The sequence below is a fragment of the Tateyamaria sp. LSS28 genome (assembly GCF_059611725.1).
On the sequence record NZ_JCAPFI010000001.1, the window covers coordinates 846,343 to 940,200 of the forward strand.

The window sequence follows — 93,858 nt, forward strand, 5'->3', positions numbered from 1 at the left end:
TGGATACCGCCCGCAATGCCGAAGCGGTGGACGTACTGGCCGAACGCGGCATGTCGGTGACACCCGTTTTCATCACGGTTGATCCCGAACGGGACACGCCGGAGATTGTCGGCGATTTTGCCTATAACTTGCATGAGAAGATGATTGGCCTGACGGGATCACTGGAACAAACCGATGCCGCCAGCAAAACATACCGAACATATTACAAGGCGCATGATAAATCAGACGAGTTCTACCTCGTGGATCATTCGACGTTCACTTATCTTGTGCTGCCCCAGCACGGTTTTGTAGAGTTTTTTCGCCGTGACATAAGCGCCGACGCAATGGCTGATCGCGTCGCGTGCTTCGTTGAAAACGCCTGATTTTCCGGAATAATTTGACCCCATGAGTTGCACGGGCCATATTCCACTCCAGCCAGAAAAATAAGCGGGAACTGGAGAATTTGATGCCGGATGCAGCACTGCCGGACCTGGGCGAGGACAAATCGCTCTTACTGGTTGATGACGACGAACCGTTTTTGCGGCGTCTGGCCAAGGCCATGGAAAAGCGCGGTTTCGAAATTGAGACCGCAGACAGTGTGACAGCAGGTAAGGCTATCGCGACGGCGCGCCCACCTGCATACGCGGTCGTTGACCTTCGGTTGGAGGATGGCAACGGGCTCGACGTGGTGGAAGTGCTGCGTGACAAACGGCCTGATGCGCGGGTTGTCGTGCTGACCGGCTATGGCGCCATTGCCACGGCGGTTGCAGCGGTCAAGATCGGTGCGACCGACTACCTGTCAAAGCCTGCGGATGCGACGGACATCACCAATGCGCTTTTGGCCAAGGGCGATGACCTACCACCCCCACCGGAGAACCCGATGAGCGCGGATCGCGTGCGGTGGGAACATATCCAACGTGTCTATGAATTGTGTGATCGCAACGTGTCGGAGACGGCGCGACGCCTGAACATGCACCGGCGGACGTTGCAACGCATCTTGGCAAAACGTTCGCCTCGTTGAGGTGTTGGACTGGGGGTTTTCCACCCCCAGACCCCCGAGGATTTTTTTGAAACAGGGAAGGATTGGACGGTGCGTTTTGCGCTGGGCCACAGGTTTTTATTTTTAAAATTTGAGGCAATGTTCCGGCCTGTCACCCCCCGTGCACCATGTGTGCAGCCCCCGTACACCCCCACCGTAGAGGTGGGGTAACGAAGCGTTAAGAGATTTAGAGGTCGTAGCGCTTGAGAATCTTGTCCACGATATGGCCGTCTGCCATCTCGTACCCATCGATCCGGCCGTAGTCTTGGAACCCGCGGGACTGGTAGTAGATTAGCCCGCCTTCATTGTCGGCGCGGATATTTGCGTTGATCCAGACATAGCCAATGTCTTTGGCCGCCTTGCGCGTCGCGTCGAACAATTTCGACCCGATGCCGAGACCCGTTTGACCCATCTGCACAAAGGTAGCGATTTCGGCGGCTTCCGGTGGGAGGTAGTTGGCGCTTTCGATCCATTGGAAGCCCACGACCTGTTCGGATTCATTTACAGCCACATGCCACGCCGCGCGCCCGTCATTTGCTGCCATCCAATCAGCTAGATCGTCGCCAGATACCTTGGCTGTTAGGGCGGTTGTGCCGCCTTGTTCGATGATAGCGTTGAGGAGCGCGGCCATGGAAGGCGCATCAAGGGCGATGGCAGGGCGAACATTGATCATAAGCAACTCTCAAGCAGTTCTGTGTGGCGTGTGGTGAACGCGTTTCGGGTGTCCACCGGTGGGCGCAGAACAATTTGTAGCCCATCGATCAGAGTCTGATCCGGTTTGCCAAAAAACTTGCTCGCCTCGGTCTCAGTAAACCCGGCGATCTGCGTCGCCTCCATCCAAGCACTGATCCTGTCGGCCTTCTTGATCTGTCGTTTGATTGTCTGTGGCACCTTTGCGGGCAGACCGAACCGGATATGCACCGCCGCTTCCAACCGTTCATCAAGCACTTTGTACCCCGGACCAACCGAGGTTTTCACGGGCGAGATCATGTCGCCGATCACGTATTCGGGCGCATCATGCAAAAGTGCGGCCAAGCGCCACTTGGCAGGCGCATTGGGCGATATCCGACCAAAAAGCGTCTCTACCAAAAGGGAATGCTCGGCCACGGAATACGCATAGTCCCCCGCCGTTTGCCCATTCCAACGTGCGACAAAGGCGAGGCCATGGGCGATATCCTCGATCTCGATATCCATGGGGGTTGGGTCCAGCAGGTCCAGCCTGCGGCCCGACAGCATGCGCTGCCAAGCACGGGGTTGTTTGGGCATATCTTTCTCCGGTGTCGTCCCGTCCTAACGCAGGTACAGGCCGTGCGAAAGCTTTGGTCGGTTTGAAAGCTCGACACGGTTCCATTGCCATATATCGCAACCTTCGAACGCGCGATTGCCCCTGTCGGGGGTGAGTGCTATCTGCGGTCCAACCCTATTTGTGAAGGACAAGACACATGTCGCAGGACTACATTGTTAAAGACATTGCCCTGGCCGAGTTTGGCCGCAAGGAACTGGACATCGCCGAAACGGAAATGCCTGGCCTGATGGCATGCCGCGCTGAGTATGGCGAAAGCAAGCCACTGGCCGGTGCCCGCATCGTTGGATCGCTGCATATGACGATCCAGACCGCTGTTCTGATCGAAACACTGGTTGAACTGGGTGCCGATGTGCGCTGGGCATCCTGCAACATCTTTTCGACGCAGGACCACGCGGCAGCGGCCATTGCGGCGAGCGGGGTTCCGGTCTTTGCGATCAAGGGTCAATCGCTGGAGGAGCATTGGGATTACCTAGACAAGTCGTTCCAGTTCGCTGATGGCCCAAACATGATTCTGGACGATGGCGGCGACGCGACCCTTTACGTCCTGCTGGGTGCACGCGCCGAAGCGGGCGAAGACATCATTCCCGTGCCAACCTCGGAAGAGGAAGAAGTGATCAAGCAGCAGATCGCCAAGCGGATGACGCAAAGCCCCGGCTGGTTCACCAAGATGCGCGATCAGATCAAGGGCGTCTCGGAAGAGACAACAACCGGTGTGAACCGTCTGTACCAGTTGGTGCGTGACGGGCAGTTGCCCTTCCCCGCGATCAACGTGAATGACAGCGTCACCAAGTCGAAATTCGACAACAAATATGGCTGCAAGGAATCGCTGGTCGACGGCATTCGCCGCGCGACGGACACCATGATGGCTGGCAAGACCGCCGTGGTGATGGGTTATGGCGATGTTGGCAAAGGGTCAGCCGCGTCACTGGCTGGTGCCGGTGCTCGCGTGATCGTGACCGAGGTTGACCCGATCTGCGCCCTGCAGGCGGCCATGGACGGCTTCCAGGTCACGACACTGGAAGACGTTGTGGCGAGCGCCGATATTTTTGTCACCACCACCGGCAACAAGGACGTGATCCGCATTGAGCATATGCGCGAGATGAAGGACATGGCTATCGTCGGCAACATCGGCCACTTCGACAATGAAATTCAGGTGGCGAGCCTGAAGAACCACAAGTGGACCAATATCAAGGAACAAGTGGATATGATCGAGATGCCGAACGGGCATCGCATCATCCTTCTATCCGAAGGTCGTCTGCTGAACCTTGGCAATGCGACGGGCCACCCGTCTTTTGTCATGTCGGCATCCTTCACCAACCAGGTGCTGGCGCAGATCGAACTGTGGGCCAAGGGCGACGAGTACAAGAATGAAGTATACATCCTGCCCAAGCATCTGGACGAGAAAGTGGCCCGTCTGCACCTGGACCGGATCGGTGTGAAGTTGACGCAAATGGACCCTGAACAGGCAGCCTATATCGGCGTTGCACCCGAGGGTCCGTTCAAGCCCGAGCACTATCGCTACTGACGAAAAAGGGCGGGGATTGCCCCGCCCAATTGCTTGCAAAGGGGTCGCGCTATGCGCGGCCCTTTTTAGTTGTTGTCCAGCGCGTTGCCGACGCCGACGATCGATCCAATCAGACCAAATACAGTCCGGATCGAAGTCACTGAGCTTTCGGTGGCCATGACAAGGTCGCCGGGGTTCACGTTGAACTTGCGCGCGGCAAAGAGTGAGTCGGCCGAGGTGAGGTCAACCGCGAACACCACCTGTGTTTTCTCCGGGCCTGAGCCGTCGGTCCGCAGATCCTTGGACGCATAGTCCCGCAGGATCAGCACGCCTCTGGGATTTGCGCGTCCGGCATCGATGCCGTCGACAAGCGCCAGTGCTTCGATTGCGTTGATGCGTTCCTTGGTGAACGGCACAATACTTTCGGACCCTGTTGCGCCCAGCGCCACGAAATACCGCCCGTCCTCTTCCACGATAATCTGATCACCACCGCGCAGGATCACATTTGCTGAGGGCCTCTCAAGCAAGTCGCCGACGCGGATTTCATAGGATTTCCCATCGCGGATGACCCGCACCAGCGGATTCTCCAAGTCTGCAGAGATACCGCCGGCTGCCGAGATCAGGCTGAGGATAGAATAGTTGCGATTGGGCAGAGGGTAATTACCGGGTGCATTGAAGCCACGTACCGCGTCGACCGAGTTGTCCGGACCGGACACGACAGTAAGCTGTACCTGTGGATCGGGGATCACCACACGTAACTTGTCCTCAATCTGGCGGCGGGCCGTGTCGGGGGTCGAACCGGCCACATTCACTTGATCAATATAGGGAACAAAGATCATCCCATCTGGTGAAACGGTGATGCCTGGCAGCTCGACATTCTGCTGAACGTCGCTGGTCAGAAGCGAGTTTTCCTGGTTGTCCCAGACCACGAGGTCAATCGTGTCACCTGCCCGAATGATGTTGGACTTTGGACCGGGGTCGCGGCTGAACCAATGGTAGTGCCCTGCCCAACCGGTTGCGGGCCACTTGGCCAGTTGCGCCACGTTGTCCTGCCCGATGGGCACGACGGAAAACACCGCTTCTTCATTGTTCTGGTTGCGGATAATCTCGCTTTGGACGGCTGCACCGCGGGGCAGTGTACAGGCGGAAACCGCCGCAATAATAAACAAAGACGCTAAAAAGCGAATTGGATGTCGCACAATATGTCCCCCTGGGCCGACTACGGCAGCGTATTCAGAGCACGTTTAGCCGGAAACATCGGCGGAACACAAAAGAATCTCCGCCACGGGCGGTCAATTGCCGAAGGCGTTGCCCAACCACAATAGGCGCACACACCAGATCATGTGTTTTGAGTGGCGGGATTGCCTAAATCCTCTACCTCAATCACATTTCCATCATCAACGACGGTGACTGCATCGTCTGATTTTTTAGCAGGCGCGCCAACCAGAAGGGGCAGCATTTCGGTCCCGCCAGGCAAGCTGAGTTCGGCGTTCGGTGGCCGTTTCCAGGTCAGCGTATCGAAGGCGCTGCAATTGCCGCATGTGGGTGCCCATTCGCTGTGGATGTTGTGGCAGTTGTCGCACACCCATTGTGGTCCGCGTGGTGCTGTCAATGCACGTGCAAGCCAGCCCTGTACAACGGCATCCGTCGCCCCCTCGCCCCGTTCAATGGCGGCCATGAGCGTCAATGATCGCGTGGTTGGATCGCTTTCGGCCAGATCGCCAAGCGCGCGCCGCGCTGCAGGAAAATCCTCCGCCGCGATGTTCAGTTCACTCAGCAGCATGCGCGCCTCGGGGTGATCGGCGTTGGACTTGGTCAGAGCGGCAAACCGTTTCAGGCGCGCTGCTGTGTCCTCGTCTGGCTCAACCTCGGCAAACGCCGCGGCAAGGTCTGGATGTGGCTGGGCATTCCACGCCTTTTTCAGGATACGCGTGGCGTATCGCTTCTGACCTTTTTCGATATACCCACGTGCGGCCATAACGGCTGCCGGGATCAGGTCAGGCGACAGGCGGTTGGCTTCGATTGCCGCTTCGCGCGCTTCTATTGTTTCGTCCTGATCCAGGACTTTCCTGGCTTCGCTCAGGGCCAGCACGGCATCACGTCGCTTGTGCACATCGCGGGGCAAAGATCCGTGTTTCAGCTTGGCGCTTAGGGTTTCGCGTGCGCCTTTCCAATCCTCTTTGTCCGCCTGAAGCTTGAGCAGGATGTCCTGCGTCTCTTCGTGTTTGGGTTTGATGGCAAATGCCTTTTCCGCCAGCTTGAGCGCTGTTTCGGTGTCCCCATCGGCCAGCTTCTGCTTCATGATCCCGCGCACGCCGACAAAGCGGGTCGCGTCGTTTGCCACCAGCTTCCGGTAGGTTTCTTCGGCTTTCTTCCGATCCCCAGCCATTTCGGCGGCTTGTGCGGTCAGCAGGCTGGTGAGTTCGGGACGGTCGAGGTAACGATCCGCCTTTTCCGCCTTGGCCAGCGCTGTGCGGGCTTCGCCCGAGGCCAGCGCCATCATGCCCTCGGCCAGTGCATCATAGCCTTTCGCGTATTTGCGCCGTTCGAAGTAGCGGGACAGGGCGGTGTCATCGCCATTCAGGAAATGCCACGTGGCGATCAGCAGACCCAGCAGCTTTAGCCCGATCCAGACAGCGATCACAAGTGCCACGAGTGCGATGACCGATTGCAGCGGCCCCAGCGTATATTCCTTGCCCGCGACAACGATTTGTATGCCGCCTTCTGTTTCCAGAAGCCATCCGGCGCCAAGCGCGAGGGCGGCAACCGCAACAACAAAAATAATGATTTTTACCAATGACCAGATCATGAAAGGCCCCTTCAGAGTGCCGACAGGCGTTGCGCCAATGCGTTTGCGGCGGTGACCGCCTCGTGACGCTGTTGCGCCTGTTCCAACCAAGGCGCCAGCGCCTCTTGTGCCGCCTCGGGCAATGTTTCGGCTTCGGCCAGTGCGTCGCTCAAACGGCCATCGCGCACAGCGGCTTCTACGCGCGACAGGACGGCATCCGGGTCTGATCCTTCCGTCGGCAGAATCGACCGAGTGCCCAGCTGACGCTCAAAGAAGGCGCCCAGTCCGCCACCCTCTTCTGCAGCGCGGGCGGCGGCCAGCGCGTCGCGGGCCGCGTCAGGCGCAGATGCCTGCAAATCTGACAGTGGCTGCACTCCGTCGGCGGCCGCGGCACGCAGAGCGTCGGGAATGTCAGATACCCCTGCCTGCTCAAGATCGCCAAGCGCGGCAGCAAATGGTCCACCATTGTCGACCGCAGCAAGGACCCGATTGATGGCGGCACGCGCCAGTGTCGCGCTTGCAGACGCTTCGGCGTTTTCACTGGCCAGCCGTGCATCGGCCAGAAGCCTGTCGATTTCATCCTGTTGGGCGGATGCCGTGGCGCGCAGGTCGGACAGGGCGGCGTCGATTGCCTCATCAGGCACGATGGTCGCTGTGCCCGATTGCGACCCAAGGCCGTCGATGCGGTCGGACAAGGCAGTAATTTGCTGTTCCAGCGGTCCAAGGTCCACTGGCGCGTCTGCTTGTGACAGGGTTTCGACCTGAGCCGTCAGCGTTGCAATCTGTTCGGTTGATTGATCAAGGCGGGCAGTCAGGTCTGCGACTGTTCCGGTGAGTTGCTCAACCAATTCGGGGTCCGCGCCAGCCTGTGTGGCGAGGCCGGGGAAGATTGGTTCGAGGATATCGGACCGGGCCGCGATAAAGCCCGCCAATGCAGCGATGATCCCGGCAAAGATCATGGGCACGACGCTCCGCCGTTCAGGCGCAGGTTGCGGCACCGGGTTTGGTGCAACACTTTCTGGCTCTGGCTCTGGCTCTGGCTCTGGCTCTGGCTCTGGCTCTGGCTCAGCTTCGATTTCGTCCACAGGCTCCGCGCTCACCACTTCCTCATCAACCCGCGCGTCTTCCGTCAGTGCAAGTGCATCGGGTGTTTCGGCAACCTTATCCTGCGCTGCATCCGCCGCGTCCTGCGCAGAGATTTCTACGTCTGGAGTGTCGGGCGCTTCGGCCTTGGGGTCGTCTTGTTGGCCCTTCTCCGGAAATTTGCGTTTGGCCAAGGAATTCCCCTTCCGATTCTTCTGTGCGGTTTCTGCACCGCATCAAACTCTACCCTGCGCCCCCGCGCCCCTCAACCCGCACAGATGGCCTGTCGGATCGCTTCATACATGGCCGTGGCGTCAGGTCGCACCGCAACGCTGTCAACCCGGATGGGTTCTGCTGCCGTTGCAACCGCATCACTGAAGACGACCACATGCATGGATGTGGCGCGCGGCGCCTGCTTGGCAAATTGCATGGCGGTGCGGGGCGAAAAAAGGGGAACGATGGTCAACTCTTCCCGCATAAGCGCCTCATGGGCAGCGGCTGACAATAATTGCGGCACTTGGTCGTACACGATACAGTCGCGCACCTGCTGTCCTGCGGACCGCAAGCGGGTGACAACATCCCCACGCGTATGCTGCCCGCGGATGTGCACCAAATGGCGTGTCATGGGGGTGTCGGTCAGCGTTGCCACCAGCTCATCCGCCGTCTGACCTGCCAACTGCGCAGACCAACCATGTTGCTTTGCTCGCTCGGTCGTTGCAGTGCCGATGCAATAGGCCATGCGCCCGGAACCTGCAGGCGCATGAATAACGCCGTTGGAAGACGTGAAGATGGCGGCTTCATCAGCCTCGATTGCCTGACTGTCGGCAACCGGCACAATCGTTAACAGCGGACTAAACAACGGACTGACCTGCGCCTTCAGATCATCGGGCATCTTTGCCATAAACCGCTCGGCTGCTGCGCGCGGTCGGGTCATCAGCAAGGTGACCGGTAGGTGAGATGCATTGTTTGCCACGGCTTATGCTGTTACCCCGCACGCGCCTTTGGTGCAACGGATGTGTCATGACGCAGGTAGCGACAGTTCTGGGAATTGAAAGCAGTTGCGACGACACCGCAGCGGCTGTCGTGCGCGGTGTGCCCGGGAACATGGAGGTGCTGTCATCGGTGGTCTTTGGCCAGGCCGACCTGCATTCCGATTTCGGCGGTGTTGTGCCCGAGATTGCCGCCCGTGCCCATGCCGAGCGCTTGGATGTGAGTGTGGCGCAGGCTTTGGAGCAGGCCGGTATCGGGCTGTGCGACATTGATGCCATTGCGGCCACCTGCGGTCCGGGCCTGATCGGTGGCGTGGTCGCAGGCGTGATGACGGCCAAGGGGTTGTCGGCGGCCACGGGCAAACCGCTTTACGGCATCAACCATCTTGCCGGGCACGCACTGACGCCTCGCTTGTCTTCGGGTATCGCCTTTCCTTACCTGATGCTGCTGGTGTCGGGCGGGCATTGCCAGTTCCTGATTGCGCGCGGACCGGATGATTTCAAGCGGTTGGGCGGCACCATTGATGACGCCCCGGGCGAGGCCTTCGACAAGGTGGCGCGATTGATTGGATTGGGCCAACCCGGCGGTCCCGCGATTGAAAAAATTGCGCAGGATGGGGATGCCAAGCGCTTTGCCTTTCCTCGGCCCCTGTCGAACAAGCCCGGCTGCGATTTGAGCTTTTCCGGTCTCAAGACAGCGGTGTTGCGCGCGCGCGATGATATTATGGCCGAACAGGGCGGTCTGACGGTGCGGGATCAGGCGGATTTGGCGGCTTCGTTTCAGGCGGCGGTGACGGACAGTCTGGCAGGCAAGGCCAAGCGCGCACTAGAGTCTTATCTTGATCTTGCACCGGCCACACCGACCTTCTGTGTGGCGGGCGGGGTCGCGGCAAACATGACCATTCGCACTGTGTTAGAGACTGTTTGTGCCAATTCGGACGTGGCTTTCGACGCACCGCCCCTGGCGTTGTGCACAGACAATGCAGCGATGATTGCCGCCGCGGGGATTGAACAGATGCGGTTGCGTGCACCGGACGGGATGGACCTTTCGGCGCGTCCGCGTATGCCGCTTGATACCAAGAGTACGGCCATGCTGGGATCGGGCAAGAAAGGGGCCAAGGCATGAGCGTTGCCGTTGTCGGCGCCGGTGCCTTTGGTACGGCACTGGCCGTGGCCCTCGCGCCGCATCAGGCTGTTACGCTGTGGGCAAGAGACGCCGGTCACGCGAGTGATATGCAGGCAAACCGTAGGAATGACCGTCGGTTGCCTGGTGTCGATTTGCCAGACAATATTACAATTTCCTCCAAGTTAGAGACTGCTTTGGCCTGTGACACGCTGTTGTTCGCGGTACCAATGCAAAGCTTGCGCCATCTGATTGAACACCGGGACCTGTCGCATCGCGATGCGGTGGCCTGTTGTAAAGGGATTGAGGTGGCGACTGGCCTTGGACCCTCTGCCATCCTATCCAGCGCACGCAACGCTGCGGTCCTGAGTGGCCCCAGCTTTGCCGTCGATATTGCGCGCGGCTTACCCACTGCGCTGACGCTGGCCTGCGAAAACCCTGAAGCCGCCCGCGCGTTACAAGATGTGTTGGCGACCCCGATGTTGCGCTTGTATCGAACGACGGATGTGACCGGCGTTGAATTGGGTGGAGCACTCAAGAATGTGATCGCCATCGGGTGTGGTGCGGTGATGGGCGCGGGGCTTGGCGATAGCGCGCGGGCGGCGCTTTTGACGCGGGGCTTTGCCGAGATGCAACGCGTGGCGATGGCCCTTGGCGCGCAACCCGAAACCTTGATGGGGCTTAGTGGTTTGGGTGATCTGACACTGACCTGCACCTCGGATAAGTCGCGCAACTACCGTCTGGGGCTTGCCCTTGGCGCGGGAACGGAATTTGATGCGGCGACAACGGTCGAGGGGGCCGCGACCGCCCGCGCATTGCGGCAGGTGGCGACCAAACATGCCCTCGATCTGCCGATTTGTGACACCGTGGCGGATCTGGTGGATGGCGTGGTGGACGTGCCCGGTGCCATGACCCGCCTGATGGCCCGCCCTTTGAAGGAGGAATGATATGCTTTTTGCCCTGATGGCCCATGACAAGGAGGGCGCGCTGGACGTGCGGATGGAGAACCGTCCTGCCCATCTTGACTACCTCGACAGCACAGGCGTTGTGAAACAGGCGGGGCCGTTTCTGGATACGGAGGGCAATCCGTGCGGGTCATTAATCGTGTTGGATGTGGCAGATGCGGGCGCAGCGCAGGCATGGGCCGACAATGACCCTTATGCCAAGGCGGGCCTGTTTCAGGACGTGCAGATCAAGGCATGGAAACAGGTGATCGGGGCATGAGGTACTGGTTGTTCAAATCCGAACCCTCGACCTGGAGCTGGGATCAACAGGTTGCCAAGGGTGATGAAGGCGAAGAATGGGATGGCGTGCGCAACTACCAGGCGCGCAATTTCATGCGCGAGATGAAGGTAGGCGACCGTGGCTTCTTCTACCACTCGCAGACGGAAAAGGCGGTGGTCGGCATCGTCGAAGTGATCGCTGAAGCGCATCCGGATAGCACCATTGATGACCCGCGGTGGGAATGCGTGGACATCAAGGCGATTGGCCCCGTGCAAACCCCCGTGACGCTCGAAATGGTGAAAGCTGATCCGCGTCTGGCCGAGATGGCGCTGGTCCGTAGTTCGCGCCTGTCTGTGCAACCCGTGACCGATGCAGAATGGGCCGTGGTTTGCGAGATGGCTGGTGTGAGTACCTAAACGCTTTGGAATTTTCCCATCCTCTGGCAGGCTAGAGGCACAAATAGCCGAAAGTGGAGGGAAACATGGGATTTTTGGCAGTTTTGGTGGCGGGTATCGCTGGATTCATGGTTGGCGCAATCTGGTACACGGTGTTGGCCAAACCGTGGATGGCGGCATCTGGTGTGGCGCTGAATGAAGCAGGTGATGCGCCAGCCAATCAGAAAGACCCGCTGCCCTATATCACGAGCATTGTGGGTGCGATTTTGGTCGCAGGAATGATGCGCCACGTGTTTGTGCTGAGCGGGATCGACAGCTTTGGTGAGGGGCTGGTTTCAGGCTTTGGTGTTGGGCTGTTCCTGGTGACGCCATGGATCGCGACGTTCTACGCCTTTGGCGCGCGGCCCTTTCGGTTGACGCTGATCGACGGCGGATATGCCACATTTGGCTGTACCGTGATCGGTGCCGTCTTGACGCTACTCTAAGAAAAAAGGGTTCTGACCCGGAATGGTCAGAACCCTTCTTCACCCCGGCGGACACTCCCAAGAGCCACCACAAGTAAACTGAATATCGGGTCTGACCTTCTGGTCGGATGTCTCAATAATTAGCAGATCGGATTGGCAATCTCAAATCCATAGTACGTGACATTCGATCCAAAAAAGAAACACCCGCTTAAGGCGGGTGTCCCTTTGATTAATGCCGTGTCCTTGGTGTTAACCGTAGGCGGATTCTTTACCAAAGTGCTTGGTCAGCATGTAGTAGACCACCGCACGATACTTGTTCCGTTCGGATTTGCCGTAGGTTTCAATGACCGACGCAATTGCCTCGTCCAGCTTGGGACCATCGGCAAGGCCCAGCTTCTTGATCAGGAAGTTGTTCTTCACTGTTTCCAGCTCATCCGGCTGGCTGGCCGCAACGGTGGACGCATCGGCATTGTAGATCGATGGGCCGCAGCCAATTGTGACTTTCGTCAGCAGATCCATGTCTGGGGTCATGCCACATTTATTCTTCAGATCGTCTGCATATTGCGCGATCAACTCGTCCCTTTTGCCCATATCTTGTCTCCCACCAGTTGGACTTGGTCACCATGTGTGACCTTGGACGGGAGGTTAGTGCAGCAAGGGTGCCAAAACAAAGGAAAAAGTTCATATGTTTTTCCCCGTCAAAAGATCGCCGATCTATGAATCAGTGGCGATTGATCTTGATCTCGGGTTTGCTGGTGGACGGGCCTTCTGAATTGGTGGATCCGTCATCATTTCTGGCGCCGCCCATGTCATCGAAAGAGAAGGTGAACCCTCGTACATAGAATGACCGCGGTTCTGTCATGGATATGGTGCGTTCGACCCATTCCGGGGAAAAGGCGGTTGCCCATACATTGGGATAGGCATGGACCAGATTGTGCATGCACGTCAAAGCGATCCAGATACCTGCTGTTTTGGCGGCCAGGTGTTCCTTGGCCGTCAGATGCAGGGCGGACCGCAAGACAAAGGCAATTGCGAGGGCCAGCCCCCCGTCCATGATCATTGTCAGGTCGGCATCAGCGTTCGGGTCTGGTGCGCCGTTTGCGTGGAACATCGCGTAGCGGGACAGCACCACGGTAAAGACGCCAACAACCAACGCGCCGACAATGGATCCCGGATAGACAAGGTTGCGCGCCCAATCCGGTACCCGACCACGCGCAGCCTTGGCCGAAGCGCTCTGGCGCGCCTCGTGCTCTGCGTGGGTTTCGTTCAGACGGGCAAGCCGCGCCGCAAATACGTCATGTCCCTGTGCCATGAAAAGCCTCTAGTCAAATCAATAGCTTCTATCCTGACGCGAATTGGCGGCAGAAATGGGGCAGGTTAACGAAACAAGAATGGCGCGGTCAGCGGACGGACAGGATTTCGTCCAGCGGCTTCTTGATCTTGGCGACGGCAGGCACCGTGGCATCGTCAGATGCATGGCCGACCGCAATGATCATCGTGGCCTTTTCACTGTCTGGTCGGCCCAGCAGATCGCCCAGGAATTTCATCGGGTTTGGTGTGTGGGTCAGCGTCACCAGTCCCGCCGTGTGTAGGGCCGTCAGCAGCATGCCAGTCGCAATGCCGACGCTTTCGGGGACGTAGTAATTCTTGTACCGCGTGCCGTCATCGAATGTGCCATAGCGCTGGGCAAAGACCACGATCAGCCAAGGCGCATCCTCAAGGTGCGGCTTATCAGCATTGGTGCCAATGGGTTCCAGTGCCTTGATCCATTCGTCGCTTGCACCCCCGTCATAGAACTTGCGCTCTTCTTCTTCTGCCGCTTCGCGGATCTGACGCTTGATAGCGAGATCGCTGATGGCCACGAAATGCCAAGGCTGGTGGTTGGCACCCGAGGGTGCTGTACCCGCTGCTGCCACACAAGCTTCGATCACTTCTTGGACCACCGGTCGCGTGGAGTAGTCCCGCACCGTGTGGCGCTGGGCCATGAAATCACGAAACTCCTCAACGCGGCGCAGCATCTCGGCATCGTCGAATTCTTGCCGGTCAGGCAAGGGAAGTTGGCGGTATTCCAGTTTTTCCTTAGAAAACATATCCTGGCTTTCGGTCGTATCTACAAAGCACGGAGGGCAGCGCCACCGCCGGGCGGGTGTCTAGAAATCCAGATTCTCGACGCTCAGTGCGTTCTTCTGGATGAACTCGCGGCGCGGTTCCACCACATCGCCCATCAGCTTGGTGAACAAATCGTCGGCCTCGGCCATATCGTCGACCTTTACCTGCAACAATGTGCGCGCATCGGGGTCCAGTGTGGTTTCCCACAGCTGATCGGGGTTCATCTCGCCCAGACCTTTGTAGCGTTGCAGGGACAGTCCGCGTTCGCCTTCTTCCAGGATGGCATTCAGCAGGTCCATCGGTCCCATGATCGACTGGACGCGGTCCTTGCGGATCAGGGTGGCCGGGGTGCCATAGACGTCTTGCAGCCCTTCGGTGAACGACCCGGTCTTGCGCGCCTCACCTGACCGCAGCATTGGGCCGTCCAGCGTGCGGACCTCTTCCACACCGCGCAGGATACGTGCCAGACGCACGCCCTTGTCCTGAGTGATCCGACCTTGCCAGCCGCGTTCCCATTCAAGCGCGATCAGATCCAGCCGTTTTGCCACCTTGTCAGCCACACCTTGCAGGTCGGCGTCTACGGCACCGGGTACAAACGCGCCTGCGATAGCGGCCTGTTCCAGAATATGGCGTGGGTAATGGGTCGGGAAGGCTTGCAGCACACGTTTCAATTGCCGCGCTTCTTCGACCACGCGGACAAGGTCCTGACCTACGACTTCCTCGCCATTGCCTTGGCGCAACATGGCCCCGTCGATGCCCTGCTGGACCAGATAATCCTGCATCTCGGCCTCGTCCTTGAGGTACACTTCGGACTTGCCACGCGCGACTTTGTAAAGCGGCGGTTGCGCGATGTAGAGATACCCGCCCTCGATCAGCTCTGGCATCTGACGATAGAAGAACGTGAGCAGCAGCGTCCGGATATGTGCACCGTCCACGTCAGCATCCGTCATGATGACGATCTTGTGGTAGCGCAGTTTGGAGATGTCGAATTCGTCCCGGCCAATGCCGGTGCCCAGCGCCATCACCATGTTGCCGATTTCCTGCGAACTCAGCATCCGGTCGAAACGGGCACGCTCAACATTCAGGATTTTCCCTTTGAGCGGCAGAATGGCTTGCGTCTTGCGGTCCCGACCCGTCTGGGCCGATCCGCCGGCACTGTCACCCTCGACCAGGAAAACCTCGGTGTTGGCCGGGTTCTTGTCGGAACAATCCTTCAGCTTCGAGCTCAGGAAGTTCATGTCCATCGGGTTCTTGCGCCGCGTCAGTTCGCGCGCTTTACGGGCCGCTTCACGGGCGAGTGCGGCTTCGATGATCTTGCCAACGATGATCCGCGCTTCGTTCGGATTCTCTTCGAACCATTCGGCCAGTTTTTCGTTTACCAGCCCTTCGACCGCCGGACGCACTTCGGACGACACCAGCTTGTCCTTCGTCTGGGACGAGAATTTCGGGTCGGGCACTTTGACGGACAGTACGCAGGTCAGCCCCTCGCGGGCGTCATCGCCGGTAAAGTTCACCTTCTCTTTCTTGGCGATGCCGCTGGACTGCGCATAGTTGTTGATCGTCCGCGTCAGCGCGCCGCGAAAGCCAGCCATATGCGTGCCGCCATCGCGTTGCGGGATGTTGTTGGTGAACGGCAGGACGTTCTCGTGGTAGCTGTCGTTCCACCACATCGCGACTTCGACGCCGATGTCGTCCTTTTCACCGTTAATGAAAATTGGTTCGGGCATGACTGAGGACTTGTGCCGGTCGAGGTATTTGACGAATTCCCTGACGCCGCCCTCGTAGAACAGCTCGGACCGCAGATGTTCGATGGGCCGTTCATCAATCAGAATGATGCGCACACCCGAGTTCAGAAATGCCAGTTCGCGCAAGCGCTTCTCAAGTGTATCGAAGGAATAGTCGAGGTTCGAGAACGTGTCGGTCGATGCAAGGAACCGCACTTCGGTACCTGTGCGCCCGCCCGCGTCGCCCACAACCTTGAGATGCTCAACGGTGTCGCCATGGGCAAAGTGCGCCACGTGTTCCTTGCCATCGCGCCAGATGCGCAGGTCAAGCTCGACCGACAGCGCGTTCACCACTGACACACCAACGCCGTGAAGGCCGCCCGACACCTTGTAGGAGTTGCTGTCAAACTTCCCGCCCGCGTGCAGTTGGGTCATGATGACTTCGGCCGCAGACACGCCCTCTTCTTCGTGAATCCCCACCGGAATCCCACGCCCGTTGTCGCTGACAGACACCGAAGAATCCGCGTGAATCGTGACCGTCACGGCGTCCGCATGACCTGCCAACGCCTCGTCAATGCCGTTGTCGACAACCTCGTACACCATGTGGTGCAGACCGCTGCCGTCATCGGTGTCACCGATATACATGCCCGGACGCTTCCGTACCGCTTCCAAGCCTTTGAGAACTTTGATAGAATCCGCGCCGTAGTCTTCGGGGGTTTGCTCGTTATCTGCCATTTATGGGCCCCTTGAGTGGTTGCGCTAAATATACGGTTTTTCAGGGGGGATGTCACGCAAGTGACACAAGATTTTGCGTGTCAGGTCAGGGGGATGATCAGGCCTACGCAGATCAGCAAAGCACCTGCGATCAGGTTCATCCGGCGTAACGCATTGGGCGATGATACCATCCGTCGTGCGCGGTCGATGAACAGGGCCATGGCGAGGTTCCCAAGCAACGGCACGATCATTGACAGGACCACGATGGTCACCACGTCCCACGCTGTCAGCCGCGTCAGATCAAAGAACCCCGGCAGCATGCCCATGTAGAACAGAACAGCCTTCGGATTGCCCAGGATCACCGCCAGCCCGGCCAGAAACCCGGCCCACATGCCGGGGCGTGTGAGGCGATTGTCAGTTCCGATGCTCTTGTCCGCTGAGCGTATCACGAGCGCGCCCATCAGCAGAAAAATCCCCGCGGCAACCCACTTCAAGACACCCAGAAAGCCGCCATAGATCGACAGGATCCAGGTGATCCCGAAGATGGCCAGAAGTGACCACAGCACATCGCCAACCACGACGCCCAAAGCCAGAGGCCACGCCGCTTGAAAGCCGCCTGACAAGCTGCGCGCGATCAGTCCAACCCAGACGGGCCCGGGCGTCAGGAACAACACGGCCAGCGCACCTGCATACAAGGCAAGGTCCCACCCGGTCAGCGTCATGGCCTGCTCACCGTGCTGACACCATCCGCTTCGGTCACTTCGACATATTGCGCCCGCTCACCCAGGCTGTCGAAGAGTTCCGTTTCCGTCCCCGTCATCCACGCCTGCGCACCCAGCGCACAAATCTCGTCATAAAGTGCGGCCCGCCGGTTCGCGTCCAGATGCGCGGCGACCTCGTCCAGCAGCAACAGCGGTGGCGCGCCAAAGTCCTGTGCCAACGCACGCGCATTGGCCAGGATCAGGGACACCAGCAATGCCTTCTGTTCGCCGGTCGAACAGTCCTTGGCGGGCACGTCCTTGGTTGCATAGACGCCGTATAAGTCCGCACGATGTGTCCCAAGCAACGTACGCCCGGCAGCCAGATCACGGTTGCGTCCATCCGCCAAAGCGGTGCGCATATCCTCGACGGTTTCGGGCATCCCCAGTTCACCCGGTTGCAAGGTCAAATCCGCCGCAGGAAATGCTGTCTGTGCACCGCCTTGTGCGTCTGCCAGCGCATCCAGCGCGCGCAATCGGTTGGCATGAATGGCGGTGCTCGTTTCAGCCATGCGCTGTTCCAGCGCCGCATACCAATGCGGATCACGCACCATGTCTTTGAGCAGGCGATTCCGCTCGCGCATGGCTTTTTCATACTCCAACGACATCTGCGCATGATCGGGGGTAAAAGACAGGGTCATCCGATCCAGAAACCGCCGCCGTCCCTCAGCCCCTTCGATCCAAAGGCGATCCATGGAGGGGATCAGCCACAACACGCGCGCAATTCGGCCCAAAGCAGTCTGAGGCGCAGCCTTACCATCAATCTTCACCTGCCGTGCGGCCCCACCTTCGGACCACGTCTCGACCTCGTGCACCTGCTGCAGAGATTGCAGAACACCGGACAGCTTCCAACCAAGGGCCTCGGGCCGCCGGGTCATATCCTCTGCCGAAGACCGACGCAGGCCCCGACCCGGTGAAAACAGGGATACGGCCTCGAGAATATTGGTCTTGCCCGCCCCATTCGGCCCAAAAATCGCCACAGGACGTGCATCCAATTCCAGCCGCGCCAATTTGTGCGAGCGGAAATGCGACAGGGTCAAAGCAGAAAGGGACAGCGTCATGACTGTCCCTCGTTTCTTCTGACTGAAAATACCACCGCCGGAGGCAAGATTTTTCGCCGAAAGATCTTAGACACGCATCGGCATGACGACGTAAACCGCCGACTGGTCCGTGCCTTCGCGCATCAGGGTCGGATCGCCCGAGGAGTTGAACATGAACACCGCATTCTCGCGATCTACCTGGGATGCAATCTCAAGCAAGTACTTCGCGTTGAACCCGATCTCGAGCCGCTCGTCCCCATAGGCCACGGCCAACTCTTCCTCGGCGGCCCCGCTGTCAGGCGCATTCACGGACAGAACCAGCCGGTCCTCATCCAGTTGCAGCTTCACCGCACGCGAGCGTTCGGATGACACGGTTGCCACACGGTCCACAGCCTTGGCAAAATCCGAGGCATCCACTTCCATCTTGCGGGTGTTGCCCACGGGAATGACGCGCGTGTAGTCGGGGAAAGTGCCGTCGATCACCTTCGATGTCAGCGTGATGTCCGGCGTGGCAAAGCGTACTTTGGTTTCCGACACCGACACGGCGATTTTCATGTCATCATCGTCCAGCAGCTTGCGCAGCTCACCCACGGTCTTGCGCGGGACGATCACGCCGGGCATGTCAGCCGCCCCATCAGGCAATTCGCTGTCAATGCGGGCCAGACGGTGGCCGTCGGTGGCCACGCAGCGCAGGGCTTTGCCGTCATCGCCATCCGCGATGTGCATGTAGACCCCGTTCAGGTAGTATCGCGTCTCTTCGGTCGAGATTGCAAATTTCGATTTGTCGAACAGGCGGCGCAGCTTTGGCGCGTCGACCGAGAAGTTCGAGGCGTATTCAGACGACGCCATGACCGGAAAATCTTCCTTGGGCAGGGTCGCGAGGGAAAAGTTCGAGCGTCCGGCTTCGACCGTCAAGCGGCCAGCGGCGGTATCAGCAGACAAGGTGACAAGCGCCCCATCGGGCAATTTACGCACGATCTCGTGCAGGGTCGTCGCCGCCACGGTCGTGGCCCCGGCGCGTTCCACTTGGGCGGGGGCCTTGTCGACCACCTCGATATCCAGATCGGTCGCGCGGAACGTCACATCAGACCCTTCGGCTTCGATCAGCACGTTGGCAAGGATCGGAATGGTGTTGCGACGCTCAACCACGGATTGGGCCTGGCTCACCGCTTTCAGCAGCACACCGCGTTCGACACTGATCTTCATGGTCCGTCTCCCCACCTTGGCACCGGGACGGGCAGACTAGCCCAACCGCTGCACTTCACAAGCACTTTATTGCTTGTCGGGTGCCTGCGCGGCGGCGTCAAGGCACGGCGCCCGCGAAAACGAAAAAGGGCGCCCCCAAAAGGACGCCCTGTGATTCAAATGCGGCAGCTTTACGCTTCGAGCGACCGGCGCAGCAGCTCCAAATCCTCGGCAATCTGACCATCCGACTGCTTCAGCTCTTCGATACGGCGCACACCATGCATGACAGTGGTGTGGTCGCGTCCGCCGAAACGGCGGCCAATCTCGGGCAGGCTGCGGGATGTCATGTGCTTGGCCAGATACATCGCCACCTGACGTGGGCGGGCATAGGCGCGCAGACGCTTGGGGCCAATCATGTCGGACAGACGGATGTTGTAGTGTTCGGACACCTTGCGCTGGATTTCCTCGACCGTGATCTTGCGCTCGGATGCGCGCAGCACGTCCGCCAGACAATCCTGCGTCAGGTCCATATCGATCTTGCGCCCGACAAGGGATGCAAAGGCAAACAAACGCGTCAGTGCACCTTCGAGAACGCGCACGTTGGTCGAGATGCGGTGAGCGAGGAACTCCAGCACACCATCCTCGACCTTGAGGTCCGGATAGGTGGCCATCTGCTGTTCGACCTTCGACTGCAGGATGCCAAGACGCAGTTCGTAGTCGGTCGGGTGCAGGTCAACGACCAGCCCGCATTGCAGGCGGGACTTCACGCGCTCTTCCAGGTCCTTGATCTCGCCCGGGGCGCGGTCGGCGCTGATGATGATCTGCTTGTTCTGGTCCACAAGCGCGTTGAACGTGTGAAAGAATTCTTCCTGCGTGCTGTCCTTGCCGGCGATGAACTGGACGTCGTCCACCATCAGCACGTCTACAGAGCGGAACATTTCCTTGAAGTCCATCATCTTGCGGTCGCGCAGGGCCTGCACGAAGCGGTACATGAACTGCTCTGCCGACAGGTACAGGACATTCAGGTCCGGACGGCGGGTTTGAAGCTCCCACGCGATGGCGTGCATGAGGTGCGTTTTACCCAAACCGACGCCGCCGTACAGAAACAGCGGGTTGAAGGTAACAGGGCCACCTTCGGCAACGCGCTTGGCTGCGGCATGGGCCAATTCGTTGGGTTTGCCGACGACGAAGCTGTCAAAGGTAAAGCGTTTGTCCAGCGGTGCGGCGGACAGGGCCGCGCGGGTCGATTTCCCAGCGGTGGGCATGGCGGGTTCGGTCATCGGGGTATCCACGGCTGATGGGCGGCTTTGGGAATTGGCGGCGACTGCAAAGCTCAGGCGGCGAATGCTGTCATCCTCGGACTTCAACTCGTGCAGGATAAGATCAGAGAAATTCTGGCTCACGTAGTTCCCCATGAAGTTCGTGGGAACGTCGAACGTCGCAATACCGTCTTGCAGTCCTCGAAACTGCAGCGGCTCGATCCATGTCTTGTAGTTGTTTTGGCCTACCGTCTTGAGCAGCCGTTGTCTCAGCTGTCCCCATTTTTCTTGTGTCATACGCTACCAACCGTCCCTTCTGCCATTTCATACTCCGGCGATCTTCGGCTCGCCGGGTCAGCCCGCACCAAGTCTCAGGATGATCAAAACACGGCCACTGCCAACGGCGTAGCTTTGATCCATTCGGATATTTACAGATGTGGCACATGCCGCTCCCGTGTTAGCCGGGTTTTCCGCACGTGCCGTCCGCACACCAAATATTTCTGACAGGTCGGGCAATGGCAGACACCATGCTCAAAATCGGATCAGACAACTTGTGTCATCCCCTACCCAGATACCGTGTACGTACCGTGCACAATGGTCTCTGGCCTGTCCCCCCAAGGCGGTCTCACGACTCGCCCTAGGTTGGTAGCAAGTTCGTGAGCGCGCCGTCCACAGAACTTAAAACTTGACTCAGCGATTCTGAAAAAAGAATCTCTGCGTCCCTTGTTTTCATAGGAAAAACAAAAAAAGCGCCGCAAAATTGCGACGCTTCGTGTCTTCGTGCATTGGGGGAATTATCCCAGTGCTTTTACCCGTGCTGATAGGCGCGACATTTTGCGCGATGCGGTGTTCTTGTGATAAACACCCTTGGTGACACCACGCATCAGTTCAGGCTGTGCGACTTTCAGGGCTGCAGATGCAGCGTCTTTGTCACCCGAGGCAATCGCCTCTTCGACCTGGCGCAGATATGTGCGAATGCGCGACCGGCGCGCCTTGTTCACTTGGAAGCGTTTTTCGTTTTGACGGGCCCGCTTCTTGGCCTGAGGCGAATTTGCCATGTTATCTCGTCCCAATCTATTGGTGCGGTAGTTTCAGAAGCCGCGCAGATAGGCCGTTTGCAAACCAGAGTCAACGGCCTGTCCAGTACACTTGCTTTGAATCAAGAAAACGCCGTCGCGATGTGCTATGGTCCACCATAGCGAGAATCTGACGGAGGACGACATGACACAACCCTTGGCCACTTCTCAGTATGCGCATGCCCTGTATCGCGCCCATGGTGACAAGGCCGAAGCCGAGGTTGCGCAACGCGAACGGATTGCAATCGAAGCCGGGAAAATGAACGAGGCGCAAGACTGGCGCAAAGTCCGTGCATCGATTCGCCTGATCAGGGGCGCCAACCAGAAATAACGTGCACCATGAAACGACAGCCTGTGCAGGGTGATGTAATGTCATCCTGCACGGAGCTTACCGGTCGCGGAATTGCGCTTCGCGTTTTTCCAGGAACGCAGTCATGCCTTCCTTCTGGTCCTCAGTGGCAAAGAGCGAATGGAACACGCGGCGTTCGAACAGCAGGCCCTCGCGCAGCGGTGTCTCGAACGACCGGTTCACGGCTTCCTTGACGGCCATAACGGAAATCATCGACTTCTCGGCGATCTTTTCGGCCGCGCTCATTGCTTCGTCCATCAGCTTTTTGGCTGGGACCACGCGGCTGACCAGCCCGGATCGCTCGGCCTCTTCCGCATCCATGAAGCGGCCTGTCAGGTTCATGTCCATCGCCTTGGCCTTGCCCACGGCACGGGTCAGGCGCTGTGTCCCGCCGATGCCGGCCATCACACCCAGGTTGATCTCGGGCTGACCGAACTTGGCGGTGTCGGACGCAATGATGAAATCGCACATCATCGCCAGCTCGCACCCGCCGCCCAGGGCATAGCCGCTGACGGCAGCGATGACCGGCTTGCGGACGCGCACAATCGCATCTGTTTCCGGGCCAAACAGATCCTCGGTGAACACCTCAGTGTACGATTTGTCCTTCATCATCGCAATGTCGGCCCCGGCGGCGAACGCCTTTTCCGACCCGGTGATGACGATGCAGCGCACCTTGTCATTGGTCTGGCACCCGCCCATCGCGTCGGCCAGTTCTGACATCAGTTGATCATTCAGGGCATTCAGCGCATCGGGACGGTTCAGGGTGACCTTCGCGATGTGGTCTTCTATTTCGACGATGATCGTCTCATAGGCCATGGGTCTGCCTTTGGTTTGTTGTGTTTCAAGTGGTAACGCTTATCACGGGCGGGGGCCGTTTCAAGCTAAGATTGGCACGACCTGCAGTAGAAAGACGACCGCCCTGACTGCACAATGCGCGTCACCTCGTGGGAACACCCCGGGGTGCGGCAAGGTTCCCCCTCACGCCCGTAAACATCAAACCGATGTTGAAAATACCCAAGCTCTCCATCGGCTTGGCGGAAATCGCGCAGGGATGAACCACCGGCCTCAATCGCTTCGGCCAGCACGTCCCGAATGATCGGGACAAGGGCCGCGACACGTTGCTTGGAAATCCGCCCCGCCTTTCGCGTCGGCGAGATACCAGCCCGGTAAAGCGCCTCGCAGACATAGATATTGCCCAATCCTGCGACGATTCTCTGATCCAGCAGCGCTGATTTCACAGGCGTGTTCTTGCCCTCGAACGCCGCCACCAGATGATCCTCGTTGAATGCATTGCCCAACGGCTCCGGCCCCAGCACGGCCAGCAGCTTGTGCTGATCGGCCGTGGCGGTATCCAGCAAATCCATCGCCCCAAACCGCCGCGGATCGTTGAAGGTGATGCGCGCCCCGTTGTCCATATGCAGGACAACATGATCATGTTTCTCTGCAGCCGGGTGCTCATGCACGAACTGCCCAAGCGGATCGCCAGAGACAAGCATCCGTCCCGACATCCCCAGATGGATCAGCAACGTCTCGCCAGAAGCCAGATCAGCCAAAATATACTTCGACCGCCGCCGCAACCCTAGCACCTGCTGCCCACTCAACCGCTCGGCCATCCCGGCCGGAAACGGCCACCTCAGATCAGGTCGGTTCACATCGGCCCGCGCAATCACAGCGCCCTCCATCGTCGGGGCCAATCCCCGGCGGACAGTTTCAACTTCGGGCAGTTCGGGCATGTGCGCTGCTCCCTGCGGCAATTGGGCTACGTTGTGTATGCCTGCGAGCGGCCTATAACAAGGCCTGACAAAACAGAAAGACGCCTCTTCCCATGACCGATGACAAAACCACGCATTTCGGGTTTGAAACCGTTCCCGAGGGGGAAAAGGCCGGGCGTGTTCAGGGGGTCTTCAACTCGGTCGCCAGCAAATACGACATTATGAACGACGTGATGAGCGTCGGCATCCACCGCATCTGGAAAGAGGCGATGATGGATTGGTTGGCCCCGCGCCCAGGCCAAAAGCTGCTCGATGTGGCGGGCGGCACCGGCGATATCTCGTTCAAGTTTCTCAAACGTGCAGGCCACGGCCATGCCACTGTGCTGGACCTGACCGAACCCATGCTGGTCGAAGGCCGCAAGCGGGCCGAGGCGGACAAGATGGCCGACAGCCTTGATTGGGTGGTGGGTGATGCAATGGCCCTGCCGTTCGAGGACAACACGTTCGACGTCTACACCATCAGCTTCGGCATTCGGAACGTGACCCGCCCACAGGATGCGCTGGCCGAAGCCTATCGCGTGTTGAAACCCGGCGGTCGCCTGATGGTGCTGGAGTTCAGCCAGCTGCCGAATGAAGGCATGCAGAAGCTCTATGACCTCTACAGCTTCAACGTGATCCCCCGCATGGGCCAGATAATCGCGAATGACCGCGACAGCTACCAGTACCTCGTAGAGTCCATCCGCAAGTTCCCGGATCAGGACACCTTCCTGTCCATGATAAGGGATGCCGGTTTCGAGAACGCCAAGTACCGCAATCTGACGATGGGCGTCGCCTGCCTGCACTCCGGGTGGAAAATCTGATGATTTTTCAATATCTTGTGGTTAAAATTGCGTTAAGCGCAAGTGTCCCCGCGGGGACAAACCCATGAGAGGTCCGCACAATATCATCCGCCTGATCCGAACAGGCGCGACCCTTGAACGGGCTGGGGCCATGAACGTCGTGCTTGATGCCTTCGAAGCTCCTCCCGTCCTGCGCTTCGTCGCCAAGGCCATGGCCAAGCCCTTCCGCTGGCTGGGCTACAAGGGCGATCCGTCGATGCCGCCAGCCATTCGCGCTCTGACGGCGCTGGGCCCGGCCTACATCAAATTCGGCCAGATCCTGTCGACCCGGCCCGACGTGGTGGGTGACGAACTGGCTGTTCAATTGCGTGTTCTGCAAGACAAGCTGCCCCCCTTCGCGGCCACTGATGCCAAGGCCGAGGTTGAGCGCGAGCTGGGCGTGTCGACCGACACGCTGTTCTCCGAATTCAGCGAACCGGTTGCCGCGGCCTCCATCGCGCAAGTGCACAAGGCCAAGCTGGCGGACGAGGACAGGTTCGTCGCGGTCAAGGTCCTGCGCCCGGGCATCGAAAAGGCGTTCCAGAAGGATATCGACGCCTTCTATTTTGCGGCCAAGATCGTCGAGCTGTTTGCTCCCGCCGCGCGCCGCCTCAAGCCGATGGACGTGATCGCGCATTTCGACGGCGTTGTGCAGGGAGAGCTGGACCTGCGCCTCGAATCCTCGGCCGCTGGTGAATTCGCGGCCAACACCGAAAAGGATGACGGATTTGCTTTGCCCAAGATCCGGTGGGAGTATTCGGGCCGCCGGGTCATGACGCTCGAATGGGCGGACGGTGTGCCCATGGGCGACAATGATGCCATAGATGCGGCGGGACACGACCGCGTCGACCTAAGCGAACGTGTGCTCAAACTGTTCCTTTTGCACGCGCTTCGCGATGGGTACTTCCACGCCGACATGCACCAGGGCAACCTCAAGGTTGCGCCCAACGGGGACATCATCGCCTACGATTTCGGGATCATGGGACACATCGATGAATATACCCGCCGCGTCTATGCCCAGATCCTCTTTGGCTTCATCCGCAAGGACTACAAGCGCGTGGCCGAGGTGCATTTCGAAGCCGGTTATGTGCCTGCCGACAAGGACGTTGATGAATTCGCCCGCGCCTTGCGCGCAGTGGGTGAGCCGATCTTTGGCATGGACGCGTCCAAAATCTCGATGGGCAGGCTGCTGGCCTACCTTTTTGAGGTGACAGAACGCTTCGGCATGGAGACCCGGACCGAGCTTATTCTGTTGCAACGCACCATGGTGGTGGTCGAGGGGGTCGCACGATCCCTGAACCCGAACATGAACATCTGGCAGGTCGCGTCGCCGGTGGTGACGGACTACATCCAGAAATCCATCGGACCCCGCGCAGTGGTCAAAGATTTGTACAACACCGCCCGCGTCCTTTCCCGTTTTGGTCCACGTTTGCCGCGCCTGGTCGAGCAAGCGCTGATCGCACAGTCAAATCCCGCCCCGGAAAAGCGCAACGGTTTCTGGCGCTGGATCATACTGGCGGCGGTCATTGGCCTTTTGGCAGGGGGCGGTTTGACCCTCTTGATCGAAACGCTGTTCTGATCTTCTTCTAACTGAAAATACGACGGGGGTCTGGGGGCTGGCCCCCAGTCCGCCATTGCCTCAAGCGATCCGTTCAATCGCCAATGCGATGCCCTGGCCACCCCCAATGCACATGGTGATCAGCGCTTTGGTGCCGCCAATCCGCTCCAGCTCATACAAAGCTTTCACAGTGATGATTGCACCGGTCGCACCGACAGGGTGACCCAAAGCAATCGCGCCGCCGTTGGGATTCACACGCGCCGGATCAAAGCCCAGATCGTTGGACACGGCCAAGGCCTGCGCTGCAAAGGCTTCGTTGGATTCGACAACGTCGAAATCCTCGGGCGACAGGCCCGTACGATCCAGCAGGTTGCGGACGGCTGGGATGGGGCCGATGCCCATGACTTCGGGTCGCACACCCGCATGGGCGTAGCCCAATATGCGCGCTTTGGGTTTCAAACCTGCCTTTTCGGCGGCGTCCGCAGTTGCCAGCACTACGGCACCGGCGCCGTCATTGATGCCCGAGGCGTTGCCCGCCGTGACCGATCCATCCTTCTGGAACACCGGGCGCAGCCCAGCCAGTGCCTCCATGCTGGTCGCTTTGGGATGTTCGTCGACTTCAAATGCAACTGTGTCGCTCTTGACCTTCACTTCGACCGGCGCGATCTGGCTGGCAAAGCGACCATCCGCGATGGCGGCTGCCGCACGCTCCTGGCTTTGCATGGCAAAGCTGTCCTGGTCGTTGCGCGAGATGCCGTGTTCAGCGGCCACGTTCTCGGCCGTCACACCCATGTGCCCGGTGCCAAAGGGGCAGTTCAGTGCGCCCAGCATCATGTCGAGCGTTTTCACGTCCCCCATCTTGGCGCCCCAACGCTGGCTGGGGACGATGAAGGGGGAGCGCGACATATTCTCGGCCCCGCCCGCGAGGCCAAAGTCAGCATCGCCCAGCATTAGAGACTGAATCACGCTCACGATCGCCTGCACACCCGACCCGCACAGGCGGTTCACATTCATCGCAGGGGTCGTGTCGGGCACGCCCGCCTGCATGGCCGCAACGCGGCTCAGATACATGTCCCGTGGTTCGGTGTTGATCACATGACCAAAGGCGACGTGGCCAATCTGTCCGCCCTCGACTCCTGACCGTTCAAGTGCCGCCTTTGCGGCCACGGTGCCAAGGTCAATGGGTGTGGTGCCTGCAAGCAATCCGCCAAAGGTGCCGATGGCTGTGCGTGCGCCGTCCAGAAGTACGATGTCTTGGGTCATGATGATCCTCCCTTTGTGTCCTGATATGACGATGGGTCGGTCGCATGTCAGCCCCTTGGGCTTGACTTGGACGCAACGGCATTGGCACTACTCCGTCATGACGGAGAACACTGACGCTATATTGTCGCTCTTGCCGACCCGATTGAAGGATGCGCGGCGGGCGCAAGGGTTGTCCCTGGACGCGGTGGCGAAACTGTCGGGCGTGTCTCGGTCGATGGTGAGCCAGATCGAACGGGGCGAATCCTCGCCCACGATTGCGACGCTTTGGAACCTGACCCGCGCCTTGCAGGTGGATTTTGCGGGCTTGTTGGATGAGGGCGCGGCAAAGCGGATCGAAGTTCTGCGCACGGCGGATGTGCCAAGCATCGAGAATCGGGGCGCGGGCTGCACCATTCGTATTCTCAGCCCGCCGGAAGAGGCCGGGCGGCACGAGGTATACGAGTTGCGTTTCATTGAAGGTGGGGTGCTGGACAGCCAGTCCCATGCCCGTGGTGCGCGTGAGCATCTGACCGTGATCGAGGGCAAGCTGCGTGTGACCAGCGGTGGCGCATCCGAGAAGGTGGGGCAGGGGGACACCGCCCGCTATGCCGCCGATGTGCCACACCGGATCGAGGCGGATCGGCCCGCACGCGCATTCCTGGTCGTGCAGGACGCCTAGGCACAAATCCGCTTTCACGGATTTTTGTCCGCAATTATGAAATCCGCTCTACCGGAATCATCTCCGGTATGTTAGATTTTCCTGCAAAGGAGTATCTGACATGACGCACGCCTTTCTCACCCATGTGACCGACACCCTGGCCCAGATCGAGGCGGACGGGATGATGAAGCGCGAGCGCGAGATCACCTCGCCCCAAGGTGGTCGGATCGACGTGGGTGGGCGTGAAGTGCTGAACCTGTGCGCCAACAACTACCTTGGGCTGGCCGATCACCCCGATCTGATCGCCGCTGCCAAGGGTGCGATGGACACGCATGGGTTCGGCATGGCCTCGGTCCGGTTCATCTGTGGCACGCAGGATTTGCACCGGGAACTTGAGCAACGTCTGGCCCGTTTTCTAGGCAAGGATGATGCGATCCTGTTTGCTGCGTGTTTCGACGCCAATGGCGGGTTGTTCGAGCCGCTCTTGGGACCGGAGGATGCGGTCATCTCGGACGCGCTGAACCATGCGTCGATCATTGATGGTATCCGGCTGTGCAAGGCGAAACGCTATCGCTACGCCAACAGCGATATGGACTCTCTGGAAAAGCAGTTGCGCGCGGCCAAGGCCGATGGGGCGCGGCACATCATGATTGCGACCGATGGTGTGTTCTCCATGGATGGCTATCTGGCGAAACTGCCCGAGATTACCGCGTTGGCGCGGAATTTTGGCGCGTTGGTGATGGTTGATGATTGTCATGCCACGGGATTCATGGGGCCGAAGGGAGCAGGCACCCCGGCCCATGCCGGCGTGGACGTGGATATTCTGACAGGCACGCTGGGCAAGGCGCTGGGCGGGTCCATTGGTGGCTACATCGCCGGGCCGCAGCCTGTGATTGACCTGTTGCGCCAGCGCGCGCGGCCCTACCTGTTTTCCAATTCCCTGCCGCCCGCAGTTGTGGCCGCAGGGATCGAAGCGATCCGGTTGGTGGAGGAGGGCGACGATTTGCGCGCGCAGTTGTTCGACAATGCCGCCTACTGGCGGGCTGGGCTGGAGCGGTTGGGATTCGAGTTGTTGCCCGGAGAACACCCGATCATCCCCGTCATGTTGGGCGAGGCGCAGTTGGCACAGGATATGGCGGCGCGGTTGTTTGACGAGGGGGTCTATGTCTCGGGTTTCTTCTTCCCGGTCGTGCCGCGCGGGCAGGCGCGTATCCGCACGCAGATGAATGCGGCTTTGACCCGGGACGATCTGGATCGTGGGCTGGCCGCGTTCGAAGTGGCTGGCAAGGCCGTTGGGGTGATCTGATGCGTAACACCATGAAAGCATTAGAAAAAACGCACCCTCGCGAGGGGTTGTGGTCAGTCGAGGCGCCGGTGCCGGAGATCGGGCATGATGACGTGCTGATCCGGGTGAAGAAGACGGGGATTTGCGGGACCGATATTCATATCTGGAACTGGGATGAGTGGGCCTCGGCCACTGTTCCGACGCCTTTGATCACCGGACATGAATTCGCGGGTGAGATCGTGGATATGGGTCGGAATGTGGATAGTCTGGCCCTCGGGCAGCGCTGTTCGGGTGAGGGGCATCTGATCGGCAAGACGTCCCGCCAGAGCCGAGCGGGCAAGTTCCATCTGGACCCGGCGACGCGGGGGATCGGGGTGAACGAGCAGGGGGCCTTTGCCGAGTATCTGCGCTTGCCTGCGTTCAATGTAGTCCCTTTGCCCGATGAGATCGACGACGATATCGGCGCCATTCTGGACCCGTTGGGCAATGCGGTGCATACCGCCTTGTCCTTTGATTTGATTGGAGAAGATGTGCTGGTGACGGGTGCCGGTCCGATCGGGATCATGGCCGCTGCCGTGGCCCGGCACGCTGGCGCGCGGCATGTGGTGATCACCGATGTGAACCCGGACCGGTTGCGCCTTGCCACCCACGTCGCGGACGTGGTGCCGGTCAATGTAGGGCATCAGGATCTGGCCGAGGTGGTGTCAGGGCTGGGTATGACGCAGGGGTTCGATGTTGGCCTTGAGATGTCCGGGAACCAAGTCGCGTTGGACCAGATGGTCGAGGCGATGACCATGGGTGGCCGCATTGCGATGCTGGGAATTCCGCCCGGAAAATCTCCCGTCGATTGGAGCCGGATCGTGTTCAAGGCCATCACCATCAAGGGTGTCTATGGACGCGAGATTTTCGAGACATGGTACAAGATGATCGCGATGCTGCAGAACGGGCTGGATGTGTCGGGGGTCATCACGCACCGGTTCAAGGCGGCGGAGTTTGAGGCCGGGTTCGCGGCTATGAAATCGGGGTCCTCGGGTAAGGTTGTTCTGGATTGGACCTGAGCACCGTGCGCTGCGTTAATCCGAGATTTGCGTGGACGGCAGGGTGTGCATGTGGCCCTGTTTCTGGCGAAACTGCGCATTTTGACGGTGAAACTGCGGTCTTTGCCACGGGTGAAACAGATGGGTTTCGGACCGGTTTGACGAAACTGCGTATTTTTGCCGCTGAAACTGCGTGTTTCGTGAACCTTCTGCCTAAATAGCTGATTCGAATAGTTAATCCGTGGTGCTGTGTCTAGTTAATCCGTGGTGCTGTGTCGCAGGCAGTGGCGGGGTGAACCCCGCCTTACAGACGCAGAATGACCAAGGGCGCAGTCGTGCGGCAGGATTGGATGTAAGGCGCATCTTGATGCGCGGGGGCGGAGGATACCTCCGCCTTACGGTTTGAGCAGGAGACGTCCCGTGTCCGTCAGAAGCCAAGCGGTGTCTTCTTCGAACACGGCGGCTGTCAGGGGGCGGCCATATCCTGCGCCAGTATCAAGGTTGATCCGGTTGCCGTAATGCGTTGCCGTATCGACGGGCGTGTGACCGTGTACGATCAGTTTGGGGTGGTTGGCGTCGCTGTTGTGAAATTCCTGCCTGATCCAGAGCAAGTCTTCCTCGGTCTGATCGGTCAGTGCCACACCGGGGCGGATGCCAGCGTGGACGAACATCAAGTCGCCGACGGTATGGCTGAAGCGTAGGCCGCGCAGGAAGTCGAGGTGGTTTTGGGGCACTGCGGCCCTTGCATCAGCTTGCACGTCCTTTTCACGGCGTTGTCCCGAGGCATCCACCCCGTAGGACGCCAGCGTCGTGTCGCCGCCCAGCCGGTCGTGCAGCCAATAGAGTTCTACCATCATATATGGGTCGTGCCGGATCGGGTTGGCCATGAACCATTCGAACATGCGGTCGTGATTGCCCTTGAGGAACGTCCAGTTTCTGCCCGCGTCCCGTCCTTGGATCAGGGTATCAAGCACAGCCCGGCTGTCGGGTCCCCGGTCGGTGTAGTCCCCCAGAAAAACGATCTGTGCGTCCTTGCCCCCATCTGCTTCGATCAGGGACAGGACGCGGTCCAGTTCGGCCTTTTGGCCGTGGATGTCGCCAATGGCATAGGTGGGTGTCATGGGCAGCCTTTCAGGCGGGGCGGAGGACACCTCCGCCTTACGGGGTTTGTGTTTGGGAGTGAACTTTAGCGATCAAGGGCGACGGTCAGGCCGAGACCGACGAGGATGGAGCCGCCCAGGGCTTTGACTCTTGCATTGGCGCGGCTCGTATGTGCCAGCAGGCGGGACATGCGGTGAGCGAGGGCCACGCAGACAAGGTCGGCGCTGGAAAAGACGACGTTTACGACTGTGCCCAGAATCAACATTTGCGCCCAGATTGGGAGCGCGGCTGCCGGGTCAGAGAACTGTGGCAGGAACGCCATGAAGAAGAGCGCGGTTTTCGGGTTGAGGATTTCGACGATCATGCTTTGACGAAACGCGCGGGCCGGGTTGCTATCGCCTTGCGGTGTGGCGTTCACCCGCGCGTTGCGTGTGCGGATCATCTGGAGACCGAGCCAGATCAGGTAGGCTGCCCCGATCAGTTTCAGAGCCACATAGAGCGGCGGCACCAGTTCGAACAAGAGTGCGAGTCCGAAGGCTGCTGCCAGCACGTGGACATAGCCCCCGACATGCAGACCCAATGCCGCCATCAGCCCGGCGCGTGCGCCGCGGGCCAGGGTTTGCGCCGTGGCGTAGAGCATGGCGGGGCCGGGGATGTAGGCAAAGATCGCGGTGGCGATGAGAAAGGCGAGGAGTGTGTCGAGACCGGGCATGGGGTGACCTTAGGCGCTGGGCGTGGTTGTGCAAGCCACTCAGGCGTTCGTTTCAGATTTGAAGCGGGTGATCCAGTCTACGCTGATGTCGTCAGAGAGTTTGGACACGGCGGGCTGGACCGGTGCGCCTTGTGGCAGCTTCAGGTCTTTGAGAATCTGTTCCAGCGTTCCCGAGGGATCTGCGGACAGGGTGTCATAGTCGAGCCGCAATGGTGCGATACCTTGCGCCTTGAACCAATCCTCCCACGCTGTGTCATAGTTTGTGACAGTCTCTAATTCCTGCGCGATGGCGGTGTGGTCGTATTGTGGTGTTTGCGGAGGTGCAGTGCGTTCCAGTTCCGACCCGTCCGCGTTGCGATGCCAGAGCCCGCTTTGGCTGGCGCGCACCAGCGATACGGCCTGTGCCACCTTGTCCTTGCGGTGCAGGTGAATGTGGCGGGTCGGGCCAAATTGAGCTTCGACTGCGGCCTTGTCTGTTGTTGCGTCCGGGTGTGCGTCACGCAATTGGTCAAAGAAGAACGGCGCGCTGTGGCGTTGGAGGCGGAGGCCGAAGATGTCCGTGTCGCCACACCCCTGCGCGACGGCTTCGGCAAAGATGTCCGGGCGCGGTGTGTCCGGCGCAAGGTCGAGGCCTGCGCGCCATTTGTCCAGGTCGGGTTGGTGGAAGTAGGATTTTGGATGGCCCGCAACGCCGCTGTCGCGCAGCAGGGCGCACAGGAGTGTGCTGCCGCTGCGGGGGCTTGTGCACAAGATATAGGCGCTGGGTGTCGGCATGGGCGTCTTCCAATATGGATCGCCCATGCCTTTAGTTCAGTTCGGTGACAATCGTAAGGCGGAGGTGTCCTCCGCCCCGCGCGTCAGGCCCGGGTCAGGCCCAGGTCAAGCCACGTCGAAGGCCAGCGGTTTGACCTGTGTGAACATGCCTGTCCCCTCGAGTGTTTTCAACACGTCCGTGGGGATCGGATCGTCGACATAGAGCAGCGCGATGGCTTCGCCCGCGATGGCCGCGCGGCCAAGGGTAAAGTTCGCGATATTCACGCCATTCTTGCCCATCGTGTTGCCCAGAAGGCCGATGATGCCCGGCACGTCCTCGTTCGTGGTGTAGAGCATGTTGGCCCCGATCTCGGCATCGATGTTGATGCCCTTGATCTGGATGAAGCGCGGTTTGCCATCCGAGAACACGGTGCCCGCGACGGAGCGTTCGCGCTTGTCAGTGACAACGGTGATCTTGATGTACCCTTCGAAGGCACCGGACTGGTCCTGGTTCGTGGTGCTGATCTGGATGCCACGTTCCTTGGCGACCACGGGGGCCGAGACCATGTTCACGTCGGGGTTGGCGCGTTTCATGATGCCCGCGATCACGCCGCAGTTCAGCGCATCGAGGTTCATTTCGGAGACGACACCATCATAGAGGATGTTGATCGCCTTGATCGGTTCGTCCGTCATCTGGCCTGTGAAGCTGCCCAGGTGACCTGCCAGTTTGACCCAGGGGCCCATGACCTTCGCCTCTTCCGCTGTGACCGATGGCATGTTGAGTGCGTTTTCGACCGCCCCAGTGAGCAAGTAGTTCGCCATCTGCTCTGCCACCTGCAGGGCTACGTTTTCCTGCGCTTCGGTTGTCGCGGCGCCGAGGTGGGGCGTGACAACAACGTTGGGTAGGTTGAAGAGCGCGTTTTCCTTAGCGGGTTCTTCGGCAAAGACGTCAAAGGCCGCACCGGCCACGTGGCCGGATTTGAGCGCTTCGGCGAGGGCCGCTTCGTCTACGAGGCCGCCGCGCGCGCAGTTGATGATCCGGACACCAGGTTTCATCATGGCGATGCGTTCGGCGGTGATCATGTTGGCCGTCTGCTCGGTCTTGGGCACGTGCAGCGTGATGAAGTCGGCGCGCTTGATCAGGTCCTCAAGCTCAACCTTTTCAACGCCCATCTTGTCGGCTTTCTCTTCCCCCAGGAAGGGGTCGTAGGCGAGGACTTTCATCTTGAGCCCGCGCGCACGGTCGCAGACGATGCCACCGATGTTGCCCGCGCCGATCACACCGAGTGTCTTGCCTGTCAATTCGGTGCCCATGAACTTGGACTTTTCCCATTTACCCGCGTGGGTGGAGGAGCTGGCTTCGGGAATTTGCCGTGCGACAGCGAACATCATGGCGATGGCGTGTTCGGCCGTCGTGATCATGTTGCCGAAGGGCGTGTTCATGACGATCACGCCCTTTTTCGACGCTGCTTCCTTGTCGATGTTGTCGGTGCCGATGCCTGCACGGCCGATGACCTTGAGGTTGGTCGCGTTCTTCAGGATTGTTGGCGTGACCTTGGTCGCCGACCGGATGGCGAGGCCGTCATACTGGCCGATCACTTCGGCCAGCTTGTCTTTGTCCTTGCCGAGATCGGGTTCGAAATCGACCTCGATCCCGCGGTCGCGGAAGATTTGGACGGCGGCGTCTGACAGCTTGTCGGAGATGAGTACTTTGGGCATGTGAGGCTCCAGGTTTTTTGCGGACGTTGCCGCGTATTGGGGATGTGTGTCGGCCCTTTGCGGGCCGATTTGTCATTGCGGTTCAGCGATCACCGGACCCAGCGGTCCATGTTGGGAAAGCAGCGTTTGCCGGTTGCGTCGGGTGCATTCGGGTCAGTTGTCAGCTGAAGCCATCCCAGCAGGGGTACGCCGGGTCCGTTGCCTTGCTCGAACGCCTCAAGCAGGTTGCCGGATCCACCCTGGTACCCGTCACCGTGAAACACGGTTTCAGGTGGCAGGCCGAGGTGACGCACAGCGGCAAAGGACCAGGCCATGGCGGCCATTTCCTCGGCCTTGGTCGGCTTGAAGGTCGGCTGGTTGCGCCGCTCTTCGTCCGCGACAGCGATATGGCCTGCTTCGTGCAGGATGTCGCCGGGATAGGTGAGGCGCGCTGCGTCAATGCACAGCGCCCCGTCGCGGATGTCGAGGCCAGGCAGGAACGTGGTGTCCGGCAGTTCTGTTGCCCGCACCGGGATTCCAATGCCTTCGACAAAGGCCAGCATCTGCTGGATCAATGGATCGTCGAAAGCCATCAGGCTGCTTCCGAAAGACCACTGATTTCTGCGTCGAATGCGTATGCCAGCCAAGGCAGCATCGCTTCGATATCGCCGGTTTCAACGGTTCCGCCGCACCAGATGCGCAGGCCCGGAGGGGCGTCGCGGTAGGCGCCGATGTCTAGGGCCACGTTTTCATCCGCGAGCCGCTTGGCGACGGCCTTGGCGAACGCCGCGCCGTCGGTGATCCGGTCGTCGGTGAACTTGAGGCAGACTGACGTTGTGGATCGCGTTGCAGGATCAACCGCGAGGTTGTCGATCCAATCGTGCTGGTCGCAGAAGTCGAACACCGCTTGCGCGTTTGCGTCGGCGCGGGCGATCAGCCCTTGGAGGCCGCCGACGTCGCGCGCCCATTTCAGGGAGAACAGGTAATCCTCGACCGCGAGCATCGACGGTGTGTTGATGGTTTCGCCAACAAAAATCCCTTCGATCAGCTTGCCGCCTTTGGTCAGGCGGAAGATTTTCGGCAGTGGCCATGCGGGCGTGTAGCTTTCCAGCCGGGTCACGGCGCGGGGGCTGAGGATCAGCATGCCGTGGGCTGCTTCGCCACCCAGCACCTTTTGCCAAGAGAACGTTGTGACATCGAGCTTGTCCCAAGGCAGGTCCATTGCGAATGCAGCGGAGGTTGCGTCGCAGAGCGTCAGACCTGCGCGGTCCGCCGGGATCGCGTCGCCATTTGCCATCCGTACGCCCGAGGTCGTGCCGTTCCAGGTGAAGCAGACATCGTGGTCGTAATTCAGGGCGGCCATATCCACGATCTGCCCATAGTCGGCAGTGTGAACGGTGTGTTCGATTTTCAACTGCTTGGCCACGTCCGTGACCCAGCCCGCGCCGAAGCTTTCCCAAGCGACCATCTCGGCGTGCCGTTCGCCCAAGAGCGACCACATCGCCATTTCATAGGCGCCCGTGTCGGAGGCGGGTACGATGCCGATCTTGTAGTCAGCGGGGACGCCGAGGATCTCGCGTGTCTCTTCGATCGCTTGCTTCAGCTTCGCCTTGCCTTCGGCAGCACGGTGCGAGCGGCCAAGAGGCGCGTCGGCCAGAGCGGTCAGGGTATGGGTGGGGGGTTTGGCGCAAGGGCCAGAGGAAAAACGCGGATTTGCCGGCCGCGTGGCCGGAGCAGTGGTAGCCATTGATGTTATCCTTACAGATATTCGCCCTTCGTTGGGGAAGGGTGTCCCACCGCCGGACATACGGAACCCCAGAAAAAACAGCAACAGGCAAAGGCGCTTGCTATGCAGAAAATTGTAGGCAGGTGCAGAACGATGTAGGAACGCGAGTTTCCGATAGGCACAAAACTGACACAACAGGATCGTGCTTTGTTCCTCTGTCGATGTCGCGGGAACCGGCACTGCACAAAGAAAAAACCGCCAGTAGAGTTGCACCTCTAACTGACGGCAATGAAGAGTCTATCGAGCCCAACAAATACCAAGCGTGCCCCCTTTTCGCAAGCTTTGCGGGAGGTGTTTCGACATGAGCATCACCGCCACACATCAGGGATTGCCTTCGGGTATAAAGCCATTTGATCTCCCGGACATGCTGGAGAAGTTGCGGACGCGTCTAGGGCTTCGAGACGAGGACATCGCCTATATCCGCTATTTGATACGGAAGGTTCGTTCTGCTGATTTTCAACCAGGCCGGATTTGTGCCGTTTGGGAAGCGGTTGCGACCGAGGCCGGCGAACTTGGTTTCAATGTTCGGCGCATCACCAGGATCGCCAGTCGATTGGAAGAACGCGGGCTTATTCTCAGAACTGCCGGCTTAGGCGGGCGCAGGTTTGGTCGACGTGACCGCGATGGCCGGATCGTTCTGGCTGCCGGGATCAACCTAGGTCCGTTGATCGAGCGAGCCAGTGACTTGGCCCAACTGGTCCAGAGGCAAGTGCGTATATCTGAACGCCTGCGCGTCTATCGGCAACGTGCGAACGATCTGATCCGGAGCATTCGAGGCTTGGGCGTTGAGCAAGCTCTTCTGGCCGCGCGCGATGTTTTCCCAAGGTTGAGGCCATCTGAAGTCAATGACGTGGATAGGCTCGCAGCAGTCATAGAGGCTTTGGAAGTCGTTCTAACGGACTTTTCGAGTGACCCCGGTCGGACAAAAGTGGCCGCCGGGTCGGACACTTTAGGCCGACCAGATACTAACCATGAACATAAAACCAAAACCTGTACGGCGGAGAAACGGCGCAGTGTTCCGAAACTGAGCACTACACCTGAACACGTCGCCTTGCTGGCGACCGATGAACTCCGGGGGATCATAGAGCTCTACTGGATTGCACAAGATCAACGCGGGAAGCTGAGCCAGAACAGCGTGAATTCGGCGTCACGAGATCGTGCACTCCAACTCGGCGTTTCTGGTACGCTTTGGCAGAGAAACTGTGATCTGCTGGGTGCGGATCGAGCGTCGCTGTGCTTGGTGATCGCTGATCGCAACGCTCAGCGAGCGGATCGATATCAAGTTGGAGACGCGGTAAAGGCATTCGCGGGAATGGCGCGAAAAGAGGCGCGGCAATGTGGCATCATCGACAGCTTGCTCGGCGAGTTGATGTCCTTCGTAGCGGGGCGTTCATGATGATGACGTATCTACTCATTGGCCGCGCGTGTGAAGAGCTAGCTTGTCGTCGAACAATTCCATCCTGTTCGCCCACCAAGAGGCTGGTACAGAATGGAATTGCAGCCGCCGAAGACGGCTTCGGTCCCGCTGGGATCGGCGGCGCAGCCGCTTTGCGGGGTTCAGGGGCGCAGCGCCCTGACCGACATGTTGCTTGCAACATAATAGTCGGTCCGTACTGTGTTTCTTTTCAAACGGGGCCGATCTAGTGTCGGGCCCGCAATTTATGCACCTCCAGTCGTATTCTCGTAAAGCGAACCCACGAGGGCAGTCTGTTGAACAGGTGCTAGCAGAAGCTGCTAGAGTGCCTGTTTACAGCAAGCATGTGGTTGAGCCGCTTCTTCCGTCTGTCATTTATGGCGTAACCGCTGATGAGGTCCGAAAACTACATGACGAGATGGTTGCCGCTTGTGGTGTAGACGTCACCCTCAAGAACGGGCGAAAAGCGCGGCGCGGCATCCGCAAGGACCGGCACACGCTGATGACCGCTGTGGCTTCGCACCCCCTGCCGACCGATCTTGTAAACACTAAGCCCGATGCTCGCGCTGACTACGAAATTTGGCGCGAGCACAATGTTGCTTGGCTCAAGACCCGCTTCGGCGAAAAGCTGGTTTCTGTGATCGAGCATTGGGACGAAAAGCACCCGCACATTCACGCCTTTATCCTCCCATTGGATGACCCGACCTGTTCGGCACGCCAGCTCAACCCCGCTTGGCAAGCTAAGGAGCAGACGATGGAGGTTGCTCGGTCCGCCGGTCAGGATGACAAGGCCGCGCTGAAGCTCGGCAATGCTGCCTATCGGGCGAAGGCGCGGGAGTTGCAGGACCACTACTATGAGCATGTAGGTCTGGCCTGTGGCCTGACCCGAACTGGGCCGAAACGCGAGCGCCTCAGCCGCCAGCAATGGAAGGCCCGCAAAGATCATGCGCGGCGCGATGCCAAACTGCAAAGTGATATTGCTACGCGGGTTGAGCGCATCGTTGACGCTGAGGACGATCTGGAACAGTCGGCGGCGCAGAAAGCAGAAGAACTCGCCGAAGAGCTGGCTTTGGTCGATCAGGCTCAGCGTGAGGCTAAGGAAGCAAAGAGACGCGCTGCGAAGCGTGCTCGGCAAGTGGTTGACGCAGCGAAGCAGGACGCCCGTCAACTGCAACAGAAAGTGCGTGAAGAGCTCGCCGATCAGTCCGCTCAGATGGAAGCCGCAAAGGCCGAACTGAAACAGAAAGAGCGCGCTTTTGAGCTTGAGAAACGTCGAGTCGTCAAAAGGGTGGTGCTGGACGTTGCCGGAACAACGGTGCGTGTGCTCCTTGGAGTGTTTTCTGGGGCCGTTCGGTTCGACCTGGAACGTTCCTCGATTGAAATCTTGGATCGAGCCTTGGCCAAGAGCGTGGATGATTACGGGATCTTGTGTTACCTGGAGAAACCTGTCTCGGCGGTCATTTTGGCTTGGCAAAAGTTGTCTGCGTTTCTGCCAAGAGCTGACGCCGCACAACTGCGCTCTGACCTTTCAGAAGAGTTGAAACCGGCTTCGGAGCGTTCGGAACGGGGTATGAGCCATGAGTAACGATCTCGATGACCGGATCGCCTACCTCAAACAACAACGACAAGCGGAGGGCGCTGCGCAGACCCAGAAAGCCGCTGACCTGATCGAGGCCATAGACGAACTTCAGGGCCTTGTACGTGAGACGGCGTTCAAAGCCGCTACTGTCGAAGCCAAGATGAAACTGGTCGAAACCCAGATGGACGAGCTGGAGATTCGGGTGACACGAACCCGGCTTTTTCAGGTCGGAGGCATTGCCACGGCCGCTTCAGTCGGTGTTCTGATCATTGTGATCGCGCTTTGGTCTGGCAGCAATTTGAAGTCTGTCGCGCGGGTCGAAGCAGAAGCGCTGCGCATCTTATATGCCGACCAGATCAATGCCGCGCGGGAGGAAGGTGATGCCCAGTTGACCGAGCTTCGGATTGAGATGGATAGCCGCCGCGCCGATATCGAGCGCCAAATTGTCGAGGTTGGAGCGGACCTCTCGGAAATTTCGGATGAACGCGATGCCGCCCGTGTTGCGCTGGAAGAACTGGTGGAGTTGCGCGACCGGATTGGGCTAGAGCTTGTGGAGTACCGTGGTCACGTGGTGTTCTTGGTTCCTGACGGTAGAGAGCTTGTCGCTTGGCGCGCGCCGGGCTTGGCGGAAATTGCCAGCTATAATGGACGGATGTACCGATTGAGCCAGTGATGCGAAAATGTTGCGCTATGGCGTAATTTTTTAATTATTACGTTGAAGCGTAATTTTCAAAGATATACGCTCTGGCGTAAATGGAGCGTAACATGGAAACCCTGGCCCGCACACCTGAACAGATCGGCACTGCCTTGCGGCGCGCGCGCAAATCGAAGGGGCTGACACAGAAAGAGGTCAGCTCTGTATCTGGCTTGCGCATCGCCACGATTTCCTCGGTCGAGAATGGCGACGAAGGCACGCAGCTCAAGACGATCCTCGCAATCATGATGGCGCTTGGCCTGGAGTTCCGGATCGGCGAGCGCCGTAAGGATCAGCCGGACATCGAGGATATCTTCTGATGGCACGCAGGCTGACGGTTCTTTTGAACAGCCGCCATATGGGTGAGATTGACATGGCGCGCAGCGGCGCGATTTCATTTCGCTATGCGCCGGACTGGCTGGCATGGGAACACACCCTTCCCGTCTCCCTGTCCCTACCATTGCAAGAGCAAGCACATCAGGGTGCGCCGGTCATTGCCTATCTGGAGAACCTTTTGCCGGACAATCCGGTGATCCGGGAACGGGTGGCAGCCAAAACCGGGGCGGGCGGCACGGATGCCTACAACCTCCTTGAGAAGATCGGTCGTGACTGTGTGGGAGCCTTACAATTTGTTGTCGGCGATGATCTTCCGGAGCCGACAGGTCTGGAAGGGGAGCCGGTTTCCGACGAAGAGGTGGCAGAGGTGCTCCGCAACCTTGCCACGGCACCGCTTGGGATCGAGGATGACGATTTTCGGATTTCACTCGCCGGGGCACAGGAGAAAACTGCGCTCTTGCGAAAAGACGGAGAATGGATCAGGCCCGTCGGCATGACGCCAACGACCCACATCCTGAAGACACAGCTTGGCGTGCTGCCAAACGGGATCAACCTGTCCGACAGCGTTGAAAATGAGTTCCTTTGCATGACGTTCTGCAAAGCTATTGGACTTGATGTGGCGGAGGTCGAGATCGCCGACTTCGAGAATGTGCGCTCACTGGTCGTTACACGCTTCGACCGGCGCTGGACGCGCGACGAGAGGCTGATCCGCCTGCCGCAAGAGGATTTTTGCCAGGCGCTTGGCTATCCGCCGAGCCAAAAGTACCAGATGGACGGCGGACCGGGGATTGCGGAGGGTATGAAGCTTTTGTCGGCGAGCGACGACCCAAACGACGACCGTCTGGCCTTCTTCAAAGCACAGGTCGTCTTCTGGCTTCTAGGGGCGACAGACGGACACGCCAAGAACTTCAGTATCGCGCTGCGTCCGGGCGGCGGATTTCGCATGACCCCGCTCTATGACGTCCTCACCGCGCAGAAAGCCGTCTCGGACGGACAAATCCGCCACAATCGGATGCGCCTCGCAATGTGCGTTGGCGACCAGAACCACTATCGGATCAATGAGGTGGTCAAACGCCACTTCCTTGAGACGGCCAAAAACGTTGGGCTGGGGGGCGACTTGGCTGAAAATGCAATTGTTGATCTTCTCGTCCACGTTCCGGCAGCAATTGCGGACACGGAGCGTGCCCTCCCCGGGGGCTTTCCGGGTGAGCTAATGGCTTGTACCTGGGAAGGCATCGACGCCCGCACAGCGGCACTTTTGGCTTAGTTGGGAAGCACTTCTGAGATCGCCGAAACGGCAGCTTTAGGATTAGCTCCTAGCGCTTGAAACCACTCAACGAACTCAACAACATCCAGTCGTCGTTCACCAGTTTCTATTTTAGCGACATAGGACTGCGGCCGCCTTAGGCGATCAGCAAGCTCTTGTTGTGTAACACCTTTCGATTTTCGTGTTTCCACGAGCACCTGCATCAACGCCTGGTGCCCCGGCGTTCGCAGACTTCTGGTCATGCGGCATCTCCATTTGGGCTAAGCCCTTGCCGAGTAATCCTGTTCTGGTATTATCCCATTATGGGATAATGCGGAGGAAGCCGTGTCTGGTTCCCCAAAGAAGAAACCGAATATGCCACCCGGATACAAAGTCATCCGTGGCAATGTCGTGGACATCGTTGATCGCGTTGAGCGGGAGGTGAACCGCCGCACTCGGCGTGTCGAGCGTTCACGCCAGTGGCGGGAGATGACACTTCTGGAAACCTGTGGGCAAGAGCACACGCTCGTCGGCGAAGTGCTCGACCGCGCCCGCCATGGTGATGATGTTGCCGTTGTCTGGGCACCAGTTGGGCGGGAACCAGTCGCGTTAGCAAACCTGACGGCTCAGTGCCTGCAGCTCCACGGTTCAGTCGAGCCGGACACGCCGGAAGGGAAACTGTCTACCGCTTTTTTGGTTGCGGTCGTTGGGGCTTTACCGGGTCTGTTGGTCTACTATGCGACCCTGGCCGTGTTCTTTCCTAACATGAGCGACAGCATGTCGGCGACGGCGTTGAAGTTCTATCCTTTCGTGCTGCTCCCTGCAGCATTGTGGATCTCCACCAAGCTCACAGGATGGGCGCATGACCGCGCAAAGCGTGTCTCCAAGGAGATCGAACAGGCTTTGGTCGCCGCTGGAGTAACATCGGACACCAAGGTTCGTGACATCCATGGTGTCAAACAGGTGGCGCTCGCCTAGCCAGAATAGTCACTGGATGCTAAACGGCGAACCCGCCTTTTGGCGCGTTGTAGATTTTGAGATTAGCCATGAAGCATTGGTACACTGCCGACACACATTTCGGCCATGACAACATCATCAAGCATTGTGCTCGCCCGTTCGAGACCGCAAGCCACATGGATGCTGTCTTGCTCGAAAACCTCGCCTCGAAGGTTGGCCCGCAAGACGCACTTTGGATTGTTGGAGATTTCGCCTTTGGGCCTAAGGCCAAAGATCGCAAATGGTTGTCGAACCTCTTCTCCCGCCTTCCGGGTGCGGAAAAGCACCTTGTCGTCGGCAACCATGACGGCGAGGCCACCCAGGCTTTGCCTTGGTCTTCGGTCACCCATCTGACTGAGGTGTCGGATGGAACTGGCGCACCTTCTGTCCTCTGCCACTATCCAATGATCACCTGGCACAAGGCCCGGAAAGGTGCTCTTCACCTGTTCGGCCACGTTCATGAGCAATGGATGGGTAGCAGAAATTCAGTCAATGTCGGTGTGGATGTCTGGGGCTATGTGCCTGTGACGATTCGGGACATTCAGCAACGGGCCAAGTCACTGCCGGTCAACAAGCATTGGCAGGATGCGGAGCACAACGCGGAATTGAGTTAGGCTTTCTTGTACGTCCAGAATGAAAATTGAATAAAATCCCTTGATTTTGGAAAAACACCCTGCCACAATTCGCAAAACACTGAACGAGCAGAACATATGTCGACTTACACCCGCGCTGAAGCTGAAGAAGCACTTTCACCCTTTCACGGACGAATTCGTGATGTCATCGAAAGTGCTTTCCGTGACTTTCTGGAAGTTCGTTCCTGTTTAGCAGCAAAGAGTATTCCCCAGTTCATTTATGATCGGACCATTGCAAACGTTCTGTTCGACTTCGTGATACAACACGCAACCGCCGCGTTTGACGCCCATCCTGACGTACGCATGATCGATCAGGCCCAGACAGTGAAATTTTGCTTTGGTGGCAAGGTGCTTCTGCGCTTCAAGAAAGGGGATAAAGATCATCTTGGGCGCAATCTCCTTACTCAAGCCGTTATCGATTTTGTAAGCGTTCAGACGGAGCTTCCCGGAATGCCGCCAGCGGCGGCGAAAGTCGAAGTACTCTACTCGATGAACGATCTGGAAACAGAGATCGAGTCTGTAGTCGTTGCGGCGCGTGACGGCGATCAGTTACTTTGGCACTATGAAATTGAGCGTCCAGAGGCTGGGAACGTTGTAGGGCTACCGCTCACAACTCCGCCCGCAGATAATGACGATGAGGATGACGAGTTGCTGGTTCGGCCACGTGTGGATAGTACCGGCGCTGAAGTCGGCTCTGAAAGCGACTAAGTTATGTCTACAAGAGGCTCATTGCTGCGCATGGCGCGGCACCTTCGAGGATTCACACAGAAAAAATCTGCCGACCGCCTCGGTATTGCACAGGCTGTTTACTCTCGCATGGAAAACGATCTTATCGAGATCGATGACGAGACGCTGGCAGGAATTTCGAAGGTGTTTCAGTTACCCACCGAGTTCTTCGACCAACACGCCCCCGTCTATGGGCCACCTGTTAGCGTTCATACTATGCTGCGCGGCCCTGCACAGATCAGTGCGCGTGACGTAGACATGATTACCGCCGAACTGAACTTGCGGATAATGCACCTGCGGCGATTTCTTGAGAACGTTGAGTTCACACCCTCGTTGCATCTGCCTCAATTCGACATTGAGTCCTTCGGATCGCCCGTGCAGATCGCCGATATGGTCCGGCGCCACTGGCAATTACCTGCCGGTCCGATCAAAAATTTGACCAGGCTATTAGAACGTGCCGGGGTGATCGTGAGTTTTTCAGATTTCTATGGGGCTGGCACCGACAAATCGAAGCGACATGGTTCAGGAGTTAGCGGCGTGACGTTTTCTGCACCGGGCCAACCTCCTTTGATCCTTCTTAATCCGAACCACCCGGCAGACCGTGTACGCTTCACACTTGCCCACGAACTCGGTCATCTTGTTATGCACAGGTTTCCGACGCCCGCGATGGAAAAAGAAGCCAATGAATTTGCGTCGGCTTTTCTATTGCCACCAGAAGAACTCCGTGGCGCTTGTCGGGGGCGCAAAATCGACCTGGCTCTGTTGGGCAGCTTAAAATTGGAATGGAAAATGTCCATCGAGGGCATTCTTTATGCGATCCAGAGAGAAGAGATCATTACGAAAAATCAGGCCAACTATCTCTGGAAACAGATTAGTGCCAAAGGCTGGCGAACGAGAGAACCCGCAAGTCTAGACTTTCCTCATGATTTACCGCGCGTGATGCCGACAATTGTGAAGTCACACCTCACAGATCTTGGTTTCGACAAAGCAGAACTTGCCAGACTTGCATCGGTCTATGAGCATGAGCTGGACGGGCTTTACCCCTATGGCAACAAAGCGGAGCAGGATCAGGTCCGCCCAACACTCCGCATCGTAAATTGAGACAGCTTGGGCACATTGGGTTTTACTCGCTAGCCTTCCAGCTGACCGACTGATCGGCGGGTTCAATCCACCCGCCAAACTGTAGCGCTACGCTGTTCTAAGAGTATTTGACTCCCATCCCCAGGGCAAATGAAGCCATTAACTACTGACCCAAAGCTCGCTTTTGTTGGGCTACATAGGCCTGCATCTGTCGTGCCTTTGCCCTGAAGCCGCCTACCGAGGCCATGGCGGCTCCGTGAAATTTGGCCTCAGCGAAGTGTAGTTGGTTTTCTTTGTTGCCAATCCAAAGGCCATCGATCGGATTCGGGTCGTTGAAGCGGTCTGCAGCAACGGAAATTGTCTGTGCAAGATGATATCGCGTCGTAGCCATTTCCGTGCCCAACCAAGAACGTTCAAGCATAGCAACCCCACTTTGTAAGGCCGCCGCGCGCATGAAGTAAGAAGCAGTTTGATTCCCCGTGCCTTTTAGTCCCCTTCGAAAATATAGCTGCGCCACTGAGCCCAAAACATCGCGGCTTGTGTAGTCGTCGGTTAGTGCCTCAGCCATTGTCAAAGGTGCTTCGTCGTCGGGCATCCCCAGTATTTCAAGATTGGCGAGCAATGAGGGCAAGTACCCGTCAGCGTTTCCTGCCACCTTCTCGCAGACTGCATCGAGCTCGACCCAATCCACGCTACTACCACTCTCGAAAGCAATATGCTCTCGAAGCAAGAGAACTTCGGGGACATCTGAGAGAGTTTCGCTCATGGAACTCACTAGTTTCATTGCCTCGTCAAGTCTTGCGCTTCGTTCCGTTTCGTCAACGTCGTCCAGTTCGACGCAAGAAGTGTGTAACGTCCTTGCCAACCCAAATGTCGCCATCTGGCGAAGCTCTGCACTATGGCAGTGACGCAATGCTTTTCGAAAGTTGTCTGTGGCGTCTTCTATCCTCCATATATAGCGTTGGTATTCTGCAAGGTGGAGGAGCGTTTCTCCTGAGTTCGGGTTTTCTTCTAGGCCTTTCTCAAACACTTTGAGAACCATATCAACTTCGGGTTCTTGGCCAGAAACTAGTGCTTTTGATCTGACGAACTGTGAACAGTTCATCGCTTTTTCGAACAGTAGTTCAGTTGAACCTGAGGAAATTCGACTGATGCCGTTTAAGGAGCTTTCTCGCTGTCGGAATTCCCTATCTAGCTTAGCAAGCCTGTCTTCAAGTTTTAGTCTGTTGAAATCTCCTCCCTCAAGTTCAATCTGGTCGCGTACAGATTTCAGGATACTGCCTTCCGAACTCCACCGGCGCTTTCTTATCCACAAAAGTAACTTCGTGACTTCAGGCGACTTCCGCTCAAGTTCTGGAAGCTCTTGGATCCAGTTTTCGGCATCGGTCATTGCTATGCGAAGAGCATCTCCAATCTGCTTCGCTTCCAGCAACTCAAAACTGATCCGAGTTGCTGCGCTCGCAATTTCCCTGACGTCACCATTCTCTAATCGTAGTTTTAGCAGCCATGCTTCTGTCGAAGGTGCCTTTTCCAGCACTCTGTTGGTGGCTTTTCGAGCAGCGTTGGATTGGCCTAAAGCGGCGTGTAGCCGTGCTTTAGTTAAAAGTGCCATGTCATCCAAATCGTCATCCGTAAAATCTGGATCAGGAACAAGGATGTCCATCGCTTTGCGCGCTATTTCATCTTGGCGATCGCTGGTGCCTTCAAAACGAACCAAGCGCCGCAAGAGAGCCGCAACGCGACCGCGTACTTCAAGCCCCCAATTTTGAGGAGCGCCGTAAAGACTCGTCAACAGTGCAATCACTTCATCAATTACTTCTTGGCGAATATGTGCTTTGCCTTCTTCTTCCATAAACCGCCTGACATTCCTCAAAAGGAACTTTACGTTTCTGACATCCCCCGGCGCGCTCTTAAGGCACTGTTGAGCCAAATCACAAACAGACCGCAATCGCTTGCATCTGTCTTCAACATCCTGGGCAAGCCTTGAGCGGAGTATGGCTAGCCGCGCCAGTCTCCAGTACGTATAACTTGTTCGATCCGCTTCGTGGATCGAAACGAGCGTTGCAGACACCTTGCCCGCAAGTTCGTTTGCGCTGGCTGTGTCGCCTAAAGAGATTAGGGCCTCTGCCGTGTTAATTTGAAAGCTTGCCATTGCTTCCTGATAGGCTTGGACGCGAGGAAATCTCCCCACTTGTGCAACGGCTCTGGAGTCAGCGTTGGGCACGTCGAGCAGGGCCAAGATGCGATGACGTGCGTCTAGGATTTCATCCAGAGCCTGATAGCGGCGTAGACCAAAATGAAGCGCCCTGTCGATCGCCGAAAAATGTGGGTGGTTCAGACCTGCATCTTCGTTCAGGATGTCCATCAGTGCTGTCAGTGCATCGAGAAACTCAGAGCGTGCGACTACAGAATCCTCCTTAGTTTTTCGGGCGGTCAAGACAAGCCAAGCGATGGCGGCTTCGAGATCACGGTCTTCGAGAGCCGCCTTCTGAAAGAGTGGCTCGCTCAGCAGTTCCTGTTCTTGCGAAAGGGGGGCAACTTCGTCATCGGGCGAAAACCCATAGAGCTTAACTCGCAGATGAACCAAAAGTGGAGTGTCCTGCGGGACTGTGCGACCGAGCCAAGAGGCGGCCTCTTCGATCGCGCGTTCGTGTCCGGCGCCTTCAACAGAGCCCAGGGTTTCGACCAGCAGTTTAACGGCGTCGACAAATTCAGTTTCTTCCCCGTTTTTTGCTGTCTTCAGTTCCTGCACTACAGCGGCACGCAATCCCTGCAAGGCAAAGCCAATTAGCCGCGGGTGCTGAGCGCCTGAGAACCAACCCATACGCTGGAGCGCGTCGCGTGGAATTGGACTAAGGCCTGCCGTGTTCAAGGCTTCATCCGATACGGATATCGTGCCGACAACGGACATGGCCTTCAGACTTTGGAACACTTGATGCGCCGCGTCACTGTCGCCTTGTAAAACGCCCTCGACGACATAACTGACGATCCCGGAGGCGGCTTCTAGAATTGACATGGACAGGCTTTCAGCATCGGCTAGGTCGCTTCTGTACGGCAGGTGTTCCTTTCGGAATGCGAAAGAGCCGTTGTTCAATGGGCCAGGGTAGAACAGCTCTCCCAGGCCGGAAATCTCTTCAATCGCGGGATGCGCCAAATCAGCAGGCACCTGGCATGGGCCCGTCAGAAAATCCCGTGCACTGCCGTCAGAGTAGGGCGGCAAGTGCAATTCCGCAGGGGCCACGCCACGGGGCTTAAAGGTGCCATGATAGTCTTCCAGGAAGAAACTGCTTGATCTGAAGTTGTGAAGCTCGATCAGTGACTGAATTGAGCTTTTGATGTCTTCGGTTTTCGCAACGGTGTGGCAGCCCTCAACGACGACTAGCTGAGCGGCACCTGGTGCGGGGGGTGGCAGTACCGCTTTGACATAGGAAATGGCATCGCTCCACGCGAAGGTATCTTGATCACCCTCGTCCGAAGAGTCATCGGCCAAGCCGGCCGCATCAGCGGGGGCCAGGCTCCCATTGCCCAGTCCTTTCAGTGCCAGATAGATCGCGCGTTGTGGCGTCGCGGCGCTGGTCAGGTCGATGTACAGCAGACTGGGCGGGCTATCCCAGTTTGCCGCGGTCTCGGCGACCTTGCCCACGAAAGCGCGCAGGACTGAGCTCTTGCCTGACTTGGGAGGGCCGGTAATCGCCGTAACGGCGCCACGGGTTTGTGGGTTTTCGAACTGATCAACCAACAGATTGACGATTTTCTCACGGTCGAAAGCATCGAAGACTTCTTCTAGGCTTGTCGGCAGGTTTTCAGGCGAAAGTGACCGGGTATAATCGGGATTTGGCATGCTGTCTTGCATAATCGCGGCGATCCGCTTTGCCGTTGCTGCATCCTTTTCCTTTGCTTTTTCACCGGACAGTTTTGCCGCGTGGGTCTCAAGACCGCGTGTAATTACGGCGATTTTTGCCTTGTCTTTATTGACCCAATGATCAATGAGCTTTTTCCGGAACTGCCGAACCGTTTTTTGCCGCTCATTGTCTTTGTTGTAGTAGCGCCCCTCTCGGGAAAAGAGATCCTGCAGATCACGTGTGTGATCAGACAGAGCATTTTTTCGGTCTTTGCGTAATTTACCTCCGCTCCAATTACTGTGCCGGGGGCGGTCAATGCCGAGCGCATCGTATAGCGAAGCAAGATTGGGCCCGCTTTCTTCACGACTGGCACTGCCAGAGAGCAAGTGCTCTTTGACCCAGTCCAATTGCACAGAGTCGTCGAACACGTCATTCATCAGACCTAGTAGGGCTGCGTCTGCCGCGAAATCCGGCGTCTTTGCCGGCTCCTCCGCCACGTCCATGTCTAGCTGTTTGTCCATTTCGGATACCGTTCCGCGGGTTTACGCACCTTTGGTCGAAACCATTTGATTTCCCCATTCATCAGATGAGCCGCAAATGAAATCCCCCGGGTTCTCGGCTCATATCGGGTTTCGAAGAGAAGATGACATCTTTGCACAGAAAACAAGGCCCAGAGCCTTGGCGTTAATCTTGGCGGAAATCTTGGCGCTTTGATGCGCCCGCCCGCCAAGAACGCCGCAAATGGATTGTGACCCCCCGGGCCGTCAGACCGGTCTCTGCCAACGCACTGCAGCCCTGTTGCTGCTGGCGTGATCAGCAAGAGAACCGGAGGTACGGCACCATGCAACACAAAGACCAAGTTCTGCGCCGCGAGGCGCGCCCCTCGGGCGGGACCCAGTTTGCCCGATGCGAGGCTGGCTCGCGCTTTTATTCATTCGAGACCAGAAAGCGTGATTTGTTGCGCACGGCCGGGGTGATCCTGTACCGTCCGCCGTCCGCCTCCATTGCCCTGCGTCCGGACGAGGCCAAAGCCTGCGCCCTGTTGGCGCTGGCACGTCAGGACGCGGCAGCGCGCGGCAAGGTTGCGCTGCTCAGCAGCGCGGAGGTCTGTGTGTTGCAGGCCGGGCTGTGCGGCGCTCTGCGCCCTGCGCTGTGCGGCAATGCGGTGGCGGCGTCGGCCCTGGCGCTTGATGTGCCCGAAGGCCGCCTGCGCATGGCCACGAACGACGCACGCGACCTGACCGTGGAGTTCCACCGCACGTTCAACCGCATCAACCAGAGCTGGCTGGTTCCCGGCATGAGAGTGGAGGAATTCACCTGGCGCGGTCGCCTGTGTTTCCGGGTGAAAGGTCTGAACAGCTATACAATCATGACCGGAGGGTTGCCGGTCGGCATGACGGCCGAGACCTGCTGGAAGCAGACGGCCAACGGTCAGCCGAATGCCAAACTCGCCGTTTTCGGTCAGGAGGCCGGGCAGAACCACGTGGCGTTTTACAACGCCTCTCGCCGGCATGGTGCGGCGCCCATGACCGGGCTGGCCAGTGTGGCGGTCGCCGCCCATGCATCGCGTCGGTTCGCCGCGATCCTTGGCGGTCCGGAAATCACCTATCAGACCGCAGGCGACCTCGAAACCGTAAACCTACCTGAGATCGGGCACGCGAAAGACGGACGCCTGCGCATCGACATGCCCCGGATCGATGCCTTCGTCACGCCGCTGGCGCAAGAGGTGCTGTCATGACCGGGTTTGTAAAGGACTTGGTCGCGCTGGACCTGCTGCGTGTAGCCCAGCCCGGGGGGGCGCGGTTCCCAGGCCGCAAGGGTGCGCCGGGTATGCCGTGGATCGCTGACGTGCGCGGCGCGCTGGCCGACCCCGCGCTGCGGCATCGGATCGTTCTGGAACTCATGCGGCGTTTCAACCGCGATTTCCAGTCGGCTGAGATGATCATCGGCCTGTCAAAGGCCGGGGTCGCCTGGGGCGCGCTGCTGGCCTGGGAACTGGGCCTGCCCGGCGGTGTGGTTCACCTCGACGGACCGCGCGGTTCCGGGCTTCAGCGCCAAGTCGAAGGCCCGGTTGAAGGCCGCCGAGTGCTGCTGATCGACAATCTGACGCGCTCGCACGCGTCACTGATCGAGGCGGCCCAGATCATCGAGGCCGAAGCCGGCATCGTGGCGGGCGCCATAACCATTGTCGGACGCGAAGCCGGCCCGGCAAATTTCTTGATTTCCCCACTTTGCTGCGAGGGCGACCTCGAACGCGAAGGCCTGCGCCAAGGAGTTCTGACCCAGGCGCACCTTGTCGGCAATCTCGCCGACATCACCGGCCTGCCCACGGGCAAGCCGTCTTCAGACCTGTCCTGATCATCAGGACGCAACTGCCAAAGGAGGCAACTATGACTACAACAATCACGCGGCATGAACAATCCGCCATGATGATCCGGGCCAAGGACAAGATCCTGGCCATCGACTTCGGCGCGCTGACTCCGGCCGAGCGCTTGGCACTTCTGCCTACGCCCGACGCCACCCTCGTCAGCCACCAACATGGTGACCATTTCTCGCCCGACCATCTGCGTGCATTCGGCGCGCCGGTCTTTGGTCCGCAGGATGCGGTCTCGCAACTGCAGGAAGACACGACCACGACCGTGCTTCGCGCGGGCGAGACCGTGGACGTGGCGGGCTTCACCGTTACGCCAATTGAGGTGGATCACGGACCGAAACTGTCGGTGCCGATCGAGAACCTGGGCTTTGTCATTGACTGTCCCGGTGGCCACGCGATCTTTTTCGCTGGTGATATTGCCCGCCCCGGCGTGCCGCCCGAGGGCACGTTCGACACGGTGGTGCTGCCAGTGGGTGGGGCTGGCTTCGTCTTTGATGCGGCCCAAGCCCACGATTACCTGCAGCAGATCGGTCATCAGGGCATGGTCATTCCGGTTCACGATACCGGTCCGTCGGACCCTGGTGCAATTGAACGTTTTGTTCGTCTCGCGCCCACGCACCTGAAGGTGATCGCGCTTGGCATCGGCCAGTCGACGGAGGTGGCAGTATGACCTTCATAGGCTTCGATGCGGATGGTGTCATCCTGGATACCATGCGCCCCGCGCTCAGTTGCGCCGGCAAGATCCTCGATCTGCTCGGGGTGCCGGTGGACTTGTCCCAACAGGGCGATTTCGAGCGGTATTTCGGCGCCGAGGCGCTCAACCGGCTGGTCGGGCTTCATCGTGCCGGTGCACTGCGCATGACACACCGGCTGGCGATGCTGCGAGCGGCCTCAAGCTTCGAACTTTTCCCGGAAACGCTGGCTGTCGTCGACCGCCAGCCGATGCCCTGCATCGTCATCACCGCTGCCTTTGCTGCGGGTGTGCGCAAGGCGCTTGGCTCCGATGCCGGGCGATTCCAGTCGATCACCGGCTTTGAGACCGGGCGCAAGGCTGAGCTCTTGGCCGCGGTGGCCGCCGAAATGGCGGTCTACGTGACCGACTCTGTCTCAGACCTGCGGATCTGCAAGCGATTGGACATCCCGACAATTGCGGTCGCCTGCGGTTTTGATCGGGCCGAAGACCTGTCTGCGGCTGGCGCGACCGTGGTCGCGTCCGACGCGGACGAACTCGAAGCGGCGCTGGCCGCTTACCACTCCAACCACCTTCAACTCACAAAGGAGAACTAAAATGTCTTCCAATGACCCTCTCGCCAAAATGCGCCAGCTGGAGGCCGACTTCACCCTGTCCGGCAAGACCGTCATCCCCATGTCCGAGGCCGGGCGCCCTAGAGAACGCAGCCGGTTTTGCCGCGCGAAGGATGTCGATGGCTATGCGATCTGCAGCATCGACCTTGCGCTGGACATTCACGGCAAATGGCGCGTGATCGAGGTGAATGGTTCGAACGGTGGCCTGAGCAGCCTTGGCGATCCGTATGGTGACCGCCGCCGCGCCGAGCACCAGGTGGAGGCTGCGTCTCCGCGCCTGGCGAATACCGACCGCGGCGCCGTTTTGATCGCGTATTCCGCCGATTCCATCATCCTGTCCGAGATCAAGGCGCGTGCTCATCTGATCCGCGACCAAATCGGTCGCACTGCCACATGCGAGATCGGCGATGCCGCTCTTAAAGCCGATGCCCCGTTTATTGTGGTGGTGGATACGGTTGAGCGGATCGCCGAACAGGTTACCCTGCGCGACGGCGCGCTGTACTATCGGGACCGCTCGGTTGTGTCCGTGGGCAACACCAACCTGTTGCCAGCGCTGGTACGTTCCGGTGTTCTGAAACGCGACGGGAATGGATATAATCTCGCCGATCTGACGGTGTTTCACGACGGGCCACTTGCGCCGATCGTCCATGACAAAGGTGCACAGCAGGACATCGCGAAGGGGACCGGACTTGACCCCGTGCAGTGGCAGAACTGCTGGACTGCCGAGGATGTTGTGCGGGCGGTGCGGTCGTTTGGGGGCCGCGGTTTGGCCTCCGTGATCAAGCCGAACGCGACCTCCGGTGGCACGGGCATCGAGTTCTTCGGCCCTGACAGTGACGAGGCGGCCATCCGCAGCACGCTTTCCCGGCTTCTCAAGGCTGTGCGCGCGAAATACGGGGACGGGGCCGCCAAGAGCCTCTGGCCGATCCGCGTGTTCGAGTTTGTGCAATCGACCGGCTATCCGGTTGCTGGGGCCGGGCATCTTTGGGATCTGCGAGTCACCTGTTTGATCAGTCCCGGTGAGGTCGAAATGACGCTGGCCGGACTACGCATCTGCCCGGAACCCTTCCGTCACAACGAATATACCCGAGCCACGACTTGCTCGAATACGACGGGCAGGGAACCGTCTTTGGAGCGCCTGTATTCGCCCCTTGCTGATGCGGGGGCACCGACGGCCATTTTGGCGGCTGCCGGTGTTGATGCGGTGAGTTTCGAACAAATGCTCGTCGGCTGTGCTTCTTGGTGCGAAGCGGCGTGGAATTTTGCAACCGACAAAGGCGGCGGCAACACCCGTCGGCATGAACGGGCCAGTTCGATAAAGTCGGAACTAGCGGCATAGTCTGCAGGAATTGAACCGGCAGCTCAGCAATCGGTATTCCTGTTCAAAAATCGCCGTGAAGCGCTTAATTTTCACGGCGATATTTTTTTTCTTAACGCGGGTTTGGTAGCGTTGAGGGTGTAAGAGATGCGACATGAATTCGCAAATTCGAACCATTCACCCAAACCAGACAAAGCGACTAGCTTTCTTCATCGAAAGCACGGCGATAGAAGTTTTCATTATTGCGCCTTGGGTCCTATTGGGAACTCAAATTTACCTGCTTTTGCCTCTAGGAACCTTGGGGATATCTGGCTGATTCAACTGACCTGGACAACAAGCTTAAGGGCGATCTCGGAAATCCCGTATCCGGTTTCGTCTACTCACCAGATGTTGCTTCTCCGGGATCGGTCTTGGTTGGGCCAAGATCGTCCTCCACAATCTTCTCCCATTCCGCCATGTCACGGGCAAAACTGTCTTGGTCGTCGCCATAGTCCTCCCAGAATGGCGGCGCGGGTAGGCTCTCATGGTGGTACTTGTAGCGGGTCACAACCTTAACGGCCTCAATGATGTCACTGTGTGGCCTTCTCCAAATCGCGAAGCCACCGGAACATTTCATCTACGACACGCCGTTTGGTCTGAATTGGCATGTCGGGGTACTCGCGCCCCAGGAAGCAAAGCGCTTTGATCGCCTCGTCGACAATGTGCTGCGTTCTGTCATGTTTTGGGGCCTTTGGCGCACCAAGTAGGACCTCGTTCAGGTCTGCCCCCGTAAACGCCTCCAGTCGAACGAGCGCACTTGAAGGGATTGCACGTTTGCCAACTTCGTAGAGGTAGTAACTCTTCGCAGAAACGCCCATCATCTGAGCCATCTCGGACTTCTTAAACCTCCTTGAAACACGAAATTTCTGCAAGTTCACGTGTGGTTTTTCCGACAGCGCGCACTGCAATTCCTTTTCAAGCTGAAGCTGTGCGAGCTCGTCTTCGTCGTCGCAGTCACCGAAGGTAAAGCCGCTGCTGGTCTTTCGCTCTGCCACCCAGATCGGTCCTATGGCTCCGATTCTGAGAAAAATAATCGGTACTTCTCGAGAAGTCCAGAAATTGGCGCTAATCTGGTTAAAAGTTGCAAGGAATGGAGAAAAGCGGTGCCAGATTTGCTAGTACAAGGTCAAACACCGGAGGAGTGGAGTAAGTCATTCTTGGACCATGGCGTCCACGTCTCGCCCCGCCTCATTCGATCTCGCGCCCGGAAGACCGGCAACTATTACAAGCTTGGTCATTTGATGCTTTTGCTTCCGTCACAGGTAGAAGCGCTGCTTGAGCAAGGTCAGCCGGACGCTGACCAAAGCCCAAATCCCGGCAAACGACCGATAGGTCATGCAGGGGGCCAGGTTTGATGTCCGATATCTTGCCGCGTCATATCACCCCGAAGGCACTCGCGGAAAAGCTGGGGGCGTCCCCCCGTTTTGTCTCCGATACGGTTCGCGAACTTGGCTGCTTTTGTCAGATAGGTCGCAGGATGGTTATGCTTGATCGACACGTGGACGAATTTATGGAGGCGATGGAATGCCGCTCAAAATCAAAAAGCGGAACAACATCTGGCACTACAGCGGGACGGTTGCCGGCCGGAGACTACGAGGTTCTACGCGAACAGCGGACAAAAGAATTGCGGAGAGGATCGCAGCCGAAGTCGAAGCGAAAGCTTGGCAAAGTCATCTCGATGGACCCGGGGCAACGCTGACCTTTGCCCAAGCAGCCATTGCGTATCGGCAAGCCGGACACAGCACCCGTTTCCTCGACCATGTTGAAGACTATTGGCGTGACACGTTGGTGCCTTCAATCACCGGCGCAGCAATTCGCCAGATGGCTTTGAAGCTGTATCCCCACCATTCAAATGCGACGTTGAATAGACAGGCAATTGTACCGGCGCAGGCCATCATCAACTACGCTGCCGAATTGGAGTGGTGTGCGCCAATCCGGGTCAAGAGGTTTAAAGTGAATGCAGAGACTAAGACGCCTGCTACCGAGGAATGGGTTGAAGCGTTTTCAAGTCAGGCCCACGCCGACGGACTTCCTCACCTTGCTGCGCTTTGCCTCTTCATGTTTGGTACTGGCGCGCGTCGAGGGGAAGCGTGCGCTCTCACGTGGAGCGATGTCGAGCTCTTCAAAAAAACAGCGATCATTAATCAAACAAAAACCGACTCGCGTAGGATAGCCCACCTTCAATCACCCGTAGTGGCTGCTCTGGCCAACATCCCTTCTAATCGCAATCCTGAAGATTTTGTTTTTCAGTATGCGTCTGGCGAGAGTGTTGGCCAGGTATGGAAGAACGTCGCTAAGCGCGCAGGTATTGAGGAATTGTCACCACACTGTTGCCGCCATGGCTTTGCGACAACGATGCTTCGCGAGGGCTATGATGCTAAGACAGTTGCTGTGAGTGGAGGCTGGAAAGATGCAGTTACCGTCATGAGATATTACGCCCATGCACTTGAAGATCCGACCGTCACAGATGTCCTTTTTGGCACAAAACTAACACAAAATAGAAACTGAATACAGTTAAGTATCTGAAACAAAATAGGAAGTTAGATATGGCTACTGCCCTTCGTTGGGGAAGGGTGTCCCACCGCCGCGTTTACGGGTGCAGGCGGGGTGGTGCAACCGGGAATGCGGAGCTATAGCGCCGCTTGAACATTTATTTGCGACATCCGCGTCGCGTATCGGAAACTGACCCTTATGTTTGTTTGCACCCTGTTAACGGATCCCGCCAACCCGTCGCTGGACCCCGCCTTGATCGACAACCTACGCAATGCGTGGGGCGGTGGCGACGTGCAGTGGCTGGCCGTGGATGAGGCGGCGGCGTTCTCCCTGCCATCCATCCCGGACAACCGGTGGGATGTCTGGGCGGATGTGCAGAAGCTGGGTGTTGATCTGGTGATCCTGCCCATCCACGGTCGGCGCAAGAAGATGCTGTTGGCCGATATGGACAGCACCATGATCCAGCAGGAGTGCATCGACGAGCTGGCGGATGTGGCTGGTGTTGGCGACCGGGTGAAGGACATCACAGCGCGGGCCATGAATGGCGAGTTGAACTTTGAAGCCGCGATCCGGGAGCGGGTGGGGTTGCTGAAGGATTTGCCTGAAGACGTGATTGGTCAGGTTCTGGAGGAGCGCATCACCCTGATGCCCGGTGGCCCGACTTTGTTGGCGACCATGAAGGCGCATGGGGCTTATGCCGCACTGGTGTCGGGTGGGTTTACCGCCTTTACCGCGGCTGTTGCGGCCAAGTTGGGGTTCGATGAGAACCGGGCGAATACGTTGCTGGCCGCAGGCGGCGTGCTGACGGGTGAGGTTGGTGTGCCGATCCTGGGGCAGCAGGCTAAGGTGGATGCGTTGGAAGAGATTACCGGACGCCTCGGTCTGTCCGAAGACGACGTGCTGGCCGTCGGTGATGGGGCCAATGACCTCAAGATGTTGGGGCGTGCTGGATTGGGTGTGGCCTTGCACGCAAAACCTGCTGTGGCGGCACAATGTGATGTGCGGGTGAACTTCGGCGATCTGACGGCGCTGTTGTACCTTCAGGGCTATGCGCGGTCTGAATTTGTAAGCGTTTGAAAGGGGCTCTGCCCCTCGGCCTTGCGGCCTCACCCCGTGGTATTTGCAGTCAGAAGAAACGGTATGCCACGAATCGTGGTATTCTGGACCCAGCCAACAGGGAGGGACCGGGATGCCGGATTTCATTTTTGCCTATCATGGAGGGACGATTCCCGAGACCGAGGAAGAGGGCCAGAAGGCCATGGCGGCTTGGGGTAAGTGGTTCGACGGTATGGGCGCGGCCGTTGTGAACGGTGGCAATCCGGTGGGGCAGTCGATGACTGTCAGCGCGTCGGGGGTTGCCGGGGATGGCGGGGCCAATCCCATTTCCGGTTACACCATTGTGCGGGCTGACACGCCTGAAGCTGCTTGCGAGATGGCGAAGGGGTGCCCGATTGTCGCTAACGGATCTGGCTCGATCGAGGTCGCGCCGATTGTTGAGATGTAAGGCGGAGGTGTCCTCCGCCCTAGAGTAGGGTGGGTGCGGCGCGCATGTGGCCGGTTTCCAAGCCGTCCCAGTTGCGTATGGGTGCGCTGGTGTAAGCGAGTGCCTCGGGGTGGTTCGGATCCAGTGTGCCGAGCCGTACTAGGATTTGCGCGATGGCGCATTCGGCGGCGCGGGTTGCACCATCTGCGATCTTGAGCGCGACGCCCATTTTTTGCTCTGGCAGAATCGCGACGAAAAACCCTTCGGCCCCGGTCTTGATCGCCACCTTGCCGTTCATGGCGCGCATCAGGCGGGTGCAGGCGTGTCCTTCGCCCGCGACGAGGTCCGGGTGGGCACCCATGGCTTGGCGCAACTGCCCTTCGGCGCTGTCCGCGTCGGCGCTGGCGAAATGAGCCATGGCGCGGGCCATGCCGTGCAGTGTGCAGGCGAAGTTGGGGGCCGAGCAACCGTCGATGCCGAAGCCGGGGGAGGTTTCGCCTGTGGTGCGTTCGAACGCCTCAAGGCACGCCTTTTGCACGGCGTGGTCGGGGTCAACATAGTCGGCGCCTGCGCCCAAGTGTTTGGCGAGCGTGAGGAAACCCGTGTGTTTGCCGGAGCAGTTGTTGTGGATGCGGCAGGGTGTTTCACCTGCACGGATCATGGCGTTGCGCTCTGCGTTATCGCGCGATTCCTGCGGGCCGCATTTGAAATCGTCATCTGCACATCCGATGGCGGACAGCCACGCGCCGACCTTGTTCGTATGTATCGGGGCACCTTGATGTGAGGCACAGGCAAGGGCCAGGTGTTCGGGCGTCAGGCTGTGCGCCGCAGCCGCGCCACTTTCCAGAAGGGGCAGGGCCTGGACCATTTTTGCGGATGAGCGGGGCAGCACGACCGTTTCGGGCACACCCCATGCCTCAACGATCTGGCCGCTGTCGTCACAGACCACCGCGTGGCCCTGATGCGCGCTTTCGAGGAAGGCCCCGCGCCAGATTTCGGCCAGTGTGACCGCCCCATGGGCAGGATGCGTCATCTTTCCCTCACTTCTTGGCGATTTCCTGCCAATTAATCTTTCCTGCGTCGCGCGTTTCGCGCTAATGTGCCACTTGTCGAGAAGAAACGCCGCCCTTGCAAGAGAATGCGCTGAAAACGGCGCGCCCGGGGACGGTGCAGGTATTGAGGTTTCGGACAGCTTGGAGGCTGTGGTTATGGCATTTAGGAAGACAGTTATCGGTTTGGTCGGCGCACTCTCGCTTATTGCGGGAACGGCCGTTGCCCAGGATCAGAGCACGAACCGCGTTGCGGCGAAAACCGATTGGAGCGTTTTTGTCGAGGATAACCCGACAGAATGCTGGGGTGTGGCAACGCCCAAGGAAGTGATCAACACCCGCGAAGGCCGCGTTGTGGCGGCCACGCGTGGGCAGATCCTGCTGATGGTGTTCTATCGTCCGAGCGCGGAGGCCAAGGGCCAGTTGGCTTTTACCGGCGGGTATCCGTTCCGGTCCGGATCGACCGTGAACGTGAATATCAGTGGCAACGAGTTTGAACTGTTCACCGAAGGTGAATGGGCTTGGCCTGCAACGGCTGCGGATGATTCCAAGATTGTCACCGCGATGAAGCGTGGCGCCGAGGCGGTTGTCACCGGGATTTCCAGCCGTGGCACCACAACCAAGGATACGTTTTCGTTGCTGGGCTTCACGGCTGCGGTTGAGGATGCCGAGGCGCGCTGCGGCGGCTGATTTCCCGCGCAATTGCAATTCACAAGACCGAGAGGGGCTGTGCAGTGATGCACGGCCCCTTTGGCTATCTCCGCAGTTTGGAACTGTACGGTACCCTACTATCTCCCACTTCGTCCTAACGCAAAAAGGAGATCACCATGGTCACAACAACGGTTCACACGCTTGAGACGGCCCCCGACGCCTCGAAGCCCTTGCTGGAAAACTCGATCAAGGCCTTTGGCCGTCTGCCCAGCCTGCATGGCGTGATGGCGGAAAGCCCCGGTCTGCTGGAAGGATATCAGCACCTGCACCGCCTTGCGATCAACGGCACCGCCTTTACCCCCGAAGAGCGGACCGTGGTTTGGATGACTGTGAATGTCGCCAACGCCTGTCACTATTGCGTGCCCGCGCATACCGGCATCGCAAAGATGGAGAAGATCAACGAGGATGTCGTGAACGCTCTGCGGGACGAAACACCATTGCCCGCCAAGCTGGAAGCGCTGCGCACCTTTACGCTGGCCATCCGTGACACCCATGGTCGACCGGGTGCGGATGCCATCGCGGCGTTCGAAGCTGCCGGGTATGGCGAGCGCGCGATCCTCGACACCGTTCTGATCTATGCGCAGAAGGTGATGTCCAACTTTACCAATGCGCTGTTTGAGACACCGACCGATGCGGCCTTTGCCCCGTTTGCGTGGGAACCGAAGAAAACGGTTGCGGCTGAGTGAGATGTCGGACTGGGGGCCAGCCCCCAGACCCCCGAGGTATTTCAAGCCAGAAGAAAGAGCAGTGGTTTGGTCCGCTGCTCTTTTTCATTTGGGCGAATCCTTTTGATTGCCCCTGCTTTTCCTATATAGGGGCGCATCACCCCAATTATGGATAGAGCCATGGCTGACGCGCCGATCACGCAGGATGTTTTGACGATCCCCCGGAAACTGCCGGAGGGACCTGTGAATCTTGTTGGTCTGACCCGTCCGCAATTGCGGGATGTGTTGATCGCTCATGGCACGCCGGAAAAGCAGGCCAAGATGCGCGTTGGGCAGATCTGGCAATGGATCTATCAATGGGGCGTGCGTGATTTTGATGCGATGACGAACCTGTCCAAGGTGTATCGCGCAGAGTTGGCCGAGAAGTTTGTCATCGAGATCCCCGAGGTTGTGTCGAAGCAGGTGAGCGTTGATGGCACCCGCAAGTGGCTGGTCCGTATTGCCGGTGGGCATGAGGTTGAGGTCGTCTACATTCCCGAGGAAGATCGCGGGACGTTGTGTGTGAGTTCGCAAGTGGGTTGCACGTTGACCTGTTCGTTCTGCCACACCGGCACGCAGAAGCTGGTGCGCAACCTGACATCGGCAGAGATTGTCGGGCAGGTGATGATGGCGCGCGACGATCTGGACGAGTGGCCGGTGCCGGGCGCGCCGAAAGATGAGACGCGGCTGTTGTCGAACATTGTGCTGATGGGCATGGGCGAGCCGCTGTACAACTTCGAGAATGTGCGCGACGCGATGAAGATCGCGATGGACGAAGAAGGCATTCAGTTGTCCCGCCGTCGGATCACGTTGAGTACGTCAGGCGTCGTGCCGGAGATTGAGCGCACTGCGAACGAGATTGGCTGCCAGCTTGCCGTGTCTTTCCATGCCACCACCGATGATGTGCGGAACAAGCTTGTCCCGATCAACAAACGGTGGAATATCGAGGCGCTGCTTGAGGCCTTGAAAGCCTATCCGCGCGGGCGCAATTCAGAACGGATCACCTTTGAATACGTGATGCTGGATGGTGTGAACGATACGGACGCAGATGCACATCGGCTGGTGAAGTTGCTGGAGGGTATTCCGGCCAAGGTGAACCTGATCCCGTTCAACGAATGGCCCGGCGCGCCCTACAAGCGGTCGTCGAACAATCGCATTCGCGCCTTTGCCAACATCATCTATCAGGCGGGTTATGCCAGCCCAATCCGCACGCCGCGGGGCGAGGATATTCTGGCGGCCTGTGGTCAGTTGAAGTCGGCGACCGAGCGCGCACGCAAGAGCCGCAAGGAAATTGCGGCGGAGGCTGGATTGAACAGTTAGTTCGGCCACGCGGCAGGTGCTCCATTCCATTTCGTCGGGTCCAGACGACTGGGTTTGTTTCCAAAGTGGCGCCTTTCGACCTGCGTTGGCCCGCCAAGTTTCCGGAAAACATGGCGTTCTTGACAACGCATGCGTGTAACTGTTCGCGAAATGGTCACAATCTTTTCCTGTTTGCGCGCCAATGGCGCCATGGTGCGTTGGCATGACAGGCACAGGGAAAAGGGAATGGAGTGACTGTTATGTCGATGATTTTTGCACAAGACCGCTTTCAAGAAGCGCAGGTTTTGGACCTTGTAAGCCGCGAGCGCAGCCAGGCGCTCTCGCGTCGTGAGTGGATGCACCGGCTGGCCGGGTATGGCTATTGCATTCGTGAAACCGAGGCCGGTGACGTTGTGGAAACGCTGCCGCATCGTGTGGCTGTCTGCAAACTGCCCACCGAACTCGCAGCCTGAACGCAAGATACTATTATGTTGGTCGCGTTTCGCGCGGCCAGGACCGGGCTGTTGTTACCGACCGGGGACTTCACCGCGCTTGGTGGTCGGCCCCCAGTTGTCGATTACGTCAATCGCTTCCTCTGCGCTGTCCACGAAGCGAAACAGGTCCAGATCGTCGGCCGAGATCGTGCCGGCGTCTGACAGCGCATCCCAGTTGATGATTTTCTCCCAGAATGCCTTGCCGAACAGCAGGAAAGGGATGCGTTCCATCCGGCCTGTTTGGATTAGGGTGAGGGATTCAAAAAGCTCATCCAATGTGCCGAACCCGCCGGGAAAGACGCAGATCGCGCGTGCCCGCATCAGGAAGTGCATCTTGCGGATGGCGAAGTAGTGGAAGTTGAAGCTCAGATCCGGTGTCACGTAGTGATTGGGCGCCTGTTCAAAGGGCAGCACGATGTTGAGCCCGATGGAGTGCCCGCCTGCGTCGACCGCCCCGCGGTTGCCCGCCTCCATCACGCCGGGGCCGCCGCCTGTGACGATGACGTTTTCCCGGCCGCCGCTTTCAATCGACTTTTCTGTCATTAGCCGGGAAAAGCTGCGCGCCTCGTCATAGAAAGACGACAGGTCGGCCAGTGTCTGGGTGCGTGCGTCGTCCTTGTTCACCGGGTCGGGGATGCGCGCGCCGCCGAACAGGACGATTGTTGATTCAATCCCCTGTTCATTCATCATCATCTCGGGCTTGAGCAGTTCAAGCTGCAGCCGGACGGGGCGCAGTTCATCCCGGCACAGGAATTCCGGATCGGCGAAGGCCAGTGGATACGCGGGCGACCGGGTCTGTGGCGTGTCGGGCGCACCCTCGGCCGCTTTGCGGTCTGTGTACGCGTCACGGAACGGGCTGCGGTGATCGTCTTTCATTCTGTCTGCTCCTGTCAGCTTGGACTAGGCGTAGCGTGCCATGCGGGCATTGCCCAGATATGATTGCATGGGGCCACGGATTGTTGTCTAAGCGCCGCGATCAATCAGGGGAGATTCCGATGTCCAACGCCCAGCTGGAAACCGCCATCGAAGCCGCGTGGGACGCCCGCGACACCATCACGCCCGCCACCACGGGTGAGACGCGCGAGGCGATCGAAGACACGCTGAATGCGCTGGACAGCGGCAGCCTGCGCGTCGCTGAGAAGCAGGACAGCGGCGACTGGCATGTGAACCAGTGGGCCAAGAAGGCTGTGCTGCTGGGCTTCCGCATCAAGGACATGGAACAGCAGGATGGCGGCCCGCAAGGTGGCGGCTGGTGGGACAAGGTCGACAGCAAGTTCAAAGGCTGGGGCGACAACCAGTGGAAGACGGCCGGTTTCCGGGCCGTGCCGAACTGCGTTGTGCGCAAGTCCGCCTTTATCGCGCCGGGTGTGGTGCTGATGCCGTCCTTTGTGAACCTGGGCGCTTACGTGGACGAAGGCACCATGGTCGATACGTGGGCCACCGTTGGGTCCTGCGCGCAGATCGGCAAGAACGTGCACCTGTCGGGTGGTGTGGGCATCGGTGGCGTGCTGGAGCCGATGCAGGCCGGTCCGACCATCATTGAAGACAATTGCTTCATTGGTGCGCGGTCCGAAGTGGTTGAGGGCTGTATCGTGCGCGAGGGCTCGGTTCTGGGCATGGGCGTGTTCATCGGCCAGTCGACCAAGATCGTGGACCGCGAAAGTGGTGAGATCATGTATGGCGAAGTGCCTTCGGGTTCTGTTGTCGTGGCTGGGTCGATGCCGTCGAAGAACGGGATCAACCTGTACTGTGCTGTCATCGTGAAGCGCGTGGACGAGCGGACACGCTCCAAAACGTCGATCAACGAGCTGTTGCGTGACTGATAAGCCCAACAAGCCCAAAAAGCCGCAACAGGTCTTTACCCTGCTGGTGCAGATCGGGCGCAAGGACGGTGATGGTCTGCCTGATGGTGCGACCGGCGCCGCGCTGATGTGTTTTGCCAGCGGTGTGGACGAGGCTGAGGCCGTGCGGGAGACTGTTGCGCTGCTCAAGCAGGCCGATACCGCACCCTTGGATGTGACCGGCTATGGCACGCTGGATGAGCGATTGGCCGAAGGGCATGAGATTGACGGTGAAGAACGGGCGTTGATGCAGCGCGCGCTGGACGAAAATGCCGTCATCGTCGCGCAGGTCACCCCGTTTTTCGACAAGGACTAGGCCTGGCGGAAGGCGACCAGAAGTGCCGTGTCCTGTGCATGGTCGCCGGTGGCGCCCGCGCCGTAGATGGGAACCTCGGTTAGGCTGAGGTCTTCGATATCAGGCTCTAACGCGGTCAGTTTTGCGTCGAACCCGGACGCCGTGAAGTGCTGTGCGTTCACTGACAGAACGATCCAGCCGCGCGGACGCACCGCTGCGATGACCGCGTCGATCCCTTCCGGTCCTACATGCCCGTTGGTGAAGGTGCCCGAGCTGATGGCTCCCTGATACGGACCGTCAGGTGTGTCCAAGCCCTCAAGTATGTTTTCAACGCGCGTTGTGCGGTAGATGTCCTTGGCCGCTGCCATCTGCAGCATGTCGGCTGAGATATCGGTCCCGTCTATTGGTTCAGTCCCACGCGCGGCCAGCGCTGCGCCGCACAGGCCCGTGCCTGCGCCTACGTCCAAAACCGGCCCGAACCCACCGGTGTTCACGAAGTGCCGCGCCACCTGTTCATGCAGAATGTAGTCACTGTTTCGGGCAAAATCGCTGTCATAGGTGTCTGCCCACGCGGAATAGAGCTGCACCGAGTCCTCGGGCGTTTCGAGCGCATAGGCGCTGTCGAGGGAAGGATCATCTGTCATCTGGTGATTAGGCGGGCCTGCGACATGCTTTGCAAGGGGCTTGTGTGCAGCCCGCGTGCGCGCCACCTATGGGGCATGACGAAGACTTTGCTTTCCTTTGGCCACGGCTATTCCGCCAAGGCACTGACAGAACTGCTGATCCCGCAGGGTTGGCGGGTGATCGGGACCACCCGAAGCGCCGACAAGGCGGCGGCTTTGACCGCGACGGGGGTGGAGCCGCTGATCTTTCCCGGTGATGATGTGAGTGATGCGATCAGGTCCGCGACGCATCTGCTGATTTCGGCCGGGCCGGATGCCGAGGGTGATCCGGTCTTGCGCGCGGTTGGGGACCAGATACGTGACCGTGCGGATCAGTTTGAGTGGGCGGGCTATTTGTCGACCACTGGCGTTTATGGCGATCATGGCGGGGAATGGGTGGACGAAGACACGCCGCTAAGCCCCTCCACCCGTCGAGGTCAGTGGCGCAAGGATGCGGAAGCGGCGTGGCAGGCGATACCCGGATTGCCGCTGCACATCTTTCGTCTGGCTGGCATTTATGGCCAGGGCCGCGGACCGTTTGCCAAGGTACGGGCGGGCACGGCGCGGCGCATCATCAAGCCGAACCAGGTCTTTTCGCGCACCCATGTGGAGGACATTGCCCAAATCGTTGCTGCATCCATTGCAAGGCCTGCACCGGGCACGGCCTATAATGTCTGCGACGATGATCCGGCGCCGCCGCAGGATGTCATTGAATATGCGGCGCAGTTGTTGGGGCTGCCGACCCCGCCAGCCGAGGATTTTGAAACGGCCGAGATGACGCCGATGGCCCGCAGCTTTTATGCTGAAAGCAAGCGGGTGCGGAATGATCGCATCAAGGACGAGCTGGGCGTGAAACTGTTGTACCCGACATACAAGGTTGGTTTGACGGCCTTGTTGCAGCAATCGGAATGACCGGCGACGATCCCCGCACGCTGACGCGCCTTCTGGATGCGGTCGACGAGGCTGGCGGCGGAGAGGTCGTTTCGGTTCAGGATATCCTGGACGAGATTGGCGAGCAGTCGATCATGCCCATTGTGTTGATCGTGTCGATCCTGTTGGTGTCACCCCTGTCCGGAATACCGGGCATGCCCACCTTGTCTTCGCTGATCCTGCTGACTTTGATTTTGCAGGCTGCGGTGGGTCGCAAACAGCTTTGGTTGCCGCCCTTCTTGCGGAACCGGCGCGTGCGGGCCGAACGGTTGCACGTTGCGACGGGATGGTTGCGCCGTCCCGCGGCCTGGATCGACCGTCACTCGCATCCGCGTCTGCGCATACTGACGCGCCATCCGCTGCGCCTTGTGACCCTGATGCTGTGCATGGCCATGCCGCTGCAGTGGCCGTTCCTTGAGTTCTTTCCCTTTGTCACGTCCTTTGGTGCGGGTGCGTTGGCGCTGATGGCCTTTGGCTTGCTGACGCATGACGGGATGTACGTGTTGGCAGGGCACATTGCCGTGGCCGCACAGGTGTTGGCTGTTTTATGGCTGGCTCAGGCGGCGGCCTGAGGGCGGCGGACCCGGTAGAGTACCGCGCCGACAACCCCGAAGACCACCAGCAGGCCCAGAGCAATGGCTGCATTCGCGCCATAGAATGTGGCACGTTCGGACCATTCCATTGAGTTGAGGAAGGGGTAGGGCAACCCGCTTGTCACCGTGCCCTCGGGCTTTGTGTTGAACCGCTGCACGAACAGTTCCGACCACGCGACATATGCTCCGATAATAACCAACAGGGGCAGTGCTGCCCGCCAGACTTTGCGGAACACCGCCCCGATGAACAGGGCGTCGATGATCTGGAGCGCAGGACCTAAAGCGTGCAGATAGTATTCAAGCCACCAGATGATCGGATTGCCGCCATTCACCAGAGAGGGATCGGCAAGGTAGAGACGCCAATAGAGAAACACGACCATGACATTCAGCGCGGCGGCGCACATCGCCGTCACCTCGTGCTTGCGGGTGATCCTGTGTTCGCTGAGCGCCAGCATCCGGCTGGCGGCGTAGAACGACAGGAACAGTGCCCAGATGGTCAGGTAGCGAAAGGGTCCGCCCGCGCCGCCCCATGATCCGAGGATCAGTTGGTGCAGGCAGTAGCCCGCCGCCAGAAGGAAGACGACCCAGCGATATAGCAGGACGGGGTGGCTGTGGATGTTCATGCGTCACCTACACGTTTGGTGACACATAGCTTGGCCGAAGCCCCTTGTTTCACGCAAGCCTTAGGCGCGCGCTTCGCCGATTGACGTTACGCCAAGTACGTTCAGCACCTTCGCCTCGATCTGTTCGGCGTTCATGCCTGCAACGGCGTACATGTCTGCGGGGCTGGCCTGATCGATGAAGATGTCGGGCAGGACCATGGAGCGGTACTTGAGCCCGGTGTCGAACACACCTTCCTCGGCCAGAAGCTGGGCGACATGGCTGCCGAAGCCGCCAATGGCGCCTTCTTCGATGGTGATCAGAGCCTCGTGATTGGCGGCGAGGTCTAGGATCAGGTCGCGGTCGAGCGGTTTGGCAAAGCGGGCATCTGCGATGGTGGGGGTGATCCCCTTGGCGGTCAGGTTTTCCGCGGCCTTTTGCACTTCTTCCAGTCGGGTGCCGAAAGACAGGAGGGCGACGCCCTTGCCCGCTTGGATCATGCGGCCCTTGCCGATCTTAAGCGGCTCACCGCGTTCCGGCATGTCGACCCCGGTGCCTTCGCCCCGTGGGAAACGGAAGGCGATGGGGCCGTCGTCATGGGCGGCAGCGGTGGCGACCATGTGGGCCAGTTCCGCCTCGTCTGCCGCTGCCATGACGGTGAAGCCCGGCAGGTTGGACAGGTAGGCGACGTCAAACGCACCGGCATGGGTCGCTCCATCCGCGCCCACGAGGCCTGCGCGGTCTATGGCAAAGCGCACGGGCAGGCGTTGGATTGCCACGTCGTGCACCACCTGGTCGTAGCCGCGTTGCAGGAAGGTCGAGTAGATCGCGCAGAAGGGTTTCATCCCGCCAGCGGCGAGGGCGGCCGAGAAGGTCACGCCATGTTGCTCGGCGATGCCGACGTCAAAGCAGCGGCTGGGGTAGCGTTCGGCAAACAGGTTCAGGCCTGTGCCGTCCGGCATCGCTGCGGTGACGGCGCAGATCTTGTCATCCGTTTCGGCCTGCTTGATCAGGTGTTCAGCGAACACTTTGGTGTAGCTGGGCGCGTTGCTGGGCGCCTTTTTCTGTTCGCCGGTGATCACGTCGAACTTGGCCGTAGCATGCCCCTTGTCGCGGGCAGTTTCGGCGGGGGCGTATCCTTTGCCCTTCTTGGTCAGCACGTGGATCAGGATGGGGCCGGTGGCCCGTTCCTTGACCGTGCGCAGAACGGGCAGCAGCTGGTCCATGTCGTGCCCGTCGATGGGGCCGAGGTAGCTGAACCCCAGTTCTTCGAACAATGTGCCACCGACGGCCATGCCCTTGAGCATGTCCTTGGCCCGCTTGGCCCCTTCGCGGAAGGGTTCTGGTAGCAGGCTTACGGCACCTTTGGCGGCGGCCTTGAGGTCCTGGAACGGGTTTTGTGCATAGAGCCGCGACAGGTAGGACGACATTGCGCCGACGGGCGGGGCGATGGACATTTCGTTGTCGTTCAGGATCACGAACAGGCGTTTGCCCAGGTGGCCCGCGTTGTTCAGCGCTTCATAGGCCATGCCCGCGCTCATCGATCCGTCGCCGATAACTGCAATCGCATCGCCGGACCCTTCGGGCGGCTGACCGCCAAGGTCACGCGCGACGGAAAAGCCCAAGGCGGCGCTGATCGAGGTCGAGGAGTGGGCGGCCCCAAACGGGTCATAGGGCGACTCGCTGCGCTTGGTGAAGCCGCTCAACCCGTCCTTCATCCGCAGGGTGCGGATGCGGTCGCGGCGTTCGGTCAGGATTTTATGGGGGTAGCATTGGTGGCCCACATCCCACACCAGCTTGTCGCGCGGTGTGTCGAACACGGCGTGCAGGGCCACGGTCAATTCGACCACGCCAAGCCCTGCGCCAAGGTGCCCACCTGTAACGGACACGGCAGACACCGTTTCGGCGCGCACTTCGTCAGCGACTTGCCGGAGTTGCGCGTCTGAAAAGCGTTTCAGGTCCGCGGGGCGGTGCACGGTGTCGAGAAGCGGGGTGTTGGGGCGGTCTGACATTGGCTCTCTAGCTGTTGCGCGTCACGACAAAGCGGGCAGCGTCCCGCAATGTATCAGCGTCCGCATTGTATATATGTAAGGCATCGCAAGCTTCGGTCACGAGTTGGTCAGCGCGGCGTTTCGCCTCGTCCAGCCCGAGAAGCGACACGAAGGTCGCCTTGCCTGCATCGGCATCCTTGCCCGTAGCCTTGCCCATTGTGGCGGTATCGCTCGTCACGTCGAGCACATCGTCTGCGATCTGGAAGGCGAGGCCGAGCGCGCGGGCGTAGGTTTGCAGCGGAGTGATGTCGGCCTGTGCCATACGCGCGCCTGCTGTGGCAGACCATTCGATCAGTGCCCCTGTCTTACCCCGTTGCAGGGCGGTGATCTGGTCGAGTGTAAGGGGCGTATCAGCGGTTTCTGCTGCGATGTCGAGCGCTTGTCCCAGCACCATGCCTTGCGCACCAGACGCCTTGGCAAGCGATTGGGCAAGGTCGGTGCGGACATCGCCGGGGCCGACGTCTTTGTGCGTGACAAGTTCGAAAGCCAGCGTTTGCAGCGCGTCACCGGCCAGCACGGCTGTGGCCTCGTCCCATTTGACGTGCACCGTGGGTACGCCCCGGCGCAGGTCATCGTCGTCCATGCAGGGCAGATCGTCATGGACGAGGGAGTAGGCGTGCAGCGCTTCGATGGCGCATGCGGGCCAAATTGCTTTGTTAGGGTCTATTCCGTGCAGACGCGCGCCTTCCAGCACCATGAAACCGCGCAGTCTTTTGCCGCCACTAGTTGCGTGGGCCATGGCATCGACCACAGGCACGCAGTCGAGATCGCCAAGAACGGCGTTGAACCGCGCCTGAATGGCGGTCGCGGCATCCGTCAGCCGTTGGCGGAACATGGATTACAGATCGCTCGCAGGTTTCAGCCCAGTTGGGTTGCCGTCACCGTCCAACGTGATGGCAGCCACCTTCTCTTCGGCCTCTTTCAGCTTGGTTTCGCACCGGGCCTTCAATGCCGCGCCGCGTTCATAGAGCTTGATCGAATCGTCCAGCGCCACATCACCCCGTTCAAGCTGGCCCAGCACCTGTTCCAGTTCGGCCATCGCTTCTTCGAAGCTCATTTCGTCAACGGGGCGGTCAGTCATTGGGCGGCCTTTATCAGCGATTGGACATGGGCGCGGGCGCAAGCGGCCAACGCGTCCAGATCATAGCCCCCTTCGAGAACCGACACCACCCGGCCTTTGCATAGGGCTTGTGCAGTTTCTGTCAGCATGTCGGTGAGGCGGGTGTAGGTGTCTGCCGTCCAGTTCAGTTGGGCCAGCGGGTCGTCCTGATGCGCATCGAATCCGGCGGAGATCAGGATGACGTCGGGCTGATGTTTGATCAGTGCGGGGATGACCTGCCGTTTGTACTCCGCGATGGCGTGGTTGCCGTCTGTGTGCGGGGCAAGCGGGATGTTCAGGACGGTGCCGTGTGGGCCGCGATCTGATGCTGCCCCGGTGCCGGGCCAGAGCGGCATTTGTTGTGAGGTGATGACCAGCGCGCGTGGGTCATCTTGCAGCAAGGCTTGGGTGCCGTTGCCGTGGTGTACGTCGAAATCAACTACGGCCACGCGGTCGAGGCCATGTATTTCCAGTGCGTGTTTGGCCGCGATGGCGACATTGCCAAAGATGCAAAACCCCATGGGTAGAGACTGTTCCGCGTGGTGTCCGGGCGGGCGCATCGCGACAAAGGCGTTCTGCACCTCTTCGTCCAGCACCATGTCGACCGCTTTGACGGCGCCACCTGCCGCGCGCCAGATGGCGTTGTAGGATGTGGGCGACAGGAAGGTTTCGGCATCGGTTTCGCGGTCGAGACCAGCAAAACCATCGGCGGGGATCTTTGAGCGCACGAAGTCGATGTAGTCCTGCGGGTGGCAGAGCGCGATGGACGCATCGTCGGCAAGGGGTGGATCGACTCGGATCAGGTCGAGGTCGGTAAGAGCGCGCTGTATGTAATCCAGTCGTGCCACTTGTTCGGGCATTCCGGTGGGCGTGACGTGCAGGAGACCGTCCGCATGTGTCAGGAGGGCTGTTGCCATTGGAGTGCGTCCCGTTGGGTTGTTGAGTAAGGCGGATTAAAATCCGCCTTACGGTCAATCCGGTGCGAGCATGTAGCCTGCACCGCGCACGGTTTGCAGGTAGCGGGGTTGTTTCGGGTTGCTTTCGATCTTGCGCCGCAGACGTGTGATCTGAACATCAACGGCACGCTCCTGCGCCTGCCCACGGTCGCGGCCAAGGTCTTCGACCAGCTTGGCGCGGCTGATGGCTTCGCCCGGCTTGGCGGAAAAGAGCTTCATCAGCTGCATTTCGGTTGCCGTGAGGCGCACGAGGTCTTCGCCCTGCCACATCTCGCCCCGCTCCATGTCGTAGCGGATGGGACCGAGGGTCAGAATTTTCGGGGCCGCCTCTTCCGGTGCCACATCGGGCACACGGCGCAGGATGGCGTTGATGCGCAGTAAAAGCTCTTTGGGTTCGAACGGTTTGGGAAGGTAGTCGTCGGCGCCGGCCTCCAACCCTTCGATCCGGTTTTCGGTTTCACCTTTGGCAGTGAGTAGCAAGATAGGCGTCGCGTGTGTCTCGCGTAAGCTGCGACAGAGGCTCAGCCCATCCTCGCCCGGCATCATTACATCAAGCACGATCATGTCGAAATCGAGCCCCGATAGCACCCGTCGTGCATGGGCGGCATCACGTGCGGCCGTCACCAGAAATCCGTTCCGCATCAGGAACTTCTGCAGCAGGCTACGGATGCGTTCGTCGTCATCGACGATTAACAGGTGGGTGTCGAATTCAGTCATGCACCGCTCTCCTTCAGTCTTTGATAGGTTCGATGCATTTCCGTGTCCATCATTGCCTCGAGCACGGTGCGAAAGCCCGCCACTGCCTCCGGTCCTGCATCGCGGAAAGCGGCTCGCATCCGTGCGCGCTGCGCATCTGACAGCCGCCCTTCAAGCGCGCGACCGTCTTCAGTCAGGTGTAGGTGTCGTTCCCGTTTGTCAGTTTTCCCCACCCGGCTTTCGACAAGCCCGTCTTCGATTAGTGTGCGCAATACGCGGTTCAGGGATTGTTTTGTTACGCCAAGAATGTTGAGCAGGTTGTTGACCGTCGTGCCGGGCGCGCGGTTGATGAAGTGGATCGCGCGGTGATGTGCCCGGCCGTAGGCCATATCTGACAGGATGCGATCCGGGTCGGCGGTGAACCCGCGATAGGCAAAGAACATCGCCTCGATCCCCTGACGCAATTGTTCATCCGTCAGGAAAAGCAGGTTCTCTCCACCCGCAGTAGCAGTTCCGCGTCCGTCGGCCATGCCCGTCCCCATCTCTGGTCGTCTTTTGAGGCAGTTTAAGTCAGCCTTGTTGACATTCCAAGAGTGAAGGGCTATCGAATCGCAGGTTTTGCGCAACTTTGTGACCGCATCGGTCCTAATTGCGCAACATATGCAAATTCGGAGGGCGCCATGGCTGGCTACGATGATCGCGACGGGAAAATCTGGATGGACGGCCAAATGGTCGACTGGCGTCAGGCGAACGTCCACATTCTGACCCATGCCATGCATTATGCATCCTCGGTGTTCGAGGGAGAGCGCGCCTATGATGGCAATATCTTTCTCAGCCGGAAGCATTCCGAGCGCTTGCACTACTCGGCTGGTGAGCTGGATTTCCAGATCCCGTGGACTGTGGACGAGATCGAAGCTGCCAAGCAGGAAGTGCTGACTGTGAATGGCCTGACCGACGCCTATGTGCGGGCCGTGGCCTGGCGTGGCGCAGGCGAAGACATGGGTGTCGCGTCTGCCAAGAACCCTGTGCACCTAGCCATCGCGGCGTGGGAATGGGGCAACTACTATGGCGATGCCAAGTACAAGGGCGCCAAGATCGACATCGCCAAGTGGAAGCGCCCCTCGCCCGAGACTGCGCCCGTCCATGCCAAGGCGGCGGGTCTTTACATGATCTGCACCACGTCCAAGCATGCGGCAGAGGCCAAGGGATGTTCGGACGCGTTGTTCATGGATTACCGTGGTTATGTCGCGGAATGCACGGGTGCAAACATCTTCTTCGTCAAGGATGGCGAGGTGCACACGCCAAAGGCGGATGTGTTCCTGAATGGCCTGACGCGGCAGACTGTCATCGGCATGCTGGAAGATCGCCAGATCAAGGTGCATGAACGTGTGATCATGCCCGAAGAGCTTGAAGGGTTCGAGCAGTGCTGGCTGACCGGCACCGCCGCAGAAGTCACTCCGGTGGGCGAGATTGCAGACTACAACTTTGAAGTTGGTGCGATCACGCGCGAGATCTCGGAAGGCTACGAAAAAATGGTGCGCGCATAGCGTGGACTACGATGCCTTCGCGATCGAGTGGGAGGCCGCCTGGAACGCCCACGACCTTGATCGCATCCTTGCCCACTACAGCGAGGATGTGATCTTTCGCTCGACCAAGGCGATGCGCTTGGTGGGGTATGGCGAATTGCGGGGCAAGGTGGCGTTGCGCGACTATTGGAGCCGCGCGCTCGCCGCGCAACCTGCGTTGTCCTTTGTGGTCGTGGATGTGTTGCATGGGCATGGTATGCTGGTCATCACTTACCGCAACCAACGTGATGTACTGGCAGCAGAGACGTTGCGATTTGGGCCGGACGGCTTGGTGGTTGAGGCATCGGCATGTCACAGACCACAGGGGCGGGCCTAGCACTTAGGCGCATTCCCGCTCGTCACAAAACCTTGCCTGTTCTGTTACGTGTACGCCAATCGCACGTCACCCAAACCCTGTTGTCTGGCGACATTCGACCAACAGGGAGCTTAATCATGCCACTTATTCGTCCGACCCGCCGCGCCTTTCTGGCCACCACGACCGCATTCCTTGCCGCACCAGCGATCAGCCGGGCCGCTGACCGCCCTACCTTCACCCATGGTGTCCAATCCGGCGATGTCGATACGACTTCGGGCATGATCTGGACCCGCATAGACCGCCCCGCCCGGATCGAGATGGAGGTGGCAACCACCGAAAGCTTTGCCAATGCGCGCCGCCTTGCGCCGATGGATGCGATCCCGGGCAGCGATATGTCGATCAAGCGCCTGGTCGATGGGCTGCCGTCGGATCAGGATATCTTCTACCGCTTCACCGCCATGGACCTGTCGGACATCAATGCGACCTCTGAACCGCTGGTCGGACGCTTTCGTACGGCGCCCGCGTCGCGCCGTGACATCCGCTTTGCGTGGTCGGGGGATACGGCCGGTCAGGGCTGGGGTATCGATGACGATGGTATGCTGACCTATGCGACCATGGCTCGGCATGAGCCCGATTTCTTCATCCATTCGGGCGACACCGTCTATGCCGACGGCCCGATGGAAGACTCGGTGGAAAAGGATGGGTCTGTGGTTTGGCAGAACACCACCCTGATCGATGCCAAGCGCAAGGTGGCCGAGACCCTGCAAGAGTTCCGCGACCAGTGGAAATACAACATGATGGACACGCATGTGCAGGCCCTGAACGCTTCTGTTCCGACCTTCATGCAGTGGGACGATCACGAGGTCACCAACAACTGGTCCGACAGTAAGGACCTGATGGGTGACGACCGGTACACCGAGAAATCGGTGCATGTCCTGCAGGCCCGAGCCACCCGTGCCTTCCACGAGATGACACCGCTGCGCATCACCTCGTCCGAGCCGGGCCGTGTCTATCGCAAGATCAGCTATGGCCCGATGCTCGATGTCTTCTTTCTTGATCTGCGCAGCTATCGCGGACCCAACACAGCCACGCAGGGTGATACGCTGGATGACAGCACGCGTGTGATCGGGGCCGAGCAGATGGCGTGGTTGAAACGGGAACTGGCGAACAGCACCGCCACGTGGAAAGTGATCGCTGCGGACCAGCCTATTGGCCTGATCGTGTGGGACAATTTCCGCGAACAGGCCGGGTCCGAAGGGATTGCCGATGGCACGGATGCGGGTGCCAAGGGGCGCGAGTTGGAGGTGGCCGAACTGCTACGCTTCATCAAGACGGCAAACGTGTCCAACACGGTGTGGTTCACCGCCGATGTGCACTACACCGCTGCGCACTATTACGACCCTAACAAGGCGCAATTCAGCGATTTTGAACCGTTTTGGGAGTTTGTGTCGGGCCCGTTGCATGCGGGGACGTTTGGCCCGAACGCGCTGGACGGCACCTTTGGCCCGGAAGTGAAATTCGTGAAGGTTCCGACCGGGGAGCAGGGTATGAACCTGCCGCCAAGTGCCGGTCTGCAGTTCTTTGGCCTCGTGGATATTGATGGGGCGACCCAGGAGATGACGGTGCGCCTGATGGATCGCGCCGATACCGAGCTGTATAGCGTCACGCTGGAGCCGAAAGGCGTTCGCCTTTGAACCCGGGGCGCGCCGGGTGATCCGGCGCGCTATCCCTTAGGGTCGGTCACAGCCCGTGCGCGGTTGCGTCCGCCGCCAAGTTGCCGTTCGCGCCACAGGATGATGGCCCCGCCCAGCACAACCAGCGAGGCACCGATGACCGTTGCCGATGTGGGCAGTTCCGAGAAGATCACGTATCCGATCAGGGCGGCAAAGATAAGGGATGCATAGTCGAACGGTGCCAGCATAGAGGCCGCGCCAAAGCGGAAGCTGGATGTGACCAGAATTTGCGCGACGCCGCCGATCAGTCCCGCCCCGATCAGCAACATCAGGTCCAGTCGCGATGGAATGATCCACCCAAATGGCAGGCTGAACAGGCTGAGGACCGTCGCCGTCAGCGAGAAGTAGAAGACGATCGCCGCCGTATGCTCTGTCTTGACCAAGGTGCGGATGTGGATCTGTACCAGCGCCCGCAAGATGGACGCGCCCAGAACCATGAGCGCGCCGATGGTGCCTGCCGTGCCCGCAGCGCCCGGATCAACTGAGAGGCGCGGCCATATCACGATCATCACGCCCACCAGCCCCAGGGCGACGGCCGAGATTCGGAACAGGCGCACCCGTTCGCCCAGCATGATTGCCGCCAGAATGACCGTGAACATCGGCGTCGCATAGCCAATGGCCGTCACTTCGGGCAGCGGCAACAGGGCCAACCCGGCAAAGGTGAGGGCCATCGCGGTTGTTCCGAACAACCCGCGCCAGATGTGACCGGTCAGGTTCTTGGGGGTCAGGGCCTCGCGAATCTCACCGGTGTTCCAGATCCACGCGATGATGATCGGCATTGCAAAGAGGGATCGGAAGAACACGGCCTGGCCTGCGGGCACGCTTTGCGTTGCCACCTTGATCATGGCCGCCATCACCATGAACAAAAACACCGCCATCAGCTTCAAGGCGATGGCGGTGCCGGGTTTGTTCTGAGTTGTGGGAGCTTTCATTTCCCCCGATCCTTGTCGGGTCGGGGGAAGATTGGCAAGCAATCAGTTCAGTTTGGCGACGCCAAGCGGCACGCTGAACTTTTCGCACCAGATATAGACTTCGTTGAACTCGGAGACGTCGATGCCTGCGGGAACAACGAAGGACTGTGCGCCGGTCAAGTTGCCCAGAACGCCCGAGTCGGTGTTGCCGTTGTAAAAGCCGTCTTTGCCCAGGCCGACACGCGGATCGGGCGCGCCGTCGAGGCTGAAGTCATCGCCCAACACTATGGTGTGGCTGCCATCGGAGTTCTTGATCACTTCGACTGCGCCGGTGGTGATGTGGTCAGATGCGCCGGTGAACGTGCCGGTCGAGACGGCTTCGGCGGATGCGGGTACTGCAGCAAAGCCAATGACGATCGCGAGGGTCAGGGCGAATGATTTGATTACGTTATACATGTTGATCTCCGTTCTGGACTGTTTGGTTCCTAACTGTTGGATAGCATTGGGAACTGAATGGTACAAAACACGAAATCGTGAGTTCTGGACTATTTGGTTCCGAATGCTATATTGAGTGTCAGACACCGGAGACTTCACATGGCACGCCCCAGATCCTTTGATACAGATGACGCGCTTGAAAAGGCGATGCATGTCTTTTGGGCTCGCGGGTATGAAGGGGCATCATTGCCTGACCTGTTGGACGGCATGGGCCTGACGCGCGGGAGCCTTTACAAGGCATTCACCGACAAGAAGACACTCTTTCTACAGGTGCTGGCGCGGTATGAAAGCCAAGCTGTGCAGGAGGGGGTCGCCATGCTGAGCGATCCGTCCATCCCCAATGGTGCAGAGCGTATCATGTCCATGTTTCGGGGGTCATACCAACGCGTGGTCGACGGTGATGCGCGTGGTTGTCTGTTGTGCACGGCAGCCGCCGGACCCAGCACTTATGATGACGAGATTGCCAAAGCGGTGTCTCATGGCCTTGGCGCGTTGCGCGACGGTATCTTTGTCGCGCTGGGCGCATCGCCGAAACATGCAACGCTCAACACCGCTGAACGGGGCGCGCTGGCCGACATGATCATCGCGCAATATGTCGGGTTGCGCACGATGGCGCGCGCGCGGATTGATCACGACACGCTGCACAATATCGTCCGCTCGGTTGGTGTGATGCTGGCCTAGCCGATGGGTCCGCGCACGCCGCCCGTCTGACCGCGATCGAGCAGCAGGTGATCCAGGATCACACAGGCCATCATTGCCTCGCCCACTGGTACGGCCCGTATGCCAACACATGGGTCGTGACGACCCTTCGTGATAATCTCAGCCTCTTCGCCTGACTTGGTGATCGTCTTGCGGGTTTGCAGGATGGACGAGGTTGGTTTGACCGCGAAGCGCACAATGATGTCCTGCCCGGTCGAGATGCCACCCAAGATGCCGCCCGCGTGGTTGGATGAGTATTCGGGGCCATCTGGACCCATGGTGATCTCATCCGCATTCAGCTCGCCCGTCAGCATGGCGGCGGACATGCCTTCGCCAATCTCGACCCCTTTGACGGCGTTAATACTCATCATGCCCGCAGCCAGATCAGTGTCTAACTTGCCATAAACCGGGGCCCCGAGGCCTGCGGGAACACCCCGCGCGACGACTTCGATCACCGCGCCAACGGACGAGCCGGATTTGCGCAAACCGTCCAGGTAGTCGGCCCATGTCTCTGCTACCTTGGCGTCAGGCACCCAAAACGGGTTCTGGTCGATCTGGTCCCAGTCGAAGTGGTCCCGATCAATCTCGTGTGCGCCCATGCGGGTCATGTAGCCTTTGATTTCGATCCCGGGCACCAAGATGTCGAGGGCTGCCCGCGCCAACCCACCGGCGGCCACGCGAGCGGCTGTTTCGCGGGCCGAGGACCGGCCACCACCACGATAGTCGCGGATGCCGTATTTCTGCCAGTAGGTGATGTCGGCATGGCCGGGGCGGAACTTCTCGGCGATATCGCCATAGTCCTTTGACCGTTGATCCGTGTTTTCGATCATCAGCTGCACTGGGGTGCCGGTTGTCTTGCCTTCGAACACACCCGACAGGATTTTCACCGCATCGGGTTCGCGCCGTTGGGTCGTATACTTGTTCTGACCCGGTTTGCGCTTGTCCAGCCAATGCTGGAGCATCGCCTCGTCCACATCGACGCCGGGCGGGCACCCATCGACCGTCGCGCCAAGCGCAGGCCCGTGGCTTTCGCCCCAGGTGGTCACGCGGAAAAGATGGCCAAAACTGTTGATCGACATGAACGCGCTCCGACAAGGTTCACGAGGACATACGCCGCGTTGAATGCGATGCCAAGTCCATTGAAAATCTGTTGTTTTGCATGCCGTGCTGTTCTAACGGAACGGCTCATGCAAACCGATGGAGGCTGAAATGGCAAAACGCATTGATCCCCAGGACCGTCCCTCCTTTCGAGGTGATCGCTAAACGCAGACGTTCGTTCCCGTCCGAGACCCGGGTCAAGATCGGTGATCGCATGGTGCATGGGCGATGTGGAACTTCGTGAAAAACTTGGCCGAAATGATCCCTGTCCGTGTGGATCGGGCAAGCGGTTCAAACGCTGTTGCCTGCGCAGTGGACGCTATGATGGCAGTTGGCGGGACCATTACTTTTAGAGAGCGTGATTGAAATGCAAGGGCGCTTGCTACCTGGCGGGCGCCCTCCTATACCTGCCAATACCTCGGGGTGCCTGGCGACAGGCTGAGATGCGCGATGCGAACCCGTAGAACCTGAACCGGTTAACACCGGCGGAGGGAAGGTTTGGCTTACCCCAAGACCCTTATCCCGCCGCCTCTGCATTGGAGGATGCGATGAAACACGCTTTGACATTGGCCGCCGCGCTGGGCGCCACGACGGCGCTGGCCGACACCCCTGTTCTGACTGTTTATGCAGGCGACTATTTTACGTCCGAATGGGGCCCTGGTCCCATCATCGAGACCGAGTTTGAAAAGATCTGCGCCTGCGATCTGGAATGGTCGACCGGTGACCTGCTGCCGCGTTTGTTGCTGGAAGGCGAGCGGACCAAGGCGGATGTGGTCATTGGACTGACATCGGACGTGACGGCCAAGGCACGGGCAACCAACCTGTTTGCGCCGCATGGTCAGGACAACAGCGCCCTGACGCTGCCGATTGAATGGTCCGATGACACCTTCCTGCCCTTCAACTACGGGCACACGGCGTTCATCTACAACGAGACCACGATGGACGCGCCACCCACCAGTTTCGATGCACTGCTGGACCTGCCCGATGATGTGAAGATTGTCATTCAGGATCCGCGCACGTCCATTTCTGGCCTGGCCCTCGTGCTTTGGGTGCAGTCGGTCTATGGCGACCGCTCGGCTGAAGTGTGGGAATCTCTGTCGGATAACATCCTGACCGTGACCAAGGATTGGTCGGCCTCGTACGGCCTGTTCACGGATGGTGAGGCGGACATGGTGCTGAGCTACACCACATCACCCGCCTACCACATGTTTGCCGAAGAGGATTTCACCAAGAAGGCGGCGATCTTCCCCGAAGGTCACTATTTCATGGTCGAAACCGTGGGCAAGATTGCGGACACCGATCAGCCCGAGCTGGCGGACCAGTTTCTGGCCTATGTGATGTCGCGTGACTTCCAGACCATTATTCCGACCGCCAACTGGTCGCTGCCATCGGCGCTGCCCAAGGCGGATTGGCCTGAGGGATGGACTGAGTTGCCGCTGCCCGAAAAGGTCCTGTTCTACTCGGAAACCGAAGCGGCGCAGTTGCAAGCGGACGCGATTGAGACATGGCGCGCCGCGCTCAGCCAATAAACCCATGGCTTGGCATCATCGCGGCGACCTTCGTCGTCGCGGTGGTGATTGCCGCCTTTGTCGGCATCAGCCAGCGGATTGAAGCCACCACCGGCCTGCGCGCCGCCGAGTGGCAGGCGGTGCGCTTTACCGTCTGGCAGGCCTTCCTGTCAGCGCTGATTTCCGTTCTATTGGCCGTGCCGGTGGCGCGGGCGCTCGCGCGACGGCGGGTGCCGGGCCATACCCTGTTGGTGACGTTGCTGGGCGCGCCGTTCATTCTGCCGGTGATTGTCGCCGTATTGGGCCTGCTTGCCATCTTTGGCCGCAATGGGTGGCTGAACACCGGGCTTGGCCTGCTGGGGTTGCCCGAGGTGTCGATCTATGGCGCGCATGGTGTTGTACTGGCTCATGTGTTCTTCAACATGCCCCTTGCCACGCGCCTGATCTTGCAGGGCTGGCAGTCTGTCCCGGCCGAGCAGTTCCGCATGGTGGGGCAACTTGGTTTGTCGCCGCGCATGGTGTTTCGCATCATCGAATGGCCGATCCTGCGGCAGGTCGTGCCGGGGGCCTTTGCCCTGATCTTTGTTATTTGTTTGACCAGTTTTGCGGTGGCCCTGACACTTGGTGGTGGGCCACGGGCGACGACCATCGAACTCGCTATCTATCAGGCGTTCAAGTTTGATTTCGACCTGGGGCGCGCGGCGGTGCTGAGCCTGCTGCAGTTGGCCGTGGCGGGTGCTGCCGCAGTGTTGGCGTTGTGGATATTGCCGCCCATTGCACTGCAAGCCGGGCGCGACCGGGCGGTGCGCCGGTGGGATGCGCCCAGCCCATGGGGGGATGCGTTCTGGATCACACTTGCCGCCGGGTTCCTGTTGCTGCCGCTTTTGTCCATTGCGCTGTCCGGCCTAGTGGGCCTGTTTTACATGCCCCTTTCCGTGCTGAGTGCCACATGGACGACGATCTGGGTCGCTTGTGTCAGTACCCTTGTATTGCTTGTTCTGGCGCTGCCAATGGCCGCGTGGCTGGCGCAGGCCAAGTGGGGCGGGGCGGAGGCGTTGACGCTGTTGGGCCTTGTCGCGTCGCCCCTGATGATCGGGACGGGATGGTTCATACTGATCTATCCCTTTGTGTCGCCCACGGCCTTTGCACTGCCCGTTACCGCCTTGATCAACGCGATGATGGCGTTGCCCTTCGCGGTGCGCATCCTGCTGCCGCCGATGCGGCAGGTGTTCAAGGATTACGGTCGTCTGACCATGGGCGTTGGGCTGCGCGGCATTGCGCTGTGGCGCATTGTGTTGGTGCCGAGGTTGCGCCCGCAGATCGGGTTTGCTGCGGGGCTGACCGCGGCGTTGAGCGTGGGGGACCTTGGCGTTGTGGCGCTGTTTGCGGACCCGGACGTGGCGACCTTGCCGTTGCAGATGTACCGGCTGATGGGCAGCTACCGAACAGAGGCTGCAGCGGGAGCGGCGCTGGTGCTGGTCGCTTTGGCTTTTGGCATGTTCTGGATTTGTGATGCGTGGGGGCGGCGACATGCTGAAGGTTGAGGATTTGAGGATCGAGCAGGGCGACTTTGCCTTGAGCGCGAATTTTGCGGTGAAACGTGGGTGCAGGGTGGCCGTGATTGGACCGTCGGGCGCGGGCAAGTCCACGCTGCTTAACGCCCTTGGTGGGTATATCGACATTGCTTCCGGGCGGATCGAGGTGGATGGGCAGGACGTAACTTCTGCCGCGCCGGACAAGCGTGGGATTGCGATGCTGTTTCAGGATGGGAACCTGTTCCCACATCTGACGCTGGCGCAGAATGTCGGGCTTGGGATACGGCCCGCTTTGCGGTTGGATGCGGCCGAAATGGCGCGGGTCATGGATGCGCTGGGCCGGGTTGGGTTGCGTGACTTCGCTGACCGGAAGCCCGGCGATGTCTCTGGCGGGCAGCAAAGCCGGGCTGCGCTCGCACGGGTGCTGGTGCAGGCCAAGCCGTTGCTTTTGCTGGATGAACCCTTTGCCGCGTTGGGACCAGCCTTGCGCGCAGAGATGCTGGATTTGACGTCGGAAGTTGCGCGGGATGCCGGGGCGACGGTTCTGATGATCACCCATGCGCCCGAGGATGCGGAGCGGTCGGCGGATGACCTGATCTTTGTCGATGGGGGCCAGGCAGAGGCGCCCCGGGCGGTGGCCCAGGTTATGGCCGACCCGCCCGAAGCACTGCGCGCTTATCTAGGCCGCTGAGCGCAGACCCTGCCGCGCATCCACGATACCAAGCGCGGCTTGGGCCGCCTCGCGCCCCTTGAGCACGAAGTGATCGGCGTAGATGCTCATGTGGTGCGGGGTTTCCTGGAAGTGGTGGGGTGTGAGCGACACCGATAGGATCGGCACGCCGGTTTTGAGGCCCACTTGCATCAGCCCATCGACAACCGCCGAGGCGACGAAGTCGTGGCGGTAGATGCCGCCATCAACCACCAAGGCAGCACAGGCGACGGCGTGGTACTGCCCTGTTTCAGCGAGAGTTTGTGCCATCAGCGGCATCTCGAACGCGCCGGGCACGTTGAAGACATCCACTTGATTTGATGCAATTATTTCGGTGAAACCTTGCAAAGCCTGATCGACAATGGCGGCGTGCCATTGAGCTTTGACAAAGGCGAAGCGGGTGTGTGTCATGCGAAATCTCCTTTAGGTTCAGACACTTAAACACCCAAGGCGATTGCGCGCAGATGAAAGACGCCCCACTGGGGCGCGATCCTTCTGCACGTTCTCTTTCATCCGGACTGTAACCGTCGGCTCAGGCCTCTCACCTGATCTGCTAGACCCCCGCGTTGCGGGGCGCTCGTGGGCTCGCGGGTCACCGTTTGATCGGGCCCGCATACCACCGGTGGGGAATTTCACCCCGCCCTGAGAACAGCGTCAGGTTGCCAAGTGACGTCGCCCAAGGCAAGAGGAACGCGACGTATCACGGACCAGTATCATGCACCCGAACCCGATCTTTCATACTGAAACGCTCGACCGGAACATCGCGTTTGCGCGTGAGCGCGCCTTTGGCGTGTTGGCCGTGAACGGGGAAGACGGGCCGATGATGTCGCACATCCCCTTTCTGTTTGATGAACAGGGCGCACAGCTGGACCTGCACCTTGTCCGGTCGAACCCGATTGCACGCGCCTTGAAGGCGCCGATGCAGGCCAAGATCGCGGTGAGCGGAGCGGATGGATACATATCACCCGACTGGTACGAAGTGCCGGATCAGGTGCCCACGTGGAACTATGTGGCCGTGCATATCACCGGCAGTTTGGAGATGCTGCCGCATGATCAGATGCGCGATATGCTGGACCGGCAGTCGAAGCATTTCGAGGATCAGTTGTTGCCGAAGGCGCCTTGGAAAACAGCCAAGATGACGCCTGAGGTTCTGGACAAGATGATGCGCCAGATCGTGCCGTGCCGCATGACGATTGAAGCTGTTGATGGCACCTGGAAACTGAACCAGAACAAGCCGGATGAGGTGCGGTTGCGCGCCTCTGACTACGTGGACGCCTATGGGATTGGGCAGGAGACGCGTATCCTTGCTGCCCTGATGCGCGGGGCCTAGGCTGCGTGGGAACTCACACGGAGAATCGCGATGAAACTGTTGATGGCGGGGCCCAGCCCCTTTGTGCGTAAAGTGCTGGTTTTGCTGCATGAAACAGGGCAGGCGGATGATGTTGAGACCGTGACGGTTACCGCTGCTCCGGGTGGTGCCGATGCCACGCTGAAGGCGGCCAACCCGGTTGGAAAGATTCCTGCGCTGGTACGGGACGAAGGGCCTACTCTTTATGACAGCAAGGTCATCTGCCGGTATTTGGACGACCGGGCGAAGGCGGGCCTTTATCCCGACAAGGGATGGGAGACGCTGGTGCTGGAGGCCACGGCGGATGCGATGATGGAAGCGGCCGTGCTGATGGTTTACGAAAAGCGGTTCCGGGACGAGACAGAGCAATCGGCGAAGTGGGTCGAAGCGCAGTGGGGCAAGGTTGAAGGTGCGCTGGACGCTTTGAACTCCCGTTGGATGGGGCATTTGGCCGGAAAAATGGACATCGGACATATCGGCGTGGGCTGCGCGCTGGGCTATCTGGATTTCCGTCATGGCGACCGGGACTGGCGCAAGGGACGGGATGCGCTGGCGGGTTGGTACGAGACATTTGCGGCGCGTCCGTCGATGCAGGAAACTGTTCCCAAGGGCTGATGGCGCGCAACGTTCGGTGGGTGTTTTGCACCAAACGCGCCCGAATCGCGGTTAATGCCAGCAAATCAAGGCATATTACGGGGGTGACATCCGTACACCCCCTGTGCACCCCCTGTACACCGGTGACGCGCCAAAGACGTGGTTAACGGACCGTGCGGTCTCGAATCTTATCAATGGGTTAATTCAACCCACCTGCGACCACGTGTGTCAGATTGCGCGCTGGACGTGGGCGGGTCACCCCGCTAGATAGCGCGACAAAGTGGCTGCGCGTGCGCGCGGCCTGTGTCGTCATTTGGCCCTTCGGGGTCGCTGGAAACTGGAGAAGTCCCCCGTGTCCCACGTAGAAGAAGACCACGAAGGCACCCGGCGCGATTTTCTGTACTATGCCACGGCCGGCGCAGGTGCCGTGACCGCGGGTGCAGCGATCTGGCCGTTGGTCAACCAGATGAACCCTTCGGCTGATGTTCTGGCCCTGTCGTCGATCCGCGTTGATGTGAGCGCTGTCGAACCGGGCACGCAGTTAACCGTGAAGTGGTTGGGCAAGCCCGTATTCATCCGTCGCCGGACGGAAGACGAAATTCAGGCGGCCCGCGACGTCGATCTGGGCGACCTGCCTGACGACATCGCACGCAATGAAAATCTGGGCGAAGTTGACGCCTCGGACAGCAACCGTTCGCTGGATGAAGCGGGCGAGTGGCTGGTGATGATGGGTGTGTGCACCCACTTGGGCTGTGTGCCCTTGGGCGATGCAGGGGACTTTGGCGGTTGGTTCTGCCCCTGCCACGGCTCGCACTACGATACGTCTGGTCGGATCCGCAAAGGGCCCGCCCCGACCAACCTGCCGGTTCCTGTTGCAGAATTCGTGGACGAAACCACGATCCTACTGGGTTAAGGGAGAGACCTGATGGCTGGAATTCCTCACGACCATTACGAACCGAAGGCGGCCTGGGAAAAGGGTCTTGCCAAGCGGTTGCCGATTGTTGGCCTGCTGTATGACACGCTGATGATCCCGACACCCAAGAACCTCAACTGGATGTGGATCTGGGGCATCGTTCTGACTTTCTGTCTGGCGTTGCAGATCATCACGGGCATCGTGCTGGTCATGCACTATACGCCGCATGTCGACCTGGCCTTTGCCAGTGTTGAGCACATCATGCGCAACGTGAACGGCGGCGCGATGCTGCGCTATCTGCACATGAACGGCGCGTCGCTGTTCTTTGTTGCGGTCTATGCCCACATCTTCCGCGGTCTCTACTACGGGTCTTACAAGGCCCCGCGCGAGATCACGTGGATCATCGGCATGCTCATCTACCTGTTGATGATGGGCACGGCGTTCATGGGCTATGTTCTGCCTTGGGGGCAGATGTCCTTCTGGGGTGCGACCGTGATCACTGGTCTGTTTGGTGCGATCCCGTTCATCGGCGAAGCGCTACAAACGTGGCTGCTGGGTGGGCCTGCCGTGGACAATGCCACGCTGAACCGCTTCTTCAGCCTGCACTATCTGCTGCCGTTCGTGATTGCCGGTCTGGTGATCGTGCACATCTGGGCCTTCCACACCACGGGCAACAATAACCCGACCGGTGTCGAGGTGCGGCGCACGTCGAAAGAGGACGCCGAGAAGGACACGCTGCCCTTCTGGCCCTACTTTGTGATCAAGGACCTGTTCGCGCTGGCGGTTATCCTGGTGGTGTTCTTTGCCATCGTAGGCTTCATGCCGAACTACTTGGGCCACCCCGATAACTATATTGAGGCGAACCCGCTGGCGACGCCTGCGCACATCGTGCCCGAATGGTACTTCCTGCCGTTCTACGCGATCCTGCGTGCCTTTGACGGCGACGTCTGGGTGGTGATCATCGCATCGACCCTGACGGGCGGCATCATCGACGCCAAGTTCTTTGGGGTTCTGGCGATGTTCGGTGCCATCGTGGTGATGGCGCTGGTGCCGTGGCTCGACACCTCGTCGGTGCGTTCCGGTCGGTATCGTCCGATGTTCAAATGGTGGTTCTGGCTGTTTGTCGTGAACTTCTTTGTTCTGATGTGGGTGGGCGCGATGCCTGCCGAGGGGATTTATCCTTACATCGCCCTGATCGGATCGACCTACTGGTTCGCATACTTCCTGGTGATCCTGCCTCTGCTCGGCGTGATCGAGAAGCCGGATGCGCAGCCTGCGAATATCGAAGATGACTTTGCCGCCAAGGCGAGCAAGGGCGACGCCGGTTCGGCATCCCCCTCGGCTCAGCCCGCGGAATAAGGAGAGACTGCAGATGTTGAAGAAACTTGCAGCAAGCATGGTGGCGGCGTTTGCGCTGACCACCGGTGCCTTCGCCGCTGGCGGTGCGGGTCATGTCGAGGATGTCGATTTTTCCTTTGACGGTCCGTTTGGATCGTTCGACCAGAACCAGTTGCAGCGTGGCCTGCAGATCTACACCGAGATCTGTGCATCGTGCCACGGCCTGCAATATGTGCCGTTGCGCACGCTGAGCGATGACGGCGGCCCCGGCCTGCCCGATGATCAGGTGCGCGCCTATGCCGAGTTCTACGAAGTGTTCGACCCGGAGATTGATGACTTCCGCACGGCACGTCCGTCGGACAACTTCCCCGGCTCCGCTTTGGAAAACGCACCTGACCTGAGCCTGATGGCCAAGGCCCGCGCCGGTTTCCACGGTCCCTACGGTCTGGGCATCAACCAGTTGATGAAGGGCATGGGTGGCCCCGAGTACATCGTTGCGCTGCTGAGCGGCTATACGGGCGAGGAGAAGGAAGAGGCGGGCGCTGTTCTCTATGAGAACAAGGCATTCCCCGGTGGCTGGATCGCGATGGCGCCGCCGCTTTATGGTGACGATCTTGAGTTTGCCGATGGGCATGCGACGGACCTGCACCACCTGTCTGAGGATGTTGCTGCCTTCCTGATGTGGACAGCGGAACCCAAGCTGATGGCACGCAAGCAGGCTGGCTTTGTCGGCGTGATCTTCCTGACCATCCTGTCGGTGTTGCTGTACCTGACCAACAAGCGCCTGTGGGCGCCGGTCAAGGCGCGCTACAAGAAGAAATAAGTCGCTTTGACATGAGCGATAGAGAGCCCCGTCTTTTGGCGGGGCTTTTTTGTTAGGCAATGGAAACTGCTTGCGCGGCAGGGGGTCTTTCGATCACAGTTTTGAGCATTCATCTTCTTCGGAGGGCTCATGTCTCTTGTTTCCAAAATTCTCGTTGGCCTTGTTGCCCTGACGCATGTCTATTTCTGCTATTTGGAAATGTTTGCCTGGGAGACGCGGGGACCCGAAGTATTCACATTCATGGCACCCGAACTCTTCGCCCCAACCAAGGTTCTGGCGGCCAATCAGGGCCTGTATAACCTCTTTCTGGCGGGTGGTCTGATATGGGCGTTGCTTGTGCCGTCGATCCAGTGGCAACGCCACATCGCAACGTACTTTTTGCTGTGTGTTCTGGCTGCAGGCCTGTACGGAGCTTTGGCATTCACCGTGACGCTTTATGTTCAGGCGATCCCGGCTGCGATTGCATTGGCGAGCTTGTTGATCTGGCGCAAGGCCTAGGCAACCAGTTGCCCATCCCGCGCGCCTGAAATGCGCGCGGTGACAATGTGGCCCTCCGGTTGGGGTGTGTCGAACTGCACTTCAGTGAATTGTTCGGTCCGGCCCATATGCGGGTTTTCCATCAGGATGTGATGGGTTTTGCCGTGCTGTGCGGCGAGGTGTTCTGCCACTTGCTTGTCTCCGGCGGCGCGGAGGCGGGCCGCTCGTTCCTTGATGGCCGTGCCGTTCACCTGCGGCATCCGCGCAGCAGGTGTGCCGGGGCGAGGTGAGTAGGGGAAGACGTGCAGCCAGGTCAGGTCGCAGTCTTCGACCAGCTTCAGAGAGTTGTCGAACATCGCTTCGGTTTCGGTCGGGAAGCCGGCGATGATGTCCGCGCCAAAGGTCATGTCAGGCCGCAGTTTGCGGGCCTCTTGTGCAAAGCGGATGGCATCGTCGCGCAGGTGGCGGCGTTTCATGCGTTTGAGGATCAGGTCGTCGCCATGCTGCAGCGACAGGTGCAGGTGGGGCATCAGGCGCGGTTCGGTTGCGATGGCCTGCATCAGTGCCTCGTCCACCTCGATTGAGTCGATGGAACTGATCCGGAGGCGTGGCAGGTCGGGCACCAGTTTCAGGATGCGCATGACCAGGTCGCCAAGCTGGGGCTCTCCGGGCAGGTCAGCACCCCAAGAGGTGAGGTCAACGCCGGTGAGCACCACCTCATTGAAGCCACGGTCGACCAGTCGCTTGATCTGATCGACCACAACGCCTGCCGGGACCGAGCGCGAGTTGCCGCGGCCATATGGGATGATGCAGAAGGTGCAGCGGTGGTCGCATCCGTTCTGGACCTGCACATAGGCGCGGCTGCGGGTGCCAAACCCGTCGATCAGGTGACCTGCTGTTTCCGTGACCGACATGATATCGTCGACCTGCACGGGTTCGGTGCCAAAGTCACCGGCGAGCCCCGCCCATGTGCTGGCCTGCATCTTTTCCGTGTTGCCGATGACTGCGTCGACCTCGTCCATCTTGGCAAAGGTGTCGGGTTCCGTCTGGGCGGCGCAGCCCGTGACGATCAGCTTGGCATCTGGGTGCGTGCGGCGAAGCTTGCGGATGTCCTGGCGGGCCTTGCGTACTGCTTCCGCCGTCACTGCGCAGGTGTTGACGACGACGGCGTTTTCAACGCCTGCTTGAGTCGCCAATTCTTCCATCGCCTTGGTTTCGTAGGCGTTGAGGCGGCAGCCGTGGTTGGAGAAGACGGGCGCGGTCATAGGCTTTGCAGGAACTCTGTCGTGAGTGTGCCGTCAAACACATGGGCCGTTGGGCCGGACATCCAGACGCCATCATCGCGCCAGTCGATATGCAATGTGCCGCCATCAAGGCCGATCTGAACCTTGTGCCCTGTCAGGCCCCGCCGCGCGGCCGCCACTGCCGTTGCGCAGGAAGACGAACCCGACGCTAAGGTGACCCCTGTTCCCCGTTCCCAGACGCGCATGCGGATATGGTCGGGTCCGACAACCTGGGCGAATTGCACATTTGTACGTTCGGGAAAGAGGGTGTGATGCTCGATCTTCGGGCCGATGGTGGCGAGGTCGATTGCAGACACATCGTCGACGAAGAAGGTGCAGTGTGGGTTGCCCATGCCGGTGCCAACCGGATCGCCGTCAATGGGAAGCGAGAGTGTATCCACATCCTTGGCTAGGGGAATGTCCTGCCAGTCCAGTTGTGGGTGGCCCATGTTGACCGCCGTGCTGCCGTCATCATTTCGTACCGCATTGAGCATGCCACGTCCGGTTACATGGATGTCGAGGTGATCTGCCGCGCGCTGCGCAAGCTCGTGTGCAGCGATGCACCGGGTCGCGTTGCCACAGGCCGCTGATTGCGAGCCATCCGCGTTGTAGAAGGTGACTGTTAGGTCAGACCCGTCAGTGATCAGCGCAAGCTGATCGAACCCGACGCCGCGATGCCTGTCTGCCAATGCGCGCACCAACGACTCTGTCAGATCGACAGGCGTATTGCGACCGTCGATCACGACAAAGTCGTTGCCTGCCCCGTGCATCTTCATGAAGGGCCAGTGAGAGGTCGCCATATCTGCCATGCGGCGCATATAACGCCCGGATTTTGGGGAATCCAGTATGTCGCAGAAAAACATCCGAGAATCGGCTTGACCCTTTGGCCGACCCTTTCTAGATAGGCCGCCTAGTGGGCCGTTAGCTCAGTTGGTAGAGCAACTGACTTTTAATCAGTGGGTCGCAGGTTCGAACCCTGCACGGCTCACCACTGAAATCAGTGTGAGATGACACGTACTTTGTCTCTTTTTTCGGAAAACCTGAACAGAGCGAACTTAAAACAGCGGACTCACAGGGGATCAGGTCAGCCCAAATCTACATGAATAGAATGACCTTGAGCAGCCCTGATCCGCAGGCCATCCTCAGACAGAGTGAAACGCTTTTTGTCGCTGCTCTCGACCAGTTGAAAGAGTTCACCGCGGCTGAGCTTTCTGTTGGCTCTTTTCAACTTTCGCGGCAGGTCATCAACACGAACCCAACCATGCTTATCAAGCTGAAGACCGATCTCTTCTGGTTTTTGCCGAAGCACTAAGCTCAAGAATTTGCTTTCTCTACTCATACCCAATCCGCAGGGGCGCTGTTTGTCGTTGGCTATCACGAATACAGCCTTCGAGAAAACGATTGGCTTGCTTCTACATCCACCCTCACATCATTGAGAGCAGCCCAAGCCCGACCTTGGTCACCAAGGCATCATGCTGCTGTCGCAGCCCGTTTTCCGGACATTCGCCGCAGGCGCAACATCTCAAGGTTTGCGAACTCACAAAACGCCGGACAAAACAGCCGTTTTGATTCCTAGTCTTTGTTAAGCTCAAGACCCGTGGGTAGGCCGCCCATACTACTAAGGTTGTTCTCTTCCCAGTATAACTGGATACCATCTGGTCCCTTGTTGCCGTGCCAGTTTTCTATCGCGGTACGCTCTCCCTTGTAGTCAAATAGAGGCACACCGTAGCCACAAGATGTTTGTACGAGATTAAATCTCAACTTCGTGATCTGTCTTGTACCAAGAGGTGTAATGCCACCGTAGTATTGTGAAATCAGGCCCTAAAATTCCGCGCTCTGCCAACCTATCGAGGTGCCATTTCCATACAGTCGCATGATTTGCGGCGGGCCAGAGAACGAGCAAAACATGACAGTTAGGCGATCGTCAGCGAGCATATGTGCAGCGGTTTCATTGCCACTGCCAGTCCTGTCCAACAGGCACACGCGTGATGATGGCCGTGCCGCTTGAAGACAGCGAGGAAGTGCTGGCCGGCATTCTGTGGACTACGACGGCGCTGGTCATTGCGATCAGTTTGACGATTGGACTCTTTGCGGGCGCGCTCGTGCAGCGTCGATTGGCTCGGATTGATGGGGCGCTCACCCGCCTTGCGGCTGGTGATCTTTCAGCCCGCACTGGGAATACCCGGTCCCGTGATGATCTCGACGATATCGCACGTCAATTGGACCGCACTGCCGGAGAGTTAGAGAGCCTCGTGGCTCAAACCCGCAACCTCAGCGCCAGTCTGGCCCATGATTTACGCACTCCTCTGGCCCGCCTGCAGTCGCGGTTGGAGATGCTGCCGGATGGAAAAGAGCGCGAGGATGCACTGGAGGAAGCCCAACGTTTGTCCGAGATCTTTAACACAATAATGCGCGTGGCCCGGATTGAAGCCGCTCAAGGGCAGGACGGGTTTGAGACGGTGCAATTAGGTGAGCTTGTCGCAGAGTTGGAAGAGATATCTGGTCCGGTTGTCGAAGATGAGGGCAAGGAACTGATGGTCGCAGCATCAGACCCGGGCCGTGTTCAGGCGAACAAGCAGATGCTGGTGCAGGCGCTCGCAAACCTGATCCAGAACGCGCTTGTTCATGGTGGGAATGAGATCACCCTGATTGCTAATGGCAAAGCTGTGGGTGTGGCCGACGATGGTGCTGGCGTTGATCCAGAGTATTATGACGAGATCATCAAACCAATGGTATGATTGGATCAATCGCGGGGGAGTGAGGGTATCGGCCTTGGGCTCGCCCTTGTCCGCGCCGTGGCTGACCGGCATGGGGCGAACCTGTTGCTGGGGCCACAAAATGCGGGTGACGATCGCCCTGGCCTGAAGGTCGTCTTGAAGTTTGCAGATTTGTAAAGTTCTGGTCAGGCACCGATAAAACCCAGTCTCCATATCAGTATCATCAAAATAAGCATGACACTGGAGACTGACATGAACGCCCTCATCACCAAGACAAAATCCGCCCTATCTGCCGCTGCCCTTTTTGCCTTTGGCGCTGCGATGACTGGCCTCGGGCTTGCGGCCGTCAGCCTGCTGGCCATCTTCGCCTTGGTCGCCATCGGCGCGGCGATTCTGGCTACCCCATTTCTTGCGATTACGCAGCCGACTGAAGAAGACACCGCTGCAGCTGCCTAAGCCGACAACTGCACAAGGACACCCGACATGACGCAGACTGCGCAACCGCATGGGTTCGTCACGAAGACCGTTCATTGGCTGTCAGCTGGTTTAATCGGCTACAGTTATCTGAAAGGCCTCGACAACGTCTCGCAACTGGCCAATCCGGCACTCTTCCAGTTTGAGGTGGTCTTTGCGTTGGCTCTGGCTGCGTTGTTTGTCCTGCGCCTGTTCTGGACCAAACGCATCGCCGCTGAATCATGACTGCCCGAGGCAGCACCACATTGGGAACACCTTGCCTCGCGGGCCGTCCAAATCGGGCTTTACGTAGGCGTATTCGGGATTGTCCTGACCGGCCCGTGGATTGCTTTGAGCTATGCATCCCAGTTCTGAGTGGCGTCTTTCTGACGGCGATGATCGGGGCACATCAAGCTGTGCTGACGATCACGCCCCTCTTGCTAATGGCCCACATTCCACGCGATCCGGCACAAGATCGCGCGCTGGACAGCATGACTCGGCGCTTGCCGCTACAGGAGAGTAGAGGCCGCCGCTCAACGGTAAGCAGAACTCCCGGCCCAAAGGAGATGTCCGTCAATCTGACTGACGCTGCAGCGCGGCTTCTCGACATTGAAGTTAGCTTGATGCTGCTGCGCTGTGGCCCGTCGAAGCTGCAACCGTTAGAGCTAATGTGATGCGGATGGCCGCAGAGCAAGAGAACTCTTATCGGTCTGATGCCAGCCTCAATGAGCCGATAGTGCGCGAGAAGTTGCATATAATTTGTGCACGGAACAGAGATGTGAACGCACACAGTCCGCGATTAACAAATGCATTTACATATTGAACGAAGATGTTCTCGGGAGCCCATCTCGCTCAATCCGTGATAGAATGCCACCCGCGCGGCCAACACCTAGCTTTGACCCAATATGTTCGTAATTAACTATTATATTGGCTTTTATTTAAATGCCAACGTCTCGAAAGATTCAACCAATACACGACATTCGTCGGCGAGCGATCTAAGGAAAACGATAGGAGTAAAGCAAAAATTTCACGCGAAATATTTTGTTTTTCCGGTGACGCTGTCCTAGGGTCAGGACTCATAGCCAGTAAATCACGAGTGCTGCGAGGGCGATAGCTGACAGGAAGACCTTTGGGCACCTGTCGTATCGCGTTGCGACACGCCGCCAGTCCTTCAATCTGCCGAACATGATCTCGATCCGGTTGCGCCGTTTGTATCGGCGCTTGTCGTATTTGACGGTTTTCTTCCGCTGCTTCCGCCCAGGGATGCAAGCGCGTATC

Annotated in this window: 103 protein-coding genes, 1 tRNA gene and 2 riboswitches (1 of these 106 only partly in view); of the genes, 58 read left to right on the forward strand and 46 right to left on the reverse strand. The window is 59.1% G+C overall.

Features of this window, described 5'->3' with window-relative positions; all coding sequences use genetic code 11:
• Together AC53L6_RS04230 and AC53L6_RS04235 are read left to right on the forward strand one after the other, a co-directional pair.
• A protein-coding gene (locus AC53L6_RS04230; protein WP_496906904.1) for an SCO family protein crosses the window boundary here: on the forward strand, positions 1-362 show its 3' portion. The gene continues 259 nt to the left of window position 1, outside the view; only the last 362 of its 621 coding nucleotides appear in the window; its start codon lies off the left edge, out of view; its stop codon occupies positions 360-362.
• An 83-nt stretch (positions 363-445) separates the two neighbouring features.
• Positions 446-1,000 carry an ActR/PrrA/RegA family redox response regulator transcription factor gene (locus tag AC53L6_RS04235; protein WP_299203398.1) on the forward strand — a complete coding sequence of 185 codons (555 nt, stop codon included), beginning with the start codon at positions 446-448 and terminating at the stop codon, positions 998-1,000.
• A 205-nt stretch (positions 1,001-1,205) separates the two neighbouring features.
• On the opposite strand, the gene AC53L6_RS04240 is transcribed toward AC53L6_RS04235, so the two are convergent.
• Both AC53L6_RS04240 and AC53L6_RS04245 read right to left on the reverse strand, forming a co-directional pair.
• A complete protein-coding gene (locus tag AC53L6_RS04240) occupies positions 1,206-1,691 on the reverse strand; it encodes a GNAT family N-acetyltransferase (RefSeq protein WP_299746611.1) in 486 nt (161 codons plus the stop codon).
• Complete coding sequence (locus tag AC53L6_RS04245) at positions 1,688-2,284, reverse strand: HD domain-containing protein (RefSeq protein ID WP_299203402.1); 597 nt, start codon at positions 2,282-2,284, stop codon at positions 1,688-1,690. Before AC53L6_RS04245 ends, AC53L6_RS04240 begins: the two co-directional genes overlap by 4 nt.
• A 176-nt stretch (positions 2,285-2,460) precedes the next feature.
• Between AC53L6_RS04245 and ahcY the strand changes: the two genes are divergently transcribed.
• Positions 2,461-3,849 carry an adenosylhomocysteinase gene (gene ahcY, locus AC53L6_RS04250; protein WP_496906905.1) on the forward strand — a complete coding sequence of 463 codons (1,389 nt, stop codon included), beginning with the start codon at positions 2,461-2,463 and terminating at the stop codon, positions 3,847-3,849.
• A gap of 65 nt (positions 3,850-3,914) precedes the next feature.
• Here ahcY and AC53L6_RS04255 read toward each other — a convergent pair whose 3' ends face one another.
• The 4 genes from AC53L6_RS04255 to AC53L6_RS04270 all read right to left on the reverse strand — a co-directional run bounded on the left by AC53L6_RS04255 (position 3,915) and on the right by AC53L6_RS04270 (position 8,633).
• Positions 3,915-4,997, reverse strand: coding sequence for a polysaccharide biosynthesis/export family protein (locus AC53L6_RS04255; RefSeq protein WP_496906906.1), 1,083 nt, complete (start codon positions 4,995-4,997; stop codon positions 3,915-3,917).
• A gap of 170 nt (positions 4,998-5,167) precedes the next feature.
• The gene (locus AC53L6_RS04260) at positions 5,168-6,637 is read right to left on the reverse strand and encodes a heme biosynthesis protein HemY (RefSeq protein ID WP_496906907.1); all 1,470 of its coding nucleotides are present in this window, start codon (positions 6,635-6,637) and stop codon (positions 5,168-5,170) included.
• A gap of 11 nt (positions 6,638-6,648) precedes the next feature.
• Positions 6,649-7,893 (reverse strand): COG4223 family protein, encoded by a 1,245-nt coding sequence (locus AC53L6_RS04265; protein ID WP_496906908.1) that lies wholly within the window; start codon positions 7,891-7,893, stop codon positions 6,649-6,651.
• Between the two features lie 71 nt (positions 7,894-7,964).
• A complete protein-coding gene (locus AC53L6_RS04270; RefSeq protein WP_496906909.1) occupies positions 7,965-8,633 on the reverse strand; it encodes a uroporphyrinogen-III synthase in 669 nt (222 codons plus the stop codon).
• Positions 8,634-8,719: 86 nt separating this feature from the next.
• Here AC53L6_RS04270 and tsaD point away from each other — a divergent pair, with 86 nt between their 5' ends.
• The 5 genes from tsaD (at position 8,720) to AC53L6_RS04295 (ending at position 11,915) form a co-directional block, all read left to right on the forward strand.
• Positions 8,720-9,814 carry a tRNA (adenosine(37)-N6)-threonylcarbamoyltransferase complex transferase subunit TsaD gene (tsaD, locus tag AC53L6_RS04275; protein WP_496906910.1) on the forward strand — a complete coding sequence of 365 codons (1,095 nt, stop codon included), beginning with the start codon at positions 8,720-8,722 and terminating at the stop codon, positions 9,812-9,814.
• Complete coding sequence (locus AC53L6_RS04280) at positions 9,811-10,758, forward strand: NAD(P)H-dependent glycerol-3-phosphate dehydrogenase (RefSeq protein WP_299600849.1); 948 nt, start codon at positions 9,811-9,813, stop codon at positions 10,756-10,758. The genes tsaD and AC53L6_RS04280 overlap by 4 nt, the downstream gene beginning before the upstream one ends.
• Position 10,759: 1 nt before the next feature.
• On the forward strand, positions 10,760-11,035 hold the full coding sequence (locus tag AC53L6_RS04285) for a YciI family protein (protein WP_299700519.1): 276 nt from the start codon (positions 10,760-10,762) through the stop codon (positions 11,033-11,035).
• Complete coding sequence (locus AC53L6_RS04290; RefSeq protein ID WP_189367190.1) at positions 11,032-11,451, forward strand: EVE domain-containing protein; 420 nt, start codon at positions 11,032-11,034, stop codon at positions 11,449-11,451. Before AC53L6_RS04285 ends, AC53L6_RS04290 begins: the two co-directional genes overlap by 4 nt.
• Positions 11,452-11,516: 65 nt before the next feature.
• Positions 11,517-11,915, forward strand: coding sequence for a DUF1761 domain-containing protein (locus tag AC53L6_RS04295; protein ID WP_496906911.1), 399 nt, complete (start codon positions 11,517-11,519; stop codon positions 11,913-11,915).
• A gap of 228 nt (positions 11,916-12,143) precedes the next feature.
• Here AC53L6_RS04295 and AC53L6_RS04300 read toward each other — a convergent pair whose 3' ends face one another.
• From AC53L6_RS04300 to rpsT, 9 genes are all read right to left on the reverse strand, one after another.
• Positions 12,144-12,485 carry a DUF2853 family protein gene (locus tag AC53L6_RS04300; protein WP_299600857.1) on the reverse strand — a complete coding sequence of 114 codons (342 nt, stop codon included), beginning with the start codon at positions 12,483-12,485 and terminating at the stop codon, positions 12,144-12,146.
• Between the two features lie 130 nt (positions 12,486-12,615).
• A complete protein-coding gene (locus AC53L6_RS04305; RefSeq protein ID WP_496906912.1) occupies positions 12,616-13,206 on the reverse strand; it encodes a hypothetical protein in 591 nt (196 codons plus the stop codon).
• 88 nt (positions 13,207-13,294) lie between these two features.
• Positions 13,295-13,984 carry a nitroreductase family protein gene (locus AC53L6_RS04310; protein ID WP_496906913.1) on the reverse strand — a complete coding sequence of 230 codons (690 nt, stop codon included), beginning with the start codon at positions 13,982-13,984 and terminating at the stop codon, positions 13,295-13,297.
• Between the two features lie 60 nt (positions 13,985-14,044).
• Positions 14,045-16,462 (reverse strand): DNA topoisomerase (ATP-hydrolyzing) subunit B, encoded by a 2,418-nt coding sequence (gyrB, locus tag AC53L6_RS04315; protein ID WP_496906914.1) that lies wholly within the window; start codon positions 16,460-16,462, stop codon positions 14,045-14,047.
• An 80-nt stretch (positions 16,463-16,542) separates the two neighbouring features.
• Positions 16,543-17,163: a LysE family translocator gene (locus AC53L6_RS04320; protein ID WP_299203440.1), complete on the reverse strand. Its 621-nt coding sequence runs from the start codon at positions 17,161-17,163 to the stop codon at positions 16,543-16,545.
• Entirely contained in the window at positions 17,160-18,260 is a 1,101-nt protein-coding gene (gene recF / locus AC53L6_RS04325; protein ID WP_496906915.1) for a DNA replication/repair protein RecF, read from the reverse strand. The genes AC53L6_RS04320 and recF overlap by 4 nt, the downstream gene beginning before the upstream one ends.
• Before the next feature lie 66 nt (positions 18,261-18,326).
• The gene (gene dnaN, locus AC53L6_RS04330) at positions 18,327-19,445 is read right to left on the reverse strand and encodes a DNA polymerase III subunit beta (protein ID WP_299203446.1); all 1,119 of its coding nucleotides are present in this window, start codon (positions 19,443-19,445) and stop codon (positions 18,327-18,329) included.
• Between the two features lie 170 nt (positions 19,446-19,615).
• Positions 19,616-20,980, reverse strand: a complete 1,365-nt coding sequence (gene dnaA, locus AC53L6_RS04335; protein WP_496906916.1) for a chromosomal replication initiator protein DnaA — start codon at positions 20,978-20,980, stop codon at positions 19,616-19,618.
• 497 nt (positions 20,981-21,477) lie between these two features.
• Positions 21,478-21,741: a 30S ribosomal protein S20 gene (rpsT, locus tag AC53L6_RS04340; RefSeq protein WP_299203452.1), complete on the reverse strand. Its 264-nt coding sequence runs from the start codon at positions 21,739-21,741 to the stop codon at positions 21,478-21,480.
• A gap of 163 nt (positions 21,742-21,904) precedes the next feature.
• Between rpsT and AC53L6_RS04345 the strand changes: the two genes are divergently transcribed.
• On the forward strand, positions 21,905-22,090 hold the full coding sequence (locus AC53L6_RS04345) for a hypothetical protein (protein WP_189367178.1): 186 nt from the start codon (positions 21,905-21,907) through the stop codon (positions 22,088-22,090).
• A 57-nt stretch (positions 22,091-22,147) separates the two neighbouring features.
• Here AC53L6_RS04345 and AC53L6_RS04350 read toward each other — a convergent pair whose 3' ends face one another.
• Positions 22,148-22,924 (reverse strand): enoyl-CoA hydratase, encoded by a 777-nt coding sequence (locus tag AC53L6_RS04350; protein WP_496906917.1) that lies wholly within the window; start codon positions 22,922-22,924, stop codon positions 22,148-22,150.
• Positions 22,925-22,989: 65 nt separating this feature from the next.
• The gene (gene mutM, locus AC53L6_RS04355; RefSeq protein ID WP_496906918.1) at positions 22,990-23,841 is read right to left on the reverse strand and encodes a bifunctional DNA-formamidopyrimidine glycosylase/DNA-(apurinic or apyrimidinic site) lyase; all 852 of its coding nucleotides are present in this window, start codon (positions 23,839-23,841) and stop codon (positions 22,990-22,992) included.
• Positions 23,842-23,933: 92 nt separating this feature from the next.
• Here mutM and ubiE point away from each other — a divergent pair, with 92 nt between their 5' ends.
• Positions 23,934-24,680 (forward strand): bifunctional demethylmenaquinone methyltransferase/2-methoxy-6-polyprenyl-1,4-benzoquinol methylase UbiE, encoded by a 747-nt coding sequence (gene ubiE / locus AC53L6_RS04360; RefSeq protein ID WP_496906919.1) that lies wholly within the window; start codon positions 23,934-23,936, stop codon positions 24,678-24,680.
• Positions 24,681-24,744: 64 nt separating this feature from the next.
• Positions 24,745-26,277 carry a 2-polyprenylphenol 6-hydroxylase gene (ubiB, locus tag AC53L6_RS04365; protein WP_496906920.1) on the forward strand — a complete coding sequence of 511 codons (1,533 nt, stop codon included), beginning with the start codon at positions 24,745-24,747 and terminating at the stop codon, positions 26,275-26,277.
• 60 nt (positions 26,278-26,337) lie between these two features.
• On the opposite strand, the gene AC53L6_RS04370 is transcribed toward ubiB, so the two are convergent.
• Positions 26,338-27,519, reverse strand: a complete 1,182-nt coding sequence (locus AC53L6_RS04370; protein WP_496906921.1) for an acetyl-CoA C-acyltransferase family protein — start codon at positions 27,517-27,519, stop codon at positions 26,338-26,340.
• A 97-nt stretch (positions 27,520-27,616) separates the two neighbouring features.
• On the opposite strand from AC53L6_RS04370, the gene AC53L6_RS04375 reads away from it, so the two are divergent.
• The 3 genes from AC53L6_RS04375 to tdh all read left to right on the forward strand — a co-directional run bounded on the left by AC53L6_RS04375 (position 27,617) and on the right by tdh (position 30,499).
• Entirely contained in the window at positions 27,617-28,177 is a 561-nt protein-coding gene (locus AC53L6_RS04375; RefSeq protein WP_496906922.1) for a helix-turn-helix domain-containing protein, read from the forward strand.
• Between the two features lie 100 nt (positions 28,178-28,277).
• Complete coding sequence (locus AC53L6_RS04380) at positions 28,278-29,462, forward strand: glycine C-acetyltransferase (RefSeq protein ID WP_496906923.1); 1,185 nt, start codon at positions 28,278-28,280, stop codon at positions 29,460-29,462.
• Entirely contained in the window at positions 29,462-30,499 is a 1,038-nt protein-coding gene (gene tdh, locus AC53L6_RS04385) for an L-threonine 3-dehydrogenase (RefSeq protein ID WP_472726566.1), read from the forward strand. Before AC53L6_RS04380 ends, tdh begins: the two co-directional genes overlap by 1 nt.
• A 374-nt stretch (positions 30,500-30,873) precedes the next feature.
• Here tdh and AC53L6_RS04390 read toward each other — a convergent pair whose 3' ends face one another.
• From AC53L6_RS04390 to AC53L6_RS04415, 6 genes are all read right to left on the reverse strand, one after another.
• Positions 30,874-31,599 (reverse strand): metallophosphoesterase family protein, encoded by a 726-nt coding sequence (locus tag AC53L6_RS04390; protein WP_496906924.1) that lies wholly within the window; start codon positions 31,597-31,599, stop codon positions 30,874-30,876.
• Between the two features lie 65 nt (positions 31,600-31,664).
• Positions 31,665-32,291 (reverse strand): LysE family translocator, encoded by a 627-nt coding sequence (locus AC53L6_RS04395; RefSeq protein WP_496906925.1) that lies wholly within the window; start codon positions 32,289-32,291, stop codon positions 31,665-31,667.
• Positions 32,292-32,330: 39 nt separating this feature from the next.
• The gene (locus AC53L6_RS04400) at positions 32,331-33,092 is read right to left on the reverse strand and encodes a Stf0 family sulfotransferase (RefSeq protein ID WP_496906926.1); all 762 of its coding nucleotides are present in this window, start codon (positions 33,090-33,092) and stop codon (positions 32,331-32,333) included.
• Positions 33,093-33,170: 78 nt separating this feature from the next.
• A complete protein-coding gene (serA, locus tag AC53L6_RS04405) occupies positions 33,171-34,763 on the reverse strand; it encodes a phosphoglycerate dehydrogenase (RefSeq protein WP_299700468.1) in 1,593 nt (530 codons plus the stop codon).
• An 89-nt stretch (positions 34,764-34,852) separates the two neighbouring features.
• Positions 34,853-35,335, reverse strand: coding sequence for a hypothetical protein (locus AC53L6_RS04410; RefSeq protein WP_496906927.1), 483 nt, complete (start codon positions 35,333-35,335; stop codon positions 34,853-34,855).
• Complete coding sequence (locus AC53L6_RS04415) at positions 35,335-36,489, reverse strand: phosphoserine transaminase (protein ID WP_496906928.1); 1,155 nt, start codon at positions 36,487-36,489, stop codon at positions 35,335-35,337. Before AC53L6_RS04415 ends, AC53L6_RS04410 begins: the two co-directional genes overlap by 1 nt.
• Before the next feature lie 340 nt (positions 36,490-36,829).
• On the opposite strand from AC53L6_RS04415, the gene AC53L6_RS04420 reads away from it, so the two are divergent.
• The 5 genes from AC53L6_RS04420 (at position 36,830) to AC53L6_RS04440 (ending at position 41,818) form a co-directional block, all read left to right on the forward strand.
• Positions 36,830-37,924 (forward strand): helix-turn-helix domain-containing protein, encoded by a 1,095-nt coding sequence (locus AC53L6_RS04420; protein ID WP_496906929.1) that lies wholly within the window; start codon positions 36,830-36,832, stop codon positions 37,922-37,924.
• Positions 37,925-38,267: 343 nt separating this feature from the next.
• A complete protein-coding gene (locus tag AC53L6_RS04425; RefSeq protein WP_496906930.1) occupies positions 38,268-39,527 on the forward strand; it encodes a plasmid recombination protein in 1,260 nt (419 codons plus the stop codon).
• Positions 39,520-40,194 (forward strand): hypothetical protein, encoded by a 675-nt coding sequence (locus AC53L6_RS04430; RefSeq protein WP_496906931.1) that lies wholly within the window; start codon positions 39,520-39,522, stop codon positions 40,192-40,194. Before AC53L6_RS04425 ends, AC53L6_RS04430 begins: the two co-directional genes overlap by 8 nt.
• A 92-nt stretch (positions 40,195-40,286) precedes the next feature.
• Complete coding sequence (locus tag AC53L6_RS04435) at positions 40,287-40,535, forward strand: helix-turn-helix domain-containing protein (protein ID WP_496906932.1); 249 nt, start codon at positions 40,287-40,289, stop codon at positions 40,533-40,535.
• Positions 40,535-41,818, forward strand: a complete 1,284-nt coding sequence (locus tag AC53L6_RS04440) for a type II toxin-antitoxin system HipA family toxin (protein ID WP_496906933.1) — start codon at positions 40,535-40,537, stop codon at positions 41,816-41,818. The genes AC53L6_RS04435 and AC53L6_RS04440 overlap by 1 nt, the downstream gene beginning before the upstream one ends.
• Here the strand turns inward: AC53L6_RS04440 and AC53L6_RS04445 are convergent.
• Positions 41,815-42,060 (reverse strand): helix-turn-helix domain-containing protein, encoded by a 246-nt coding sequence (locus AC53L6_RS04445; RefSeq protein ID WP_496906934.1) that lies wholly within the window; start codon positions 42,058-42,060, stop codon positions 41,815-41,817. The two genes, AC53L6_RS04440 and AC53L6_RS04445, sit on opposite strands and share 4 nt — an antisense overlap.
• Before the next feature lie 82 nt (positions 42,061-42,142).
• Between AC53L6_RS04445 and AC53L6_RS04450 the strand changes: the two genes are divergently transcribed.
• The 4 genes from AC53L6_RS04450 (at position 42,143) to AC53L6_RS04465 (ending at position 45,252) form a co-directional block, all read left to right on the forward strand.
• Positions 42,143-42,775 (forward strand): hypothetical protein, encoded by a 633-nt coding sequence (locus tag AC53L6_RS04450; protein ID WP_496906935.1) that lies wholly within the window; start codon positions 42,143-42,145, stop codon positions 42,773-42,775.
• Positions 42,776-42,843: 68 nt separating this feature from the next.
• Positions 42,844-43,407 carry a metallophosphoesterase gene (locus tag AC53L6_RS04455; protein WP_496906936.1) on the forward strand — a complete coding sequence of 188 codons (564 nt, stop codon included), beginning with the start codon at positions 42,844-42,846 and terminating at the stop codon, positions 43,405-43,407.
• A 96-nt stretch (positions 43,408-43,503) separates the two neighbouring features.
• Positions 43,504-44,133: a hypothetical protein gene (locus tag AC53L6_RS04460; protein ID WP_496906937.1), complete on the forward strand. Its 630-nt coding sequence runs from the start codon at positions 43,504-43,506 to the stop codon at positions 44,131-44,133.
• Between the two features lie 30 nt (positions 44,134-44,163).
• Positions 44,164-45,252, forward strand: coding sequence for a helix-turn-helix domain-containing protein (locus tag AC53L6_RS04465; RefSeq protein WP_496907000.1), 1,089 nt, complete (start codon positions 44,164-44,166; stop codon positions 45,250-45,252).
• Between the two features lie 142 nt (positions 45,253-45,394).
• Here AC53L6_RS04465 and AC53L6_RS04470 read toward each other — a convergent pair whose 3' ends face one another.
• The gene (locus AC53L6_RS04470) at positions 45,395-49,594 is read right to left on the reverse strand and encodes a hypothetical protein (protein WP_496906938.1); all 4,200 of its coding nucleotides are present in this window, start codon (positions 49,592-49,594) and stop codon (positions 45,395-45,397) included.
• A gap of 320 nt (positions 49,595-49,914) precedes the next feature.
• Here AC53L6_RS04470 and AC53L6_RS04475 point away from each other — a divergent pair, with 320 nt between their 5' ends.
• The 5 genes from AC53L6_RS04475 to AC53L6_RS04495 are packed head-to-tail and all read left to right on the forward strand — an operon-like array spanning position 49,915 to position 54,091.
• Entirely contained in the window at positions 49,915-50,811 is an 897-nt protein-coding gene (locus AC53L6_RS04475) for a hypothetical protein (protein WP_496906939.1), read from the forward strand.
• The gene (locus tag AC53L6_RS04480) at positions 50,808-51,431 is read left to right on the forward strand and encodes a hypothetical protein (RefSeq protein ID WP_496906940.1); all 624 of its coding nucleotides are present in this window, start codon (positions 50,808-50,810) and stop codon (positions 51,429-51,431) included. The genes AC53L6_RS04475 and AC53L6_RS04480 overlap by 4 nt, the downstream gene beginning before the upstream one ends.
• 32 nt (positions 51,432-51,463) lie before the next feature.
• Positions 51,464-52,117 carry an MBL fold metallo-hydrolase gene (locus AC53L6_RS04485; RefSeq protein ID WP_496906941.1) on the forward strand — a complete coding sequence of 218 codons (654 nt, stop codon included), beginning with the start codon at positions 51,464-51,466 and terminating at the stop codon, positions 52,115-52,117.
• A complete protein-coding gene (locus tag AC53L6_RS04490; protein ID WP_496906942.1) occupies positions 52,114-52,734 on the forward strand; it encodes an HAD family hydrolase in 621 nt (206 codons plus the stop codon). Before AC53L6_RS04485 ends, AC53L6_RS04490 begins: the two co-directional genes overlap by 4 nt.
• 1 nt (position 52,735) lies before the next feature.
• Positions 52,736-54,091, forward strand: coding sequence for a hypothetical protein (locus tag AC53L6_RS04495; protein ID WP_496906943.1), 1,356 nt, complete (start codon positions 52,736-52,738; stop codon positions 54,089-54,091).
• A gap of 355 nt (positions 54,092-54,446) precedes the next feature.
• Here the strand turns inward: AC53L6_RS04495 and AC53L6_RS04500 are convergent, their stop codons facing one another.
• Both AC53L6_RS04500 and AC53L6_RS04505 read right to left on the reverse strand, forming a co-directional pair.
• Positions 54,447-54,617: a hypothetical protein gene (locus AC53L6_RS04500; protein ID WP_496906944.1), complete on the reverse strand. Its 171-nt coding sequence runs from the start codon at positions 54,615-54,617 to the stop codon at positions 54,447-54,449.
• A gap of 22 nt (positions 54,618-54,639) precedes the next feature.
• Positions 54,640-55,104: a helix-turn-helix domain-containing protein gene (locus tag AC53L6_RS04505; RefSeq protein WP_496906945.1), complete on the reverse strand. Its 465-nt coding sequence runs from the start codon at positions 55,102-55,104 to the stop codon at positions 54,640-54,642.
• A gap of 529 nt (positions 55,105-55,633) precedes the next feature.
• Between AC53L6_RS04505 and AC53L6_RS04510 the strand changes: the two genes are divergently transcribed.
• From AC53L6_RS04510 to AC53L6_RS04520, 3 genes are all read left to right on the forward strand, one after another.
• A complete protein-coding gene (locus AC53L6_RS04510; protein WP_496906946.1) occupies positions 55,634-56,617 on the forward strand; it encodes a tyrosine-type recombinase/integrase in 984 nt (327 codons plus the stop codon).
• Between the two features lie 183 nt (positions 56,618-56,800).
• Positions 56,801-57,679, forward strand: coding sequence for a phosphoserine phosphatase SerB (serB, locus tag AC53L6_RS04515; RefSeq protein ID WP_496906947.1), 879 nt, complete (start codon positions 56,801-56,803; stop codon positions 57,677-57,679).
• Positions 57,680-57,791: 112 nt separating this feature from the next.
• Complete coding sequence (locus tag AC53L6_RS04520) at positions 57,792-58,106, forward strand: YciI family protein (RefSeq protein WP_299770378.1); 315 nt, start codon at positions 57,792-57,794, stop codon at positions 58,104-58,106.
• A gap of 19 nt (positions 58,107-58,125) precedes the next feature.
• Here AC53L6_RS04520 and AC53L6_RS04525 read toward each other — a convergent pair whose 3' ends face one another.
• Positions 58,126-59,118: an asparaginase gene (locus AC53L6_RS04525; protein ID WP_496906948.1), complete on the reverse strand. Its 993-nt coding sequence runs from the start codon at positions 59,116-59,118 to the stop codon at positions 58,126-58,128.
• A gap of 175 nt (positions 59,119-59,293) precedes the next feature.
• Between AC53L6_RS04525 and AC53L6_RS04530 the strand changes: the two genes are divergently transcribed.
• From AC53L6_RS04530 to AC53L6_RS04545, 4 genes are all read left to right on the forward strand, one after another.
• Positions 59,294-59,824, forward strand: coding sequence for an invasion associated locus B family protein (locus AC53L6_RS04530; protein WP_299203500.1), 531 nt, complete (start codon positions 59,294-59,296; stop codon positions 59,822-59,824).
• Between the two features lie 137 nt (positions 59,825-59,961).
• The gene (locus AC53L6_RS04535; protein ID WP_299600915.1) at positions 59,962-60,531 is read left to right on the forward strand and encodes a carboxymuconolactone decarboxylase family protein; all 570 of its coding nucleotides are present in this window, start codon (positions 59,962-59,964) and stop codon (positions 60,529-60,531) included.
• Positions 60,532-60,690: 159 nt separating this feature from the next.
• Positions 60,691-61,869, forward strand: a complete 1,179-nt coding sequence (gene rlmN, locus AC53L6_RS04540) for a dual-specificity RNA methyltransferase RlmN (RefSeq protein WP_496906949.1) — start codon at positions 60,691-60,693, stop codon at positions 61,867-61,869.
• Positions 61,870-62,108: 239 nt separating this feature from the next.
• Positions 62,109-62,321, forward strand: a complete 213-nt coding sequence (locus AC53L6_RS04545) for a hypothetical protein (RefSeq protein WP_299600920.1) — start codon at positions 62,109-62,111, stop codon at positions 62,319-62,321.
• 54 nt (positions 62,322-62,375) lie between these two features.
• Here AC53L6_RS04545 and AC53L6_RS04550 read toward each other — a convergent pair whose 3' ends face one another.
• Complete coding sequence (locus AC53L6_RS04550; protein ID WP_299600923.1) at positions 62,376-63,218, reverse strand: LOG family protein; 843 nt, start codon at positions 63,216-63,218, stop codon at positions 62,376-62,378.
• A 119-nt stretch (positions 63,219-63,337) separates the two neighbouring features.
• Between AC53L6_RS04550 and dapD the strand changes: the two genes are divergently transcribed.
• Positions 63,338-64,165 carry a 2,3,4,5-tetrahydropyridine-2,6-dicarboxylate N-succinyltransferase gene (gene dapD / locus AC53L6_RS04555; protein WP_299770369.1) on the forward strand — a complete coding sequence of 276 codons (828 nt, stop codon included), beginning with the start codon at positions 63,338-63,340 and terminating at the stop codon, positions 64,163-64,165.
• Positions 64,158-64,499: a DUF8846 family protein gene (locus tag AC53L6_RS04560; protein WP_299600929.1), complete on the forward strand. Its 342-nt coding sequence runs from the start codon at positions 64,158-64,160 to the stop codon at positions 64,497-64,499. The genes dapD and AC53L6_RS04560 overlap by 8 nt, the downstream gene beginning before the upstream one ends.
• Here the strand turns inward: AC53L6_RS04560 and AC53L6_RS04565 are convergent.
• Entirely contained in the window at positions 64,496-65,122 is a 627-nt protein-coding gene (locus AC53L6_RS04565) for a class I SAM-dependent DNA methyltransferase (protein WP_496906950.1), read from the reverse strand. The two genes, AC53L6_RS04560 and AC53L6_RS04565, sit on opposite strands and share 4 nt — an antisense overlap.
• A 75-nt stretch (positions 65,123-65,197) precedes the next feature.
• Between AC53L6_RS04565 and AC53L6_RS04570 the strand changes: the two genes are divergently transcribed.
• Together AC53L6_RS04570 and AC53L6_RS04575 are read left to right on the forward strand one after the other, a co-directional pair.
• Positions 65,198-66,052, forward strand: a complete 855-nt coding sequence (locus tag AC53L6_RS04570; RefSeq protein ID WP_496906951.1) for an SDR family oxidoreductase — start codon at positions 65,198-65,200, stop codon at positions 66,050-66,052.
• Positions 66,049-66,642, forward strand: a complete 594-nt coding sequence (locus tag AC53L6_RS04575) for an exopolysaccharide biosynthesis protein (protein ID WP_472726576.1) — start codon at positions 66,049-66,051, stop codon at positions 66,640-66,642. The genes AC53L6_RS04570 and AC53L6_RS04575 overlap by 4 nt, the downstream gene beginning before the upstream one ends.
• Here AC53L6_RS04575 and AC53L6_RS04580 read toward each other — a convergent pair.
• Genes AC53L6_RS04580 through AC53L6_RS04610 form a run of 7 tightly spaced genes read right to left on the reverse strand, consistent with a single transcriptional unit; the run spans position 66,627 to position 72,595 of the window.
• Positions 66,627-67,286, reverse strand: coding sequence for an androgen-induced gene 1 family protein (locus AC53L6_RS04580; protein ID WP_496906952.1), 660 nt, complete (start codon positions 67,284-67,286; stop codon positions 66,627-66,629). The genes AC53L6_RS04575 and AC53L6_RS04580 overlap by 16 nt on opposite strands.
• Before the next feature lie 60 nt (positions 67,287-67,346).
• Positions 67,347-69,275 (reverse strand): 1-deoxy-D-xylulose-5-phosphate synthase, encoded by a 1,929-nt coding sequence (dxs, locus tag AC53L6_RS04585; protein ID WP_496906953.1) that lies wholly within the window; start codon positions 69,273-69,275, stop codon positions 67,347-67,349.
• Positions 69,276-69,282: 7 nt separating this feature from the next.
• Positions 69,283-70,149, reverse strand: a complete 867-nt coding sequence (locus tag AC53L6_RS04590; RefSeq protein WP_496906954.1) for a polyprenyl synthetase family protein — start codon at positions 70,147-70,149, stop codon at positions 69,283-69,285.
• 3 nt (positions 70,150-70,152) lie between these two features.
• Positions 70,153-70,395, reverse strand: coding sequence for an exodeoxyribonuclease VII small subunit (locus tag AC53L6_RS04595; RefSeq protein ID WP_299600948.1), 243 nt, complete (start codon positions 70,393-70,395; stop codon positions 70,153-70,155).
• Positions 70,392-71,330: a histone deacetylase family protein gene (locus tag AC53L6_RS04600; RefSeq protein WP_299700422.1), complete on the reverse strand. Its 939-nt coding sequence runs from the start codon at positions 71,328-71,330 to the stop codon at positions 70,392-70,394. The genes AC53L6_RS04595 and AC53L6_RS04600 overlap by 4 nt, the downstream gene beginning before the upstream one ends.
• A gap of 54 nt (positions 71,331-71,384) precedes the next feature.
• Positions 71,385-72,086 carry a response regulator gene (locus AC53L6_RS04605; RefSeq protein ID WP_299203544.1) on the reverse strand — a complete coding sequence of 234 codons (702 nt, stop codon included), beginning with the start codon at positions 72,084-72,086 and terminating at the stop codon, positions 71,385-71,387.
• Positions 72,083-72,595, reverse strand: a complete 513-nt coding sequence (locus AC53L6_RS04610; protein WP_299203547.1) for a MarR family winged helix-turn-helix transcriptional regulator — start codon at positions 72,593-72,595, stop codon at positions 72,083-72,085. The genes AC53L6_RS04605 and AC53L6_RS04610 overlap by 4 nt, the downstream gene beginning before the upstream one ends.
• A 150-nt stretch (positions 72,596-72,745) precedes the next feature.
• Here AC53L6_RS04610 and AC53L6_RS04615 point away from each other — a divergent pair, with 150 nt between their 5' ends.
• The 3 genes from AC53L6_RS04615 (at position 72,746) to AC53L6_RS04625 (ending at position 75,640) form a co-directional block, all read left to right on the forward strand.
• Complete coding sequence (locus AC53L6_RS04615; protein ID WP_496906955.1) at positions 72,746-73,612, forward strand: branched-chain amino acid aminotransferase; 867 nt, start codon at positions 72,746-72,748, stop codon at positions 73,610-73,612.
• Position 73,613: 1 nt separating this feature from the next.
• Positions 73,614-73,967 carry a nuclear transport factor 2 family protein gene (locus tag AC53L6_RS04620; protein ID WP_299770354.1) on the forward strand — a complete coding sequence of 118 codons (354 nt, stop codon included), beginning with the start codon at positions 73,614-73,616 and terminating at the stop codon, positions 73,965-73,967.
• Between the two features lie 116 nt (positions 73,968-74,083).
• Complete coding sequence (locus AC53L6_RS04625) at positions 74,084-75,640, forward strand: alkaline phosphatase D family protein (protein ID WP_496906956.1); 1,557 nt, start codon at positions 74,084-74,086, stop codon at positions 75,638-75,640.
• Positions 75,641-75,669: 29 nt separating this feature from the next.
• Here AC53L6_RS04625 and AC53L6_RS04630 read toward each other — a convergent pair whose 3' ends face one another.
• Positions 75,670-76,611 carry a DMT family transporter gene (locus AC53L6_RS04630; RefSeq protein ID WP_299203560.1) on the reverse strand — a complete coding sequence of 314 codons (942 nt, stop codon included), beginning with the start codon at positions 76,609-76,611 and terminating at the stop codon, positions 75,670-75,672.
• A 42-nt stretch (positions 76,612-76,653) separates the two neighbouring features.
• On the reverse strand, positions 76,654-77,046 hold the full coding sequence (locus tag AC53L6_RS04635; RefSeq protein WP_496906957.1) for a DM13 domain-containing protein: 393 nt from the start codon (positions 77,044-77,046) through the stop codon (positions 76,654-76,656).
• A 138-nt stretch (positions 77,047-77,184) separates the two neighbouring features.
• Between AC53L6_RS04635 and AC53L6_RS04640 the strand changes: the two genes are divergently transcribed.
• Entirely contained in the window at positions 77,185-77,766 is a 582-nt protein-coding gene (locus AC53L6_RS04640) for a TetR/AcrR family transcriptional regulator (protein ID WP_299600971.1), read from the forward strand.
• Here AC53L6_RS04640 and aroC read toward each other — a convergent pair.
• Positions 77,763-78,863, reverse strand: coding sequence for a chorismate synthase (gene aroC, locus AC53L6_RS04645; RefSeq protein ID WP_496906958.1), 1,101 nt, complete (start codon positions 78,861-78,863; stop codon positions 77,763-77,765). The two genes, AC53L6_RS04640 and aroC, sit on opposite strands and share 4 nt — an antisense overlap.
• Positions 78,864-79,103: 240 nt before the next feature.
• On the opposite strand from aroC, the gene AC53L6_RS04650 reads away from it, so the two are divergent.
• From AC53L6_RS04650 to AC53L6_RS04665, 4 genes are all read left to right on the forward strand, one after another.
• Positions 79,104-79,235, forward strand: a complete 132-nt coding sequence (locus AC53L6_RS04650; RefSeq protein WP_366141823.1) for an SEC-C metal-binding domain-containing protein — start codon at positions 79,104-79,106, stop codon at positions 79,233-79,235.
• A gap of 56 nt (positions 79,236-79,291) precedes the next feature.
• Positions 79,292-79,393: riboswitch (TPP riboswitch) on the forward strand.
• A gap of 37 nt (positions 79,394-79,430) precedes the next feature.
• The gene (locus tag AC53L6_RS04655; RefSeq protein ID WP_496906959.1) at positions 79,431-80,411 is read left to right on the forward strand and encodes a thiamine ABC transporter substrate-binding protein; all 981 of its coding nucleotides are present in this window, start codon (positions 79,431-79,433) and stop codon (positions 80,409-80,411) included.
• On the forward strand, positions 80,387-81,934 hold the full coding sequence (locus AC53L6_RS04660; RefSeq protein ID WP_496906960.1) for a thiamine/thiamine pyrophosphate ABC transporter permease ThiP: 1,548 nt from the start codon (positions 80,387-80,389) through the stop codon (positions 81,932-81,934). The genes AC53L6_RS04655 and AC53L6_RS04660 overlap by 25 nt, the downstream gene beginning before the upstream one ends.
• Complete coding sequence (locus AC53L6_RS04665; protein ID WP_496906961.1) at positions 81,921-82,616, forward strand: thiamine ABC transporter ATP-binding protein; 696 nt, start codon at positions 81,921-81,923, stop codon at positions 82,614-82,616. Before AC53L6_RS04660 ends, AC53L6_RS04665 begins: the two co-directional genes overlap by 14 nt.
• Here the strand turns inward: AC53L6_RS04665 and AC53L6_RS04670 are convergent.
• Positions 82,605-83,045 (reverse strand): 6,7-dimethyl-8-ribityllumazine synthase, encoded by a 441-nt coding sequence (locus AC53L6_RS04670; RefSeq protein ID WP_496906962.1) that lies wholly within the window; start codon positions 83,043-83,045, stop codon positions 82,605-82,607. The genes AC53L6_RS04665 and AC53L6_RS04670 overlap by 12 nt on opposite strands.
• A gap of 86 nt (positions 83,046-83,131) precedes the next feature.
• Positions 83,132-83,288: riboswitch (FMN riboswitch) on the reverse strand.
• Positions 83,289-83,349: 61 nt separating this feature from the next.
• Between AC53L6_RS04670 and AC53L6_RS04675 the strand changes: the two genes are divergently transcribed.
• The 6 genes from AC53L6_RS04675 to AC53L6_RS04700 all read left to right on the forward strand — a co-directional run bounded on the left by AC53L6_RS04675 (position 83,350) and on the right by AC53L6_RS04700 (position 88,148).
• The gene (locus AC53L6_RS04675) at positions 83,350-83,964 is read left to right on the forward strand and encodes an FMN-binding negative transcriptional regulator (RefSeq protein ID WP_496906963.1); all 615 of its coding nucleotides are present in this window, start codon (positions 83,350-83,352) and stop codon (positions 83,962-83,964) included.
• Positions 83,965-83,994: 30 nt separating this feature from the next.
• Positions 83,995-84,597 carry a glutathione S-transferase gene (locus AC53L6_RS04680; protein WP_496906964.1) on the forward strand — a complete coding sequence of 201 codons (603 nt, stop codon included), beginning with the start codon at positions 83,995-83,997 and terminating at the stop codon, positions 84,595-84,597.
• Positions 84,598-84,928: 331 nt separating this feature from the next.
• Entirely contained in the window at positions 84,929-85,489 is a 561-nt protein-coding gene (gene petA, locus AC53L6_RS04685; protein ID WP_496906965.1) for a ubiquinol-cytochrome c reductase iron-sulfur subunit, read from the forward strand.
• A 12-nt stretch (positions 85,490-85,501) separates the two neighbouring features.
• Positions 85,502-86,848, forward strand: coding sequence for a cytochrome b (locus AC53L6_RS04690; RefSeq protein WP_299600998.1), 1,347 nt, complete (start codon positions 85,502-85,504; stop codon positions 86,846-86,848).
• A 13-nt stretch (positions 86,849-86,861) separates the two neighbouring features.
• A complete protein-coding gene (locus AC53L6_RS04695; protein WP_299700381.1) occupies positions 86,862-87,650 on the forward strand; it encodes a cytochrome c1 in 789 nt (262 codons plus the stop codon).
• 129 nt (positions 87,651-87,779) lie between these two features.
• Positions 87,780-88,148, forward strand: coding sequence for a DUF1304 domain-containing protein (locus tag AC53L6_RS04700; RefSeq protein WP_496906966.1), 369 nt, complete (start codon positions 87,780-87,782; stop codon positions 88,146-88,148).
• Here AC53L6_RS04700 and mtaB read toward each other — a convergent pair.
• Complete coding sequence (gene mtaB / locus AC53L6_RS04705; protein WP_496906967.1) at positions 88,145-89,392, reverse strand: tRNA (N(6)-L-threonylcarbamoyladenosine(37)-C(2))-methylthiotransferase MtaB; 1,248 nt, start codon at positions 89,390-89,392, stop codon at positions 88,145-88,147. The two genes, AC53L6_RS04700 and mtaB, sit on opposite strands and share 4 nt — an antisense overlap.
• Positions 89,389-90,219 carry a diaminopimelate epimerase gene (gene dapF, locus AC53L6_RS04710; RefSeq protein WP_496906968.1) on the reverse strand — a complete coding sequence of 277 codons (831 nt, stop codon included), beginning with the start codon at positions 90,217-90,219 and terminating at the stop codon, positions 89,389-89,391. Before dapF ends, mtaB begins: the two co-directional genes overlap by 4 nt.
• A gap of 106 nt (positions 90,220-90,325) precedes the next feature.
• Here dapF and AC53L6_RS04715 point away from each other — a divergent pair.
• Positions 90,326-90,401: transfer RNA gene (locus tag AC53L6_RS04715), tRNA-Lys, on the forward strand.
• A 93-nt stretch (positions 90,402-90,494) separates the two neighbouring features.
• Here the strand turns inward: AC53L6_RS04715 and AC53L6_RS04720 are convergent.
• Complete coding sequence (locus AC53L6_RS04720; protein WP_496907001.1) at positions 90,495-90,749, reverse strand: RNA 2'-phosphotransferase; 255 nt, start codon at positions 90,747-90,749, stop codon at positions 90,495-90,497.
• A gap of 649 nt (positions 90,750-91,398) precedes the next feature.
• Here AC53L6_RS04720 and AC53L6_RS04725 point away from each other — a divergent pair.
• From AC53L6_RS04725 to AC53L6_RS04740, 4 genes are all read left to right on the forward strand, one after another.
• Positions 91,399-92,148, forward strand: a complete 750-nt coding sequence (locus AC53L6_RS04725; protein WP_496906969.1) for a sensor histidine kinase — start codon at positions 91,399-91,401, stop codon at positions 92,146-92,148.
• A gap of 231 nt (positions 92,149-92,379) precedes the next feature.
• Positions 92,380-92,583, forward strand: a complete 204-nt coding sequence (locus AC53L6_RS04730) for a hypothetical protein (RefSeq protein ID WP_496906970.1) — start codon at positions 92,380-92,382, stop codon at positions 92,581-92,583.
• A gap of 27 nt (positions 92,584-92,610) precedes the next feature.
• On the forward strand, positions 92,611-92,826 hold the full coding sequence (locus AC53L6_RS04735) for a hypothetical protein (protein ID WP_496906971.1): 216 nt from the start codon (positions 92,611-92,613) through the stop codon (positions 92,824-92,826).
• A 95-nt stretch (positions 92,827-92,921) separates the two neighbouring features.
• A complete protein-coding gene (locus tag AC53L6_RS04740) occupies positions 92,922-93,254 on the forward strand; it encodes a hypothetical protein (protein WP_496906972.1) in 333 nt (110 codons plus the stop codon).
• A gap of 402 nt (positions 93,255-93,656) precedes the next feature.
• On the opposite strand, the gene AC53L6_RS04745 is transcribed toward AC53L6_RS04740, so the two are convergent.
• On the reverse strand, positions 93,657-93,858 hold a 202-nt coding region (locus tag AC53L6_RS04745), incomplete at its 5' end, for a transposase (protein ID WP_496906973.1).

Coding starts and splice junctions, on each gene's coding strand:
- AC53L6_RS04235 (WP_299203398.1), top strand. CDS start 446: ATGCCGGATGCAGCACTGCCGGACCTGGGCGAGGACAAATCGCTCTTA.
- AC53L6_RS04240 (WP_299746611.1), bottom strand. CDS start 1,691: ATGATCAATGTTCGCCCTGCCATCGCCCTTGATGCGCCTTCCATGGCC.
- AC53L6_RS04245 (WP_299203402.1), bottom strand. CDS start 2,284: ATGCCCAAACAACCCCGTGCTTGGCAGCGCATGCTGTCGGGCCGCAGG.
- ahcY (WP_496906905.1), top strand. CDS start 2,461: ATGTCGCAGGACTACATTGTTAAAGACATTGCCCTGGCCGAGTTTGGC.
- AC53L6_RS04260 (WP_496906907.1), bottom strand. CDS start 6,637: ATGATCTGGTCATTGGTAAAAATCATTATTTTTGTTGTTGCGGTTGCC.
- AC53L6_RS04270 (WP_496906909.1), bottom strand. CDS start 8,633: ATGACCCGACCGCGCGCAGCAGCCGAGCGGTTTATGGCAAAGATGCCC.
- tsaD (WP_496906910.1), top strand. CDS start 8,720: ATGACGCAGGTAGCGACAGTTCTGGGAATTGAAAGCAGTTGCGACGAC.
- AC53L6_RS04280 (WP_299600849.1), top strand. CDS start 9,811: ATGAGCGTTGCCGTTGTCGGCGCCGGTGCCTTTGGTACGGCACTGGCC.
- AC53L6_RS04285 (WP_299700519.1), top strand. CDS start 10,760: ATGCTTTTTGCCCTGATGGCCCATGACAAGGAGGGCGCGCTGGACGTG.
- AC53L6_RS04290 (WP_189367190.1), top strand. CDS start 11,032: ATGAGGTACTGGTTGTTCAAATCCGAACCCTCGACCTGGAGCTGGGAT.
- AC53L6_RS04295 (WP_496906911.1), top strand. CDS start 11,517: ATGGGATTTTTGGCAGTTTTGGTGGCGGGTATCGCTGGATTCATGGTT.
- AC53L6_RS04300 (WP_299600857.1), bottom strand. CDS start 12,485: ATGGGCAAAAGGGACGAGTTGATCGCGCAATATGCAGACGATCTGAAG.
- AC53L6_RS04305 (WP_496906912.1), bottom strand. CDS start 13,206: ATGGCACAGGGACATGACGTATTTGCGGCGCGGCTTGCCCGTCTGAAC.
- AC53L6_RS04310 (WP_496906913.1), bottom strand. CDS start 13,984: ATGTTTTCTAAGGAAAAACTGGAATACCGCCAACTTCCCTTGCCTGAC.
- gyrB (WP_496906914.1), bottom strand. CDS start 16,462: ATGGCAGATAACGAGCAAACCCCCGAAGACTACGGCGCGGATTCTATC.
- AC53L6_RS04320 (WP_299203440.1), bottom strand. CDS start 17,163: ATGACGCTGACCGGGTGGGACCTTGCCTTGTATGCAGGTGCGCTGGCC.
- recF (WP_496906915.1), bottom strand. CDS start 18,260: ATGACGCTGTCCCTTTCTGCTTTGACCCTGTCGCATTTCCGCTCGCAC.
- dnaN (WP_299203446.1), bottom strand. CDS start 19,445: ATGAAGATCAGTGTCGAACGCGGTGTGCTGCTGAAAGCGGTGAGCCAG.
- dnaA (WP_496906916.1), bottom strand. CDS start 20,980: ATGACACAAGAAAAATGGGGACAGCTGAGACAACGGCTGCTCAAGACG.
- rpsT (WP_299203452.1), bottom strand. CDS start 21,741: ATGGCAAATTCGCCTCAGGCCAAGAAGCGGGCCCGTCAAAACGAAAAA.
- AC53L6_RS04345 (WP_189367178.1), top strand. CDS start 21,905: ATGACACAACCCTTGGCCACTTCTCAGTATGCGCATGCCCTGTATCGC.
- AC53L6_RS04350 (WP_496906917.1), bottom strand. CDS start 22,924: ATGGCCTATGAGACGATCATCGTCGAAATAGAAGACCACATCGCGAAG.
- mutM (WP_496906918.1), bottom strand. CDS start 23,841: ATGCCCGAACTGCCCGAAGTTGAAACTGTCCGCCGGGGATTGGCCCCG.
- ubiE (WP_496906919.1), top strand. CDS start 23,934: ATGACCGATGACAAAACCACGCATTTCGGGTTTGAAACCGTTCCCGAG.
- ubiB (WP_496906920.1), top strand. CDS start 24,745: ATGAGAGGTCCGCACAATATCATCCGCCTGATCCGAACAGGCGCGACC.
- AC53L6_RS04370 (WP_496906921.1), bottom strand. CDS start 27,519: ATGACCCAAGACATCGTACTTCTGGACGGCGCACGCACAGCCATCGGC.
- AC53L6_RS04375 (WP_496906922.1), top strand. CDS start 27,617: ATGACGGAGAACACTGACGCTATATTGTCGCTCTTGCCGACCCGATTG.
- AC53L6_RS04380 (WP_496906923.1), top strand. CDS start 28,278: ATGACGCACGCCTTTCTCACCCATGTGACCGACACCCTGGCCCAGATC.
- tdh (WP_472726566.1), top strand. CDS start 29,462: ATGCGTAACACCATGAAAGCATTAGAAAAAACGCACCCTCGCGAGGGG.
- AC53L6_RS04390 (WP_496906924.1), bottom strand. CDS start 31,599: ATGACACCCACCTATGCCATTGGCGACATCCACGGCCAAAAGGCCGAA.
- AC53L6_RS04395 (WP_496906925.1), bottom strand. CDS start 32,291: ATGCCCGGTCTCGACACACTCCTCGCCTTTCTCATCGCCACCGCGATC.
- AC53L6_RS04400 (WP_496906926.1), bottom strand. CDS start 33,092: ATGGGCGATCCATATTGGAAGACGCCCATGCCGACACCCAGCGCCTAT.
- serA (WP_299700468.1), bottom strand. CDS start 34,763: ATGCCCAAAGTACTCATCTCCGACAAGCTGTCAGACGCCGCCGTCCAA.
- AC53L6_RS04410 (WP_496906927.1), bottom strand. CDS start 35,335: ATGGCTTTCGACGATCCATTGATCCAGCAGATGCTGGCCTTTGTCGAA.
- AC53L6_RS04415 (WP_496906928.1), bottom strand. CDS start 36,489: ATGGCTACCACTGCTCCGGCCACGCGGCCGGCAAATCCGCGTTTTTCC.
- AC53L6_RS04420 (WP_496906929.1), top strand. CDS start 36,830: ATGAGCATCACCGCCACACATCAGGGATTGCCTTCGGGTATAAAGCCA.
- AC53L6_RS04430 (WP_496906931.1), top strand. CDS start 39,520: ATGAGTAACGATCTCGATGACCGGATCGCCTACCTCAAACAACAACGA.
- AC53L6_RS04435 (WP_496906932.1), top strand. CDS start 40,287: ATGGAAACCCTGGCCCGCACACCTGAACAGATCGGCACTGCCTTGCGG.
- AC53L6_RS04440 (WP_496906933.1), top strand. CDS start 40,535: ATGGCACGCAGGCTGACGGTTCTTTTGAACAGCCGCCATATGGGTGAG.
- AC53L6_RS04445 (WP_496906934.1), bottom strand. CDS start 42,060: ATGACCAGAAGTCTGCGAACGCCGGGGCACCAGGCGTTGATGCAGGTG.
- AC53L6_RS04455 (WP_496906936.1), top strand. CDS start 42,844: ATGAAGCATTGGTACACTGCCGACACACATTTCGGCCATGACAACATC.
- AC53L6_RS04460 (WP_496906937.1), top strand. CDS start 43,504: ATGTCGACTTACACCCGCGCTGAAGCTGAAGAAGCACTTTCACCCTTT.
- AC53L6_RS04465 (WP_496907000.1), top strand. CDS start 44,164: ATGGCGCGGCACCTTCGAGGATTCACACAGAAAAAATCTGCCGACCGC.
- AC53L6_RS04470 (WP_496906938.1), bottom strand. CDS start 49,594: ATGGACAAACAGCTAGACATGGACGTGGCGGAGGAGCCGGCAAAGACG.
- AC53L6_RS04475 (WP_496906939.1), top strand. CDS start 49,915: ATGCAACACAAAGACCAAGTTCTGCGCCGCGAGGCGCGCCCCTCGGGC.
- AC53L6_RS04480 (WP_496906940.1), top strand. CDS start 50,808: ATGACCGGGTTTGTAAAGGACTTGGTCGCGCTGGACCTGCTGCGTGTA.
- AC53L6_RS04485 (WP_496906941.1), top strand. CDS start 51,464: ATGACTACAACAATCACGCGGCATGAACAATCCGCCATGATGATCCGG.
- AC53L6_RS04490 (WP_496906942.1), top strand. CDS start 52,114: ATGACCTTCATAGGCTTCGATGCGGATGGTGTCATCCTGGATACCATG.
- AC53L6_RS04495 (WP_496906943.1), top strand. CDS start 52,736: ATGTCTTCCAATGACCCTCTCGCCAAAATGCGCCAGCTGGAGGCCGAC.
- AC53L6_RS04510 (WP_496906946.1), top strand. CDS start 55,634: ATGCCGCTCAAAATCAAAAAGCGGAACAACATCTGGCACTACAGCGGG.
- serB (WP_496906947.1), top strand. CDS start 56,801: ATGTTTGTTTGCACCCTGTTAACGGATCCCGCCAACCCGTCGCTGGAC.
- AC53L6_RS04520 (WP_299770378.1), top strand. CDS start 57,792: ATGCCGGATTTCATTTTTGCCTATCATGGAGGGACGATTCCCGAGACC.
- AC53L6_RS04525 (WP_496906948.1), bottom strand. CDS start 59,118: ATGACGCATCCTGCCCATGGGGCGGTCACACTGGCCGAAATCTGGCGC.
- AC53L6_RS04530 (WP_299203500.1), top strand. CDS start 59,294: ATGGCATTTAGGAAGACAGTTATCGGTTTGGTCGGCGCACTCTCGCTT.
- AC53L6_RS04535 (WP_299600915.1), top strand. CDS start 59,962: ATGGTCACAACAACGGTTCACACGCTTGAGACGGCCCCCGACGCCTCG.
- rlmN (WP_496906949.1), top strand. CDS start 60,691: ATGGCTGACGCGCCGATCACGCAGGATGTTTTGACGATCCCCCGGAAA.
- AC53L6_RS04545 (WP_299600920.1), top strand. CDS start 62,109: ATGTCGATGATTTTTGCACAAGACCGCTTTCAAGAAGCGCAGGTTTTG.
- AC53L6_RS04550 (WP_299600923.1), bottom strand. CDS start 63,218: ATGAAAGACGATCACCGCAGCCCGTTCCGTGACGCGTACACAGACCGC.
- dapD (WP_299770369.1), top strand. CDS start 63,338: ATGTCCAACGCCCAGCTGGAAACCGCCATCGAAGCCGCGTGGGACGCC.
- AC53L6_RS04565 (WP_496906950.1), bottom strand. CDS start 65,122: ATGACAGATGATCCTTCCCTCGACAGCGCCTATGCGCTCGAAACGCCC.
- AC53L6_RS04570 (WP_496906951.1), top strand. CDS start 65,198: ATGACGAAGACTTTGCTTTCCTTTGGCCACGGCTATTCCGCCAAGGCA.
- AC53L6_RS04575 (WP_472726576.1), top strand. CDS start 66,049: ATGACCGGCGACGATCCCCGCACGCTGACGCGCCTTCTGGATGCGGTC.
- AC53L6_RS04580 (WP_496906952.1), bottom strand. CDS start 67,286: ATGAACATCCACAGCCACCCCGTCCTGCTATATCGCTGGGTCGTCTTC.
- dxs (WP_496906953.1), bottom strand. CDS start 69,275: ATGTCAGACCGCCCCAACACCCCGCTTCTCGACACCGTGCACCGCCCC.
- AC53L6_RS04590 (WP_496906954.1), bottom strand. CDS start 70,149: ATGTTCCGCCAACGGCTGACGGATGCCGCGACCGCCATTCAGGCGCGG.
- AC53L6_RS04595 (WP_299600948.1), bottom strand. CDS start 70,395: ATGACTGACCGCCCCGTTGACGAAATGAGCTTCGAAGAAGCGATGGCC.
- AC53L6_RS04600 (WP_299700422.1), bottom strand. CDS start 71,330: ATGGCAACAGCCCTCCTGACACATGCGGACGGTCTCCTGCACGTCACG.
- AC53L6_RS04605 (WP_299203544.1), bottom strand. CDS start 72,086: ATGACTGAATTCGACACCCACCTGTTAATCGTCGATGACGACGAACGC.
- AC53L6_RS04610 (WP_299203547.1), bottom strand. CDS start 72,595: ATGGCCGACGGACGCGGAACTGCTACTGCGGGTGGAGAGAACCTGCTT.
- AC53L6_RS04615 (WP_496906955.1), top strand. CDS start 72,746: ATGGCTGGCTACGATGATCGCGACGGGAAAATCTGGATGGACGGCCAA.
- AC53L6_RS04625 (WP_496906956.1), top strand. CDS start 74,084: ATGCCACTTATTCGTCCGACCCGCCGCGCCTTTCTGGCCACCACGACC.
- AC53L6_RS04630 (WP_299203560.1), bottom strand. CDS start 76,611: ATGAAAGCTCCCACAACTCAGAACAAACCCGGCACCGCCATCGCCTTG.
- AC53L6_RS04635 (WP_496906957.1), bottom strand. CDS start 77,046: ATGTATAACGTAATCAAATCATTCGCCCTGACCCTCGCGATCGTCATT.
- AC53L6_RS04640 (WP_299600971.1), top strand. CDS start 77,185: ATGGCACGCCCCAGATCCTTTGATACAGATGACGCGCTTGAAAAGGCG.
- aroC (WP_496906958.1), bottom strand. CDS start 78,863: ATGTCGATCAACAGTTTTGGCCATCTTTTCCGCGTGACCACCTGGGGC.
- AC53L6_RS04650 (WP_366141823.1), top strand. CDS start 79,104: ATGGGCGATGTGGAACTTCGTGAAAAACTTGGCCGAAATGATCCCTGT.
- AC53L6_RS04655 (WP_496906959.1), top strand. CDS start 79,431: ATGAAACACGCTTTGACATTGGCCGCCGCGCTGGGCGCCACGACGGCG.
- AC53L6_RS04660 (WP_496906960.1), top strand. CDS start 80,387: ATGGCGCGCCGCGCTCAGCCAATAAACCCATGGCTTGGCATCATCGCG.
- AC53L6_RS04665 (WP_496906961.1), top strand. CDS start 81,921: ATGCTGAAGGTTGAGGATTTGAGGATCGAGCAGGGCGACTTTGCCTTG.
- AC53L6_RS04670 (WP_496906962.1), bottom strand. CDS start 83,045: ATGACACACACCCGCTTCGCCTTTGTCAAAGCTCAATGGCACGCCGCC.
- AC53L6_RS04675 (WP_496906963.1), top strand. CDS start 83,350: ATGCACCCGAACCCGATCTTTCATACTGAAACGCTCGACCGGAACATC.
- AC53L6_RS04680 (WP_496906964.1), top strand. CDS start 83,995: ATGAAACTGTTGATGGCGGGGCCCAGCCCCTTTGTGCGTAAAGTGCTG.
- AC53L6_RS04690 (WP_299600998.1), top strand. CDS start 85,502: ATGGCTGGAATTCCTCACGACCATTACGAACCGAAGGCGGCCTGGGAA.
- AC53L6_RS04695 (WP_299700381.1), top strand. CDS start 86,862: ATGTTGAAGAAACTTGCAGCAAGCATGGTGGCGGCGTTTGCGCTGACC.
- AC53L6_RS04700 (WP_496906966.1), top strand. CDS start 87,780: ATGTCTCTTGTTTCCAAAATTCTCGTTGGCCTTGTTGCCCTGACGCAT.
- mtaB (WP_496906967.1), bottom strand. CDS start 89,392: ATGACCGCGCCCGTCTTCTCCAACCACGGCTGCCGCCTCAACGCCTAC.
- dapF (WP_496906968.1), bottom strand. CDS start 90,219: ATGGCAGATATGGCGACCTCTCACTGGCCCTTCATGAAGATGCACGGG.
- AC53L6_RS04720 (WP_496907001.1), bottom strand. CDS start 90,749: ATGAGTAGAGAAAGCAAATTCTTGAGCTTAGTGCTTCGGCAAAAACCA.
- AC53L6_RS04725 (WP_496906969.1), top strand. CDS start 91,399: ATGATGGCCGTGCCGCTTGAAGACAGCGAGGAAGTGCTGGCCGGCATT.
- AC53L6_RS04730 (WP_496906970.1), top strand. CDS start 92,380: ATGAACGCCCTCATCACCAAGACAAAATCCGCCCTATCTGCCGCTGCC.
- AC53L6_RS04735 (WP_496906971.1), top strand. CDS start 92,611: ATGACGCAGACTGCGCAACCGCATGGGTTCGTCACGAAGACCGTTCAT.